Origin of the sequence: Helicobacter pylori (genome assembly GCF_003637665.1) — a bacterium.
In the GTDB taxonomy this organism is placed as follows: domain Bacteria; phylum Campylobacterota; class Campylobacteria; order Campylobacterales; family Helicobacteraceae; genus Helicobacter; species Helicobacter pylori_CK.
In genome coordinates, this window is sequence record NZ_MVWR01000003.1 from 57,672 (window position 1) to 173,014 (window position 115,343).

General features: G+C 39.8%; 103 protein-coding genes, 5 tRNA genes, 1 other RNA gene and 8 pseudogenes (2 of these 117 cut by a window edge). 66 read left to right on the forward strand and 51 right to left on the reverse strand.

Going from position 1 to position 115,343, the window contains the following annotated elements:
• The 10 genes and pseudogenes from EAL49_RS03075 to EAL49_RS03120 form a co-directional block, all read right to left on the reverse strand.
• Nucleotides 1-438, reverse strand: partial view of an FtsK/SpoIIIE domain-containing protein gene (locus tag EAL49_RS03075; protein ID WP_120828865.1) — the beginning only. Its footprint begins 1,992 nt before the window's first position; only the first 438 of its 2,430 coding nucleotides appear in the window; the start codon lies at nucleotides 436-438; its stop codon lies beyond the left edge, outside the window.
• A 2-nt stretch (nucleotides 439-440) separates the two neighbouring features.
• Nucleotides 441-785, reverse strand: a complete 345-nt coding sequence (locus EAL49_RS03080; protein ID WP_120828867.1) for a hypothetical protein — start codon at nucleotides 783-785, stop codon at nucleotides 441-443.
• A gap of 1 nt (nucleotide 786) precedes the next feature.
• The gene (locus EAL49_RS03085) at nucleotides 787-1,212 is read right to left on the reverse strand and encodes an SMI1/KNR4 family protein (RefSeq protein WP_120828869.1); all 426 of its coding nucleotides are present in this window, start codon (nucleotides 1,210-1,212) and stop codon (nucleotides 787-789) included.
• Entirely contained in the window at nucleotides 1,182-2,546 is a 1,365-nt protein-coding gene (locus tag EAL49_RS03090) for an HNH endonuclease (protein WP_120828871.1), read from the reverse strand. The genes EAL49_RS03085 and EAL49_RS03090 overlap by 31 nt, the downstream gene beginning before the upstream one ends.
• 9 nt (nucleotides 2,547-2,555) lie before the next feature.
• Nucleotides 2,556-2,809: pseudogene (locus tag EAL49_RS03095) on the reverse strand (type VII secretion protein).
• A gap of 24 nt (nucleotides 2,810-2,833) precedes the next feature.
• Nucleotides 2,834-3,395: pseudogene (locus EAL49_RS03100) on the reverse strand (hypothetical protein).
• Nucleotides 3,392-5,812 (reverse strand): annotated as a pseudogene (locus EAL49_RS03105) (hypothetical protein). The pseudogenes EAL49_RS03100 and EAL49_RS03105 overlap by 4 nt, the downstream one beginning before the upstream one ends.
• A 10-nt stretch (nucleotides 5,813-5,822) precedes the next feature.
• Nucleotides 5,823-6,575, reverse strand: a pseudogene (locus EAL49_RS03110) (hypothetical protein).
• Between the two features lies 1 nt (nucleotide 6,576).
• The gene (locus tag EAL49_RS03115) at nucleotides 6,577-7,242 is read right to left on the reverse strand and encodes a M protein (protein WP_120828873.1); all 666 of its coding nucleotides are present in this window, start codon (nucleotides 7,240-7,242) and stop codon (nucleotides 6,577-6,579) included.
• Between the two features lie 323 nt (nucleotides 7,243-7,565).
• Nucleotides 7,566-7,775: a hypothetical protein gene (locus EAL49_RS03120; protein ID WP_000849022.1), complete on the reverse strand. Its 210-nt coding sequence runs from the start codon at nucleotides 7,773-7,775 to the stop codon at nucleotides 7,566-7,568.
• A gap of 329 nt (nucleotides 7,776-8,104) precedes the next feature.
• Between EAL49_RS03120 and EAL49_RS03125 the strand changes: the two genes are divergently transcribed.
• The 8 genes and pseudogenes from EAL49_RS03125 (at nucleotide 8,105) to hypE (ending at nucleotide 19,960) form a co-directional block, all read left to right on the forward strand.
• Nucleotides 8,105-11,662 (forward strand): bifunctional proline dehydrogenase/L-glutamate gamma-semialdehyde dehydrogenase, encoded by a 3,558-nt coding sequence (locus EAL49_RS03125; RefSeq protein WP_120828875.1) that lies wholly within the window; start codon nucleotides 8,105-8,107, stop codon nucleotides 11,660-11,662.
• Nucleotides 11,663-11,688: 26 nt separating this feature from the next.
• Entirely contained in the window at nucleotides 11,689-13,179 is a 1,491-nt protein-coding gene (gene putP / locus EAL49_RS03130; protein WP_120828877.1) for a sodium/proline symporter PutP, read from the forward strand.
• Nucleotides 13,180-13,216: 37 nt separating this feature from the next.
• Nucleotides 13,217-14,107: pseudogene (locus EAL49_RS08350) on the forward strand (DNA cytosine methyltransferase); the annotation flags it as partial.
• Nucleotides 14,099-14,989 (forward strand): annotated as a pseudogene (locus tag EAL49_RS08355) (DNA cytosine methyltransferase); the annotation flags it as partial. The pseudogenes EAL49_RS08350 and EAL49_RS08355, both read left to right, overlap by 9 nt.
• Nucleotides 14,967-15,659, forward strand: coding sequence for a DNA-methyltransferase (locus EAL49_RS03140; RefSeq protein ID WP_120828881.1), 693 nt, complete (start codon nucleotides 14,967-14,969; stop codon nucleotides 15,657-15,659). The pseudogene EAL49_RS08355 and the gene EAL49_RS03140, both read left to right, overlap by 23 nt.
• Nucleotides 15,660-15,717: 58 nt before the next feature.
• Nucleotides 15,718-16,710, forward strand: coding sequence for an agmatine deiminase family protein (locus EAL49_RS03145; RefSeq protein ID WP_120828883.1), 993 nt, complete (start codon nucleotides 15,718-15,720; stop codon nucleotides 16,708-16,710).
• Nucleotides 16,707-18,959: a carbamoyltransferase HypF gene (gene hypF, locus EAL49_RS03150; RefSeq protein ID WP_162973098.1), complete on the forward strand. Its 2,253-nt coding sequence runs from the start codon at nucleotides 16,707-16,709 to the stop codon at nucleotides 18,957-18,959. Before EAL49_RS03145 ends, hypF begins: the two co-directional genes overlap by 4 nt.
• A 2-nt stretch (nucleotides 18,960-18,961) precedes the next feature.
• Nucleotides 18,962-19,960, forward strand: coding sequence for a hydrogenase expression/formation protein HypE (hypE, locus tag EAL49_RS03155; RefSeq protein ID WP_120828887.1), 999 nt, complete (start codon nucleotides 18,962-18,964; stop codon nucleotides 19,958-19,960).
• Between the two features lie 319 nt (nucleotides 19,961-20,279).
• Here hypE and EAL49_RS03160 read toward each other — a convergent pair whose 3' ends face one another.
• The 14 genes from EAL49_RS03160 to EAL49_RS03225 all read right to left on the reverse strand — a co-directional run bounded on the left by EAL49_RS03160 (nucleotide 20,280) and on the right by EAL49_RS03225 (nucleotide 32,468).
• On the reverse strand, nucleotides 20,280-21,212 hold the full coding sequence (locus EAL49_RS03160) for a GDP-L-fucose synthase family protein (protein WP_120828889.1): 933 nt from the start codon (nucleotides 21,210-21,212) through the stop codon (nucleotides 20,280-20,282).
• Nucleotides 21,205-22,350, reverse strand: a complete 1,146-nt coding sequence (gene gmd, locus EAL49_RS03165) for a GDP-mannose 4,6-dehydratase (RefSeq protein ID WP_120828891.1) — start codon at nucleotides 22,348-22,350, stop codon at nucleotides 21,205-21,207. The genes EAL49_RS03160 and gmd overlap by 8 nt, the downstream gene beginning before the upstream one ends.
• Nucleotides 22,351-22,364: 14 nt before the next feature.
• Nucleotides 22,365-23,777, reverse strand: a complete 1,413-nt coding sequence (locus EAL49_RS03170; RefSeq protein ID WP_120828893.1) for a mannose-1-phosphate guanylyltransferase/mannose-6-phosphate isomerase — start codon at nucleotides 23,775-23,777, stop codon at nucleotides 22,365-22,367.
• A 65-nt stretch (nucleotides 23,778-23,842) separates the two neighbouring features.
• Nucleotides 23,843-24,985 (reverse strand): DNA type IV secretion system protein ComB10, encoded by a 1,143-nt coding sequence (locus tag EAL49_RS03175; protein ID WP_120828895.1) that lies wholly within the window; start codon nucleotides 24,983-24,985, stop codon nucleotides 23,843-23,845.
• Nucleotides 24,978-25,955 (reverse strand): TrbG/VirB9 family P-type conjugative transfer protein, encoded by a 978-nt coding sequence (locus tag EAL49_RS03180; protein ID WP_033617993.1) that lies wholly within the window; start codon nucleotides 25,953-25,955, stop codon nucleotides 24,978-24,980. Before EAL49_RS03180 ends, EAL49_RS03175 begins: the two co-directional genes overlap by 8 nt.
• Nucleotides 25,955-26,698, reverse strand: coding sequence for a VirB8 family type IV secretion system protein (locus tag EAL49_RS03185; RefSeq protein ID WP_120828897.1), 744 nt, complete (start codon nucleotides 26,696-26,698; stop codon nucleotides 25,955-25,957). The genes EAL49_RS03180 and EAL49_RS03185 overlap by 1 nt, the downstream gene beginning before the upstream one ends.
• Entirely contained in the window at nucleotides 26,695-26,808 is a 114-nt protein-coding gene (locus tag EAL49_RS03190) for a hypothetical protein (protein WP_001217873.1), read from the reverse strand. Before EAL49_RS03190 ends, EAL49_RS03185 begins: the two co-directional genes overlap by 4 nt.
• Before the next feature lie 15 nt (nucleotides 26,809-26,823).
• Nucleotides 26,824-27,888 carry a type IV secretion system protein gene (locus EAL49_RS03195; protein ID WP_120828899.1) on the reverse strand — a complete coding sequence of 355 codons (1,065 nt, stop codon included), beginning with the start codon at nucleotides 27,886-27,888 and terminating at the stop codon, nucleotides 26,824-26,826.
• Between the two features lie 7 nt (nucleotides 27,889-27,895).
• Nucleotides 27,896-28,891 (reverse strand): PDZ domain-containing protein, encoded by a 996-nt coding sequence (locus tag EAL49_RS03200; protein ID WP_120828901.1) that lies wholly within the window; start codon nucleotides 28,889-28,891, stop codon nucleotides 27,896-27,898.
• The gene (locus EAL49_RS03205; protein ID WP_000347932.1) at nucleotides 28,891-29,184 is read right to left on the reverse strand and encodes a YbaB/EbfC family nucleoid-associated protein; all 294 of its coding nucleotides are present in this window, start codon (nucleotides 29,182-29,184) and stop codon (nucleotides 28,891-28,893) included. The genes EAL49_RS03200 and EAL49_RS03205 overlap by 1 nt, the downstream gene beginning before the upstream one ends.
• Before the next feature lie 10 nt (nucleotides 29,185-29,194).
• Nucleotides 29,195-29,545, reverse strand: coding sequence for an aspartate 1-decarboxylase (panD, locus tag EAL49_RS03210; RefSeq protein WP_000142294.1), 351 nt, complete (start codon nucleotides 29,543-29,545; stop codon nucleotides 29,195-29,197).
• Entirely contained in the window at nucleotides 29,535-31,757 is a 2,223-nt protein-coding gene (locus EAL49_RS03215) for an AAA family ATPase (RefSeq protein WP_120828903.1), read from the reverse strand. Before EAL49_RS03215 ends, panD begins: the two co-directional genes overlap by 11 nt.
• Nucleotides 31,757-32,032: an ATP-dependent Clp protease adaptor ClpS gene (locus tag EAL49_RS03220; RefSeq protein ID WP_000784910.1), complete on the reverse strand. Its 276-nt coding sequence runs from the start codon at nucleotides 32,030-32,032 to the stop codon at nucleotides 31,757-31,759. Before EAL49_RS03220 ends, EAL49_RS03215 begins: the two co-directional genes overlap by 1 nt.
• Nucleotides 32,033-32,054: 22 nt before the next feature.
• Nucleotides 32,055-32,468, reverse strand: a complete 414-nt coding sequence (locus EAL49_RS03225) for a universal stress protein (RefSeq protein WP_001023008.1) — start codon at nucleotides 32,466-32,468, stop codon at nucleotides 32,055-32,057.
• 106 nt (nucleotides 32,469-32,574) lie between these two features.
• Between EAL49_RS03225 and EAL49_RS03230 the strand changes: the two genes are divergently transcribed.
• Both EAL49_RS03230 and bioD read left to right on the forward strand, forming a co-directional pair.
• Complete coding sequence (locus tag EAL49_RS03230) at nucleotides 32,575-34,383, forward strand: hypothetical protein (RefSeq protein WP_120829060.1); 1,809 nt, start codon at nucleotides 32,575-32,577, stop codon at nucleotides 34,381-34,383.
• A gap of 3 nt (nucleotides 34,384-34,386) precedes the next feature.
• Nucleotides 34,387-35,043 carry a dethiobiotin synthase gene (bioD, locus tag EAL49_RS03235; RefSeq protein ID WP_120828905.1) on the forward strand — a complete coding sequence of 219 codons (657 nt, stop codon included), beginning with the start codon at nucleotides 34,387-34,389 and terminating at the stop codon, nucleotides 35,041-35,043.
• On the opposite strand, the gene EAL49_RS03240 is transcribed toward bioD, so the two are convergent.
• Together EAL49_RS03240 and icd are read right to left on the reverse strand one after the other, a co-directional pair.
• Nucleotides 35,020-35,544: a DUF1523 family protein gene (locus EAL49_RS03240; RefSeq protein ID WP_033759044.1), complete on the reverse strand. Its 525-nt coding sequence runs from the start codon at nucleotides 35,542-35,544 to the stop codon at nucleotides 35,020-35,022. The genes bioD and EAL49_RS03240 overlap by 24 nt on opposite strands.
• Nucleotides 35,545-35,611: 67 nt before the next feature.
• On the reverse strand, nucleotides 35,612-36,889 hold the full coding sequence (icd, locus tag EAL49_RS03245; protein WP_120828909.1) for an isocitrate dehydrogenase (NADP(+)): 1,278 nt from the start codon (nucleotides 36,887-36,889) through the stop codon (nucleotides 35,612-35,614).
• Nucleotides 36,890-37,091: 202 nt separating this feature from the next.
• On the opposite strand from icd, the gene EAL49_RS03250 reads away from it, so the two are divergent.
• The 4 genes from EAL49_RS03250 to lpxE all read left to right on the forward strand — a co-directional run bounded on the left by EAL49_RS03250 (nucleotide 37,092) and on the right by lpxE (nucleotide 43,699).
• On the forward strand, nucleotides 37,092-38,372 hold the full coding sequence (locus EAL49_RS03250) for a citrate synthase (protein ID WP_120828911.1): 1,281 nt from the start codon (nucleotides 37,092-37,094) through the stop codon (nucleotides 38,370-38,372).
• Between the two features lie 442 nt (nucleotides 38,373-38,814).
• On the forward strand, nucleotides 38,815-40,926 hold the full coding sequence (locus tag EAL49_RS03255) for a SabA family sialic acid-binding adhesin (protein WP_120828913.1): 2,112 nt from the start codon (nucleotides 38,815-38,817) through the stop codon (nucleotides 40,924-40,926).
• Between the two features lie 624 nt (nucleotides 40,927-41,550).
• Nucleotides 41,551-43,116: a phosphoethanolamine--lipid A transferase EptA gene (eptA, locus tag EAL49_RS03270; protein ID WP_120828916.1), complete on the forward strand. Its 1,566-nt coding sequence runs from the start codon at nucleotides 41,551-41,553 to the stop codon at nucleotides 43,114-43,116.
• Nucleotides 43,117-43,165: 49 nt separating this feature from the next.
• Nucleotides 43,166-43,699, forward strand: coding sequence for a lipid A 1-phosphatase LpxE (gene lpxE / locus EAL49_RS03275; RefSeq protein ID WP_240461643.1), 534 nt, complete (start codon nucleotides 43,166-43,168; stop codon nucleotides 43,697-43,699).
• A gap of 10 nt (nucleotides 43,700-43,709) precedes the next feature.
• Here lpxE and nspC read toward each other — a convergent pair whose 3' ends face one another.
• The 3 genes from nspC to EAL49_RS03290 all read right to left on the reverse strand — a co-directional run bounded on the left by nspC (nucleotide 43,710) and on the right by EAL49_RS03290 (nucleotide 47,328).
• Nucleotides 43,710-44,927 (reverse strand): carboxynorspermidine decarboxylase, encoded by a 1,218-nt coding sequence (nspC, locus tag EAL49_RS03280; protein WP_120828920.1) that lies wholly within the window; start codon nucleotides 44,925-44,927, stop codon nucleotides 43,710-43,712.
• On the reverse strand, nucleotides 44,924-45,889 hold the full coding sequence (gene cheV1, locus EAL49_RS03285) for a chemotaxis protein CheV1 (protein ID WP_120828922.1): 966 nt from the start codon (nucleotides 45,887-45,889) through the stop codon (nucleotides 44,924-44,926). The genes nspC and cheV1 overlap by 4 nt, the downstream gene beginning before the upstream one ends.
• A gap of 98 nt (nucleotides 45,890-45,987) precedes the next feature.
• Nucleotides 45,988-47,328: a COG3014 family protein gene (locus EAL49_RS03290; RefSeq protein WP_162973099.1), complete on the reverse strand. Its 1,341-nt coding sequence runs from the start codon at nucleotides 47,326-47,328 to the stop codon at nucleotides 45,988-45,990.
• Between the two features lie 173 nt (nucleotides 47,329-47,501).
• Between EAL49_RS03290 and ffs the strand changes: the two genes are divergently transcribed.
• Nucleotides 47,502-47,599: signal recognition particle sRNA small type (ffs, locus tag EAL49_RS03295), an RNA gene on the forward strand.
• Nucleotides 47,600-47,629: 30 nt separating this feature from the next.
• Here ffs and EAL49_RS03300 read toward each other — a convergent pair.
• From EAL49_RS03300 to dnaG, 6 genes are all read right to left on the reverse strand, one after another.
• Nucleotides 47,630-49,993, reverse strand: coding sequence for a VirB4 family type IV secretion/conjugal transfer ATPase (locus EAL49_RS03300; RefSeq protein WP_120828926.1), 2,364 nt, complete (start codon nucleotides 49,991-49,993; stop codon nucleotides 47,630-47,632).
• Nucleotide 49,994: 1 nt separating this feature from the next.
• The gene (locus tag EAL49_RS03305) at nucleotides 49,995-50,258 is read right to left on the reverse strand and encodes a hypothetical protein (RefSeq protein ID WP_000584956.1); all 264 of its coding nucleotides are present in this window, start codon (nucleotides 50,256-50,258) and stop codon (nucleotides 49,995-49,997) included.
• Complete coding sequence (locus EAL49_RS03310) at nucleotides 50,258-50,539, reverse strand: TrbC/VirB2 family protein (RefSeq protein ID WP_033756641.1); 282 nt, start codon at nucleotides 50,537-50,539, stop codon at nucleotides 50,258-50,260. The genes EAL49_RS03305 and EAL49_RS03310 overlap by 1 nt, the downstream gene beginning before the upstream one ends.
• 146 nt (nucleotides 50,540-50,685) lie before the next feature.
• On the reverse strand, nucleotides 50,686-51,513 hold the full coding sequence (locus EAL49_RS03315) for a DUF5718 family protein (protein ID WP_097689152.1): 828 nt from the start codon (nucleotides 51,511-51,513) through the stop codon (nucleotides 50,686-50,688).
• A gap of 91 nt (nucleotides 51,514-51,604) precedes the next feature.
• Nucleotides 51,605-52,657 (reverse strand): MnmA/TRMU family protein, encoded by a 1,053-nt coding sequence (locus tag EAL49_RS03320; RefSeq protein ID WP_120828928.1) that lies wholly within the window; start codon nucleotides 52,655-52,657, stop codon nucleotides 51,605-51,607.
• Nucleotides 52,654-54,333 (reverse strand): DNA primase, encoded by a 1,680-nt coding sequence (dnaG, locus tag EAL49_RS03325; RefSeq protein ID WP_120828930.1) that lies wholly within the window; start codon nucleotides 54,331-54,333, stop codon nucleotides 52,654-52,656. Before dnaG ends, EAL49_RS03320 begins: the two co-directional genes overlap by 4 nt.
• Before the next feature lie 285 nt (nucleotides 54,334-54,618).
• Here dnaG and groES point away from each other — a divergent pair, with 285 nt between their 5' ends.
• From groES to EAL49_RS03370, 8 genes and pseudogenes are all read left to right on the forward strand, one after another.
• On the forward strand, nucleotides 54,619-54,975 hold the full coding sequence (groES, locus tag EAL49_RS03335; protein WP_000671923.1) for a co-chaperone GroES: 357 nt from the start codon (nucleotides 54,619-54,621) through the stop codon (nucleotides 54,973-54,975).
• Nucleotides 54,976-55,000: 25 nt separating this feature from the next.
• Nucleotides 55,001-56,641 carry a chaperonin GroEL gene (groL, locus tag EAL49_RS03340; protein ID WP_021436793.1) on the forward strand — a complete coding sequence of 547 codons (1,641 nt, stop codon included), beginning with the start codon at nucleotides 55,001-55,003 and terminating at the stop codon, nucleotides 56,639-56,641.
• A gap of 384 nt (nucleotides 56,642-57,025) precedes the next feature.
• Nucleotides 57,026-59,036, forward strand: a pseudogene (gene hopZ / locus EAL49_RS03345) (Hop family adhesin HopZ).
• Between the two features lie 427 nt (nucleotides 59,037-59,463).
• Nucleotides 59,464-59,539: transfer RNA gene (locus EAL49_RS03350), tRNA-Lys, on the forward strand.
• A 10-nt stretch (nucleotides 59,540-59,549) separates the two neighbouring features.
• Nucleotides 59,550-59,624, forward strand: a tRNA-Glu gene (locus tag EAL49_RS03355).
• Nucleotides 59,625-59,665: 41 nt separating this feature from the next.
• Nucleotides 59,666-59,741: transfer RNA gene (locus tag EAL49_RS03360), tRNA-Val, on the forward strand.
• A gap of 40 nt (nucleotides 59,742-59,781) precedes the next feature.
• Nucleotides 59,782-59,858 (forward strand) — tRNA-Asp (locus tag EAL49_RS03365).
• A gap of 63 nt (nucleotides 59,859-59,921) precedes the next feature.
• Nucleotides 59,922-59,997, forward strand: a tRNA-Glu gene (locus EAL49_RS03370).
• A gap of 13 nt (nucleotides 59,998-60,010) precedes the next feature.
• Here EAL49_RS03370 and panC read toward each other — a convergent pair.
• Both panC and pyrF read right to left on the reverse strand, forming a co-directional pair.
• Entirely contained in the window at nucleotides 60,011-60,841 is an 831-nt protein-coding gene (gene panC, locus EAL49_RS03375) for a pantoate--beta-alanine ligase (RefSeq protein ID WP_120828932.1), read from the reverse strand.
• Complete coding sequence (gene pyrF / locus EAL49_RS03380; protein ID WP_120828935.1) at nucleotides 60,842-61,525, reverse strand: orotidine-5'-phosphate decarboxylase; 684 nt, start codon at nucleotides 61,523-61,525, stop codon at nucleotides 60,842-60,844. It lies immediately after the preceding gene.
• A 121-nt stretch (nucleotides 61,526-61,646) separates the two neighbouring features.
• Between pyrF and EAL49_RS03385 the strand changes: the two genes are divergently transcribed.
• The 8 genes and pseudogenes from EAL49_RS03385 to EAL49_RS08415 all read left to right on the forward strand — a co-directional run bounded on the left by EAL49_RS03385 (nucleotide 61,647) and on the right by EAL49_RS08415 (nucleotide 67,521).
• Nucleotides 61,647-62,312, forward strand: coding sequence for a carbonic anhydrase (locus EAL49_RS03385; RefSeq protein WP_120828937.1), 666 nt, complete (start codon nucleotides 61,647-61,649; stop codon nucleotides 62,310-62,312).
• Nucleotides 62,299-63,129 (forward strand): 3-deoxy-8-phosphooctulonate synthase, encoded by an 831-nt coding sequence (gene kdsA / locus EAL49_RS03390; protein WP_050853085.1) that lies wholly within the window; start codon nucleotides 62,299-62,301, stop codon nucleotides 63,127-63,129. The genes EAL49_RS03385 and kdsA overlap by 14 nt, the downstream gene beginning before the upstream one ends.
• 9 nt (nucleotides 63,130-63,138) lie before the next feature.
• Complete coding sequence (ribH, locus tag EAL49_RS03395) at nucleotides 63,139-63,609, forward strand: 6,7-dimethyl-8-ribityllumazine synthase (protein ID WP_050853087.1); 471 nt, start codon at nucleotides 63,139-63,141, stop codon at nucleotides 63,607-63,609.
• 1 nt (nucleotide 63,610) lies between these two features.
• Nucleotides 63,611-64,027, forward strand: coding sequence for a transcription antitermination factor NusB (gene nusB / locus EAL49_RS03400; protein WP_000235749.1), 417 nt, complete (start codon nucleotides 63,611-63,613; stop codon nucleotides 64,025-64,027).
• Between the two features lie 222 nt (nucleotides 64,028-64,249).
• Nucleotides 64,250-64,993, forward strand: coding sequence for a YaaW family protein (locus tag EAL49_RS03405; RefSeq protein ID WP_120828939.1), 744 nt, complete (start codon nucleotides 64,250-64,252; stop codon nucleotides 64,991-64,993).
• Between the two features lie 259 nt (nucleotides 64,994-65,252).
• Complete coding sequence (locus EAL49_RS03410; RefSeq protein WP_000323696.1) at nucleotides 65,253-66,014, forward strand: YaaW family protein; 762 nt, start codon at nucleotides 65,253-65,255, stop codon at nucleotides 66,012-66,014.
• Between the two features lie 83 nt (nucleotides 66,015-66,097).
• Nucleotides 66,098-66,238: a hypothetical protein gene (locus tag EAL49_RS08235; RefSeq protein WP_000071328.1), complete on the forward strand. Its 141-nt coding sequence runs from the start codon at nucleotides 66,098-66,100 to the stop codon at nucleotides 66,236-66,238.
• Nucleotides 66,239-66,611: 373 nt separating this feature from the next.
• Nucleotides 66,612-67,521: pseudogene (locus EAL49_RS08415) on the forward strand (YaaW family protein).
• A gap of 98 nt (nucleotides 67,522-67,619) precedes the next feature.
• On the opposite strand, the gene flgG reads toward EAL49_RS08415, so the two are convergent.
• From flgG to pdxJ, 4 genes are all read right to left on the reverse strand, one after another.
• Nucleotides 67,620-68,408 carry a flagellar basal-body rod protein FlgG gene (flgG, locus tag EAL49_RS03435; protein ID WP_000946437.1) on the reverse strand — a complete coding sequence of 263 codons (789 nt, stop codon included), beginning with the start codon at nucleotides 68,406-68,408 and terminating at the stop codon, nucleotides 67,620-67,622.
• A gap of 179 nt (nucleotides 68,409-68,587) precedes the next feature.
• Nucleotides 68,588-69,610 carry a tRNA (adenosine(37)-N6)-threonylcarbamoyltransferase complex transferase subunit TsaD gene (tsaD, locus tag EAL49_RS03440; RefSeq protein ID WP_120828943.1) on the reverse strand — a complete coding sequence of 341 codons (1,023 nt, stop codon included), beginning with the start codon at nucleotides 69,608-69,610 and terminating at the stop codon, nucleotides 68,588-68,590.
• A gap of 63 nt (nucleotides 69,611-69,673) precedes the next feature.
• Nucleotides 69,674-70,597: a 4-hydroxythreonine-4-phosphate dehydrogenase gene (gene pdxA, locus EAL49_RS03445; protein ID WP_120828945.1), complete on the reverse strand. Its 924-nt coding sequence runs from the start codon at nucleotides 70,595-70,597 to the stop codon at nucleotides 69,674-69,676.
• 1 nt (nucleotide 70,598) lies between these two features.
• A complete protein-coding gene (gene pdxJ / locus EAL49_RS03450) occupies nucleotides 70,599-71,387 on the reverse strand; it encodes a pyridoxine 5'-phosphate synthase (RefSeq protein WP_120828947.1) in 789 nt (262 codons plus the stop codon).
• 135 nt (nucleotides 71,388-71,522) lie between these two features.
• Between pdxJ and wecA the strand changes: the two genes are divergently transcribed.
• Genes wecA through EAL49_RS03465 form a run of 3 tightly spaced genes read left to right on the forward strand, consistent with a single transcriptional unit; the run spans nucleotide 71,523 to nucleotide 73,570 of the window.
• On the forward strand, nucleotides 71,523-72,533 hold the full coding sequence (gene wecA / locus EAL49_RS03455) for an undecaprenylphosphate N-acetylglucosaminyl transferase WecA (protein ID WP_120828949.1): 1,011 nt from the start codon (nucleotides 71,523-71,525) through the stop codon (nucleotides 72,531-72,533).
• On the forward strand, nucleotides 72,530-73,126 hold the full coding sequence (lpxF, locus tag EAL49_RS03460; RefSeq protein ID WP_128026781.1) for a lipid A 4'-phosphatase: 597 nt from the start codon (nucleotides 72,530-72,532) through the stop codon (nucleotides 73,124-73,126). The genes wecA and lpxF overlap by 4 nt, the downstream gene beginning before the upstream one ends.
• Before the next feature lie 9 nt (nucleotides 73,127-73,135).
• Nucleotides 73,136-73,570 carry a hypothetical protein gene (locus EAL49_RS03465; protein ID WP_120828952.1) on the forward strand — a complete coding sequence of 145 codons (435 nt, stop codon included), beginning with the start codon at nucleotides 73,136-73,138 and terminating at the stop codon, nucleotides 73,568-73,570.
• A gap of 185 nt (nucleotides 73,571-73,755) precedes the next feature.
• On the opposite strand, the gene metI is transcribed toward EAL49_RS03465, so the two are convergent.
• From metI to ribE, 4 genes are read right to left on the reverse strand one after another with little or no spacing between them, the layout of a single operon-like run.
• Nucleotides 73,756-74,403: a methionine ABC transporter permease gene (gene metI / locus EAL49_RS03470; protein WP_000625450.1), complete on the reverse strand. Its 648-nt coding sequence runs from the start codon at nucleotides 74,401-74,403 to the stop codon at nucleotides 73,756-73,758.
• Nucleotide 74,404: 1 nt separating this feature from the next.
• Nucleotides 74,405-75,388, reverse strand: coding sequence for a methionine ABC transporter ATP-binding protein (locus EAL49_RS03475; protein ID WP_120828954.1), 984 nt, complete (start codon nucleotides 75,386-75,388; stop codon nucleotides 74,405-74,407).
• Nucleotides 75,389-75,409: 21 nt separating this feature from the next.
• Nucleotides 75,410-75,682, reverse strand: coding sequence for a FlhB-like flagellar biosynthesis protein (locus EAL49_RS03480; RefSeq protein ID WP_001044050.1), 273 nt, complete (start codon nucleotides 75,680-75,682; stop codon nucleotides 75,410-75,412).
• Nucleotides 75,683-76,303 carry a riboflavin synthase gene (gene ribE / locus EAL49_RS03485; RefSeq protein WP_120828956.1) on the reverse strand — a complete coding sequence of 207 codons (621 nt, stop codon included), beginning with the start codon at nucleotides 76,301-76,303 and terminating at the stop codon, nucleotides 75,683-75,685.
• Between the two features lie 74 nt (nucleotides 76,304-76,377).
• Here ribE and EAL49_RS03490 point away from each other — a divergent pair, with 74 nt between their 5' ends.
• The 9 genes from EAL49_RS03490 to mrdA all read left to right on the forward strand — a co-directional run bounded on the left by EAL49_RS03490 (nucleotide 76,378) and on the right by mrdA (nucleotide 83,730).
• Nucleotides 76,378-77,142, forward strand: coding sequence for a TatD family hydrolase (locus tag EAL49_RS03490; protein ID WP_120828958.1), 765 nt, complete (start codon nucleotides 76,378-76,380; stop codon nucleotides 77,140-77,142).
• An 87-nt stretch (nucleotides 77,143-77,229) separates the two neighbouring features.
• Nucleotides 77,230-78,348, forward strand: a complete 1,119-nt coding sequence (locus EAL49_RS03495; RefSeq protein ID WP_120828960.1) for a lytic transglycosylase domain-containing protein — start codon at nucleotides 77,230-77,232, stop codon at nucleotides 78,346-78,348.
• A complete protein-coding gene (locus EAL49_RS03500; protein WP_120828962.1) occupies nucleotides 78,348-79,295 on the forward strand; it encodes a septal ring lytic transglycosylase RlpA family protein in 948 nt (315 codons plus the stop codon). Before EAL49_RS03495 ends, EAL49_RS03500 begins: the two co-directional genes overlap by 1 nt.
• Nucleotides 79,292-79,786 carry a KdsC family phosphatase gene (locus tag EAL49_RS03505; RefSeq protein WP_120828964.1) on the forward strand — a complete coding sequence of 165 codons (495 nt, stop codon included), beginning with the start codon at nucleotides 79,292-79,294 and terminating at the stop codon, nucleotides 79,784-79,786. The genes EAL49_RS03500 and EAL49_RS03505 overlap by 4 nt, the downstream gene beginning before the upstream one ends.
• Nucleotides 79,761-80,354, forward strand: a complete 594-nt coding sequence (locus EAL49_RS03510; protein WP_120828965.1) for a hypothetical protein — start codon at nucleotides 79,761-79,763, stop codon at nucleotides 80,352-80,354. Before EAL49_RS03505 ends, EAL49_RS03510 begins: the two co-directional genes overlap by 26 nt.
• Nucleotides 80,354-80,905: a lipopolysaccharide transport periplasmic protein LptA gene (gene lptA, locus EAL49_RS03515; protein WP_120828967.1), complete on the forward strand. Its 552-nt coding sequence runs from the start codon at nucleotides 80,354-80,356 to the stop codon at nucleotides 80,903-80,905. Before EAL49_RS03510 ends, lptA begins: the two co-directional genes overlap by 1 nt.
• Complete coding sequence (yihA, locus tag EAL49_RS03520; RefSeq protein ID WP_120828969.1) at nucleotides 80,902-81,528, forward strand: ribosome biogenesis GTP-binding protein YihA/YsxC; 627 nt, start codon at nucleotides 80,902-80,904, stop codon at nucleotides 81,526-81,528. Before lptA ends, yihA begins: the two co-directional genes overlap by 4 nt.
• A gap of 11 nt (nucleotides 81,529-81,539) precedes the next feature.
• A complete protein-coding gene (locus EAL49_RS03525; RefSeq protein ID WP_120828971.1) occupies nucleotides 81,540-81,983 on the forward strand; it encodes a hypothetical protein in 444 nt (147 codons plus the stop codon).
• Nucleotides 81,964-83,730, forward strand: coding sequence for a penicillin-binding protein 2 (mrdA, locus tag EAL49_RS03530; protein ID WP_120828973.1), 1,767 nt, complete (start codon nucleotides 81,964-81,966; stop codon nucleotides 83,728-83,730). The genes EAL49_RS03525 and mrdA overlap by 20 nt, the downstream gene beginning before the upstream one ends.
• A gap of 492 nt (nucleotides 83,731-84,222) precedes the next feature.
• Here the strand turns inward: mrdA and EAL49_RS03535 are convergent, their stop codons facing one another.
• Together EAL49_RS03535 and EAL49_RS03540 are read right to left on the reverse strand one after the other, a co-directional pair.
• Nucleotides 84,223-85,038: a MetQ/NlpA family ABC transporter substrate-binding protein gene (locus tag EAL49_RS03535; RefSeq protein ID WP_120828975.1), complete on the reverse strand. Its 816-nt coding sequence runs from the start codon at nucleotides 85,036-85,038 to the stop codon at nucleotides 84,223-84,225.
• A gap of 142 nt (nucleotides 85,039-85,180) precedes the next feature.
• Complete coding sequence (locus tag EAL49_RS03540; protein ID WP_000961663.1) at nucleotides 85,181-85,777, reverse strand: peroxiredoxin; 597 nt, start codon at nucleotides 85,775-85,777, stop codon at nucleotides 85,181-85,183.
• A gap of 240 nt (nucleotides 85,778-86,017) precedes the next feature.
• Between EAL49_RS03540 and EAL49_RS03545 the strand changes: the two genes are divergently transcribed.
• Both EAL49_RS03545 and EAL49_RS03550 read left to right on the forward strand, forming a co-directional pair.
• On the forward strand, nucleotides 86,018-87,019 hold the full coding sequence (locus tag EAL49_RS03545; RefSeq protein ID WP_120828977.1) for an ABC transporter substrate-binding protein: 1,002 nt from the start codon (nucleotides 86,018-86,020) through the stop codon (nucleotides 87,017-87,019).
• A gap of 183 nt (nucleotides 87,020-87,202) precedes the next feature.
• Nucleotides 87,203-88,210 carry an ABC transporter substrate-binding protein gene (locus EAL49_RS03550; RefSeq protein WP_120828979.1) on the forward strand — a complete coding sequence of 336 codons (1,008 nt, stop codon included), beginning with the start codon at nucleotides 87,203-87,205 and terminating at the stop codon, nucleotides 88,208-88,210.
• A gap of 23 nt (nucleotides 88,211-88,233) precedes the next feature.
• Here EAL49_RS03550 and EAL49_RS03555 read toward each other — a convergent pair whose 3' ends face one another.
• On the reverse strand, nucleotides 88,234-89,400 hold the full coding sequence (locus EAL49_RS03555; RefSeq protein WP_120828981.1) for an FtsW/RodA/SpoVE family cell cycle protein: 1,167 nt from the start codon (nucleotides 89,398-89,400) through the stop codon (nucleotides 88,234-88,236).
• A gap of 205 nt (nucleotides 89,401-89,605) precedes the next feature.
• Here EAL49_RS03555 and flgB point away from each other — a divergent pair, with 205 nt between their 5' ends.
• The 5 genes from flgB to EAL49_RS03580 all read left to right on the forward strand — a co-directional run bounded on the left by flgB (nucleotide 89,606) and on the right by EAL49_RS03580 (nucleotide 92,986).
• The gene (gene flgB, locus EAL49_RS03560) at nucleotides 89,606-90,028 is read left to right on the forward strand and encodes a flagellar basal body rod protein FlgB (protein ID WP_120828984.1); all 423 of its coding nucleotides are present in this window, start codon (nucleotides 89,606-89,608) and stop codon (nucleotides 90,026-90,028) included.
• A 12-nt stretch (nucleotides 90,029-90,040) separates the two neighbouring features.
• The gene (gene flgC / locus EAL49_RS03565) at nucleotides 90,041-90,526 is read left to right on the forward strand and encodes a flagellar basal body rod protein FlgC (protein ID WP_000480096.1); all 486 of its coding nucleotides are present in this window, start codon (nucleotides 90,041-90,043) and stop codon (nucleotides 90,524-90,526) included.
• Nucleotides 90,527-90,653: 127 nt separating this feature from the next.
• Nucleotides 90,654-90,983: a flagellar hook-basal body complex protein FliE gene (gene fliE, locus EAL49_RS03570; protein ID WP_001147918.1), complete on the forward strand. Its 330-nt coding sequence runs from the start codon at nucleotides 90,654-90,656 to the stop codon at nucleotides 90,981-90,983.
• A 23-nt stretch (nucleotides 90,984-91,006) separates the two neighbouring features.
• Nucleotides 91,007-91,132 (forward strand): hypothetical protein, encoded by a 126-nt coding sequence (locus EAL49_RS03575; protein WP_001921493.1) that lies wholly within the window; start codon nucleotides 91,007-91,009, stop codon nucleotides 91,130-91,132.
• A 6-nt stretch (nucleotides 91,133-91,138) separates the two neighbouring features.
• Nucleotides 91,139-92,986, forward strand: coding sequence for a peptidoglycan D,D-transpeptidase FtsI family protein (locus tag EAL49_RS03580; protein ID WP_120828986.1), 1,848 nt, complete (start codon nucleotides 91,139-91,141; stop codon nucleotides 92,984-92,986).
• Nucleotides 92,987-93,427: 441 nt separating this feature from the next.
• Here EAL49_RS03580 and tsf read toward each other — a convergent pair whose 3' ends face one another.
• A complete protein-coding gene (tsf, locus tag EAL49_RS03585) occupies nucleotides 93,428-94,495 on the reverse strand; it encodes a translation elongation factor Ts (RefSeq protein WP_120828988.1) in 1,068 nt (355 codons plus the stop codon).
• Entirely contained in the window at nucleotides 94,495-95,289 is a 795-nt protein-coding gene (gene rpsB, locus EAL49_RS03590; RefSeq protein WP_000258276.1) for a 30S ribosomal protein S2, read from the reverse strand. Before rpsB ends, tsf begins: the two co-directional genes overlap by 1 nt.
• Nucleotides 95,290-95,538: 249 nt before the next feature.
• On the opposite strand from rpsB, the gene EAL49_RS03595 reads away from it, so the two are divergent.
• The 16 genes from EAL49_RS03595 to EAL49_RS03670 all read left to right on the forward strand — a co-directional run bounded on the left by EAL49_RS03595 (nucleotide 95,539) and on the right by EAL49_RS03670 (nucleotide 115,080).
• Entirely contained in the window at nucleotides 95,539-98,364 is a 2,826-nt protein-coding gene (locus EAL49_RS03595) for a RecB-like helicase (RefSeq protein WP_120828990.1), read from the forward strand.
• A 23-nt stretch (nucleotides 98,365-98,387) separates the two neighbouring features.
• Entirely contained in the window at nucleotides 98,388-99,704 is a 1,317-nt protein-coding gene (nhaA, locus tag EAL49_RS03600) for a sodium/proton antiporter NhaA (RefSeq protein WP_120828992.1), read from the forward strand.
• Nucleotides 99,705-99,751: 47 nt separating this feature from the next.
• Nucleotides 99,752-100,135 carry a preprotein translocase subunit YajC gene (gene yajC / locus EAL49_RS03605; RefSeq protein ID WP_000529774.1) on the forward strand — a complete coding sequence of 128 codons (384 nt, stop codon included), beginning with the start codon at nucleotides 99,752-99,754 and terminating at the stop codon, nucleotides 100,133-100,135.
• Nucleotides 100,132-101,712 carry a protein translocase subunit SecD gene (gene secD, locus EAL49_RS03610; protein WP_120828994.1) on the forward strand — a complete coding sequence of 527 codons (1,581 nt, stop codon included), beginning with the start codon at nucleotides 100,132-100,134 and terminating at the stop codon, nucleotides 101,710-101,712. Before yajC ends, secD begins: the two co-directional genes overlap by 4 nt.
• An 8-nt stretch (nucleotides 101,713-101,720) precedes the next feature.
• Complete coding sequence (secF, locus tag EAL49_RS03615; RefSeq protein WP_120828996.1) at nucleotides 101,721-102,692, forward strand: protein translocase subunit SecF; 972 nt, start codon at nucleotides 101,721-101,723, stop codon at nucleotides 102,690-102,692.
• A 9-nt stretch (nucleotides 102,693-102,701) separates the two neighbouring features.
• Nucleotides 102,702-103,040, forward strand: a complete 339-nt coding sequence (locus EAL49_RS03620; RefSeq protein WP_000383778.1) for a DUF6394 family protein — start codon at nucleotides 102,702-102,704, stop codon at nucleotides 103,038-103,040.
• Between the two features lie 9 nt (nucleotides 103,041-103,049).
• Nucleotides 103,050-105,470 carry a leucine--tRNA ligase gene (gene leuS, locus EAL49_RS03625; RefSeq protein ID WP_120828998.1) on the forward strand — a complete coding sequence of 807 codons (2,421 nt, stop codon included), beginning with the start codon at nucleotides 103,050-103,052 and terminating at the stop codon, nucleotides 105,468-105,470.
• Nucleotides 105,467-105,979 carry an LPS assembly lipoprotein LptE gene (lptE, locus tag EAL49_RS03630; RefSeq protein ID WP_001202102.1) on the forward strand — a complete coding sequence of 171 codons (513 nt, stop codon included), beginning with the start codon at nucleotides 105,467-105,469 and terminating at the stop codon, nucleotides 105,977-105,979. The genes leuS and lptE overlap by 4 nt, the downstream gene beginning before the upstream one ends.
• Nucleotides 105,969-107,144: a bifunctional folylpolyglutamate synthase/dihydrofolate synthase gene (locus tag EAL49_RS03635; RefSeq protein ID WP_120829000.1), complete on the forward strand. Its 1,176-nt coding sequence runs from the start codon at nucleotides 105,969-105,971 to the stop codon at nucleotides 107,142-107,144. The genes lptE and EAL49_RS03635 overlap by 11 nt, the downstream gene beginning before the upstream one ends.
• A complete protein-coding gene (gene csd2, locus EAL49_RS03640; RefSeq protein ID WP_120829002.1) occupies nucleotides 107,144-108,070 on the forward strand; it encodes a M23B family cell shape-determining DD-metalloendopeptidase Csd2 in 927 nt (308 codons plus the stop codon). The genes EAL49_RS03635 and csd2 overlap by 1 nt, the downstream gene beginning before the upstream one ends.
• Nucleotides 108,071-108,078: 8 nt before the next feature.
• Nucleotides 108,079-109,017 (forward strand): peptidoglycan DD-metalloendopeptidase Csd1, encoded by a 939-nt coding sequence (gene csd1 / locus EAL49_RS03645; RefSeq protein ID WP_120829004.1) that lies wholly within the window; start codon nucleotides 108,079-108,081, stop codon nucleotides 109,015-109,017.
• Nucleotides 108,936-109,346 (forward strand): polymer-forming cytoskeletal protein, encoded by a 411-nt coding sequence (locus EAL49_RS03650; protein ID WP_120829006.1) that lies wholly within the window; start codon nucleotides 108,936-108,938, stop codon nucleotides 109,344-109,346. The genes csd1 and EAL49_RS03650 overlap by 82 nt, the downstream gene beginning before the upstream one ends.
• A 3-nt stretch (nucleotides 109,347-109,349) precedes the next feature.
• Complete coding sequence (gene mfd, locus EAL49_RS03655) at nucleotides 109,350-112,349, forward strand: transcription-repair coupling factor (RefSeq protein ID WP_120829008.1); 3,000 nt, start codon at nucleotides 109,350-109,352, stop codon at nucleotides 112,347-112,349.
• Between the two features lie 124 nt (nucleotides 112,350-112,473).
• Nucleotides 112,474-112,977: a ubiquinol-cytochrome c reductase iron-sulfur subunit gene (locus EAL49_RS03660; RefSeq protein ID WP_000763654.1), complete on the forward strand. Its 504-nt coding sequence runs from the start codon at nucleotides 112,474-112,476 to the stop codon at nucleotides 112,975-112,977.
• A gap of 10 nt (nucleotides 112,978-112,987) precedes the next feature.
• A complete protein-coding gene (locus EAL49_RS03665; RefSeq protein ID WP_038418300.1) occupies nucleotides 112,988-114,226 on the forward strand; it encodes a cytochrome b in 1,239 nt (412 codons plus the stop codon).
• Nucleotides 114,223-115,080: a cytochrome c1 gene (locus tag EAL49_RS03670; protein ID WP_000657634.1), complete on the forward strand. Its 858-nt coding sequence runs from the start codon at nucleotides 114,223-114,225 to the stop codon at nucleotides 115,078-115,080. Before EAL49_RS03665 ends, EAL49_RS03670 begins: the two co-directional genes overlap by 4 nt.
• 113 nt (nucleotides 115,081-115,193) lie before the next feature.
• Here EAL49_RS03670 and EAL49_RS03675 read toward each other — a convergent pair whose 3' ends face one another.
• Nucleotides 115,194-115,343, reverse strand: the 3' portion of a protein-coding gene (locus tag EAL49_RS03675) for a type II restriction endonuclease (protein WP_120829010.1). It continues 582 nt past the right edge of the window; the window shows 150 of its 732 coding nt (coding positions 583-732); its start codon lies beyond the right edge, outside the window — the gene reads right to left on this strand; it ends in the stop codon at nucleotides 115,194-115,196.

The following is a 115,343-nucleotide window of genomic DNA, read 5'->3' on the forward strand; positions in this document are numbered from 1 at the left end:
GTCTTTATTTAAAAGCCTTCTGGCCAGATTGAAAATGCCCCCCAAACTCAACGCATCAACCAAGATCACCTCTAATTGCACTAAAGGCGCGCTGGAGAGTAAGCGCATGAGCATTTCTCTTAAAAACTGCCCGTCTTTTTCATGCTCTATATACAAGCTTTTAGGGGGGAAAGGATAAACTTTAGGCAATAAAAATTCCATGTTAGTGCCATTTTTGCCCCTAACATGCAACAAACCACAGCTCAAAAATTGTGGGTAAGCGCCCTCTTCATTGAATTGCGGCGCGTCTGTGAATTGCGCTTGAATTTGCCTGATACTCTTTTGATACTCCTCTATTTTTAAAGTGGACGGCTTGAGAAAACTCTCTGGCTCTTTTTTAGCAACAACCTTATCTAAGGCGTCGTCCAGTTCTTTTAATAAATTACCCGCATCAATCATCTTTAATCCTTAGATTTCAAGTATTCATCATAGCGCCTCTTAGCTTCTCTTTCATGCTCTTTGGCTTCACGCATAAGCCTATCGATCTCGCTTGGTGAATGGAAATTCATATCAATTCGCCTCTCCAAAGACTTGACTTCTTCAATTTGTTCGTTGATTTTTCTTCTTTGGTATTGAGTGTCTTGCTCTAAATTTTCTAAGTCATGCGCGATTTTTAGCATCTCCTCTAGCGCCTCACTTTTAAGTTTCTGCCCTAAATCATCTTGCATGGCATTTTTTTCAAAATCATCGCAAATCTTTCTTAATTCAAGGGTGCAACCCTCCAAATAAACTTCATGAGAAAACATTTTAACCCCTTGATTCCAGTTTTTTCAAAAACATTTTAAGGTGCAACAACGCATGTTTTGAGCTATCATCAGTGTCTAAAAACAGCACCACCTCAGTAGTCGTATTCAAAAGATAATACCCCCCATACCCGTCATTAGCGAAGATGATTTCTTCAGGCTCTAACCATTCTTTCAAGCTCTGCATAAAATCAATCAATAAGCCCTTGCCCTCTAAATTGAAATTCAAAACATGTTTGAATGTGTAAGACTTATTGCCCACCACAAAAGAACGCCATTGGCTAAAGCCATAGTTTGATCGTTTGATAAAGTCCTTAAACGCATCGCTCAAGCCTATTTTTAATCGCTCTTCTAACCCGTTCAACGCATTGTCATTGAGTGGATCTACAAATTCCCAATTCAGTTCTGAGTTTGCAGGAATTGTTTCCATAGTAAGTATCCTTTCGTGTGTTTCACGCCTAATAATAACTCTTCTCTCACCAACGCCAAGTTCCCTAAAACATTCGCGTCAAAATGCCATAAATAGCCCCTAGGGATGAATCCTTTTGCGATCTGTTCCAAATCTGTCGCATCAAAGCCCAAATCGTTGTCTTTAAGCGCGGCTTGTAAAGCCTTTAGGGCATGATGAGCGCATGCGGTTTTATTTAAATCTTCTAAAGGCACAATGGCGCTAAAAACGCTATCAAACTCCGCCAAACGCCACTCATTAAAGCTGACTTCTTCCGGATAGGGGTTTTGCTCATCTACCATAAAGCCCTCTTTTTCTTTTTCTAAAAACTCGCCATAACCCAACGCTTGGTGCTTATAGTTTTCATACTGCTCTAAGATGGGCGCTATTTTTTGGCTCAAATTTTCTGTAGTGCGCTCTAACTCTGTTTCTAAATTATCAAAAGCTTCATTGATAGCGTTTGAATCGTTAGGGGCTTCTTTGATTTTTTCTGTAAAACCTTCTAAAGCTTCCTTAATGTTTTTAACGCAATGCTTTTTGGCTAGAGTCAAGCTCTCATCAAAAGAATGCGTGCCGCTCATCAAATCCAATCCATGCTCTTTAGACGCTTTAGTGCGATCTGATTTAGAAGAAGCGTTAAATCTGTTTTTCAAATCAGCGTATAAAGAAAAGCTAAAATCTTCCCTCAAATCTTTCAAGTGCTCATCAAAAACGCTTTTTTTAGGGTTATAAGAGAAAGTAGGCCGTTCAAAATCGTATTCCATTAAAACGCCTGGGGTTGGAAAGTTGTATTCGTTATCTATCGCATCGCTCGCTTGTTTCAAACGCCTGATAAATTCCTGGTGCTTATCGGTATAAAAATGCAACCTCTTTTTAACGCTCTCCCAAGCTTGATTCACAAGATCCACGCTCGCTTTGGCTTGAGTGGAGTAGATTTCAAGCATTCGTTCTAATAACCTTACATTGTGTTCCCATTTTTCTATATTGTCTTCCATAAGGTTTAAGCCCTTTTCACAAAGTTCAGCGCATAATTTAACAGGAGGGATAACCGACCCTACCGCATTACCAAAATCTCTCCCAAGCTCCCCAAGAAATCCCCAAAAGCCCTTTCGCTCCTTTTTGGCTGCTTTTAATTCTTCTATGGCTTTTTCCAATTGCATTTCAATTTTTCTGCGCTCTACTATGATTTTTAGCACGTAACTATCAAGGTCTTTGATAAAACCAAGACACCTTTTTTCTTGCAGGGTTTTTTTAAAATCCCTGCATTTTTCAACAACCTTTTTGACTTCTTCTGTGTCCGTTTTCCATTCAGCCATAAATTATCCTTAATAATATTCTTCTAAAACCCTAATCCTCTCTTTAAGCCATGCGATTTGCTCTTGCACGGCTCCATCAAACTCGTTGAAAGTGCTTCTCAAGTTGTCTAACACCTCGCTAAATTTGTAGCGTCTTGCCATGAATCCAAGTTATGGAAATGACCGCTCAAGCCATTCACTTCATCATTCAGTAACTCTTTAAAGCGTTCTAAATGCCCTACAAATTCCCTGACCTCTTCGGTATCCATTTGCACTCTGCTCATCGGTTGTCCTTTCTTTTAAAAATTCTATTCATTGGAATCAGGCTTTTTATCGCCGCTGATTCTAATGCTCCCACCCCCATAGCTAGGGGGTGTCTCTGCTTGCACTTCTTTTGCTTGGCCTCTTTCTCTTTTGTATTTTTCTTGCTGGCTTTGGTGGTATGTTTTCATGCTCTCTATCACGATTGCTTTGTGGTTGCTCCCCAAATCAGCGTTGGTGAGCAATTTTTGAACGCCATTACCCAAGCTATTAGAATGCCTGTCTTCTATTTTAAGAGACAAATTCAAGCCCTTAAAACCCTCCAAAGCCTCCACCAGTTCCACCACAAGCTTTCTGTCCCAAATGGAATTTTTCAACTCCTTACACAAGGAAAAAAACTTCGCTTGAAAACTGGTAGTCATACAAAAACAAAAGATCTAAATTTTCTAAAAAATCCATGTTGCAACGCTCTTTAAAACTTCTCGAAAAACCCTCTTCTAAAGGCACAAAGCCTTCAGTGATAGGGATTAGTCTCTTGTCTTTGGCGCATTTAAACACCATAATACTTTTTTCAATCACGACAAACGCGTAAGCGTTCTTAGTCATCATAATTTTTCTGCCTCGCTTTCATAGATCAATTGGTCGTCTTTAAACAGCCCCACTTTAATGCTTTGGGAATCCACGCAACACACCTTCACATCCACTTCTTCAACCTCTTCTAGCGCTATGGAAATCATTTGCGTATCTTTAATGTCCAAAGTGTTGGTGTTGGCGAGAGGTTTATCGCTATAGCGTATCTCTAGCTCATCAAAGCCTCCCCATTCCTCTTTAGTTTGGAAAATCTGGTATTCATTAGGCTTTAAAGAATCCCTATGGATTTTAGCGTGGAATTTCCCTTCTATCTCAATGCCTAAATCGTATTTGAACACAGGATTGGAATCTATAGAGGGCCTTTCAATCCCTTTAGCCTTGTCCCTGCTTTCTAAAAGCCCGAAAGCCACCCCGGTTTTGCAAGTGGGCTTCAAATAAGCGGGCGTGTTAGAAACATCTTCTCCTGTAAGCTCTAAAATCTGTTTGTCTGATTTTTCTGTGCCTAGCGACTCGTAAATGATGAATGTGAAATCATCTTTAGAAGTCTTTTGCTGGTAATCTTTGAGCTGCTTTTCTTTGGCGTTTTCAAACGCTTGTTTGACTAACACTGAACGGCTCGCATTCCCGCCTAAGAAAATGTGAAACGCCCGACACTCATCATCAATGTTTTCAGCCATCACTTTAGAAAATCCGGCAAAGAAGTTGGCAACGCCTTCATTGATCTTGTCTTTTAAGAGATTTAAAAACTCTTTGCAATCAACTTTAAGATCGCATTCTGTTTCTACCCCATTCCTATCCAACAGCATGGTTTTAAAATCCTTTTTAAAACCCTCTATCTCAAAGTTTTCATTTTCTTCTATCGCTTCTACAATATTAGCGTCTAAATTTTCTAAAAAAGGGCGCAATTTAGAAGCAATTGTTTGCAAATTCAAGCACGCTTCTCTGGATTTTTGCATAAAAGATCCAAAGCGTTGTTCATCGATTCCGTCATAGTTGGGCTTAGCGATGACAATATCTTTTTCTTTCAGCGTTTGAAAATTTTGGCCATACGCTTCAAAAGCCAACAATTCCAATAAATTTTCACCGCCTAAATATTTATCCCCTCCGCTGCTAAAATGCGTCATTTTGTAAAGGAATTTAGGGCTAGCGCTTTTTTCCCATTTGCCAAAGTCAAAATCCGTCGTCCCGCCCCCAAAATCAAACACCCCGTAATAAACCGGCTTGTCTAACTTGTCTGATTTAAAAAACCCGTAGCTTTTTAAAGCGCTAATGGCATACGCACAAGGCTCGCTCGCTCTCAATTCCACTTTGAACATTTTAGCCGTTTTTTCATCGCCAAAAACATGCCTGGGTAAGGATTTTTTCAAGCCTCTTTCAAAACTCTCTCTGATTTTTTCAGCCTGATGCTCTTCATACTTGATGGGGTAGGATAAAAAGTATTTCAAAAACACGCCATTTTCCATGTTGTTGATGCAGCGGCCAATGCAGTAAGCGTAGATTTCTATGGGGTTAAAATCCGTGCAATTAGTGAAGCTTTCTAAAGAAAAATCCTTTTCACAATCCCTAAAATTCTGTTTTTCATCCGCTCCAGCCCATTGCTTCAATTGAGAAAAAAACCGATACAAATCATTCCCTTTAACGCCTATAGCTTCCCTTTGTGCGATATGCGCCACTTCTATATCGTTCTTTTCTGTGAAAGGGCGGTGATCTAGTGCATCGTAAGCGTTACGAAAGTTTTATTTATATCTAAACTCCACAATCGTAGGGTTTTCAAACTTGGTTGGGCTTGCGTCATCTACTAGCCCGCCAATAGAGAGCAAGCGGTAATCTCCGTTCTTATCCATATAGCTTGCGGTCGTGCTTTTAGCCCCAAAGTCAATAGCGACAACGCCCTTGTTTAAATCCTTCAAACTTGAGCGCGCATAGAAGTTCATTTCTTTGTTGTTGCTGTCTAAATTATCAAACCTAAAGGTTACGCTTTCTTTAGGCGCACTAGGCACCTCTAAATCCCAATGCCCTCCGTTTAAATCAAGCAATTGGCTTTGGCTATAGCTCTTAAGGCCTATCGCTACACTATCCACATTGAGCATCAATTCTTTAAATTTTTCAAAATCCACATCCACATCGCTATAAGAAACGATCTCTAAGGTTTTTTCTATTTTCTCATTAGTGATCTTTTCAGCTTGCGCTAAACCCTCTATGAATTTTTGATTTTCATCAGAAAGATACCTTAAAGAAGTCTCATTATTGACGATCGCATGAAGCACCCACAGCGCTTTTTCAAACTTAGTTCGATCTTCTTTTGACACTTCTTCTTTGAAATTGACTTTACTTTTTTCATTGAATGCGGCTTTATTGTTTAAAGACAACTCGCACAGCTTCTCTACTAAGGGGTGGCCAAGAGGTAGTCTTAAACTTTGTAAGGGGTTTACCATGATATTTCCTTTATTGTGGTTTTTGTGGTTGCAATGTGAAGAGTTGCTCGTTCAAGCCATAAGCTCTCTCTTTGAGGGCGATGTTCTCTTCTTCTAATTTTTGGTTTTGGCGTTTTAAATCCTGGTTTGCGCTCGCTAAAAGCCTGTTATGTAAATCCAGTTTGCTTTTGGCTTCCATACCCTCTAAGCTCTTCAAACGCGCGATTTCTCGCTCCAGATCGGTTTTTTCTTCGGCTGTTTTTTCTTTAGCTTGTGCTAATTGGGCGTTAGAGTTTTCTAAAGACTGCCGTAATTGGTTATTAGTGTTTTCCAAGCTTTTTTGAGCGCTTTCTAGCTTTTTGAGTTTGTCGGTTAGGTGTTGGTTTTCTCTTTCTAAATCAGCGCATCGTCCTTCTAAAACCCCACGCTCTACTTGTAATTGCGCTCGTTCTTGTTTGAGACTGCCCTGCTCGTTATTGAGTGAGATAACTAGGTGGTTGAGCTTGTCGTTTTCGGTTTTCAATTCGGCGGTTTTTTCAGTCAGTGCGGCGTTTTTACTAGCTAGCTCGGTGTTTTCTTTAGTGAGCTTTTCTTTAGCTTGCTATAATTGATCGTTAGAATTTTCTAACCCACTGATTTTTGTAGCTAAGTTTTCTTTTTCTGCGAATAACTTGTCATTTCTGTTTTCTAGCTCGGTGTTTTCATTTTCTAACTCACCGATGCGGGCTTCTAATTCTTCTCTGATTTGATAGAAGCCAAAACATTTTTCAATGAATGTTCCCATTTTATGATCCCATATCCACGATAGTATAATATGGTGGTGTTTTTTTATCGTATGTATAACCGATTAAGACCACTCTTTGTATCTTTTGAGAAGAGTTTTGCTCTGGGTATAGCATTTTGCATGAATAGTCATAAGCGCTTGGCTCTTTCAAACGCTCAAATTTACTATCCTTAATGTATTCAAAAATCAAATCAAACAATTCAGCTAATTTCTCGCCCTTATCGCTCCTCTTATTGCTTAATTCTTGGCTCGCTTTGTTATAAAGGCTTTCTAAATAGTATTTGCTATCGCTAAGAACGTATGCGATCAAATCTATTGCGCTGTGAGTGGTTGCTACAAAATTAAAATTCAAGCGATCTTTGACTTCCAAAAAGACTTCATAGAGTTTTTCTAATTTTTGGTATGGAGCGTGCCTTCGCTCTAACTCGTTTAGTTTTTGGCTCGTTTGTTCGGCTTGGGTTTTTGCTGTTGATAGCGCTGTGGTTAGGTTCTCTTTGTCTTTAGTTAGATTATCTTTTTCTGTGGTTAGCGCTTTATTTTTTTCAACTAGCTCGGTGGTTTCAGTCGGCTCGGTGTATTTCTCGTGGAAATTTTTGAATTTTAAAGCGTCTTTTGGGTTTTCTTGGGTGTCGTTAGAAGATTTTCCAAGCGAAAAGAAAGAGCCTATAAGATGAGAGAGTTTTCTAAGGGGTTCAAAGTCTTCTAACTTAAGATCTTATAATTTTTTAATGCGATCTTTAAGTTCTCTAACATCTCCAACAAGTTTTAAAAGCTCTTCATTATTATTATTGGGGGGGGGTGGAAGCAGTGGGATTTGAAATATTTGGTTTTTCTATTTTTTCATTATTCGTATTTTCTACAATATGAGCACCACTCATAAGAATATCTCCTTTTATATTATATTAGTGTTAAAAAGATTGTTATTGCAATTTGAGAAAACTTAAAATGAGCTTTATTTCCCCCCTTTTTTCGCCCCCTCTTTATAAACCCCTAGAATGTAGAATCCCAGTGGTTTAAGTTAGAAGAATAAGGGTCAAAAAAGCCCTTAGGCGTGTATTGCACTTCTTTTTTTGTAGAAGCGTCTTTTGAAGAATGGTCTTTAGGAAGACAAGCAAAACGCTGAGTATCAAAGCTAGAACAACCGCTCAATAACAACGCGCCGAGTGTGCCGATCATAATACCATTTTTAATTGTTTTCATTTTATATCCTTTGTTTTGTAAAATTTCTTGTAAATCCGTTTAATTTAAAATCGTTTAATTGAATAAGCTAAACTTTAAATTACACGGCGAGAATGATAAAATTCATTTTTAAACGAAAAGTAAATGAACTTTTAAAACGATAAAAAATTCCTCTAATTTTTGTCTTAAGCGGTAAATAATTACCACTTTTAAACAAATCAATTTTAATAATTAAATTCATTTAGTATGAAAACAATCATAAATTAAAAATCATTATTAAAAATGACCGCCTAAAAACCCGCTTAAAACATGCTACAATCAAGCCAAATTCTTCAATAAAAGGTAAGCTCATGCAAAAAATCATTGACGATTCACTAGAATTAGCTAAAAAACTGCAAGATAGTATCAGTAACCATTTGAGCGAGCAAGAAAAAGCGTTCCACTCTAAAATGCAAAAGCTTTTAAACAACCATGAAAACAAAGTCATGCTCATAGAGCTTATGGATCGGAGTTTTAGATGCTTGGACAATAAAGCCCGCTTTGAAATGATTGAGCATGTTTTAGACAAATACAAAAGCCGTGAGATTTTTTCTCCGTTTGAAAAATTGCTTTTAATGGGGTTTTTGAGCTTTGGGAAAATGCTCCCTGATATGAGCGTGCCTTTCTTTGTCAATAAAATCAGAAGCGACACGAAAGCGATGGTATTGGATCAAGAAGAGAGCCAGTTAAAAGAGCGGATTTTAAAAAGAAAAAATGAAAAAATCATTTTGAACGTGAATTTTATTGGCGAAGAGGTTTTGGGCGAAGAAGAAGCTAATGCACGTTTTGAAAAATACTCTCAAGCCCTAAAATCCAACTACATCCAATACATTTCCATTAAAATCACGACGATTTTTTCTCAAATCAATATCCTTGATTTTGAATACTCTAAAAAAGAGATTGTCAAACGCTTAGACGCTCTTTACGCTTTAGCTTTAGAAGAAGAAAAAAAGCAAGGCATGCCTAAATTCATCAATTTGGATATGGAGGAATTCAGGGATTTAGAGCTAACAGTGGAGTCGTTTATGGAATCCATCGCTAAATTTGATTTGAACGCTGGTATTGTGTTGCAAGCTTATATCCCTGATTCTTATGAATATTTGAAAAAACTGCATGCTTTTTCTAAAGAAAGGGTTTTAAAAGGGCTAAAGCCCATTAAAATCCGCTTTGTTAAGGGAGCGAACATGGAGAGCGAAGAGACGATCGCTTCCGTGAAAGACTGGGCGTTACCCACATTTTCTAATAAGCAAGACACCGATTCTAATTACAATAAAATGTTGGATTTTGTTTTAGAGGGCGATAATTATAAATACATTCATATCGGTGCAGCGAGCCATAATATTTTTGAAATCGCCTATGTCTATACGCGCATCCATGCCATTAACGACCCTGTTGTGTTAGAGCATTTTAGCTTTGAAATGCTAGAGGGCATGAGCTTGCAAGCGAGCCAGGAATTAAAAGAAATGCACAAACTCATTCTTTATGCGCCGGTGTGCGATGAAGCGCATTTCAACAATGCGATCGCTTACTTGGTGAGGAGGCTAGATGAAAACACCTCAAGCGATAATTTCATGAAAGCTTTCTTTAACCTCAAAGTAGGCACGAGCGAATGGAAAGACCAAGAACAACGCTTTTTAAACAGCCTTAAAGGAATCGCTACTTTAGACAATGCCACCCACAGGACTCAAGACAGAAACGCTAAACAAAGCGGCCATACCACTTACCCAAACCACTCCTTTAAAAACGAAAGCGATACCGATTTTATTTTAAAAGCCAACCGAGAGTGGGCTAAAAAAGTGCGCGAGAAAATACATAACGCTCCTATTTTAGAGCTTTACCCAGAAATAGATGGGAGGTTTGAAGATCCTAATTTAACCCCTTTAGAAGTCTTTGATAAAATCCATCACAAAAAAATCGCCAGCGTGCATTTAGCGGATAAAGAAGCGATTTTAAAAGCTCTAGAAGTGGCTAAAAGCGATAAGAGCCGTTTCAGCCAAAAAAGCTTCACAGAAATCCATGCTTTATTGAGTCAAACCGCCCAGCTTTTTAGAGAAAGAAGAGGCGATTTAGTAGGGATTTCCGCTTTAGAAGTGGGTAAAACTTTCGCTGAAACGGACGCTGAAGTGAGCGAAGCCATTGACTTTTTAGAGTTTTACCCTTACAGCTTAAGGGTGTTACAAGAGCAAAATGAAAAAACGAAATTCACCCCCAAGGGCGTGGGCGTGGTCATCGCCCCATGGAATTTCCCTGTGGGCATTTCTGTAGGCACTATCGCTGCCCCCCTAGCCGCTGGCAATCGGGTGATTTACAAGCCCTCAAGTTTGTCTAGCGTAACCGGCTATAAGCTTTGTGAATGTTTTTGGGATGCGGGCGTGCCTAGAGATGCACTCATTTACTTGCCCTCTAAAGGGAGCGATATTAGCGAACACCTTTTAAAAGATGAAAGCATCCAGTTTGCCATTTTAACCGGGGGCGAAGACACCGCTTATAAAATGCTCAAAGCTAACCCCACTCTAGCCTTGAGCGCTGAAACAGGCGGTAAAAACGCCACCATTGTGAGCAAAATGGCAGACAGAGATCAAGCGATTAAGAATGTTATCCATTCAGCTTTCAGCAATTCGGGGCAAAAATGTTCTGCCACTTCGCTTTTAGTGTTAGAAAAAGAAGTCTATGAAGATGAGAATTTCAAAAAGACTCTAATAGATGCGACTTTAAGCCTTAGCGTGGGCGATCCTTTTGATTTCAAAAACAAAATCGGCGCTCTAGCGGACAAGCCTAATGAAAAGGTCATCAAAGCCATAGATGAATTGAAAAGCTATGAAAATTACGAAATCCCAGCAAGCTTTGTGAATGATAACCCCTATTTGATGAAGCCAAGCATCAAATACGGCACCCAAAAAGGCGATTTCACGCACCAAACTGAGCTTTTTACGCCCATTTTATCCGTGATGAAGGCACAAGATTTAGACGAAGCGATAGAAATAGCCAATTCTACCGGTTACGGGCTGACTAGCGCGTTAGAGTCTTTGGACGAAAGGGAGTGGGAATATTATTTAAAACGCATTGAAGCCGGTAATATCTATATCAACAAACCCACCACAGGAGCGATTGTTTTGCGCCAGCCTTTTGGAGGGGTTAAAAAATCCGCTGTGGGGTTTGGGAGGAAGGTGGGCATTTTTAACTATATCACGCAGTTTGTGAATATTTACCAAGAAGAAGAAGATGAAAACGCCTTAAAAAACCCCTTAAGCGAAACTTTAGAGGGCTTGACTCAAAAAGGCTATGATGAGCATACGCATGAGTTGAAGCGTGCGATTTTTATGGCAAAGAGCTACGCTTATCATTACAAGCATGAATTCAGCCAAGCTAAAGACTATGTCAAAATCAGAGGCGAAGACAACCTTTTTTCCTACACTAAAGTTAAAAGCGTGGGCTATCGCATCACCGAAAAGGACACTTTAAGCGATATGTTAGGCGTGGCTTTAGCATGTTTAATTTCTCAGATCCCTTTAACGCTCAGCGCAGAAAACGAGCGAGCGAACAAAGATTTAACCTTCTTTTTAGAATGCTTAAAAGCGCTCCGAGCAAACGCCCCTATTTTTTATGAAAGCTTGCAAAAATTCAGCGAGAAATTGAACGCTTTCAATCGTGTCCGTTATCTAAAAAGCGATTTGGATTTATTGCACGAACAAGCGAGCGCTTTAGGGATGGTTTTAGCCACGGCTAAACCATGCTTGAACGGGCGTTTTGAATTGCTGTATTACCACTTAGAGCGATCAGTTAGCATCTCTTATCATCGTTATGGGAATTTAGGCTCAAGGGTTTTAAGGCAACCAACTTGCCACAAATCATGCTGTGCTGAAAAATAAATATTGTATTAAATAAGGAGATCAAAATGGGACATGTTGTTTTAAGCACCCCTATCGTTACGATGTTTATCGTTTATTCGCTGTTAATGCTCTATATTGGTTTTTATTTTTACAAACAAAATGAAACGACTGAAGATTATTTCTTAGGCGATCGTTCTATGGGCCCTGTGATTAGCGCTTTGAGTGCGGGGGCGAGCGATATGAGCGGGTGGCTTTTAATGGGATTACCTGGAGCTTTATATGTGGGGGGCTTAATCAACTCACACATCGCCATAGGGTTGAGTTTGGGCGCATTGATTAACTGGGTTTTTGTGGCTAAACGCTTACGCATTTATACGAGCGTGATCGCTCATTCCATCACCATTTCAGATTATTTTGAAACGCGCTTTAGCGATGACAGACACATCTTGCGCTTGATTTCAGCTTTTGTGATTTTAATCTTTTTTATTTTTTACATTTCTTCAGGGCTGGTGAGCGGGGCTAAGCTCTTTGAAGCGACCTTTGGCATTCAATACACCTACGCTTTAAGCATTGGCACGCTAATCATTGTCTCTTACACCTTTTTAGGAGGGTATAAAGCGGTGTGTTGGACGGATTTGATTCAAGGGCTTTTGATGATGAGTGCTTTAATCGTGGTGCCGATCGTTATGATAATCCATCTTGGAGGGATTGGAGAGGGGATTAAAATCATTAGAGAAATCAAGCCTGAAAACCTTTCTTTCTTACAAGGCTCTAGCGTAGTCGCCATTATTTCAAGCCTTGCTTGGGGGTTAGGCTATTTTGGGCAACCCCATATTTTAGTGCGTTTCATGTCTATCCGCTCCATTAAAGATGTCCCTAAAGCGACCACTATTGGGATTTCTTGGATGGTTATTTCTTTGATTGGGGCATGCGTTATGGGGCTTTTAGGCGTTGCGTATGCGCATAAATTTGATTTGAGCTTACAAGACCCTGAAAAGATTTTCATTGTGATGAGTCAATTGCTCTTTAACCCTTGGATCACAGGCATTTTATTGAGCGCGATTTTAGCGGCGGTGATGAGCACGGCCAGTTCGCAACTGCTTGTAAGCTCTTCTACCATTGCTGAAGATTTCTATGCGACGATTTTCAATAAAGACGCCCCGCAAAAATTAGTGATGGTTATTTCTAGGCTTTCGGTTTTAGGGGTGGCTTGCATCGCTTTTTTCATTTCAACGGATAAAAACGCTAGCATTCTCAGCATTGTGAGTTACGCATGGGCTGGCTTTGGCGCGAGTTTTGGCTCGGTGATTTTGTTTTCACTTTTTTGGTCAAGAATGACACGCATTGGCGCGATTGCTGGCATGCTCTCTGGGGCTAGCACGGTGATTTTATACGATAAATTTGGCAAAAGCTTTTTGGATATTTATGAAATCGTTCCGGGCTTTATTGTAGCGAGCGTAGCTATTGTGGTGTTTAGTTTGTTTTCTAGCGTGCGAGCAGGCACTAAAGAGGCTTTTGAAACCATGCTTAAAGAAATTGAGAGCTTGAGGCATTAACGCTTCAAATGAGTTTGGTTTAATCCTTAATCCCCCTATGCTCTTTAATCAAACCTTAACCTATATTTCTTTATTTTCTGGGGCAGGAGTGGGGTGTTATGGGCTTTTAGAAGAGGGGTTTGAATGCGTTGCTACCAATGAAATTTTAGAAAAACGCTTGAATATCCAAAGGATTAATCGCAAATGCAAATTAGATGAAAGCTACATTAGTGGGGACATTAAAAAGCCAGAAACAAAAGAAAAAATTTTAAAGCAAATTGGATTTTATTCTAAAAAATTTGGTAATGATAGGGTTGATTTAGTGATAGCAACCCCACCTTGTCAAGGCATGAGCGTGGCCAATCATAAAAAGAAAAACGATGAAATCAAACGGAATTCTTTGGTTATTGAGAGCGTTGATTTGATCAAACAAATCAAACCCAGATTTTTTATTTTAGAAAATGTCCCTAGTTTTTATAAAACAGGTTGTATAGACAAAAATGACAATTTTCTAGAAATAGGATCTATGATAGAGCAAAATTTGAGTGGTGATTATATGCTCTATGATGAGGTAATCAATTTTAAAAATTTTGGAGCTAATTCAAGCCGAACAAGAACTTTAGTGATAGGGGTTTGTAAAGAGTTTAAAGATTTTATAAGCGCGTTAGAATTTTTTCCTGATTTCAAACAAGAAAAAACCTTAAAAGAAGTGATAGGCTCGTTAAAACCACTTACTTGGGGCGAGTATGATAGCGCAGATTTTTATCATAGTTTTAGAACTTATCCAAAGCATATGCAAGAATGGATTAAGGATTTAAAAGAAGGACAAAGTGCGTTTGAGAATACAGAATTAAACAAAAAGCCTCATAGAATTGTCGGTAATAAGATTGTCTTAAATGTTTCTAAAAATGGCGATAAATATAAAAGGCAAAAATATCATAGCGTTGCCCAAAAATTAGAAATCAACATGATCATTGGCGGGCCTCCATGTCAAGGCTTTTCTAATAAAGGGAAAAATTTAGGGCTAAAAGACCCTAGGAATTTTTTATTCTTAGAATATATAGAAATAGTCAAAGCCATAAAGCCAGAAATTTTTATCATTGAAAACGTGAAAAACATAATCTCTTGCGCTAAAGGCTATTTTTTAGAAGAGATTAAAGAAAGATTGAACGCTTTAGGGTATCAATTGAGCTATCAAATCCTAAACGCTAAAGATTATGGCGTGCCTCAAAACAGGGAGAGGGCTTTTATTGTAGGGGCTAGTTGTTTTAGTTTTGATTTCAATCTTTTAGAGCCTTCTCAAAGCGTGAATGTTCAAGATGCCATAAGCGATTTAGCCTATCTTTGTTCTAATGAAGGGGCGTTTGAGAGCGATTATTTAAACCCTATCCAATCAAACTATCAAGCCTTAATGCGAAAAGATAGCCCTAAATTATACAACCACCAAGCCACCAACCACTCGCAAGCCGCTTTAGAGAAATTAAAGCTCATCAATAAAGAGCAAGGCAAAGAATGCTTGCCTAAAAACTTGCATGGCAAACAGCAATTCAAAAGCACATGGGGGCGCTTAAATTGGAACAAAATCAGCCCCACCATAGACACACGCTTTGATACCCCGAGCAATGGCACCAACTCCCACCCTGAATTGCACCGCTCTATCACACCCAGAGAAGCCACTAGGATACAAAGTTTTAGCGATGATTATATCTTTTATGGCAATAAAACGAACATTTGCAAGCAAATCGGTAACGCTGTGCCTCCTCTTCTAGCCCTAGCCTTAGGCAAAGCGATCTTAAAAAGCGCAAGAAATGATACAAATCCATCACGCTAACGCCTTTGAAATCATCAAGGATTTTTACCAGCAAAATTTAAAAGTGGATGCGATCATCACAGACCCTCCTTACAACATTTCGGTTAAAAACAATTTTTCCACCCTAAAGAGCGCTAAAAGGCAAGGCATAGACTTTGGGGAATGGGATAAAAATTTCAAGCTTTTAGAATGGATCACGCGCTACGCCCCCTTAATCAATCCAAACGGCTGCATGGTGATTTTTTGCTCTTACAGGTTTATAAGCTATATCGCTGATTTTTTAGAAGAAAACGGCTTTGTGGTCAAAGACTTTATCCAATGGGTTAAAGATAATCCCATGCCAAGAAACATTCACCGGCGTTATGTCCAAGACACGGAATTTGCCTTATGGGCGGTTAAAAAGAAAGCTAAATGGGTGTTTAACAAACCCGACAATGAAAAATATTTACGCCCCTTGATTTTAAAAAGCCCCGTAGTGAGCGGGATTGAAAGAGTGAAACACCCCACGCAAAAAAGCCTAGCCTTAATGGAAAAAATCATTTCCATCCACACAAACCCTAATAATGTAGTGCTAGATCCTTTCATGGGGAGCGGCACCACCGGCTTAGCGTGCAAAAATTTAAAACGAAATTTTATCGGTATAGAATCAGAAAAAGAATATTTTCAAATCGCGCAAAAGCGTTTGAGCTAGCTTTTAAAAACGCTATTTGAATGAGATTGTGTTATAGTTGCTTAAAAGGATATTTTTAATGAAAAGAATGTTAGCAGAGTTTGAAAAAATCCAAGCGATTTTAATGGCGTTCCCCCATGAGTTTGGCGACTGGGCGTATTGTATTGAAGAGGCCAGGGAGAGCTTTTTACACATCATTCAAACCATAGCCAAACACGCTAAAGTGTTGGTGTGCGTCCATACTAACGACACTATCGGTTATGAGACGCTTAAAAATTTACCCGGTGTAGAGATCGCAAGGATTGACACCAACGACACATGGGCTAGGGATTTTGGAGCGATCAGCGTTGAAAATCATGGCGTTTTAGAGTGCTTGGATTTTGGTTTTAATGGCTGGGGGTTAAAATACCCGTCCAATTTAGACAATTTAGTGAATTTCAAGCTCAAAAGTTTAGGGTTTTTAAAACACCCTTTAAAAACGATGCCCTATATTTTAGAGGGCGGGAGCATAGAAAGCGATGGGGCCGGGAGCATTTTAACCAACACCCAATGCCTGCTAGAAAAAAATCGTAACCCCCATTTGAATCAAAATGGAATAGAAACCATGCTTAAAAAGGAATTAGGGGCTAAACAAGTGCTGTGGTATTCTCATGGCTATTTAAAGGGCGATGATACAAATAGCCACACCGACACGCTCGCTCGTTTTTTAAATAAAGACACCATTGTTTATAGCGCATGCGAGGATGAAAACGATGAGCATTACACAGCCTTAAAAAAAATGCAAGAAGAATTAAAAACCTTTAAAAAACTAGACGGCACGCCTTATAAACTCATCCCCCTAGAAATCCCCAAAGCCATTTTTGATGAAAACCAACAACGCTTGCCGGCCACTTATGTGAATTTTTTATTGTGCAATAACGCTTTAATCATGCCCACCTACAACGACCCTAAAGACGCGCTCATTTTAGAAACCTTAAAACAACACACGCCTTTAGAAGTGATAGGGGTTGATTGCAATACCTTAATCAAACAGCATGGGAGTTTGCATTGTGTAACGATGCAACTTTATTGAACAAAATCACGCTTTTTGGCGTGGTTCAAGGCGTGGGCATGCGCCCTTTTATTTATACCCTGGCTCAAAAATTAGGGCTTGTAGGCTTTGTGCGTAACACCCAAGCGGCTTTGGAAATCATCTTGCCCGCTCACAAAACAGAGTCTTTTTTAAACGCTCTCAAAAAAGGATTACCCCCTTTAGCGTTGGTGGAAAAAATCATTATTAGCCCTTATGATAAGTCGCTCAAATTCAATGGTTTTAGGATTTTAGAAAGCAAGAACCACCCTTTAAATTTGCTCAGTCAAATCCCTAAAGATTTAGGCGTGTGCAAGGATTGCTTGAGAGAAATCAGAGATAAAAACTCCCCCTATTTTCATTACGCTTTCAATTCTTGCGCGAAGTGCGGGGCGAGATACAGCCTTTTAAACGCCCTGCCCTATGACAGAGAAAACTCCGCCCTAAAACCTTTCAAACTCTGTGGATTTTGCACATCCGTTTATAAAGATGCCAATAACAAACGATTCCACATTCAAGGCATCAGCTGCAAAAAGTGCGGTATTACGCTCAATTACAAGCGATTCAAAAACGATGACGCTCTTTTAGAATGCGCTAAAGACATTCAAAAGGGTAAAATCATCGCTCTTAAAGGTTTGGGGGGCTTTGCTCTCTTGTGCGATGGAAGGAATTTTCAAACCATAGAAAGATTACGGCTTTTAAAAAAACGCCCCCTAAAGCCTTTCGCACTCATGTTTAAAGATTTGAACACAGCCAAACAGCATGCGTTTTTGAATGCATTAGAATGCGAAAGCCTAAATTCTGCAAGTGCCCCCATTCTTTTAGCGCGTAAAAAACCTGATATAAAATTAGCCCCCAATATCGCTAAAAACTCCCCCTTTTATGGCGTCATCTTGCCCTATACCCCTTTGCATGCTCTATTATTGGATTTATTGGATTTCCCTATTGTGTTCACGAGTGCGAATTTCAGCTCCCTCCCTTTAGCAAGCAATGAAAAAGAGATCGATTCGCTTCATTTTATTTTTGATTTTAAGCTCACGCACAATCGCGCCATCATTCACAGGATTGATGACAGCATTGCGCAATGCATAGACAACGCCATTCGCCCCATGCGTTTGGCTAGGGGGTTTGCCCCCCTTTACCTCACCTTGCCTAAACGCTCTAATGGTTCGCAAAAAAAGATTTTAGCGCTTGGAGCGGAGCAAAAAGGGCATTTTAGCTTATTGGATAGCGAAACTTCCATTCTTTTACTCTCGCCTTTTTGTGGGGATTTGAGCGTTTTAGAAAATGAAAAACACTTTAAAGAAACTTTGAATTTTTTCTTAAAAACCTATGATTTTAAACCCACGCTCTTAGCTTGCGATAAGCACAAAAACTACACCACCACTCAAATGGCTTTTGATTTTAATACGCCCTTGTTGCAAGTCCAACACCACCATGCCCACTTTTTAGCGAGCGTTTTAGACGCGTTGTTGCAAGATCCGCATTTAAACAACCCTTTTATAGGCATCATTTGGGATGGGAGTGGGGCTTATGAAAATAAGATTTATGGGGCGGAGTGTTTTGTGGGGGATTTTGAACGCATTGAAGAAACCGCCAGGTTTGAAGAATTTCTGCTTTTAGGGGGGCAAAAAGCGATCAAAGAGCCTAAACGCCTGGTTTTAGAAATTTCCTTAAAACACCAACTCAACAAGCTTTTAAAGCGCGTTCAAAAGCATTTTAAAGAAGACGAATTAGAAATTTTCCAACAAATGCATGACAAAAAAATTCAAAGCGTCGCTACCAATTCCATAGGGCGTTTGTTTGATATAGTAGCGTTTAGTTTGGATCTAGTGGGAACGATTAGCTTTGAAGCCGAGAGCGGGCAGGTTTTAGAAAATCTAGCCCTACAAAGCGATGAGAGTGCTTTTTACCCTTTTACAATCAAAAACAGTGTGGTGGGTTTGAAAGAATTTTATCAAGCGTTTGAAAAGGATTTGGGCGTTTTAGAACCCAAACGCATCGCTAAGAAATTTTTTAACAGCTTAGTAGAAATCATTACCGCTTTGATTGCGCCTTTTAAAGAGCATGTCGTGGTGTGCAGTGGGGGCGTGTTTTGTAACCAATTGTTGTGCGAACAATTAGCCCAACGATTGAGGGGGCTAAAGAGGCAGTATTTTTTCCACAAGCATTTCCCCCCTAATGACAGCAGTATCCCTGTCGGTCAAGCCTTAATGGCGTATTTCAACCCTACAATCATCAAAAAAGGATAAAAATGGATAGCGTAACTCTAGCATGCGGGAACGGAGGGAAAGAAACAAACGCTTTGATTGAGCGAGTCTTTATGCCCTATTTAAAAGAATTTATCGTTGCGTTTGATGAAGACGCCCCTAAATTTAAGGCTAGTGGGGAATATTGCGTGAGCACGGATAGTTTTGTCATCACGCCCTTGATTTTTAATGGAGGCGATATAGGCAAGCTTTGCGTTTGCGGGAGCGCGAATGATGTGAGCGTGCAAGGGGGCGAACCTTTGTATTTGAATATGGGTTTTATTTTAGAAGAAGGCTTAGAAATCCCTCTTTTAAAACAAATTTTACAATCCATACAAAAAGAATTGTTTAAAGCCAACCTGAAACTCCTCTCCCTAGACACTAAAGTCGTGCCAAAGGGGAGCGTGGATAAGCTTTTTATCAACACAACATGTATTGGTAAAACCATCAAACCAGGGATTTCTTCACACCACTTAAAACAAGGCCAAGCCATTATTATAAGCGACACTATCGCTAACCATGGGGCAAGCCTGTTTGCGATGCGTAATGAAATCAAGCTTAAAACGAATCTAGAAAGCGATTGCCAACTGCTCTATCCTTTATTAAAACCCCTATTTTTAAGCGATCTCAAAATTGATGCTTTAAGAGATGCGACTAGGGGCGGGTTAGCGAGCGTGCTGAACGAATGGGCGAACAGCTCTAGAGTGAAAATCGTTATAGAAGAAGAAAAAATCCCCTTAAAAGAAGAAACGAAAGGGATTTGTGAGATTTTAGGGCTAGAACCCTACACGCTAGCCAATGAGGGGGTGTTTGTTTTAGCGCTCAATCAAAAAGACGCCCCTAAAGCCTTAGAAATTTTAAAAAGTAATGAGAAAGCCAAAAACGCTTGCGTGATTGGCAAAGTGTTTGAAAACCCTTATCCTAGCGTGGTTTTAAAGAACGCATGGGGTTTTGAAAGGATTTTAGAGGTGCCAGAGGGCGAATTGTTGCCTAGGATTTGCTAAGGCGCTTTTTAAAACCCTACCGCCCTTGATCTCTAATTTTTTTAGAGATCACCTAAGCTAAGTCTAAGTCTACTATACTCAAGGCATTTGAGAGAAAACTTACAACAAAAGGGTTTTATGGTGGGTGTTACAAAAAAAGCGGGCTTGATATTGATGATAAAAAAGCGTTTGAAATTGAGAGCGAAGCCGTACACCAAAACTCCCATTAATGGTTAAATCTTGTTTGAAGTTAATCTATAATCACAATATAGCAACTACCACTAGCCTGACGCTTAATGGCGGAGCGTTTTTATAGCTCTATAAGAGCCTTGATTTTAGATCAAACCTCTAAAAGCTTCAAATAATACCCATAAGCTTCTTTGATGCCTTGCTCTAAAGGGATTTCTAATTCCCATTTTAAAGCCTTTTGTTTGGAAATATCCATAAGCTTTTGTTGCATGCCCACTGGTTTGGATAAATCTTTCACAAACACGCCCTTATAGTCTAAAACCTGAGCGACTTTTTCGTAATACTCTTCAATGCTGTAATCCACGCCAGAGCCTACATTCATCACGCTAGGAATTTGAGCGATATTCTCATAAGCGAGAGCGATAAACCTAGCCAAATCTTTAGCGTTTAAATATTCTCTTCTAGCGGTCCCATCGCCCCACATCGCAAAATTTTTTTCACCCTTTAATTTAGCGGTGTGCATCCTAGCAATAAGCCCTGGTATCATGTGCGCTATCTTTTCTTCAAACTTGTCAAACTCGCCATAAAGGTTGCAAGGCACTAGAGTTTTATAAAAAACGCCCTTTTCAGCGCTCACGTATTCGCAATACTTCATCACAGAGAGTTTGGCTAAAGCGTAGCCCTCGTTCGTTGGCTCTAAAGAGCCGTTCAACAAATCGCTCTCTTTTAAAGGGTTAGGGGCGTATTTAGGATAAGCGCAAGAGCTCGCCAGATTAATGGCTTTTTTCACGCCCAAATCTAAAGCGCTAGAAAAGAGGTACAAGCCCATCAGCAAGTTTTCAACCATGTAAGTTGAAAGATCGTTCATGTTCGCCACAATGCCCCCCACTCTCCCGGCGCAATGAATAATGCCTGTAGGCTTGTATTCTTTCAAATAGGCTTGAACGTTGTCTTTATCCAACAAATACAATTCGCTCTTTTTAGGGGTGAGTAAAGTAACATCAGGCTTATTTTTTTTAAAATACAACGCCGTGTTCTGCCCCACCATGCCATAGGCGCCGGTGATTAAAATAATCTCATTCATAAAAATTCCTTAAAGTGTAGCCCCCATCTTGCAAGTAAAGGTTTTTCTGGCATTCTTTTAAATCGTATTCTAACATGTCCTTAATTAACTCTTTTAAATCGTATTCCCTAACCCAACCTAGCTCTTTTTCTGCCTTAGTGGGATCGCCTAAGAGCAAATCCACTTCAGTAGGCCTGAAATAGCGCTCGTCTATACGCACTACGATTTGGTCCGTTTTTAAATGGCTTAAGTTTAATTGTAAAGCGTTCGCTCTTTTTTCATCAATGCTTTTGATCAAACCGATTTCTTTAATCCCTGTATTTTGAAATTCTAGATCAATACCGATAAATTCAAAGCTCATTTTCACAAAATCGCGCACGCTTGTGGTCTTTCCTGTAGCAATCACATAATCTTGTGGAGTGGGCGCTTGGAGCATTAAATGCATCATTTTCACATAATCTTTGGCATGCCCCCAGTCTCTTTTAGCGTCTAAATTCCCTAAATACAAGCAATCCGTTAAGTTATATGCTATCGCGCTAGCGGCTCGTGTGATTTTACGGGTTACAAAAGTTTCGCCCCTTACCCTACTCTCATGGTTAAAAAGAATGCCATTAACCGCAAACAAATTATAAGCCTCTCTGTAATTTTTGGTGATGTAAAAGGCATACATTTTAGCGACCGCATAGGGGCTTCGTGGGTTAAAGGGGGTGTTTTCATTTTGCGGGGTTTCTAAGACTTCGCCATACAATTCGCTCGTGCTGGCTTGATAAAATCGTGTTTTCTTTTCTAATCCTAAAATCCGCATGGCTTCTAAAATCCTTAGCGTGCCAATACCATCAGCGTTAGCGGTGTATTCGGGGGTTTCAAAAGAGACTTTCACATGGCTTTGAGCGGCTAAATTATAAATCTCTGTAGGCTTAGTGGTAGCGATTAAATGGATGAGATTAGAGCTATCGGTCATATCCCCATAGTGTAAGAAAAAACGCCTTTTATGATCGCTATGCAAATCTTCATACAAATGATCGATCCTAGAAGTGTTGATGCTAGAAGAGCGCCTTTTTAACCCATGCACTTCATAACCCAAATTCAGCAAGTATTCAGCCAGATAGCTCCCGTCTTGCCCGGTAACCCCGGTGATCAAAGCGATTTTTTCTTTCATTATTTTTCCTTTATTTATTTTCCTTGATTTTGTCTGTTAAAATCATCATCAATTCTTACAATATCGTCTTCACCGACATACTCGCCCACTTGAACTTCTATGATAATTAAAGGGATTTTGCCATAATTAGCCAGGCGGTGTAAGGTGTTTTTAGGGATATAAGTGGACTCATTAGCTTGCAATTCAAACATTTTATGATCCAACTCCACGCTCGCCATCCCGCTAATCACCACCCAGTGTTCGCTCCTATGGAAATGCTTTTGTAAAGAAAGCCTAGCGTTTGGTTTGACTTCTAAAATCTTAACCTTGTAACAACCGCTCTCATGCAAGACTTCATAACTCCCCCAAGGGCGATACACTTTAGTGTGTGTTTGCAACAATTCCTGGTTATTTATTTCTATCTCGCTCACTAAAGCTTTTAAATCTTTAGCCTTGTCTTTATGAGCGATTAAAAGAGCGTCTTTAGTGTCAATAATGGCTAAATTATCAACGCCTAAAAGAGCGCTCACTTTATGAGAAAACACTAAATTATTTTCGCTTTCTTTGGCAAAAACAGGCGTTTGATTCAAGCTGACATTTTCTTTAGGCTCGTTAGCCGCTTCTTCAAAAAGAGCGTTAAAATTCCCTAAATCGCTCCACTTGGCGTTCAATTCTACCATTTTGATTTTGTGGCTTTGTTGCATTAAGGCTATATCAACGCTCACGTCTTCTAAATCTTGCATGCTCTTTTCGCTCAAACGCGCGATCTTTTGTTCAAAAAAATGCGTGTTTTCTAAAGATTCAAACGCTCTTTCGCACCCCTTTAAAATAGTAGGGGCATGCTTTTTTAGTTCGTCTAAAAAAACGCCCGCTTGGAAAACGAACATGCCGCTATTGAAATAAAACCCTCCGCTTTTTTGAAACTCTATCGCTTTTTCTAAGCTTGGCTTTTCAATGAATCGTTTGACATCTAAAGCGTTAGGGCTTTCAATATACCCAAACTCCGTGTTTGGCTTTTCAATGCTCACGCCAAAAGTAACCAAAAAGCCTTTTTGGGCTAAATCAATCGCTTTTTGCATCGCATTTTCATACGCTTGAAGGTCTTTAATCAAATGATCGCTTGGCGTAACGATGAGCAAATCCTCTCTATCGCTCATTAAAGCGCTCAAAGCAATGGCGTTAGCGGTGTTTTTACTCAAGCTCTCCAGTAAAAACCCCACGCTTTTATTGTGGATTTCGCCCTCTATTTCTTCTAGGGCTAAAAAATAATGCTTTTCATTGCACACGATCAGCGTTTCATCTACTAAGGGAGCGTTTCTTTTAAAACTCAATTCAAACAAGCTTTTATGGTCAAAAAGCTTTAAAAATTGCTTAGGGTATAAGCTACGGCTCAAAGGCCATAGGCGTTTGCCACTCCCCCCACTCAGTAAGATATTTTTAATTTTCATGGGCTTTCTTGTTAGGCTCTCTTTTGTTTTTAGGGTTATTATAGCGTTTTTAACGCAGCATTTAATCACTTCAAAAACTCAGCGATGACTTCATTGTCTCTGGGTATAGGGAAGAAAATGTCAGTATTGGGCGAAATGAATACCCTGCTCCCCTCTCTAATGATGACAATGGGGGCGATTTTGCTCTTGTCTCTTAAAATTTGATTGACCACTTGGTTGATCCCCATACCGCTTTGCCTCATCAATTGCATTAAAAGATAATCCCCAAAGAAATTAGTCGCTTCTTCTTTATTGCCTCTATTGTTTAAAGCTGAAGTGATCCCAATCAATAAGCCGTTAGTGAGCGTAGAAAGTAATAGTGGCACGCCATAGCGTTGGAAGTTCCTTTCAATCAATTCCCCCACCAAGCCGTTATAACCTTTAATGTCCGCCCCTTTAGCGTTAGTGAGCATGATATTGATGCCATGGGGGGTGATGATCCTACTCCACACAATATCCAAGCGGTATTCGCCCATTTTGTTATTGTTGCTGTAATAACCTATGACTTTAGAACCTTTAGGGATTAAAACAGCCTTTCCCATGTGAGCGAAAATATCGCTCTCCACTTGCGCGATGACTTTACCAGCGATCTGGCTAGAAATAGGCGTGATCAAAAATGCAGGTATCATTTTATCCGCTGTAATGGTGCGTAAAAGCTTGTTTTCATTGGTGGCGATGTCTTTTTCTTTAAGGTTAGTAAAGCCATCGATCCCTTTAGGGTTATCCACTGGGAAAATCAAGTTTTCTTCGTAATTTTTAGGGTTTTGTTTGAAAGGGGTGATGCGAGAGGCCAATAAATCTAATTGTTTTAGAGAAAAGTCTTTTTTAGGGGAGGTTGTGTTTTCTTTTAGTTCTATGGGAGAGTTGGTAAGTTCTTTAGTTTCTTCTTTAGGAAGATTCATTTCTTTGGAATTTAGGGCTTTTAAAGCGACTTTGAGCTGTTCTTGTAAGGCTTTTATAGTAGCGTCTTTGGAGCTTTCTGTAGGGGTTGGTTGGAAGCTTGGAGTGAAAGTGTAATCCTGTAAGGGGTATTTCACCTCATCGTCATTTAAAAGAGCGGGTGGGTTGTTTAAGGGGGCTTTTGGCTTTTGGTGGTAGATTAAAGAAATTGTTGTAATCGTTACAAAACCCCCTGCAACAATCAACGCCCCTTTAAGCCATTTATTCATCTCTGCCCTTTGTTATCAAACGGATGCACAAATAGTCTTTGCCCAACCTTAAAGTCCATTTAGGCGAAACGTCTTCAGCGATAATGTAATCGCCCACAATCCTTGTATTCACCGGGTTATCATAGCCATCAACGACCTTATAAATCACCGGGAATTTAGAGAGCGCTAATCTTTTGTCAAATTTGAAATAAGTGAATTGTTTGTCGTTAAAAATTTCTTTAGGCATTAAAGAGAGTTTGGATTTTTTAGAGCATAGCCACAAACAATACCATTTCCTTTGGGAGCTTTTTAAGGCTTTATAGTTTCTTTGAATGTCTTTTTTAACGATTTTCATTGCATTGGTGTTATCGCCAATAGTTATGGCCTCTTCTTCTTTTTCTTTGGTTTCTTCTGTGGCTTTGGTTTCTTTTAAGGGTTTGTTAGCGTTTTCAAGGGTGTTTTCAGTAACATTTTCAGCTGTATTTTCTTTTTTAGGCTTCATGAAAGCGTTAGAATAATAATTCTTATCTTCTATAAAAACCTGTAAATTAGGGTGTTTGGAGCTAGTGAAAGTCGTAGAAAACACATAGAAAGAAAAAATCTTGCCCTCACTATCAATCACGCTGATATTAGAATCCACGCCAATTTGCAAAGGTTTGATGAGCAAAATGCGATCATTGCTTTCTAAGATTTTTGCATCAAAACCCACCTTATCCCCTAAAACAAAATCGCTAATGGGTTTTGAAAAAAACAATAAAGTCGCCATCGCATAGCGCAAGCGGATCTTATAAGTTTGCCCCTGAAAGTAATCAACGTTCAAAGTGTTGGACATTGTTGAGCGGTTTTTATTGAAAAAACTCCCTTGAATGGCGTTTAGATCCTGCATGGGGTGGTTTAAATTCGTGGGGGCTTTTTCGCTAAATTCTTCTAAAAAATCATCGGCCTTTAAAGCGCTAAAAACGAACGCAAGAATGAATAAAAATCTTTGCATCAATCGCTCTTATTTCTGGGTGCAATTTCAGTGATGCTATAACGAGTAACCTTAAAGCCGGTAGGGTTTTTAGGCATGGAAGCGTAATCAAAATCCGGAGCGTCAAAAACATAACTCATCACGATTTTATAACGCTTTTCATACACTAATTTGTTTTCATTCAAGAGTTTGGCGGCAATGGACACGCTTGCAATGGGGTTATTGTCTTGCTGATAGATCGCAATATTGACGATATGAACCTCTCTTTCTAAATGGCTTTGCGCGTAAATGCTGTTGTTGGTTTTAATCAAGTCTTCAAAGCGCTGCCACACTTTAGCATTGCTTTGCAAGCGCACCAGTTCATAGCGCGACTTATCGTCAATGCGATTAATACTCTCTCGGTTTAACACATACGCCCCAATGAGCGATCGGGCTAAGGCTTCATTACTAGAAATGCTTTTATCCGCTCTTTGGATAATGGCGTAATGCTTGTCCTGATTTAAAAAATCCACGAAATGGTGTTCGGTTTTTTGTAAGGGCAGGAGGCTGATTAAAACGATCGCTAAAACAAAAACGATAAAACTCATCAAGCCTAAGAGCTTGTAAGCGATTTTCAAGCGGTTCCTCTCCAGCCTAAACACGCTTTGCATGTCCAAATCGCTCACTGAAAAACTAGAAAGCTTGTTTTCTAAATGCTTTTCTTGATGGCTTAAAAGCTCTTCTAAATAGATCAACTGCTCGCTGTTGAAAGGCTTTTCTTTCATGCGAGATTTAACCTGTTTTCATATAATGTGCAAGGGCTTTTTTTCATCTCATGCACCTTACTGGTGCAACCAAAAAACACAAGTCCCATAATAACAAAAAAAATTCTCATTAAATTCCTATTTATTTAAATTTCATTTTTTGTATTTATTGTATCCTTTTTAACCTTTTTTTGCTTGAAATTTGGAATTTTTACATCTAATTGAGTGGTTTCTACCTTAAAAGTGGGGGAATGCGTTTCTTTTTCTTTAGAGACGCTTTCGCTTGTAGAAGCAGGAGCGCTAGAGGGAGTGGTAGTAACAGGTGGGGTAGTAATGTATTGCAAGGAAGTCAAAGCGTTTTGGCTGAGGTTAGCGCTCAAATTGGTGGCAAGTTTGTAAGTTTCTTTAAGGCTGTTTTGCACCCTAAACAAAGCGTTGATGAAAAAAGGCACGCCTATGATAAAAACGCAACACAAAAATAACGCTACCACCAATAAAAGGCTTAAGTCTTGTTTTTCTTGCATATGAGCGTCTATCAAAGCCTTAGTAACCGACACGTTCAAAAACCCCACCAACAACAAAAAAGGCTTGTAAAACCCAAGAGCGAAGCATTTTTTTAGGCACATAATCACAACGCTCCTCCAGGTTTTAAAAAACCCAAACGCTAAAAACAGCACCCCTAAAGAGCACCACACATGCACTTCTAAATACACTAAAATGATGATCGCAAACAGCACGCTCAAAAAAAGCGCTTGCAAAATGCTTAAAAAAAGCCACACAGACATTTCATTATGGCTCAAATCGCTGATGAAACTAAGGGCATAAAAACCATGATTAAAGATAAAATCTAAAGAAAGCGCGTGGTTAGAAAAGTTACTCAAGCTTTGAGAGAGGCTTTGAGTGATCATGTTAGGTGCAATAAAAATAGCGTTTTGAAACAATTCATAAAAGCGCGAAGGGTTTTTTAAAGCGTAATTAAAAAGCGCAAAAAACCCCACAAACAATAACGCTTCTGTTAGCACGCTGGTGCTGAAGAAATTCTGTTCTTTCAAACTCCTATAAGCAAAGAGCATGAACGCCAAAGCGACCACGCTATTAAACACCAATTGCGCATGCAAAGTGTAGAGAAAAAATTCAGCGAAACGCCCTAAAATCGCCGTTAAAGGCGTGATAAACCAAGAAAGGATAATCTCATAAGCGTCATTTTTCATCAATACTTCAACGGACTTTAATGTAAAATTCAAAGCCTTTACGCCAAACTAATAATTCAATTTTAGGCGCGCTTAACGCTTCTCTTAAAGCCTTCGGGTTGAACGAAACGCTTTTATGATTCACCCATAAAATCCTATCCCCAAGCTTTAAAAAATCCAAGCCTTTGGGCAAACGATTGCCTATTTTAGTGATGATAAAACGCCTATCTAAAGCGATGCCATAGCGCTCTAAAAAAGTGTCTTTGAGTAAAAACCCCCCGTAACGCTTATTGACTTTGAGCGTTACTTCTTTGATTTGGCGGTTTCGTTTGATTCTCACTTTGGCAAGGCTTTGGTATTTAAGATTGCTCACCACCCATTCAAACTCCGCTAACGAATGGATCTTGTAATCATTGATTGCTAGGATTTCATCGTTTTTTAAAAAAGGGTTTTTAGGGAAAAAGGGATCAAATTGCGCTACCACTAAACGCTTATGATGTTCTTCTAAACGCACCCCAATATCCCCATAATAAGGCTCTTGTTGGTTTAAAAAGCGCTTGATAAATTTCGTTTCTATAAAGCCATTCCCCCCTACCCCTAGCCCTAACATTTGATAGCAAATATTGCTGATAACGCCATTTTTTTGAGTCTTTTGTGAAATTTGAGCGTAGCGGTCATAGCCTTTTTGCCCCACTAATAATCGCGCTTCTAGGGCTTCTTTATCCCCTATGCTAGCCATAGGCCTTATAAGGGCGTCTCTGTCTAATTCCCTTAATGTATAAACATACTCGCTTGGCGCGCTTTGCAACAAATACAACCCTACAAAGGGATCGGATTTGATGACTTTGGCGTGTTTAGGGTAGGTTTTGGAATAATATAAATACACGCCTTTAGGCAATTCTTTTAAAGCCACGCCCCCTTTTTGAAGGCTCGCTTTTTGAAAAAACGCCTGACAATGCCTGAAATCATAAGCCCCTAAGCCATTCACAAAAAACACTAGAACGATAAGGGCTTTGTGAAACATCACAACTTGGTAAAATTCCCCAACATTTTAAAGGCTAAGTTTTTTCTATTTTCGTCCACATTTTTATACCCGTCATTCAAAGCGCTCATCAAATAGATTTGCATCGCTTCTTTATCTTCTAACAGGCTGTCATCAATTTGCAAATCCACCAACTCCCCCACCCCATTAAAACTCACGCTCACCATTCCCCCACCGCTTTTGGAAGTGTAAATCGTTTCTTTATTTTGTTCTTCTAGTTGAGAAAATTCTTTTTTCACGCCGTCTAATAACCCGCTCAATTGACTAAAATCCATATCCAACCTTTTATTTTTCTAAAATTTCATTCTTTTCATTGACTAACACAATGCACGGCTTGTGTGCATTCATTTCCTCTTCATTCATGCTCGCATAAGCTAAAATGATCACCACATCGCCTATGGCTACCTTTCTCGCTGCTGCACCATTGACGCAAATTTCGCCCCTTTTTTTCCCTAAAATCACATAGGTGCTGAAGCGTTCGCCATTATTAATATTAACGATTTCCACTTTCATGCCCTCTCTAAGTTTAGCGAGCTTGGCTAAATTTTCATCTATGGTGATCGAGCCCACATAGTTGAGGTTAGCGTCCGTGATAGTCGCTCTGTGGATTTTGCTATAAAGCATTTCAAAAGTCATTTTCTTTCACCTTTTGCGCACGCTTGATTTCTTTCAAAACCAACTGATTGTTTTCTAACAAGCAAGCGATCTTGCAAGGTTTTTTAAACGATTGCAAGAGCAGCATGTCGCTTAATTTAGTTTTGATTTCATGGTGGATGATTTTTTTAATTTCTCTCGCTCCCAAAGTCGTTTGATAGCTCTTTTGCGCGATAAATTTCACCACTTCTTTATGGAAATTTAAAGTTATATCTTGCTCTAATGCTAAAGCTTTGAGTTTGTCTAATTCCACCCAAACAATGCGTTCAAAATCCTCCAAACTCAGCGCTCTAAAAGGCACAATCGCATCAATCCTGGAGCGTAATTCAGGGGTTAAAAGCTCTTTAATGGCTCTATCATACTTGGTGTTTTTAGCGCTAAAAAACCCTAGCGTATCCTTATCCTTACTCCCCACATTTGAAGTCATAATCAATATCACATGCTTAAAACTCGCCTTGTTGCCTAGATTATCGCTCAAAGTGGCGTTATCCATCACTTGCAACAACAAATCATACACATTAGAATGGGCCTTTTCTATCTCGTCTAAAAGCAACAAACAATGCGGGTGTTTTTTGATCGCATTCACCAATAACCCCCCTTGTTCAAACCCCACATAACCGCTAGGGCTACCGATAAGCTTTGCCACGCTATGGGCTTCTTTGTATTCGCTCATGTCAAAGCGTTCAAAATGCAAATCCAAATTCAAGGCCAATTCTTTAGCCAACTCCGTTTTCCCCACCCCACTAGGCCCCACAAATAAAAAGCTCCCCACAGGCTTATTTTTAGAAGAAAGCCCACAATGTTGGATTTTAATCGCATTGCTGATGAGGTTGATCGCTTCTGTTTGGGCAAAAATCTTATTTTTTAGCGATTTTTCCAAGTTCCTTAAAAGGGCTTTTTTATCGCCGCTCAAACGCATTTTAGGGATTTTAAGTTTTAATGCAAGCGTTTCTTGCACATCATCAACGCTGATTTTTTTACCTTTTTTGGGGTTAATCTTTTTCCTTGATCCCACCTCATCTAATAATTCAATCGCCTTATCCGGCAAAAATTTATCATGCATGTAATAACTCGTTAAATCCACGCATGCCTTAAACACGCTCTCATCATAACGCACTTGGTGGTGCTCTTCATAAAGGGGGGCAATCTTTTTTAAAATCAAATAGCACGCTTCTTTAGAAGGCTCTTCAACATTCACTATAGAAAAACGCCGGTTAAAAGCCTTGTCTTTTTCAAACACGCTGCGGTATTCTTCAAAAGTGGTCGCTCCTAAGCATTTCAAGCTCCCATCGGTTAAGAGCGGTTTTAACATATTCGCCGCATCCAAGCTCCCAGCGTTACTGCTCCCTGCACCTAAAAGGGTGTGGATTTCATCAATGAATAAAATGATACGGCCGTTTTGTTGGATCTCTTTGATCGTTTTTTTCAAGCGTTTTTCAAAATCCCCTCTGTATTTCGCCCCGGCCACCATTAAAGCTAAATCTAAAGAATAAATTTCATAATCTTGTAAAAATTCCGGCACTTCTTTATGGGCGATTTTTAAAGCTAAAGCTTCAGCGATGGAGGTTTTGCCTACCCCTGCTTCGCCAATTAAAAGCGGGTTATTTTTTTTGCGCCGCCCTAAAATTTCTATGACCCTTAAAATTTCTTCTTCCCTCCCAATGACCGGATCTAAAGCGTTATCTTGAGCTAAAGCGCTCAAATTTTTAGCGTATTTTTTTAGGGCGTTATTTTTGGGCGTTTCTTCAGCTTCATTAAGAATGGTATCCGTAAAATTATCCAATTCCAACAAAGCAGACTTGAAATACGAACGAGTGATACCAAAACTATCCATGAGTTTTGAAGCGTAGCAATCGGTGTGTTCTAGCATGAAAATCAGCAATTCTTCCACGCCCACGCTCTCTAAATAACTCACATGCATTTTCTTAAACACTCTTGATAGCACAAAACTCCTGTCCGGTATTTTGGCTGGATCGTTCTTTAAGGGGATATATTGCAACAAATAGTCTTTAAGGATTTGTTTTAATTTATCATAGTCATCTCTTTCTAAAGCGCCAATAATCTTTTCCCCGCTCTCATGTTCTAAAATGACTAGTAGCACATGCTCTGTGGTGCAAAGGGCATGGTTAAGATCCAAGGCTAAATTTAAAGCTTGGTTTAGAACTTCATTGAGATCTTGATTGAATTTAGCCATTATTTTATCTCTTCTACCAATAATTTTAAGGGGAGATCTAGCTCTCTGGCTTTGTCCTTAACCCATGCTGCCCTATGCCTAGCAATATCATAGGGATAGACGCCACAAACCCCACAGCCATCACGATGGATGCTTGATGTGAGATCTTTGGCCTCTTCTAAAGACTTGTCAAAAAAATCCCTCAAAGCAGAGATCACAAATTCCGCTGTCGTAATGGGGTCATCAACCATGATCACTTGCGCCATGGTGGGGGTGGGTATGTTATACATTTTCATGCTGCTTATCCATGCTACTTGGCTACTTGGCGATCACAACAGGGATACTGGATTGTTCAACCAAGCTATTTTGGTGCGAAATGAACAAACGATACAACAAATTGGATTCGCTCGCCCCGATCAATAACAAATCATAATCCTTAGCCATTTCCAAAACCACATCAATCAAATCACCGCTTTTTAGAACGCTCTCGCACTCTATATTTTCTTTTTTGAAAGCGTCTTCAAATTGCTTTAACAAAGCCTTAGCTTTTTCTTCTTCTAAGGCTTCTGTCTGGCCGTAATCCATCATCCCGCTCTCGCTATAAATAAACACCTCCATGCTCACATGCAATAGAGTGAAACGGACCTCTTTAAGCGAATGGGCTAATTTGACAGCGAATTTAATAGCGTTATAGCATTCTTGCGTGTCGCTAATCCCAAATAAAATATTCATAAGAACCAACCTTAAATGGAGTTTTGATATTATACCAAGATAAACCCTAATTACCGCTGAAAGCTCAAGGATAAAGCGCTATAATATGGCTCAAAAAAGGCATGAAATGCTATTGAATTACGATTTTTTAGAATTTGTTGATGAGCCACAAAGAAACACTTCTTTATCTTTGACAGCATCTATTGATAAAGCGTTAGCGGACAAGAAATTAGCAAGACAAAATAAACCTAGCGTTAGGGTGCTTGGCAAGGCGATGCCCTTAAGCAAGTTTTTAGATGCGGTTGGCGATGAAATCTCACGACTTAAATATGATATGAGCCACAAGACTATTAAAGGTTCTACAATTGAGAGTTCTAATCTTATCAGCATTTATAAAAAGATTGCGAGCGGACTACCTTTTGGGACTATCTCGGCGTTTAGACCTTTTAAAGACGCTTTTTATAAAGACTTTACTGAAAAAGAACAAAACGCTCTAATCTATGCCTATAAGAGCGGAGCAGACCCTAAAAATGCTGACATAATAGCTCAATATTGGTTAAGTAACTCTGTGGATTTAGACCCATACGACCCTATTAAAGTTGTAGATTTCTTTTACCCACAACCTGAAAATGGTAAAGAGACCACAAAATTTAAAAATTACAAAGATATGATTAAGAACATTTATGCGACACTCTATAACAAATTAGGAAATTTTTATGCAGACAAATTCTTTAAGAAAAACGCCACAATGAGAGACCTTATGTCTAGTGATAAATTTGTTGAGAGGTATCGCTACACTAGAAAAGAAAATATGGCAAGGACACAACAGCTAAAAGACATAATGAATATTGATAGAGACTTTATTGGTTACATTGAAGTGTTAGGATATTGGAAAGACAACCCTAAAGACAATATTTTACCAGACAAAGAGGTTAGCTTTTTCGTATTCCAAAACGAACCTAGTAGCACATTTGATTTGAAAAACCACTTATTGATATGGGGAAAACAATTCAGACAAGCAGCGATTTGCTATGGCGGACAATTGATGGCTAATAAGAATAAGACTTATAGGATAGATTTGATAAGCTCTAGCCCTAATAGTTTTGGTAAAGTATGGGCTAAATTCACAGGGATTAAATTTTCAGTTCCTAGCGACTTACCACAAGCTCTCACACGCATAAATGACAGCGTTTATACTTTTCTCTCTAGGTATAAAGAGGGTATCGGTCTTAATAAACTCGCTATGAATAAAGTCGTTAAGACAGAATTAAAAGCGACTTGTATGCCTTTTGATTACTCTAAATTGGGTATAGAGACTATTGGCGAGGACATTAGAAGCAATATTAAGGCATTACAGAAAATCACTCGTGGGTATGGACACCCTAAAGAGTTCTTTTTGGACGCAATGATAGAGAGACAGGAAAATGCGATTAAACGCATAGAAGCACGAAAATGTGCGGTAAGCGATGACTTCAAACAAGGTATGAAGCGAAACATTCAAGTCAATAACCTTGTCAAAGCAATGAAACAAGGCAAAAAAGCGAGTAAAAGACTGATAGCGAGCGTGCTTGCTAACACCACCGACACCGATGCAGGTTATTGTTTCATCTCACCGACAGATTTAGCGACACAGCTTAACAACATCAGCCCAAGACTATCTAAAAGCATCGTTACCGCTATTGAACAAGCAGAGGGGACACGACTAACTTACGCTTTAATTGACAAGTTTTCGTATAACTCGCTCCACAATATCTTAAATTTCATTTTTGATATTGATAACCCTTTGAGCGACCAATCGTTTAACCAACTAGTAATTGAAGTCCCAAGAGAAGCGCTAAAAAATGTGAAGTTACCACAAGTTAAAAAGGTATTGACCGCTCAAATCTTTGATGGGGCTTATCGCTTTAGGGGCGATGATTTTAAATTTAAAGGTTAAACCATGCTCTTTATCAGCGCGACTAACACTAACGCCGGCAAAACCACATGCGCTAGGCTATTAGCCCGATATTGCAATACTTGCGGCGTTAAAACGATTTTGTTAAAACCCATTGAAACCGGCGTTAATGATGCAATCAATCATTCTAGCGATGTGCATTTATTCTTGCAAGATAACCGCCTTTTAGACAGCTCTTTAACTTTAAACGACATTTCATTCTATCGTTATCATAAAGCTTCAGCCCCTCTCATCGCCCAACAAGAAGAAGATCCAAACGCCCCTATTGACACCCATCATTTAATCCAACGCATCCACCATTTCACCAAAACTTACGATTTAGTCATCGTTGAAGGGGCTGGGGGGTTATGCGTGCCTATCACTTTAGAAGAAAACATGCTGGATTTCGCCATGAAATTAAAAGCCAAAACGCTTTTGATTAGCCATGACAATTTGGGCTTAATCAACGATTGTTTGTTGAATGACTTTTTATTGAAATCCCACAAAATGGATTATCAAATCGCTATCAATTTAAGAGAAAACAACACCGCTTTTCATAGTATCAGTTTGCCTTATATTGAGCTTTTTAATGAGCGATCCAATAACCCCATTGTGATTTTTCAAAAAAGTTTGAAAAACTTAATGAGTTTTGCCCTTAAATAAGGAGCGAACCGATCGCACGCTAATAAAATACCCCCCAAGCAATAAAGCGTATAAAATCCAGCTAAAAATGGGTTTTGACACTTCAGCGCTCTCTTTTAAGGGCTTTATAAAAATCACATTAGGGAACATGTTAAACAAATTGATCCGCCAGCCATAGTATTGCACTTCCACTTGTTGGTTGACTAAGCTTTGAGCAAGGGCCGAAATATCAGCCGAATTAAACTTAAAATAGTAAGGGAAGCCAAAGCGCGTGTCTTCGTTACGATAAACGGTCACGCTTTTTTGATCCTTAGGGTCGTAAGTTTGCACAAAATAGACATCTCTAGCAAGGGTTTTTGTTTCCTTATTGGGCGTGTTTTCATTTTCATTCATTCTTTTGACTTCCACCCCACTAATGACAGCCACGCTATAATGGGGCATGCAATAGCTTGCCACGAGCATGAGCGCTAAAAAGATCACCGTTAAAATGAACAAAACCACATTACGCACAAATTTTATCAACTTTATTCCTTATGATAGTATTAGCCTAATTGCATTCAAACGCCATTAAGAGCTTAAAAACGCTTCTTTACATGTGCTCAATCATCACGCTAGCGAATTCAGAGCATTTGACTTCTTTAGCCCCATCCATCAAACGAGCGAAATCATAAGTGACTTTCTTGCTCTTAATCGCTTTTTCCATAGCAGAAACGATCAAATCAGCCGCTTCCACCCAGCCCATATGCCTTAACATCATTTCCGCGCTCAAAATAATAGACCCCGGATTGACTTTATCTAGCCCGGCGTATTTAGGAGCGGTGCCATGGGTGGCTTCAAACATGCCCACCGTGTCATTGAGATTCGCCCCAGGAGCGATCCCAATGCCCCCTACCATCGCCGCTAATGCATCAGAGATATAATCTCCGTTTAAATTCATGGTCGCAATGACGCTGTATTCACTAGGGCGCAAAAGGATTTGTTGCAAAAACGCATCAGCGATCATGTCTTTAATGATGATTTCTTTACCGGTTTTAGGGTTTTTCAAAGAACACCATGGACCTTTGTCAATGACTTGAGCGTTAAATTCTTTTTGAGCGAGCGCATAGCCCCATTTCATGAACGCCCCTTCGGTGTATTTCATAATGTTACCTTTATGCACAAAAGTTACGCTTGGCTTGTCGTTATCAATGGCGTATTCAATCGCTTTCCTCACCAACCTTTCTGTGCCTTCTTTACTGATGGGTTTTACCCCTATGCCGCTGCTTTCAGGGAAACGGATTTTTTTAACCTTTAACTCGTTTTGTAAAAAATGGATGAGTTTTTTCGCTTCTGCGCTGCCTTCTTGCCATTCAATGCCCGCATAAATGTCTTCAGAATTTTCTCTAAAAATCACCATATCCACTTTTTGTGGTTCTTTAACTGGACTCGGACTCCCATACCACCTTACCGGCCTCAAGCACACATACAGATCCATTTTTTGGCGTAACGCTACATTCAAAGATCTAAACCCCTCACCAATAGGCGTGGTCAAAGGCCCTTTAATAGAAACTTTATAATGGTTGATCGCTTCAATAGTGTCCGGTAAGAGCCATTGCTCTTCGGGGCTTAATTCCTTATGATCTTTAAATTTTTGATAGCATTTTTCGCCCACAAACACTTCATACCATGCGACTTTTTTCTCGCCCTTATAAGCCTTTTGAACCGCGCTATCCACCACTTTAATCATCGCAGGGGTAATATCTGATCCAATGCCATCGCCCTCAATGAAAGGGATAATGGGGTAATTTGGCACATGCAATTTGTTGTCTTTAATCGTAATTTCTTCGCCCTCTTTAGGCTTTTGTAAAATTTTAGGGTTGTAAGCCATCTCTCAATCCTTTTTATAAAATTTAAGTAACTATACTAGCGCAAAAATACTATATAACCCTTAAAAATCTTTTTTTGAATGCGTGTTTAAAAGTAGCGGTTGGAAATAACTTGAAAAAACGAAAATGTTTTTTAAAAGAAATCATTTAATTTTTTGGCTTATAATTAGGAGTTGAATATTATCAAAACTTAAGGGAATCACAATGTCTGTTACTTTAATCAATAATGAAAATAATGAATGCTATGAATTTGAAACAATTGAATGCACTCGTGGGCCTAAAGCGGTGGATTTTTCCAAGCTTTTTGAAACGACCGGGTTTTTTTCCTACGATCCAGGGTATTCTTCTACCGCCGGGTGTCAATCTAAAATCAGCTATATCAACGGCAAAAAAGGCGAATTGTATTACAGAGGGCACAGAATAGAAGATTTAGTCGCCAAATACAAATATGTAGATGTGTGCAGACTCTTACTCACAGGGGAATTACCCAAAAATCAAGATGAAAGCTTGAAATTTGAACTGGAACTACGCCACAGAAGCTTTGTGCATGAGAGCTTACTCAACATGTTTTCAGCCTTCCCTAGTAACGCCCACCCTATGGCGAAACTCTCTAGCGGTGTGTCTATTTTATCCACCCTTTATTCCACGCACCAAAACATGCACACTGAAGAAGATTACCAAACGATGGCCAGAAGAATTGTCGCTAAAATCCCCACGCTTGCGGCTATTTGCTATCGTAACGAAGTGGGAGCGCCCATTATTTATCCGGATATCGCACGCTCTTATGTGGAAAATATCCTTTTCATGCTAAGAGGGTATCCTTATAGCCGCTTAAAACACACCACTCAAGGCGAGGTGGAAATTACGCCCCTAGAAGTGGAAGCCTTTGATAAAATCCTAACCTTACACGCCGATCATGGGCAAAACGCTTCTTCTACCACGGTAAGGAATGTCGCTAGCACCGGCGTGCATCCTTATGCAGCCATTAGCGCGGGCATTAGCGCTTTATGGGGGCATTTGCATGGCGGAGCGAATGAAAAAGTGCTTATCCAATTAGAAGAGATCGGTGATGTGAAAAATGTGGATAAATACATCGCAAGAGTGAAAGACAAAAACGACAGCTTCAAACTCATGGGCTTTGGGCATAGGGTGTATAAGAGTTACGATCCGCGTGCTAAAATCCTCAAAGGCTTGAAAGATGAATTGCATAAAAAGGGCGTTAAAATGGACGAACGCTTGAGCGAAATCGCTGCTAAAGTGGAAGAAATCGCCCTGAAAGATGAGTATTTCATTGAAAGGAATCTCTACCCTAATGTGGATTTTTACTCCGGCACTATTTTAAGGGCTTTAAAAATCCCAGTGCGTTTTTTCACGCCGGTTTTTGTCATTGGTAGGACCGTGGGTTGGTGCGCGCAACTTTTAGAGCATATCAAAAGCCCGCAAGCCAGGATCACGCGCCCAAGACAAGTCTATATGGGGAAATAAAATCTCAAAATGTTTTAGCGTTTTTAGTAAAAAGCTTGCACAAGCGCTAATAAGAAAAGCTTGACGCTAGTCAAGCGATAACTTGATTAAAAAGCGCTCTTCTTAGGGGGTATTAAGGGGGTTGTAGGGAGAATGTTTTCAAATACCCCCTATCCCCTTAAGAAAATGAGCTTTAAAATAAAAACCCCTTTTTTATAGTTACTCCTATTCAAACAACCCCATTTCTTTAAAAATCATTTTCATTGGTTTAATATTTGTTTAGAAACGCTACAAAAACCTTTTTTTTTTTTTTTTGAAAGGGCAAAAACGCCCAATTAATATCAAAATCCCATTAATTTATACTATATTAACAAAAGCTTGCGCTATGGTCTTACTTAAAGACACATTTGTGCAAGGTTTACGGACAAAATCAATCTTATTTCAAGTCATAAAAGGAGAAAACATGAAGAAAAAATTTCTGTCATTAACCTTAGGTTCGCTTTTAGTTTCCGCTTTAAGCGCTGAAGACAACGGCTTTTTTGTCAGTGTGGGCTATCAAATCGGTGAATCCACCCAAATGGTGAAAAACACCAAAGGCATTCAAGATCTTTCAGACAGCTATGAAAGGTTGAACAATCTTTTAACGAGCTATAGCGTCCTAAACACTCTCATCAAGCAATCCGCCGACCCGGTCGCTATCAATAACACAAGGACTAATTTGAACGCGAGCGCGAAGAATTTAATCAATGATAAAACCAATTCCCCGGCGTATCAAGCGGTGCTTTTGAGCTTGAATGCAGCAGCGGGGTTGTGGCAAGTGATGAGCTATGCGATCAGCGTTTGTGGTCCTGGTAGTAACAAAGATAAAAATGGGGGCGTTCAAACCTTTGAAAATGTGCCATCAAATGGGGGGACTACCATTACTTGCGATTCGTTTTATGAACCAGGAAAGTGGAGCGGTATATCCACTGAAAACTATGCGAAAATCAATAGAGCTTACCAGATCATTCAAAAGGCTTTTGGGAGTAGCGGGCAAGATATTCCCGCTTTAAGCGACACCAAAGAACTCGCTTTTGAAATTAAAGGGAAGAAAAACGATAGCGTCACACCAGGAGAAAGATGGAAATTCCCATGGACTAACGGGCAATTTGTTTCGATCAAGTGGGTCAATGGGCAATATACAGAAACTAAAGAAGACATCAAAGTATCCAATAACGCTCAAGAGCTTTTACAACAAGCCAGCATTATTTTAACCACCCTTAATGAAGCATGCCCATGGTTGAGCAATGGCGGTAAAAATTATTGGAAAGATATAGGCGGCGATGGGACAGCGTGCGGGAATTTTAAAAATGAAATCAGCGCGATTCAAGACATGATCAAAAACGCTGCGATAGCCGTAGAGCAATCCAAAATCGTTACCGCAAACGCGCAAAACCAAATCAATCTGGACGCTGGAAAAACATTCAACCCCTATAAAGACGCTGACTTTGCTCAAAGCATGTTCGCTAACGCCAAAGCGCAAGCAGAGATTTTAAACCGCGCCCAACAAGTGGTGAAAGACTTTGAAAGAATCCCTGCAGCCTTTGTGAAAGACTCTTTAGGGGTATGCCATGAAAAGGGTAGCGATGGCAACCTTCGTGGCACGCCATCCGGCACAGTGACCGGTAACACTTGGGGGGCAGGCTGCGCGTATGTGGAACAAAGCGTAACGGCCTTAAAAGACAGCCTCGCTCATTTTGGCAACCAAGCCGATCAAATCAACCATGCACGAAACCTCGCCTACACTTTAGCGAATTTCAGCGGCCAATACCAAAAGCTAGGCGAACACTATGACAGCATCACAGCCGCTGTCTCAAGCTTGCCTGACGCTCAATCTTTGCAAAATGTGGTGAGTAAAAAGAACAACCCTTATAGCCCGCAAGGCATACAAGATAACTACTATATTGACTCCAATATCCATTCTCAAGTGCAATCTAGAAGCCAAGAATTAGGCAATAACCCTTTCAGACGCGCTGGCTTAATCGCCGCTTCAACCACCAATAACGGCGCGATGAACGGGATCGGCTTTCAAGCAGGCTACAAGCAATTTTTTGGGGAAAATAAACGATGGGGCGCTAGGTATTATGGCTTTGTGGATTACAACCACACCTATAATAAATCCCAATTTTTCAACGCCTCTTCTGATGTTTGGACTTATGGCGTGGGGAGCGATTTGTTAGTGAATTTCATCAACGATAAAGCCACCAAAAACAACAAAATTTCTTTTGGCGCGTTTGGCGGTGTTGCGTTAGCGGGCACTTCATGGCTTAATTCTCAGTATGTGAATTTAGCGAATGTGAACAATTACTATAAAGCTAAAATCAACACGGCGAATTTCCAATTCTTGTTTAATTTAGGCTTAAGGACCAATCTCGCCAGGAATAAGAAAAGAGGCAGTGAACATAGCGCGCAACATGGCATGGAATTAGGCGTGAAGATCCCCACGATCAACACGAATTACTACTCTTTGCTCGGCACTCAGCTCCAATACCGCAGACTCTATAGCGTGTATCTCAACTATGTGTTTGCGTATTAAACGCTCTCTTTGAACGCCTTTTTTGAACCCTCTTTTTAAATCCTTTCTTTTTGGGGGGTTTAATCCTTTTTCACTGATTTTTTCACTGACTTCTCACTCGCTTTTTAACTTTTCATAAAGCTTTTATTTTTCTAAACTTTTTTAATTTTTTCCACCAAACAAAGTTTTTTGACTTCAAGCGTTAATCATAAAAAACACTCAAAGGCGTTTTTTACAATCTAAATAAAAATTAGCGTTATTCAAGCGATCCTTTTTATAACCCAATGAAAACGCCCCAAAGTCAAGGACAAACCCACCCACAAGGAAACCCCTAAGCTTTTTAGGCTTAGGGAACGCTCTTAGAAATTAGCGTTTCATCAAAAACACTACCTTAAACCAAGAAAAAGAAATTTCAAGGTATAATAGTTCGAAAGAGCGTTTGCCACTTTTACGCTTCATGGCATGCTCCTTATTTGGATTTGCCCCATATTGCGACTATGGGGCGTGATGAAATCCTACAACAAACGCGCTTTAAAGCCCTTAAATGCAACCACCCTAAAAAATGTGCTTTCCACTTTAAAATAAACCATAAAATCCCCATACCTACGATATAATCCTAAGATCGATTGATTTTAAGGGGCGTGTTTGGCATCATTATTCCATCTGAAGTTTTTAAAACCCCTGAGTTGTCTGCAAGCCGGTTTGCTTTATAGCCTTATTTTTGGCGTTTTATACCATTTCCCTTTGTTCGCTTATGTTTATAAAGAAAGCAACCAGGTCAGTTTTATAGCCATGATGGTTGTGGTGCTTTTTTGCGTGAATGGTGTTCTTTTTTTGGCGTTAGGCTTGATCTCTGCTTCTTTGATGCGTTGGAGCGCAATAGTTTTTAGTTGGCTCAATTCTGTCGCTTTCTATTTCATTAGCGCTTATAAGGTGTTTTTAAATAAGAGCATGATGGGTAATGTCTTAAACACCAACACGCATGAAGTTTTAGGCTTTTTGAGCGTCAAATTATTCGTTTTTATCGTTGTTTTTGGGGTGTTGCCCGGCTATATCATTTATAAAATCCCCCTTAAAAATTCTTCTAAAAAAGCGCCCTTTTTAGCGATCTTAGCGTTAGTGTTTATTTTTATCGCTAGCGCTTTAGCTAACGCTAAAAATTGGCTGTGGTTTGACAAGCATGCGAAATTCATAGGGGGCTTAATTTTGCCCTTCGCTTATAGCGTGAACGCTTTTAGAGTGAGCGCTCTTAAATTTTTCGCCCCCACTATCAAGCCGCTCCCTCTCTTTTCGCCCAACCATTCTCATTCGTTTGTGGTGCTAGTCATTGGCGAAAGCGCTAGGAAACATAATTACGCCCTTTATGGCTATCAAAAACCCACCACCCCAAGATTAAGCAAACGATTAGAAAATCATGAACTCATCCTTTTTAACGCCACTTCTTGCGCCACTTACACGACAGCGAGTTTGGAATGCATTTTAGATTCTTCTTTTAAAAACAACGCTTATGAAAATTTGCCGACTTACTTGACTAAAGCCGGTATCAAAGTCTTTTGGTATAGCGCGAATGACGGCGAAAAGAATGTTAAGGTTACAAGCTATCGTAAAAACTACGAATTGATTCAAAAATGCCCCAATTGTGAAGCGATCGCTCCTTATGATGAATCCTTACTCTATAATTTGCCTGACCTTTTAAAAGAACACTCTAACGAAAATGTCTTACTCATCTTACACCTTGCCGGTTCGCATGGCCCCAACTACGACAACAAAGTGCCTTTAAATTTTAGGGTGTTTAAGCCTTATTGCTCAAGCACTGATCTGTCTTCTTGCTCCAAAGAAAGCCTGATTAACGCCTATGACAACACCATTTTTTACAACGACTATCTGTTAGACAAAATCATTAGCATGCTTGAAAAAGCCAAGCAACCCGCCTTAATGATCTATTTAAGCGATCATGGCGAAAGTTTGGGCGAAGAAGCGTTCTATTTGCATGGCATTCCTAAAAGCATCGCCCCTAAAGAACAATACGAGATCCCCTTTATTCTTTATGCCAATGATCTTTTTAAAAAGGAGCATTCCATCATTCAAACCCAAACCCCCATTAATCAAAATACCATTTTCCATAGCGTTTTAGGGGTGTTTTTGGATTTTAAAAACCCTAGTGCTGTTTATCGCCCTTCTTTAGATTTATTTAAGCACAAAAAAGAGTGAAATAACACGCATGAAAAAATTCTTATTCAAACAAAAATTTTGTGAAAGCCTGCCTAAAAGCTTTTCTAAAACTTTGTTAGCGCTCAGTTTGGGCTTGATTTTATCAGGCATTTTTGCGCCATTCCCTAAAGTCCCTAAACAGCCTAGCGTGCCTTTGGTGTTTCATCTCACCGAGCATTACGCGCGCTTTATCCCTACGATTTTATCTGTGGCGATTCCTTTAATTCAAAGAGATGCGATAGGGCTTTTTCAAGTCGCTAACGCCTCTATCGCTACAACCCTTCTCACGCACACCACCAAAAGAGCCTTAAACCATATAACGATCAACGATCAGCGTTTGGGCGAGCGCCCTTATGGGGGTAATTTCAACATGCCAAGCGGGCATTCGTCTATGGTGGGTTTGGCGGTGGCGTTTTTAATGCGCCGTTATTCTTTTAAAAAATACTTTTGGCTCTTACCCCTAGTCCCTTTAACCATGCTCGCTCGCATTTATTTAGACATGCACACCATTGGCGCAGTGCTAGCTGGGCTTGGCGTTGGAATGTTGTGCGTGGCTCTTTTTACAAGCCCCAAAAAGTTTTAATCAAAAAGCTTTAGTTTCTGTTTTTATAATCTTCATAAGAAAAGTTTTTAAGGATTTTAAACCCTTGTTGATCCAATTTAGCCAGGCTTGGGAGCGGCACGCCATTAAACGAGTTGTTTTTGACGATCGTATAATGGAGCATGTCTTGAAACACGATTTTATCGCCCCTTTTTAAAGGCGTTTCAAAGCTAAAACTCCCCATAAAATCCCCCGCTAAACAAGTAGGGCCGCCTAAAAAATAAGAAAACGCCCCTTGATTTTCACCCCTTTCAACTTCAATAAGCTCTTCATCATTTTCTACAGAGATTTTAAAAATGCTAGGGCGATAAGGCATTTCTAAGCAATCGGGCATGTGAGCGCTAAAAGAAGCGTCTAGAATCGCAATTTCTTGATCGTTTTTAACGATGTCTATCACGCTTGCGATTAAAAACCCGCATTGCCACCCTATGGCTTCCCCAGGCTCTAAGATCACTTCTATATTATGATAACGCTCTTTAAAATCCTTAATCGTTTGGATGAGCAAATTCACATCATAATCGCTCTTAGTGATATGATGCCCTCCACCAAAATTCACCCACGCCATGTTTTCTAAATAGGGCCTGAAATGCCTTTCCACATGCTCTAAAGTCCGGCACAAAGCGTCAGCGTTTTGTTCGCAATGCGTATGGAAATGCAACCCGCTCACCCCCTCTAAGCCATGCTCTTTCACCCCCTTTTCAAATCCGCTAGGCGTAATCCCTAACCGGCTCATTTTAGAGCATGGGTTATAAATCGCTGGGGTTACTTCGCTATAAAGGGGGTTAATCCTCAAACCCATTTTAATGGGGCTTAAGCCCAAGTTTTCTAACTGCTTGTTTTTGTCTAAAATCCTGTCTTTATAGGTGGCGTACTGGTAAAAAGAGTTGAAAATGATGCTTGTCGCTAGGGGTAAAATCGCGCTCATTTCAGCTTCTTTAAAAGCCGGGCTATAAACGCAAATTTCTTTGTGGCTCTCTCGCCCTCCAAATTCTTCAAAAGCGAGTCTAGCCTCATAAAGACCGCTTGCACAACACCCGTTCAATTTTTGTCTCAAAATCCCAAACTCACGCCAAAACGCATACCCCTTTAAAGCGAGCAAGACCTTTGCCCCGCTTTGTTGGCGCACGATTTCTAAAATTTTGGCGTTTTTTTCTAAGCGTTCGCTCTCTAACACATAGCAAGGGGTGGGGATAGCGCTGTATTTTTTCATGCTAATTCCAAAAATTGCTTAACCACCCGCTGGATGTCTTTGGGGTTAGACTTGGAAATGAAATCATCGGCCTTCAAACTCCTGGCCATGTCTTCATTAGAGCTACCGCTCATAGAAGAATTGACCACGATAGGGATTTTTGAAGTCAAAGGATCGTTTTTAACCTGCTTGATCACTTCAAAACCGCTCGCTTCTGGCATTTCTAAATCGGTAATAATCAAGCCAATATTACTCATATCCGTTGTTGGGCTGAATAAATGCTCCAGTAAGGTTTTACCATTGATAAAATCTATATGCTTGACGCCCAACTTGTCTAAAATCATTTGCATGGTTTTTAAAACGCTTGGGGAGTCATCAGCGAGCAAAACGCATTGGTTAGAATGGATTTTAGAAAGCGTCTCTAAATCGTTGTGTTTTTCATCTTCAATCCAAGGGAACACATCTATAAGCATTTTTTCAATATCCACCACTTGCACCAAGCGTCCGTCAAAATAGCGCGTGCGGCTCACGAGTTTGTTATTGCCTGTAGATCCCCCTAGCCCAGCGCTTTGCTCCATTTCAGTCCATTTCTTGCTCAAAATCCTATCCGCTTCATAGATCCTAACCCCTATGGTCCAGCGAGAAAACTCACAAATCATAACAATATCGTCTTCGCCCTTGTCTTTTTCTATCCTGTAAGGGCGTAAATCCTTGCTTTTGTTTTGGCTGTCATAATAAAACCATTTTTTCATATCAATCAAAGGAATGGTGAGCTCTCTTATAATGATTAGCCCCTCAACGAGCGAATTGTTTTCGTGGCTAATGATGGTGAGGTTGCCATGGTATTTCACCACTTCACGGATCTTAAAGACATTGACCGCATACAAATCCTTGTTTTTACCCAGCCTGAAACACAACAATTGCAACTCGTTATTTTTATGCAAACTCGTAACTTGATCAATGCCCGCTAAACTATCAGCCATGGCTTCCCCTTAATTTAGGTTTTCGTATCGTTTTATAATTATATCGTGTTTGTGTTTAATGCCAACGACACTTAAAAACTATCTTTGGGGTTTTTAAATCATTTTAAACGACTCAAAACAAACCCGTTTTTAAAACTGCGCACGTATAAAATATTATGGCGGTTAGAGCAAAAGATTTGTGGGGCTGCTACAAACCCAGAAAGCAATTCCCTAGCGTCAATGACTTTAGGGTTTTCAAGCGATCTTTTACAAGGCTTTAAGGAAAACGAAAAAGCGTCAATGGAATCAGCTCGAACTTCATAATTTTCAAAAGCTTTGTTTTTGATACGCATAAGATAGATTTTATGGGCAAAAATGCTCGTGCTTCTAGTGTCTGCAAAGGTGCTCACACCTGAATACAACGAAGTTACTAGCCCTCCAACAAACCCCAAATAATAATTCGCTACCGCTTGCATGCCCACCTTAAAAGTAGCCGATAGAATGGCTCTAGTGATAATATAGGGCAACTGCTTCCTAAATTCGCTAGCGACCACCGCATCTATTGAGGCTAAAGTGTCAAAGGGCGTTACTTTTTCTCCATCTTTGAGAGTGAAATTTTGATAAAACGCTTCCCCTTTTTCTAGCTTGGGCAAGGCTATACTCACGTTATAAACCGAATCGATCATAAAAATAGGCACATCAATTTTAAATTCGCTTTTTTGCGGCTCTTTACCATCTTCAATGATGATCCAAGTGAAATGACTCCTGTTAGGGTTTTTGAAAAAAACCAAGTCTTGGGCTACAAAAGGGCTTTGACTGATCCCATAGGCTTCATTAAGATAGCCTAACCCCTTATTCTTATCCCCATTTAAAGCGTAAAACAACCCTGAAAGATACGAAACCGCCGGGTTAAGCAAGCCTTGATAAGCTTCGTATTTGTCTAAATTAGAATAAGTGTTGTTTAAAATCTCGCTCACTTCTACCCTAGAGCGTTCCATATTAATATTGTGCTTTTTGCTAGAATCGATCTCTTTAATGGCTTTTTGCACTTCCTCATAATAAAATTCTTTAGCCCTGCGCTGGCGTTCATTCGCGCGGTTGAATTGCACCCTAGCTTTCGCGCTATCGTTTAAAAGCATGTAGTCTATCGCTTTGTAATAATTGATTAAAACGCCCTCATAAATATTCCCCCCATAAGTGCGCACGTTATCATTAATCATGGTAGCGCCCACATAACCAGCCCCTCTTGTGAAAGCGCTTTGGGTTTTATCAAAGCGTTGCTCGGCTTGATCTAATACCCCTAAAGAAGTCTCGTAATCTCTGGCGTATAAAGCACTCAAGCCGTTTTGCAAGTCCCATAAAAGAGCGTTCTTTTTTTTCTTAGTGAATTGTTTAGAATATTCATAAGCTTGTTTAGGGCTTTCTTCATAATAGAGCGTGTTAAAATGTTCTAAGTCCATACGATAGCCTATGCAACCTGTTAATGATATTCCTAAAATTACCGACATCAACAGAACGAATATTTTCAATCTAACCCTTTTAATTGACATTTTTTTGCTTGACTATTTGAGCGTATCATAACATTTTTAATGAAAACATAAGCTTTTTATGGCTAAAATGATCCCTAAGCTCTTATTTAGACCTATGCAATAGGATTTTAGGGTAACGCTTCAGGGTAGGAATACAGCAGAGTCCCCTGATTTCTTGTGTGCCTTAGCCATCTGAATAGGAGTGTTTCAAAATGATATTGACTTTTTTAAACTAACTCTTCAAAAGTTTCTCACGCCACTCTGTAGGGTAGTCTTTTTGTAACGCTTTCACTTTATTGACATGGCTAGAATCCGAATTAAAGATTTTCAAATAACGCCCCAAGCTCTCCAAACTCACATCAATCATGTTAGAACTCCCATTACCCAGATTTTTGACTAAAACCTGCCTGGCATACAAAGGGGTGTTTTCTAAAAAAGAAATTTCAGTTTCGCTCAAAGGCACATTGAAATGGTGTTTCAACTCCCTAGCGTTTTTTTGCGGATACAAAATAAGAGTCCCCATGTTGCTTAAAAAACTATGGGCATTTTTAACCCCGCTTAACTGGTAAATATCTTGCAAGGCCAACACCACCACGCCATTAGCTTTCCTGGCTTGCGTGATTAAAGCGTTGATTTTGGTGTTCAACAAATCGTTTTCCACATAGGATTTAAACTCGTCTAAAAAAACCAAAAAACCGCTGTCGTTTTTCCTGGATTCTTCTAAGATTTTATAAAACAAATAATAGGCTAAAAGCCCTAAGTCTTTGGGGTTTTGGGTGATGGTGTCTAGGTTTATCACATTTAAAAAAGCGTTGGAGTTGAACGCGTCATTCAAAGCGTTAAAAAGGGGGTTATTCAAATACGGCTCCAAGCTCAAGCCCAATTGGTTAGATGAGGTTCTTTTAAGCGTTTCTTTAAAGTCTAGCAAACTAAAATCTTTAGGGTATAAAGTCTCATAAAGGCTCTTAATCGCGCTAGAAATCGCATTCATGTCTTCCAAGGCTTCTTTATCCCTTGAAGGGGCAAGATCAAACATGCTCAAAAAGAAGGATTGCAAAAATTCTAGATTCTGTAAATTAGGCTCTAAACAAAAGGGGTTGATGCTAAAAGATTGGCCGTCATGGTAATGCCCTTTAAAAAATTTGGTGAAAGAATACAGCCCTTGCATCCTGTCAAAGGCTAAAAGGCGCATGTTTTGGTATTTCAAAGCGCTCATCATTAAAAAGCTAATCAGCGTGCTTTTACCGCTCCCGGTAGCCCCTATGATTAGAGTATGCCCGTTCACTCTGGCGATTTCTTTAGCGTTGTTGTGGCTCACTTCTTGGTTGTGGAAATTGAATAAAAAAGGGGAATAATCCAAATTTTTAAACACGCTCAAAGGGCTATTCCCCCATGAATTAGCCTTAAAGCCTAAATTTTGCCTTTCAAACACCATTAAACACGCCAAGGCTTTAGAAGTTAAAAAACGCAAGCGGTGGTTTAAATGGATGCGTTCAGGAAAAAAGGAAAAATACCCCCCTTTCAAGCCAAAAGTTTCTATAACGCCCACTAAGTTTTCTTTAAATAAAAGCCCTAAAACTAAGCTGGTTTGAGCGTCTAAATCCTCTAGACTGGGGGCTTTGATAAGAATGTTTAGGGCGAATTTTTGCATGGATAGGCGTTTGGTTTTGACTAATTCTTGGTATTCTAAAAGCTCGTTTTTAACGAGATTGGACATGCTAAACTTGGCTCTCTCTTTTAAAAAACCCAGCGTTTTATGCGCACTCATAGGCTCTATGGAAAAGATAATATCTAAAGGCGTTTCTTGGTATAAAAGCGCTCCAACCGCTATAGAAGTGATGCGTTCGCTCTCATAAGCTTTAATGCCAATCAAGCGGTTATAGGTTTTTTGGTTAAAACTTTCTTGAATGAAATAATCTTTTTCAAAAGTGATGGAACTAGCGATATAGCTGTCGCTCAAATACCCCCCTACTAGGGGCTTTAGGGGGAGATCAAACCCATTAATATATTCTGCATAAAAATTCAAAACCTCTTTAGAGCTTAAGAGTTTGGGGGCATAGTTTTTGAGCTGGATTTCTAAGCTTTTTAAAGTTTCTTGCAAAAAATGCGCTTTATAAGAGAGAATATCCTTAAAATTTTCCCTATTGGCATGCATGAGAGATTTTTTCTTATGTTCCAAAACACCTTGTAAAGAGTGTGCGCTTTCTAAAACTAAAAAATACTGATTTTCATACACTTCTTTGTTTTCAAATTGATTCAAAATCGCTTGCAAGTATTTAGAGTCAGATTGAATGTTTTGTTTATAATCAATTTTACGCCTTTTAACCACCAGGCGCGCCACGACTTTTTCTAAAGAATCCAACGCCATCTGGCGCTCGGTGAAAAGATCTTGCAATTGCTCTGTGCTTAAATGGGTGTAACTCACCCCTTCTAAACGGAGGATGCCCACTAAGTTTTCGTTTTTAGTAAGCAAGAAATGCTCATCATACAAGCCTAAAAGGTTGTTTTCTTCGCTCATAGAATAGCTTTTAGGCAAAGCCCCTAAAAAATAATTTGAAACTTTTTGTTTGATAGCGCTTAAAAGCTTTTCTAACATCCTACGCTCTATAACATTTGGTTTTAGTCTTTATTTTGCTTTTAGCCACAATAATATCTGCAATGTCTTCATCAAAAAATTCCAGCACGCTAAAGAGCGCTAAAAACCCTAAATACAATAAAAAAGCGCTCAACAAATCAATCCAAGGGAGCAAAATAAAAGGTGCAAAAACAGAAATCAAATAAGACTTAGCGTTCAGCCATAAAAATTTTTCTTTAACCGAAATTTCACGCAAATTCTTCACGCTCGCTGAGAGGATAATCATTAAAAAATTCCCATAAACCAATTCGCCAAACTCGGGGCCTTAAAGAATAAAAAAATCCCAAACACCACGCCAAGGATCGTGAATAAAATCTCTTTCCACCGGTCCAAATTCCTCCACACATAAATAGCGATCCCTATGAAAATCACCATTAAAATCCCCTTAGCGATGGGGCTTTTGAGCTGGGCTTCTAGGGCGTTAAAAAACCCTTCTAAGCCTTCAGCGAACAAACTTGAAACGCACATGCCTACTAAAAAAACGATTTTTAAAAAATGATCGGACATCAAAACCCTTTTGTTTAATTTTAATTAACTTTATAGGGCTTTATTATCTCAAAAAAACCATTAAAACTCTCTAAAGGGGGGTCAAAAGGGGTGCATTTAATCTTTAAAAGGGGTAAAAAAGCAAAGCTAAAGAGGTAAAAGCCTTACTATTCTACGATTTGATAGACATAAGAAAGATTGGTGTGTTCTTTGGTTTGTAGGGTGTCTTCTTCTAAGAGGCTTTGAATCTTTTCAAAACTATATTGTAAATGGTTGTAAGCAACAATCACCACCTCATCGCCTTTTTGCAAAAAATGCTCTTGCGCAAAAGGCATATAAGGGGTAGCCCCAATCGCAAAAATCATTTTGGTAGGGAAATTATGGCGCTCTAAAAAAGGTCTTAGAGCCTCTAAAGAATCGCCATCTTGTTGGTGGTTTAGTTGGTCTTTGATCCAATCTAAAAGCTTTTGATAAAAAAATTCGTATTTGAGCAATTTGCTGTTTTCCCCATAAATGTGCCAAACATTATTGTATTTCAAAAAAGACGCAATAGAAAAATTGTTACACACCCCCCCATAAACAAACCTATCAATAGGCAATTTCTGCCCTATACCTTTAGAAGCTGGTGAAAAATTCTTTTTTTGGGAGAGCTTTGTGGCTTCTAAATTACGCACAGAAGCGTCATTAAACGCCATGAAAAAATTAGGCACAAGCTTGGTTACCAAATGTTTTTCATCGTATTTAACATCGCATTCTAAAGCGATTTCTGGCTCTGCTTGCACCCTTAAATGTGGATCATTAGGCAAAATAATCTTATGGTTATTAATGCAACAACGCCCCAAATAGCAATTCTCATAGGGGATATAAAAAGGGAACAACCCCTTAGGAGCGTCCTTTTCTTCGCTTTTCATGTTAATAAAACTATGACTCTCTCCTGCTTGCTCCAAATGCCCTGCAAAATTCCCCACCACACCAAAACCTAAAAACTCTTGCATGCAAACCTCCTAAAAAACAGCTTAACGCTGGTTAGAGCTTTTTTCATTATAGCATAAAAGAAAACCCCTAAAATTCTCAAAAACTCCCCTTTCAAGCGAACAAATATTCCCTAGCACTCTCTTTATCCAAAGGGTAAAGTTCGCGCTTTTCATTCCCTATTTGAATGAGATAAGCTTGATTTTTTAAAGTCTTAGCATAGCCTAAAGCGATACGACCGGCCAATTCTTTATCTTCTTTGCTGGCGTTTTTATCCACTAAACTCAAAGGGCCTTTACAGCTTAATAATTCAATCTTATCCATTAAGGGGTGCTCAATGTCCAATTTATGGTTTTCTTCTTCATTCCTTGCCACCACCAAACGAGCGTTATGGGGCAAGACAAAATAACGCCCGTTTTTGACAATCACGCTGTCTTCAAACACCATTTCTCTGTATTCTTTCAGATTCTTAATCTTATTGCTCACTTGAATGTCTGTAAGCAAGCACCCCCCACCTGGCTTTTCATAATATTTCAAGCCGTAATCTTTGATCATTTGCAATTGCCTAGTGCGCCCCCTACCACTCACATCTAAAAGCTTTTCTCTATCAACAAAACCCTTTTTTTCCATGAAAGTAGGCTCTAAGAGTTTAGCGCTCATGGGCCTTAAGAGCAATTCATCTAAAAATTGCGGTTTTTCATCGCCTGCTTGTGTTCGGTCTAAAACGGGATCAAAACGCGCCTCTTCGCCCACCTCTCTGACTAATTTCCTCACCTGATTGAGCGCTTCTTTCCTTTGGGATTTAGGGCGTTGCCCCAACACTTCCCCGCTCAAAACAAAATCCGCGTTCAATTCAAGCATTTTATAAAAAGCGTTCCTAAACATGTTGGCATGGCAGTCAATACAAGGGTTGAAATATTTCCCATAGCCGTATTTGGGCTTGAACAACACATCGTTAAAAAACTGCTCTCTAATATCGCACACCAAGAGCTTAGCCCCAATTTGCGCGGTGGCGTTTTCAAAATACTCTCTTTTATCTTTATTCCCCCCAAACCCTATATTGAAGTGTAAGGCGGTTACTTCAATGCCTTGATCAATGAGTAATTTCATAGACAACAAACTATCCAACCCCCCACTAAATAGGGCTAAAGCTTTAATCTTTTTCATATGGCGACTAATTCTCCTTGTTTTAATTTCATAATGGCCTGGCGAGCCTTTTTCAAAGCGTTCATTTTTTCGCTAAAAGAAAGCGGGCTTTTAGGGATTTCTTTGAGTTGCCGCTCAAAATAGCGCAAAATCAACAAACGCAATTCCTTTTCAAAACCCCCTTTTTTTAGGGGTAAATTCGCATCTAATAATAACGCAACTAATTTAGGGTCGTCTAATTTTTCTTGACACAAAGCGTCAAATTCTTGTTTTTTATGCAAGAATACCCCACTATGGATATAACCCACCGCTAAATCCAACAAACTCCTGTCCTCTAAAAGATAGCGGATCACTAATTTTTCTAAAAATTCCAAACTGAGCGTGTTAGAAACATGCACAAACTTTTGAGAATGATTAAATTTTTCCATTTTTGCATAAAAAGGCTGGAAAGATGAGCGCTCTTTAATCCCTAAAACATGCGAAGGCACTTGCAAAAGCACAGCGATTAAGGGCTTGTATTCGCTTTGCAAAAGCAAGGAAAAGTTTTTCAAAAACCCTAACATTTCTTTAAGAGCCTTATCTTTTTCTAAAGGGTCATCTAAAACATAAGAGCTCGCCATGTGCCTTAAAACAAATTCAATAAAAGCTATAGGGCGCGATAACCAATCTTTCAAGGTTTCAATCTGGTTATTAGTGATCATCTCCGCAGGGTCTAGGTTGTTTTCAAATAAAATCACCCCCCCTTTTCTTTGCTCTTTAGCCAACATCAAGCTCGCTTTATACGCCGCATTCCTCCCTGCCTTATCCCCATCATAGCTCAAAAGAATTTCTGGCTCGCCTTTTTTAAGTAAGGGCAAATGCGATGGCGTTAGAGCCGTCCCAAGCGTGGCTATGGCGTTTTTAAAACCCGCTTGGTGCAATAAAATCGCATCCAAATACCCCTCGGTTACAATGACTTGTTTTTGTTTGTAAATGCTTTCTTTAGCCAAATGATAGCCATAGAGCAAACTGGATTTGTCAAAAAGCTTATTTTGGGGCGAATTGATATACTTGGCTGCTTTTTCTTTTAAAGTGCGCCCTCCAAAACCCACCACTTGAGCGCTAGGGTTATAAATAGGGAACATGATGCGATCTAAAAAGCGTAAATAGGTTTTCTGATCGTTATCGTTTTTGCCTAACACACCCAATTCAAGGAGCTTGTCTTTATTCAAATCTTTATTTTCAATGCCATGATAAATCCTATTTGTGCATAAGCCTAATTTAAACGCTTTGATACTCTCTAAATTAAGCCCTCTTTTTTGCAAATAGTCTAAAAAAAATGGGGCGTTAAAAAGCTCTTCTTGATACAACGAACTCACCATTTCTAAAAGGTGGTAGTCTTCTTTATGATCGTAATAAGCACCTTTGTCATACTCTAAAGCTATATTGAATCGGTGGGCTAATTTCTCTAATGCTTCCACAAACGAAAGCTTTTCAAACTCCATCACAAATTTAATGCTATCCCCGCTCGCCCCACACCCAAAGCAATGGTAAAACCCTTTAATTGGATTGACGCTAAAACTCGCGCTCCTTTCTTCATGAAAAGGGCAACAAGCCATGTAACTAGAACCTGACTTCCTCAAATCCACATAGGAGCTAATGACTTCTACAATGTCTATCGTTTGTAAAAGGCGATCAATGGAACTTTTAAGAATCATTTTTCATGCTTTCTTCATCGTGCTTCTTGTTTTAAGCTGTTTGAATGAATTATACTCAATAAATAAAATCTTCAAAAAGGTTTGTTAATAACGCCCCCCTTTTCTAGTCCTTATATTTTTAAACTAATAAAACTTGATACAAATAGACTTAATAATCCTTATAATTATAATCTTAGCTTTGGTTTTATGGCTTGACTTATCCCTAAAAATGCGCTATAGTTGTGTCGCTTAATAACAATAAGCGCTAAATTTCTATTTTATTTATCAAAACTTAGGAGAACTGAAATGAAGTTTCAACCATTAGGAGAAAGGGTCTTAGTAGAAAGACTTGAAGAAGAGAACAAAACCAGTTCAGGCATCATCATCCCTGATAACGCTAAAGAAAAGCCTTTAATGGGTGTAGTCAAAGCCGTTAGCCATAAAATCAGTGAGGGTTGCAAATGCGTTAAAGAAGGCGATGTGATCGCTTTTGGCAAATACAAAGGCGCAGAAATCGTTTTAGACGGCATCGAATACATGGTGCTAGAATTAGAAGACATTCTGGGTATTGTGGGCGCGGGATCTTGCTGTCATACAGGCAATCATGACCATAAACATGCTAAAGAGCATGAAGCTTGCTGTCATGATCACAAAAAACACTAACAAACATCATTATTAAGGATACACAATGGCAAAAGAAATTAAATTTTCAGATAGTGCGAGAAACCTTCTATTTGAAGGCGTGAGACAACTCCATGACGCTGTTAAAGTAACTATGGGGCCAAGAGGCAGGAACGTGTTGATTCAAAAAAGCTATGGCGCTCCAAGCATCACCAAAGATGGCGTGAGCGTGGCTAAAGAGATTGAATTAAGTTGCCCAGTCGCTAACATGGGCGCTCAATTAGTCAAAGAAGTGGCGAGCAAAACCGCTGATGCTGCCGGTGATGGCACGACTACAGCAACCGTGCTGGCTTATAGCATTTTTAAAGAAGGTTTAAGGAATATCACCGCTGGGGCTAACCCTATTGAAGTGAAAAGAGGCATGGACAAAGCCGCTGAAGCGATCATTGGCGAGCTTAAAAAGTCTAGCAAAAAAGTGGGCGGTAAAGAAGAAATCACCCAAGTAGCGACCATTTCTGCCAACTCCGATCACAATATCGGGAAACTCATCGCTGACGCTATGGAAAAAGTGGGCAAAGACGGCGTGATCACCGTTGAAGAAGCTAAGGGCATTGAAGACGAATTAGATGTCGTAGAAGGCATGCAATTTGATAGAGGCTACCTCTCCCCTTATTTTGTAACGAACGCTGAGAAAATGACCGCTCAATTGGATAACGCTTACATCCTTTTAACGGATAAAAAAATCTCTAGCATGAAAGACATCCTCCCCCTATTAGAAAAAACCATGAAAGAGGGCAAACCGCTTTTAATCATCGCTGAGGACATTGAGGGCGAAGCTTTAACGACTCTAGTGGTGAATAAATTAAGAGGCGTGTTGAATATCGCAGCGGTTAAAGCTCCAGGCTTTGGGGACAGAAGAAAAGAAATGCTAAAAGACATCGCTATTTTAACCGGCGGTCAAGTCATTAGCGAAGAATTGGGCTTGAGTCTAGAAAACGCTGAAGTGGAGTTTTTAGGCAAAGCCGGAAGGATTGTGATTGACAAAGACAACACCACGATCGTAGATGGCAAAGGCCATAGCCATGACGTTAAAGACAGAGTCGCTCAAATCAAAACCCAAATTGCAAGCACGACAAGCGATTACGATAAAGAAAAATTGCAAGAAAGATTGGCTAAACTCTCTGGCGGTGTGGCTGTGATTAAAGTGGGTGCTGCGAGTGAAGTGGAAATGAAAGAGAAAAAAGACCGGGTTGATGATGCATTGAGCGCGACTAAAGCGGCTGTTGAAGAAGGCATTGTGATTGGTGGCGGTGCGGCCCTCATTCGCGCGGCTCAAAAAGTGCGTTTGAATTTACACGATGATGAAAAAGTGGGCTATGAAATCATCATGCGCGCCATTAAAGCCCCATTAGCTCAAATCGCTATTAACGCTGGTTATGATGGCGGTGTGGTCGTGAATGAAGTGGAAAAACACGAAGGGCATTTTGGCTTTAACGCTAGCAATGGCGAATATGTGGACATGTTTAAAGAGGGCATTATTGACCCCTTGAAAGTAGAAAGGATCGCCTTACAAAATGCGGTTTCGGTTTCAAGCTTGCTTTTAACCACAGAAGCCACCGTGCATGAAATCAAAGAAGAAAAAGCGGCCCCAGCAATGCCTGATATGGGTGGCATGGGTGGCATGGGTGGCATGGGCGGCATGATGTAAGCCCCCTTTCCAATAACCCGCCTTTAAAAACCCTCTTCTAAAACCCCCCTTTCTAAAATCCCTTTTTTTGGGGGGGGGGTGCTTTGATAAAACCGCTCGTTTCAAACGCTTTAAAAAACGCATAATGAAATGATCGCTCGTTTTAAAAAAAACAAAATGACCGCTCGCTTTAAAAAACGCGCAAACAAAAACCTCCATTAAAATCAAGCTTTATATTAAACGCTTAAAACAAAACCTAAAAACCCTTTCCCACAAAAAATGCAAAAAATGCTAAATTTTTTCACAAACTCAAAAAAAAAAAAACGCCTTTATGCTATAATGCTGTAAATGCATTCTAAATGCATAAAACTTCAACCATTCAATTTTATTTCAAGGAGAATATTTATGAAAAAAACTCTTTTACTCTCTCTCTCTCTCTCTCGCTTCATCGCTTTTAAACGCTGAAGACAACGGCTTTTTTATAAGCGCGGGCTATCAAATCGGCGAAGCCGCTCAAATGGTGAAAAACACCGGCGAATTGAAAAAGCTCTCAGACACTTATGAGAATTTGAGCAACCTTTTAAACAATTTCAACAACCTCAATCGCGCGGTAACGAACGCGAGCAGCCCTTCAGAAATCAATGCTGCGATCGATAATTTAAAAGCAAACACGCAAGGTTTGACCGGCGAAAAAGACAATTCCCCGGCGTATCAAGCCGTCTCTTTAGCGCTCAATGCGGCGGTGGGGTTGTGGAATGTGATAGCTTATAATGTGCAATGCGGTCCTGGTAATAGTGGGCAACCAAGCGTAACCTTTGATGGTCAACCAGGACATAACTCAAGTTCCATTAATTGCAATTTAACCGGTTATAACAACGGAGTTAGCGGTCCTTTATCCATAGAAAATTTTAAGATGCTTAATAACGCTTATCAGGCTATCCAACAAGCCTTAAAAAACGACAATGGGTTTCCTGTTTTGGATGGTGCAGGAAAACAGGTAACTATAAGCATAACAACACAAACTAATGGGCAACAAGATAAAACTACTACTACTATTACTATTACTAATAACGCCCAAACTCTTTTGCAAGAAGCTAGTAAAATGATAAGCGTCCTCACTACAAACTGCCCATGGGTAAATCACAATCCAGGACAAAATGGAGGGGCGCCGTGGGGTTTAAATACGGCAGGGAATGTGTGTCAGGTTTTTGCCACGGAATTTAGCGCCGTTACTAGCATGATCAAAAACGCCCAAGAAATCGTAACGCAAGCTCAAAGCCTTAACGCTAACCAAAACAATCAAAACGCGCCGCAAGATTTCAACCCTTACACCTCTGCTGATAGGGCTTTCGCTCAAAACATGCTCAATCGCGCGCAAGCGCAAGCCAAGATACTTGAACTAGCCGATCAAATGAAAAAAGACCTTAACACTATCCCAAGCCAATTTATCACAAATTACTTGGCAGCTTGTAGAAGTGATGGCACAACGCCTAATCAAGGGGTTACTTCTAACACTTGGGGAGCCGGTTGCGCGTATGTGGAAGAGACCGTAACCGCCCTAAATAACAGCCTTGCGCATTTTGGCACTCAAGCCGAGCAAATCAAGCAATCTGAGTTGTTGGCGCGCACGATACTTGATTTTAGGGGTAGTCTTAACACTTTAAACAGCACTTATAACAGCATCACCACGACCGCTTCAAACACGCCTAATTCCCCATTCCTTAAAAATTTGATAAGCCAATCCACTAACCCTAATAACCCTGGGAGCTTACAGGCCGTTTATCAAGTCAACCAGAGCGCTTATTCGCAATTATTAAGCGCCACGCAAGAATTAGGGCATAACCCTTTCAGACGCGTTGGATTAATCAGCTCTCAAACCAACAATGGTGCCATGAATGGGATCGGCGTGCAAGTGGGCTATAAGCAATTCTTTGGTGAAAAAAGAAGATGGGGATTAAGGTATTACGGCTTTTTTGACTACAACCATGCTTATATCAAATCTAGCTTTTTCAACTCCGCCTCTGATGTGTTCACTTATGGGGTAGGAACAGATGTCCTCTATAACTTTATCAACGATAAAGCCACCAAAAACAATAAGATTTCTTTTGGGGTGTTTGGGGGTATCGCAATAGCTGGCACTTCGTGGCTTAATTCCCAATACGTGAATTTAGCGACATTCAATAATTTCTATAGCGCTAAAATGAATGTGGCGAATTTCCAATTCTTATTCAACTTGGGCTTGAGAATGAATCTCGCTAAGAATAAGAAAAAAGCAAGCGATCATGTAGCTCAGCATGGCGTGGAATTGGGCGTGAAGATCCCTACCATTAACACCAATTACTATTCTCTGCTAGGCACTCAACTCCAATACCGCAGGCTTTATAGCGTGTATCTCAACTATGTGTTCGCGTATTAAAAGCTCGCATTAAACCCCTTTTGAACCCTCTTTTTTGGGGGTCAAGCGTAAAATTCACCCCTATCCCTTTAAGAAAATAAAATAAAAGAAAATGCGTTTTACAACAAAATAAGATCTAAAGCAATAAAACAAAAACCCATTTTTTAAAAATGGAATTTTTTAAACCAAAAAGCGTTAAACCCCAATAATATTGATCTTGATAAAAACAAAGCTTTTTAAAACCCCAAAAAACAAGACTAACCAATAACCAAAACGCATGGCGTCTGTTGCGATCCTTATAGCGTTAAAGCGCAAACCAAGTTTTTATTTAAATAAAAGCTATTACCCGTGCTGTTTTAAGAGCGTTTCGTTTCTGTAAAAACCGCAATATTTTTCAATTATTCTTGACAAGCGTTAAAAAAAATTGTATCATTATCTTTTTTTGTGAGACCCGTTAGCTCAGCTGGTAGAGCAATTCCCTTTTAAGGAATGGGCCGTTGGTTCAAATCCAACACGGGTCACCATGAGCATCGTGGCTCCTTCATCTAGTGGTTAGGATACCACCCTTTCACGGTGGTTACAGGGGTTCAAATCCCCTAGGAGTCACCACTCTTTTATACGGGTTTAGTTGGATTCTATCTCAATATTTTGGTCGCTTAGCTCAGTTGGTAGAGCGCTACCCTTACAAGGTAGATGTCATAAGTTCGAGTCTTATAGCGACCACCATGACTAAAGCATGCGTTTTTAGGCTATGGAGTTTGGATAGGGAGCGGTAGTTCAGCTGGTTAGAATATCTGCCTGTCACGCAGGGGGTCGCGGGTTCGAGTCCCGTCCGCTCCGCCACCAAGCGCTTTTTAAATCATTTTCTACGCTTTATTTCCAATATAATAGTCAGTCGTTAAAAATGACCCTTTCATCTAGTGGCCAAGGATACCACCCTTTCACGGTGGAAACGGAAGTTCAAATCTTTCAAGGGTCGCCACAAAAATTTCAAACTACACCCATAAATTATCTAAAAGCCTGGTTTTACCCACACGAGCCGCTACTAAAACCAGCGTGTTAGTTGGCTCTATGGTTTTTAAGGGTTCTAGCTTGTGGTTACAAAATTCCAAATAATCCACTTCCAAGGTTTCTAAAATTTCAAGCCCTAGTTTTTTCAGTTTTTCGCACGCTTTTTCGCCCTTATCTATGGCCTGCTTGATATTTTCTAAAGCTTTTGGAATGGCTAGGGCTTGTTTTCTTTGTGTTGCATTCAAATACACATTCCTAGAGCTTAACGCCAAATGATCGCTATCGCGCACGATCTCGCATGGCGCTATTTCAATGTCTAAAAGCAAATCTTTGACTAAATGCTGGATGATTAAAAGCTGTTGGGCGTCCTTTTTGCCAAAATACGCTCTAGTGGGATTGATAAGATGGAACAATTTTAACACGACCTGAACCACCCCATCAAAATGCCCCTTACGCACCGCTCCCTCTAAAGAGCTAGATAAAAATATAGGGGCGTAGAGTTTTAAGCGTTGCTCTGCTTCATAGGGATACATTTCATTCATTTTAGGCACAAACACCGCATTAACGCCCAATCCTTCACACAAAGCCAAATCCTTTTCTAAAGGGCGCGGGTAAGCGCTAAAATCTTCGTTAGCCCCAAATTGCGTGGGATTGACAAAAACGCTTACAATCGTGTGAGAATTTTCTTTCAAACTCCTTTCCATCAAGCTTTGATGCCCTTTGTGTAAAGCCCCCATAGTCGGCACAAACCCCACGCTTTCTTTCAAACTTTTACGATACTCTCTTAAAGTAGCAATCGTTTCTAGCACTCGCATTCAACAATCCTTTAAAAGCTCTAAAACCACTTCTCTAGGCTCTTTAGCCTGATAAATGGGGCGGCCCACCACGATAAAATCGCTTAAATTTTGTTTAGCCTCTTTAGCGTTCGCCACCCTTTCTTGATCTTCTTTATCGTTTTTATCCAGCCTTATGCCAGGGGTTAAAGTCAAAAAGCCTTGACCTAAAACCTCTTTAATCGCTAAGCTTTCAAACACCGAACACACCACCCCATCAATCCCGCTCTCTTTACCCATAGCGCTTAATTTTATCGCTTGAGTTTTTAAAGGAGCGTTATACACCATCAAAAATTCCTCTTCGCTAAAGCTGGTTAAAGCGCTCACGCCCATGATCAAGGGGCGTTTTTTAAGAGCGTTTAAGCGTTGCATTAAAATGGTTAGCGCGCTTTTAGCGCTGCTCAAATGCACGGTGAGCATATCAATGTCTAATTTCGCGCATTCTAGCGCGGCATTTGCCATGGTATAAGGAATATCATAGAGCTTCAAATCCAAAAAAATCTTAAAATTCCCATCAATCTTTCTGATTTCATCTAAAAAAACAGCCCCGTCTCTTATAAACGATCTAAGCCCCACCTTAGCCCATAAATCTAAGCCCTTTAATTCTTGCAATAAAGAAAGATTGTCCTCTTTTTTTTCTAAATCTAATGCGACACATAATTGCATGAAAGCCCTTTAAAGTGTAAAATAACGCCATTATAACAAAAAGAAATGCAAGATTTTTAGCTATGATAAGCGTTTTAAAATGAAAACCAAGTTTAAAAAAATGAGATTTAAGGGTTAAAGAGTGAAAGCGTTTTTAGGAGCGTTAGAGTTTCAAGAGAATGAATATGAAGAGCTTAAAGAGCTTTATGAGAGTTTAAAGACTAAGCAAAAGCCCCACACTTTGTTCATTTCTTGCGTGGATTCACGAGTCGTGCCTAATCTAATCACTGGCACCAAGCCGGGCGAATTGTATGTGATCCGCAACATGGGCAATGTGATCCCCCCTAAAACGAGCTATAAAGAATCCCTTTCTACCATTGCGAGCATTGAATACGCTATCGCGCATGTGGGGATTCAAAACTTAATCATTTGCGGGCATAGCGATTGTGGGACTTGCGGGAGCATTCATTTAATCCATAATGAAACCACCAAAGCTAAAACCCCTTACATTGCAAACTGGATACAATTTTTAGAGCCTGTTAAAGAAGAATTAAAAGATCACCCGCAATTCAGCAGCCATTCCGCCAAGCGTTCATGGCTTACAGAGCGTTTGAATGCGTGCTTGCAACTCAACAACCTCTTAAGCTATGATTTCATTCAAGAAAGAGTGATGGATAACGAATTAAAAATTTTTGGTTGGCACTATATCATAGAAACAGGCAGGATTTATAATTATAATTTTGAAAGCCATTTTTTTGAGCCGATTGAAGAAACCATTAAACAAAGGAAAAGTCATGAAAACTTCTAGCACAAAAACCCCTAAATCCGTTCTAATCGCTGGGCCATGCGTCATTGAAAGCTTGGAAAATCTAAGAAGTATCGCTACTAAATTACAACCCCTAGCCAATAACGAGCGGTTGGATTTTTATTTTAAAGCGAGTTTTGATAAGGCGAACCGCACGAGTTTGGAGAGTTACAGAGGGCCTGGTTTAGAAAAAGGCTTAGAAATGTTACAAACTATCAAAGATGAATTTGGTTATAAGATTTTAACCGATGTGCATGAGAGCTATCAGGCAAGCGTGGCAGCCAAAGTAGCGGATATTTTACAAATCCCGGCGTTTTTGTGCCGCCAAACGGATCTGATTGTAGAAGTGAGCCAAACTAACGCCATTGTCAATATCAAAAAAGGGCAATTCATGAACCCAAAAGACATGCAATATTCTGTCTTAAAAGCCCTTAAAACAAGAGATAGTAGCATTCAAAGCCCCACTTATGAAACGGCGTTAAAAAATGGCGTGTGGCTGTGTGAAAGGGGGAGCAGCTTTGGGTATGGGAATTTAGTGGTGGATATGCGCTCTTTAAAAATCATGCGAGAATTTGCACCGGTGATTTTTGACGCTACCCATAGCGTGCAAATGCCAGGGGGAGCGAATGGGAAAAGTTCAGGAGACAGCTCTTTTGCCCCTATTTTAGCCAGAGCGGCGGCTGCGGTAGGGATTGATGGGTTATTCGCTGAAACGCACATTGATCCTAAAAACGCCCTAAGCGATGGGGCAAACATGCTAAAACCTGACGAGTTAGAATATTTAGTAACCGACATGTTAAAAATCCAAAATTTATTTTAAAGGAATTTCATGCAAATCATAGAAGGGAAATTGCAATTACAAGGGAATGAAAGAGTCGCTATTTTAACATCGCGCTTCAACCATATCATCACAGACAGATTAAAAGAAGGGGCGATGGATTGCTTTAAAAGGCATGGGGGCGATGAGGATCTTTTAGATCTCGTGCTAGTGCCTGGGGCTTATGAATTGCCTTTGATTTTAGACAAATTGTTAGAGAGCGAAACATACGATGGCGTGTGCGTTTTAGGAGCGATTATTAGAGGGGGGACTCCGCATTTTGACTACGTGAGCGCGGAAGCGACTAAGGGCATTGCTAGTGCGATGCTCAAATACAGCATGCCGGTAAGCTTTGGCGTGCTGACCACAGACAATATTGAACAAGCGATTGAAAGAGCGGGCAGTAAAGCCGGCAATAAGGGCTTTGAAGCGATGAGCACCCTCATTGAATTATTGAGCTTGTGCCAAACTCTCAAGGGTTAAAATGGCGACACGAACTCAAGCCAGGGGGGCGGTGGTTGAACTGTTGTATGCGTTTGAGAGCGGTAATGAAGAGATTAAAAAAATCGCTTCTAGCATGTTGGAAGAAAAAAAAATTAAAAACAACCAGCTCGCTTTCGCCTTAAGCCTTTTTAATGGCGTGTTAGAAAGAATCAATGAAATTGACGCCCTCATCGAGCCGCATTTAAAAGACTGGGATTTCAAGCGATTAGGGAGCATGGAAAAGGCGATTTTACGCTTAGGAGCGTATGAAATTGGCTTCACGCCCACGCAAAACCCCATCATCATCAATGAATGCATCGAGCTTGGCAAACTCTACGCTGAACCTAACACCCCTAAATTTTTAAACGCTATCTTGGATTCTTTGAGTAAAAAGCTCGCTCAAAAACCCTTGAATTGAGGGCGTTTTATGCTTAAATTTAAAAAATGATGCTATAATCACTAATCACTAATCACTAATCACTAATCACTAATCACTAATCACTAATCACTAATCACTAATCACTAATCACTAATCACTAATCACTAATCACTAATCACTAATCACTAATCACTAATCACTTCACTAAAGAGGGGATTGGTGGGATTTGAGTGAGCGGTAGAAATAAATTAAAGGAAGAATATGGCATACAAATACGATAGCGACTTGGAATTTTTAAAGCGATTAAGCTCTAATGATTTGAAAGATTTGTTTGATGCGCTTGTCTATGACAAAGATGGTAAAAAAAGATTTACTGAAGGATTAACGCTTTCAGAAGAATACAAAAGACATGGCCATGATTACGCTAAATATGCAGAAAGAACCGCTGAAGAATTGCAGCATTATGGGGCTAATAGCTTTGCGAGCGCGTTGAGAGATACAGGGGTTTTATACAGAGAAATTTTGTGTGAAGTGTGCAATAAATTAAAAGTCAATTACAACAAAAAATCTGACACAACTTTGATTGAAGAAAACATGCTTTCTAGCATTTTACAAAAAAGTTTGGAAAAAATGAGCGATGAGGAGATTAGAGAGCTTTGCGATGAATTAGGGGTGAAAAACACTAATAAATTAGGCAAGCAAGCCCTAAGCACAGCTGCTTTAACGCTGTTTAGAATGGGGGGCTTCAAATCCTATCAATTAGCTTTAATTGTTGCAAACGCCGTGATAAAGGCGATTTTTCAAAGAGGGTTGTCTCTAGGGGCAAATGCCGCTCTTACAAGAGGGCTAAGCATTTTAACAGGCTCTGTTGGCTGGATCATTACAGGCGTATGGACAGCGATTGATATTGCAGGGCCAGCTTATAGGGTAACCATACCGGCATGCATTGTGGTTACCACTTTACGCCTAAAAGCGCAAGCAAACGAAATTAAAAATTTTCTTTAACTCTTTTTAAACCTTTTTTAAAAATACAATATAAACCTAGATGCTATAAAATGTCTGGGTTTTATTTTTAGCGTTTAAAAAAATTGATGCTTTAAAGCAATCTTAAGAGCGTTGGGCTTTTGAGTTTAAGCCTTTTTAGAATATTAAGTATAGTTTTAGACAAATGATATTAAAATCAGTAACCACTTTAGAAAAACAGCGATTGAGTGCGAAAAGTCGTTTGTTTTTAATAAGTGATAAAACAATATAAAGGAATAATATGGCATACAAATATGATAGAGACTTGGAATTTTTAAAGCAACTGGAATCTAGTGATTTATTGGATTTGTTCGAGGTGCTTGTTTTTGGTAAAGACGGCGAAAAAAGACACAATGAAAAACTCACAAGCTCCATAGAATACAAAAGGCATGGCGATGATTACGCTAAATACGCAGAAAGAATCGCTGAAGAGTTGCAATACTATGGGAGCAATAGTTTTGCGAGTTTCATTAAAGGCGAAGGAGTCTTATACAAAGAGATCCTGTGCGATGTGTGCGATAAATTAAAGGTCAATTACAACAAGAAAACCGAAACGACTTTAATTGAACAAAACATGCTTTCTAAAATCTTAGAAAGAAGTTTGGAAGAAATGGATGATGAAGAAGTGAAAGAAATGTGCGATGAATTGTCCATAAAAAACACTGACAATTTAAACAGACAAGCCTTAAGCGCGGCGACTTTAACGCTGTTTAAAATGGGAGGCTTTAAATCTTATCAATTAGCGGTCATTGTTGCGAATGCGGTCGCAAAAACCATTCTAGGGCGTGGTTTATCGCTTGCGGGCAATCAAGTGCTTACAAGAACTCTGAGCTTTTTAACAGGCCCTGTTGGCTGGATCATTACAGGCGTATGGACAGCGATTGATATTGCAGGGCCGGCTTATAGGGTAACCATACCGGCATGCATTGTGGTTGCCACTTTACGCCTAAAAACACAGCAAGCCAGTGAAGATAAGAAGTCGTTGCAAATAGAATCCATTTAAGCTTTTTTTAGGGAAAAAGGTATAGAATGGAGACCTAGATGCGAAAACGCATCTAGGTTTTATTTTAATTTAAGGGAGACAAGATGAGTAACAGTTGCAGCAATCAAAACCACAATCAAAAAGGTGATGCTAAAAATCAAAACAACGAAAGTTGTCAAAAAAATAGCCAAAACCAAGCCAATCAATGCAACGCTAACCACGAGCATAAAAACGATAAAAAGTAAGGGTTAGAGGGTTAAAGGAGGGGGTTTCTTGTGCCAAAAATCAAAGTAGCGTTTCATTAAATTATACCCAAAGAAAAATCAATAGTTTCCTACTTTCAAATCAGATTTATCTTATCCAAAATGATAAGCGTATCAAAATATTTTAATTATTATTATTCTTTGGTTGTAAAATCAATAAAGCCCGTTAGCATCTGTAGCGCTATTTTTATGTGCAGTTAGCGGGTGTGTCTAGCCTTTTAGGGCGTTAGACATGATTTTAAAAAATGATGCTGTAATCACTAATCACTAATCACTAAAAAGGGGGTTGGTGGGATTTGAGCGAGCGGTAGAAATCAAATTAAAGGGATTGCATGGCTACAGATACGATAGCGATTTGGAATTTTTAAGGCGATTAAGCTCTAATGATTTGAAAGATTTGTTTGATGTACTTGTCTATGATGAAGATGGCGCACTGAGAGTGAATGAAGAATTGACAAGTTCAACAGAATATAAAAGACATGGCAATGATTACGCCAAATACCCCACAAGGATCGCTGAAGAATTGCAGTGTTATGGGAGCAATACTTTTATTAATTTTTTTAGAGATGAAGGGGTCTTATACAAAGAGATTTTGTGCGATGCGTGCGATCATTTAAAGAGGTTAATTACCATGAAGAATCTCCAACCTCTTTGATTGAGAAAAACATACTTTCTAAACTTTTGAAAGATAGTTTAGAAAAAATGAGTGGGAGAGAGATTAAAGAACTCGGCCATGAATTGGGCATGACAAATATTGATAAAGTGATTGGCGAGAACAAACAAGTCCTAATCGCATCTGTTTTAACGCTGTTTAAAGCGGGTGGCTCTCATTCTTATGCTTTGGCTATAAGTGTTGCAGATGCAATGGTAAGACAAACTCTAGGGCATGGTTTATCGTCTGTGGTGGGTAAAGTAGCGCTTAAAAAACTTTGAGCATTTTAGCTGGGCCTATTGGTTGGGTCATTACAGGCGCATTAGTGAGCATCAATCTTGCAGGGCCGGCTTATAGGGTAACCGTTCCTGCATGCGTTTTGGTCGCCGCCTTACGCCTAAAACTGAAAGCAGAACAAGAAGCAAAACAGAAAGCTGAACAAGAAGCGAATGAAAAGAAAATGTGGTATCTGGTTATTGCTTTTTGTATTCTCATTGGTCTAGCTGTTTTAGCTGTTTTTTACATGAAAGGAAAACACCATTCAAGCAATGACCCAAGCAATAGCCAAACAAGCGGTGTTGAAAAATTCAAAAATCCTAGCCACAAGAATTAAAGAATGGCAACAACCGCTCCAAAACACAAAACCACCCCAAGCACAAAAACAACAAGGGAGCAGAGATTAAAGAGCGTTAAGGAGAGTAAAATCCCCTTTTAGCGTTTGAGAGAATTGACCGTCTGGAGCATGGCGTCAGCGGTTTGAATGCTTTTAGAATTGGCTTCATAAGCCCTTTGAGCGGTGATTAGATCCGTCATTTCTTCTACCAATCTCACATTGCTAAGCTCCAAAAAGCCTTGCCTTAACTTGCCCAATCCTTGAGAATCCGGGTTGCCCACAATCGCATCGCCGCTAGCGTTGGTGATGGAGAACAAATTATCCCCCATAGAATGAAGCCCCGCCGGATTGACAAAATTAGCCAAAGTGATTTGCCCGATCACATTAGAAGTCGTTTGCAAGCCTTGAGTCACGCTCACCGTGCCATCCACACCGATGTTTACTTGCGTGGTGTCTTCAGGTAAAGTGATTTGAGGGATGAGAAGATAGCCCTCGCTTGTTACAAGATTGCCCTGCTCGTCTAGCTTGAAATTCCCGCTTCTTGTATAAGCGGTGGTACCATCAGGCAACTGGACTTGAAAAAAGCCTTTACCCGTAATGGCGACATCTAAATTGTTTTCCGTTTCTTTAGGGCTACCTTGCGAAAACATTTTAGTGATCGCGCTAGGGCGCACGCCTAAGCCCACTTCCATGCCATCTGGCGATAAAGTCGTGTTGCTTGTGTTGGTGCCAGCGTATTGCATCGCTTGGTAAAACAAGTCGTTAAAATCCGCGCGAGATTTTTTAAACCCGGTGGTATTGACATTAGCGATATTGTTTGAAGTGGTGTCAATATGCGTTTGTTGGGCGAGCATCCCTGAAGTGGCACTATAGAGAGAGCGGAGCATTTTTTCCCTTTAAACTAAAACTTAACAGCCTAGAATTATAACCAAAAATAAGATTAAATTTGACTAAAACACACTTTTTTAACACTCTCTTTTTTAAGCTCTTGCCTCAAAATAACCGATACTTGACACTATTGATAAATTTTAGGGCGTTTTATCATACGCTTTCTTTTTGTATCCATTCACTCAAAACTTTTTAACAGCGTTCTTGGCGAAATGTTGGCCTTTTCTAAAGGGACAAAGCGCTTTTTTTGATAAGCCTCTAGACTGGATCGCCCTATCATGGCGGCATTGTCGCTGCAAAATTCTAAAGGGGCTAAAACAAGCTTGCAATCAAACGCATCGCACAAGTTTTCAAACGCCTTTCTTAAAGCAAGATTCTGGCTCGCTCCTCCCACAATGCCAAAAATTTTAGGGCGTTTGATTTTAAAATAGCGTTTGGTTTGCTGGATTAAATGCTCAATAGCCGCGCTTTGAAAATGATAGCTAATCTTTTGTTTGATCGCTTCATTCAAATTGGGGGCGTTTTTTTCAACCTCCAAACGCACCGCATTTTTTAAACCTGAAAAACTAAAAGCCAGATTCGGGCTGTTTTTTAAAGGGATAGGGAACATTAAAGGCTCGTTTGGGTGTGCGTAATCAAGGGCTAATTTTTCCACTATGGGGCCTCCTGGATAGCCTAAATCAAGCATTTTAGAAACCTTATCAAAACTCTCCCCAAAGCTATCGTCTAAACTCGTGGCAACGATTTTAATGTCTTCATAATCTCTAGCCTCTAAAATCAAAGAATGCCCCCCAGAGACTAGCAGCACGCTTAAAGGCATGCAGGTTTGTTTTTCATTGATAAAGAGCGAATACACATGCCCTCTCAAATGGTCTTCCAAAATCAAGGGTAAATTCAAAGACAAGCTCAAGGCTTTTGCCATCATCAAACCCTCTATTAAAGTAACGCTCAAACCTGGCTGATTAGTGATAGCGATGGCTTTAATTTTGGAAAAATCCTTATTCAAGCTTATTTTAACGCGTTCTAATAAGAGCGGCAAATTCTCAGCATGCAAGCGCGATGCAAGCTCAGGCACAACTCCCCCATAAGAGCTGTGGTGCTTTTCTTGAGAGATTTTAAAATGAGCGATGAGTTTGGCGTCCTCTATTCTTGTAAGGGCTAAAGAGCTGTCATCGCAAGAACTTTCAATGCTTAAAATCATGCCTTTATCTTTGGGTGGTGTTTTTGCTTGAATGATACTTTGTTGGCTTGTATTTTAAAATCTTTAAGCCAAATATTGGATCGCATTCAAATAACTTTTGTTGTTCGCTTTGTTTTGATAAGCAATGTCAAACGCTGTGCCGTGGTCAGTGGAGGTGCGTAAAATGGGGGCGTTCAAACTCACATTAATGCTTTCATCAAAATAGAGCGCTTTTAAAGGGGCTAGCCCCACATCATGACTCATGCTCACATAAAAAGGGGTTATCTTTCGTTTATTGGGGGCAAAAGCGCTATCAGCCGGCAAGGGTCCCAAAAAGCATTCAAAGCCCAGCGTTTGGTTGCTCTTTTGAATGGCTTTTAAAATCTTTTCATCTTCTTCCCCAAACAATCCCTCTTCGCCCGCATGGGGGTTAAAGCCACACACTTGAACGACTTGAGCCTGAGTGCTTTTTTGAAACGCTAATAAAAACTTAACTAACGCCTCTACTTGAATGAGTTGAGAAACCGCCCCTAAAGGCACATGGTCGCTAAATAGCCCCACAAAGAGTTTTGAACACCCAAGCATCATGATGATTTGATGATCTTTATAGCGTTGTTTTAAAAAATCGGTATGCCCCACAAAAGGGATTTGAGCTTGTTGCCATGCGAGTTTGTTGATAGGCAAAGTGCAAATGCCATCCACTTCTTTACTATCCGCTAACTCGCAAGCCTTTTTAAAACTCTCAAAACTATACGCCCCGCTTTGAGCGCTGACTTTGCCTATCGTGCTAGAGTTCAATAAGGGTAAGGGGGAATGGATAGCGAGCGTGTTAAGCGTTTTAGCTTCATAAGCGTTATGAAGCAATTGATTGGCCCGCTCTAAAAGTTCGCCATCAATGAGATACAACGGCTCACAAAGCGTGTTCACTTCCTTATGGCTTTTTAAGATCAATTCCAAGCCTACGCCTTGAATATCCCCGCAACTGATCGCAATTTTCTTTTTAGCCATTTTATCGCTTGATGAGTTGCGCCATTTCTAAAATCGCTTTTTCTAACCCCACTAAAACCGCTTTTGAAATCACGCTATGACCGATATTAAGCTCTCTTAAAGAAGGGATTTTTAACAATTCTTTCACATTAGTATAATTCAACCCATGCCCAGCGCATGCCACAATGCCCATAAAAAACGCTTCTTTACTCATTCTCCTTAATTGCAAAAAGGCGTTGTGCAATTCTTCTTTCAATTCTTTAGGGCTTTTGTCTTTGAGCGCGCTAATGGCATGGATTTGATTGTTAGCGTTAGAATATAAAGCGTTGTGCAAATTCGCATACACCCCAGTGTGGAACTCCACTTGCTTGACTTGATGCTCCCTTGCAAAATGCAGAGCATCTTTTAAAGGATCAATAAACAAAGACACTTCAATGCCTTTATTATGATACGCTCTAATCACCTCTCCTAAACCCTTTAATGAACAATCCAATCCCCCCTCTGTCGTAACCTCATTTCTGTTTTCAGGAACGATCGTAACCTTACTAGGCTTATTTTTCAAAGAGCATAAAAAATCAGTGATTTCAGCATTGATAGAGCATTCAATGTTGATAGGCAAAGGGCTTATTTCAAGCAACCTCAAAACATCTTCATTTTGAATGTGCCGTCTGTCTTCTCTTAAATGAATGGTGATTAAATCCACTTTATGGGTGTTTTTAGCGATGAACAGGGCCTCTAAAATCTCAGGCTCATAAGTTTTTCTTATCTCTCTTAAAGTCACAATGTGATCAATATTCAATCCAAAACGCATGACTATCCTTTATTTTATAATAATGATTTTTGGAATTGTAACATAAAATCCGCCTCTTACACCTATAAGATTTTATCATCAAGCTATCTTTTGCTATAATACCCGAAACAAAATGTCAATTAAATCCAATAAAAAGTGTTGTGGGTGCTATATTTTTTAACCAGTTTATTTATTTGCTCTTTGATTGTTCTGTGGTCTAAAAAATCCATGCTCTTTGTGGATAACGCTAATAAAATACAAGGCTTCCATCATGCAAGAACCCCACGAGCCGGGGGGCTTGGGATCTTTCTTTCTTTTGTGTTAGCTTATCTTTTTGAGTCTTTTGAGGCGCCTTTTAAGGGGTTTTTTGTTTTCTTAGGGCTATCGCTAGTGTTTTTAAGCGGTTTTTTAGAAGACATTAACCTTTCACTCAGTCCCAAAATACGCCTTATTTTACAGGCCGTAGGGGTTATTTGCATCATTTCATCAACGCCTTTAGTGGTGAGCGATTTTTCGCCCCTTTTTAGTTTGCCTTATTTTATCGCTTTTTTATTCGCAATTTTTATGCTAGTGGGTATCAGTAACGCTATTAATATCATTGATGGGTTTAACGGGCTGGCATCAGGGATTTGCGCGATTGCGCTTTTAGTCATTCATTACATAGACCCTAGCAGTTTGTCTTGTTTGCTAGCTTACATGGTGCTTGGGTTTATGGTGTTAAATTTCCCTTCAGGAAAGATTTTTTTAGGCGATGGAGGGGCGTATTTTTTGGGATTGGTGTGCGGGATTTCCCTTTTACATTTGAGTTTGGAGCAAAAAATCAGCGTGTTTTTTGGGCTCAATTTAATGCTTTATCCGGTCATAGAGGTGCTTTTTAGTATCCTTAGGCGCAAAATAAAACGCCAGAAAGCCACCATGCCAGATAACTTGCATTTGCACACCCTTTTATTTAAATTCTTGCAACAACGCTCTTTCAATTACCCCAACCCTTTATGCGCGTTTATCCTTATTCTGTGCAACCTGCCTTTTATTCTAATCAGCGTCTTATTCCGCTTAAACGCTTATGCGCTCATTGTCATTAGCCTAGTCTTTATCGCATGCTATTTAATAGGCTATGCTTATTTGAACAGGCAAGTTTGCACTTTAGAAAAGCGAGCGTTTCAATGAAAAAGCTCAAAAATCTTTTTTTGATCCTGCTCTTATGGGTCTATCCTTTAAGGAGTGAGCCGATCAATGAGGGGGCATACATTTTAGAAGAGATTGGCGATGTGCTTAGGTTTTTGCCTATTTTTGTCGGCACGGTCAGTTTGGCGATGCGCGATTATAGAGGTTTAGGGGAATTAGCGGTCGGCACATTAGTCACTCAAGGAGTGATTTATGGTCTTAAAGGAGCTTTTAGCAACGCCCATAAAGATGGGGCTAGAGTGGGATTTGCCAAACGCCCATGCTGTAATTCTTGGAGAGGCATGCCAAGCGGGCATGCTGGGGGGGTGTTTAGCGCGGCTGGGTTTGTGTATTACCGCTATGGGTGGAAGCCGGCTCTTCCTGTGATCGCTCTTGCAATCCTCACTGACGCTAGCAGAGTGGTGGCAGGACAACACACGATCTTGCAAGTTACGATCGGCAGCCTTATCGCATGGGGGTTTGCTTATTTATTCACTTCACGCTACAAACCTAAGCAATGGATGCTCTACCCTGAAATTTCTAGCGATTTTAAGGGCAGTAGCCGCTATGGGGTGAGCTTTTCTTATCAATGGTAAAGGGATAAAGTGCTAAAAAAGTTATTATTCATTGTGCTCTTTTTAGGGTTTTTAAGAGCGGAAGGCGAACATTATGAAATCATCGTTGAGCTTTCAAAGGCTTTTTTGAAAGCCCAAGAAGTTTTGACTGCGATCCATCAAGCTTATAAAACCTGCATAGAAACCGGGCATGATCGCACCCAAATACGCCTTCAAAGCGCTTTTTTAGAGAACTTGTCTCAAACAGAACAGCAATTTGATGACTATTTTGAGAAGGATTTTAAAAGCGTAGAAGTTTTAAAAACCTTGCTTAAAGACATCCAATCGTTAGAAAAAGCTTCCAACAAGCTTGCATGCATTGCCCCAAAAAACGCTCAAAATTTTGAAATTTTAGAGGGAGCGATAACGCAAATCATAGACTTAGAAAAACAGATGGATAAATTTATCAATGGCCATTCAAAATAAAGCCCATTGTTGCATGAGAATTTAATGGAATATTCATCGTAAAAAGCTCTAATTCAGTTTGAATGATAACCTTTTAAAGCGTTCTTAGAGGATTGAGTTTCGCCACAAACAAAGCTTAGCGATCCTATTTAAAAAAGCGTATTAAAGTTGGCTTTGAATATTCGTATTTGATGAAAACCAAATCCCTAATACTTATGCTTTCTTAGGCGTTTCACCACATAATCCCCCGCGCTTTGAATGATTTGCACTAAAACAATAATCACAACCACCGCATAAAAAAGCACATCGCCCCTATAACTTTGATAGCCAATCCTAATGGCTAAATCCCCCAAGCCCCCAGCCCCTAACGCTCCCGCCATAGCCGAATAGCCTATTAAAGAAATTAAGGTGATGGTGATATTGTTCACTAAAGAGGGCAGGCTCTCTAAAAGCATCATTTTAATGACTTCCAAATGAGACGCTCCCAAACTTAAAGTGGTTTCAATCTTGCCATGCTCTACTTCCATTAAAGAATTTTCAAAAAGCTTTGCGACAAAAGGAATGGCTGAAATGGCTAGCGGGATAATGCTCGCGCTAGAGCCAATGCTTGTGCCAATCAAAAAGCGCGATAAAGGCAGGAGCAAAATAATCAAAATGATAAAAGGGAAAGAGCGAGTCATGTTGATAGAAGTGTCTAAAATCTTATGCAAAAGGGGTTTGTTTAACAAATGCCCTTTTTTACTCACTAACAATAAAACCCCCAAAGGCAAGCCAAAAACAACCGCCAAAAAGCTCGCTACAAACACCATATAAAGCGTTTCTAGCGTGGCTTGAATGAGCATTTGAGAAATCATTTTAATCCTTTAATTTTTCCACTTGTAAGCCTAAAGCGTTTAGATACTCTAAAGCCCTTTGAGTCTCTGCAACACTGCCTAAAAACCGCACCACTAAATACCCTATATCTTTAGTCGTAAGCTCTTCAATGTTGCCTGAAATGATACTCACGTCTATTTTAAAACGCCTGATCAAATTAGAAATGATCGGCTCGTCTAAATGCTCCCCTAAAAACACGATGCGATAAACGTCTTGCGATTTTTGATCCCCATGCTCGTTTTTGATGCCAAGCAGTTCTTTAGTAACGGCATGTTTAGGGTTAGCAAAAATTTCTTCCACCGAGCCTCTTTCCACGATTTCGCCGCTGCTGATCACACACATTTGGTTGCACAATTCTTTAACCACTTCAATTTCATGCGTGATGAAAACGATACTCAAATCAAGCTTTTTTTGAATGCCGCTTAAAAGCGTTAAAATAGAATGCGTGGTTTTAGAATCCAGTGCGGATGTGGCTTCATCGCAAAGCAACAAATCAGGGCAATTCGCTAAACTCCTAGCGATCGCCACTCGTTGTTTTTGCCCACCGCTTAGCTGTTTAGGATAAAAATGCATTTTATCTTCTAACCCCACTAATTCCAACAATTCATGCACCCTGGATTTAATCTTAGTTTTTTCCCATCGGGCGATTTCTAAAGCGAAAGCGATGTTTTCAAACACGTTTTTAGCGCTCAATAAATTGAAATGCTGGAAAATCATGCCTATTTTTTGGCGCGCTTTTTGCAATTCTTTAGGCTTTAATTTTAACAGATTGACCCCATTGACTAAAACTTCGCCAGAACTGGGGCGCTCCAAGCAATTGATTAAGCGAATGAGCGTGGATTTCCCTGCCCCTGAATAGCCTATCACGCCTAAAATATCGCCTTTTTTTAATTCCAAATTCACGCCTTTTAGAGCATGAAACCCGTTTTCATAAATCTTTTCAATGTTTTTTAATTCCACTACCATCGTTTTAACTTTATACCCCAATCACTTGGACATTTGCACGTTATTTTCCACGCTATTGAGCCATAAAAACACTTGCACCACGCTTTCATACAATTCTTCAGGTATCGCACAATCTAATTCCACCTTTAAAAGCGAATCCACCAGCATGGGGTTAGAAAAGAGCGCTATATCGTATTCCTTAGCTTTTTGAATGATCCTTTTAGCCACTTCGCCCACCCCGCTTGCGATCACTTTTGGGGCATGATCTTGCCCCATGTTATAAGCTAAAGCGGCGGCTTTTATGGTTTTATTCATCTAATACCCTAAAGTCAAAGAATCGGCGTCATTCCAAGAGAAATTTTTTTCAAACCCTTTTGTTTTTTTCAAAATAGACGCAACGCTGCGCACTAGCATGTCCGTTTCAATATTCACGCGCCGTTTGAGTTGATAAGTCTTAAAAAGGGTGTTTTCTAAAGTATAAGGGATAATCGTTAGCCAAAACCCCTTTTCTTCTACCTTGCTTAAAGTCAAACTCACCCCATCAATGGCGATAGAGCCTTGCTCAACGCACAATAAAAGCGTTTCTTTAGAAGCGCTGATGAAAAAATCCACTTGATTAGCGTTGTGAATGATTTTTTCAATGACCCCGATAGCGTCAATATGCCCTTGCACAAAATGCCCGTCCAAACTCGCATCGGCTTTTAGGGCTGGCTCAATATGGACTAAATCCTTGTAATTTTCTAACGCTACGCTGTTTTGGGTTTTTTGGCTCAATTCCACGCTAAAATGCGTTTTTGAACTTCCTATAGCAGTCAAACACGCCCCATTGATCGCAATGCTATCGCCAAGCTTGGGATTGAGATCGCTCTCTATGCTTAAAATATTGTTGTGGAAACTTTTCACTTTAGCTATTTTATGGATTAACCCGCTAAACATAATTGATTGTTATTCTCCTTATGTTAGAATGCTTAAGTATTGTAACATATTAAATAAAACCATAGGATAGAAGCATGTTTATTGATACGCATTGCCATTTGGATCACAAGGATTATGAAAACGATTTAGAAGAAGTGTTAAAAGAAAGCCTAGAAAAAGGCGTTACTCAATGCGTGATTCCGGGTGCGGACATGAAAGATTTGAATAGAGCAATAGAAATTAGCGAAAAATTTGAAGGCGTGTTTTTTGCCATAGGCGCTCACCCTTATGATGTGGAGAGTTTTGATGAAAGCCTGTTTGAAAAGTTTGTTGGGCATCAAAAATGCGTGGCGATAGGCGAATGCGGACTGGATTACTACCGCTTGCCTGAATTGAATGAAAGAGAGGATTATAAAAGCAAGCAAAAAGAAATCTTTACCAAACAGATTGAATTTTCTATCCAACACAATAAGCCCTTGATTATCCATATTAGAGAGGCGAGTTTTGATAGTTTGAATCTTTTAAAAAGCTATCCTAAGGCTTTTGGGGTGTTGCATTGCTTTAACGCTGATGGCATGCTTTTGGAATTAAGCGATCGTTTTTATTACGGGATAGGAGGGGTTAGCACTTTTAAAAACGCTAAAAGACTGGTAGAGATTCTCCCTAAAATCCCTAAAAACAGGCTTCTTTTAGAAACGGATTCGCCCTATTTGACCCCACACCCTTTTAGAGGTACTAGGAATAGCCCTACTTATATCCCTTTAATCGCTCAAAAAATTGCCGAAATCATCAACATAGAGACTGAAGAGCTCGCTTCTTTAAGCACGCATAACGCTCAAACGCTCTTTAGTTTCCCCTAAAATTAGGGCTTGTTAGAAAGCGTTATTCAAGTTTAGCTATAATCAAGGCTATTTTAAAAGCTGGATAGCTGTAGTTATTAGGATGCGATGTCAAAAAGAATGAAGTGTTTTAGTCAAAAATGGCTGGTTTTTTTTGTTACCCTTTTATTGGCTTCTTTAGGCCATGCGAAAATGGCTTTTGAATCTAATGTTGACACCAAAGCGTTAGAGGCTTTTGGGGTCAATGCGAGCTTTTTATCTCAAATGCCAAACGCTTTAAAGAAAATGAATAAAGAAGAAGAATGGAAAAAGTTAGTCAAAAGATTTGATGTGAATTACCAGTTCATCCCTATCATCAAAAACATGCTCATAGAAGCGAGCGTGCCGCAAGAATTTTTGTTTTTAGCCATGGCCGAGTCTAAATTTTCATCAAGGGCTTATAGTAGGAAAAAAGCGGTAGGGATTTGGCAATTCATGCCAAGCACGGCTAAAGAATTAGGGCTTAAGGTCAATCATTACATTGACGAAAGAAGAGATCCCATTAAAAGCACCCAAGCGGCGATCACTTATTTGAAACGGCTCTACAAGCAAACCGGAGAGTGGTATTTGGTCGCTATGGCGTATAATTACGGCTTACGCAAGGTTCAAAACGCTATTAAAGCCGCCGGCACTTCGGATATTAAGATTTTGCTGGATGAAGATAAGAAATACCTCCCCAAAGAGACACGAGAGTATATCCGCTCCATTCTAAGCTTGGCGTTGAAATTCAACAGCCTAGACAACCTCAAAGATAAAGAATATCTGCTCAATCGTGGGGCGAGAGTGAGTTTAGTGGGCGTCCCGTTTAAAAGGCACACTTCTTTAGTCCAAGTGGCTAAAAATTTAAACTTGAGTTTAGAAACCTTAAAATCCTACAACCACCAATTCCGCTATAACATTTTGCCTTCTAAAGACCCCACCTACACCATTTATATCCCTTATGAAAAACTCGCTCTTTTCAAACAACGCCAGCTCAAACAAAATAAAAACATTCAAGCCAGTTCAAAAAGCCCTTTTATCACCCATGTGGTCTTGCCTAAAGAGACCTTATCTTCTATCGCTAAACGCTATCAAGTCAGTATTTCTAGTATCCAATTAGCCAATAACCTCAAAGATTCTAATATTTTTATCCACCAACGCTTAATCATTCCTACCAATAAGAAATTGATCGCTACAAGGGAATTTTAATGGGTTTGGCGTTAAAAAAAGTTTGTTTTTTAGGCGTCATTTTTTTGATTAGCGCTTGCGCAGTTAAAAAAGAGGGGGTAAAGAATTTGTCTTACAAGCATGAAAGCTTGCGCGCTTATGAAAACGCTAAAGACTATGATCCGACAACCAAAAAAGCCGCCTATAAACGCAATTTTTTTGAACGCCATTTCAAACGCCATCCCAATCCGCAAGATGGCAATACCAAAGATCAGCCACTAGATAACGGCATGCGCGATTCTAGTGCGATCCAAAGAGCCACCATGCGCCCTTATCAAGTGGGGAGAAAGTGGTATTACCCCACTAAAGTGGATTTAGGCGAAAAATTTGATGGCATTGCGAGCTGGTATGGCCCCAATTTCCATGCCAAAAAAACCAGTAATGGGGAAATTTATAACATGTATGCCCACACCGCCGCGCACAAGACTTTACCCATGAACACCGTGGTGAAAGTCATCAATGTGGAAAACAATTTAAGCACCATTGTGCGCATCAACGATAGAGGGCCTTTTGTGAGCGATCGCATCATTGATTTGTCTAATGCGGCCGCTAGGGATATTGACATGGTTAAAAAAGGCACGGCCAGCGTGCGTCTTATTGTTTTGGGCTTTGGTGGGGTTATCTCCACGCAATACGAACAATCCTTTAACGCTAGCTCTTCAAAGATCTTACACAAGGAATTTAAAGTCGGCGAGAGCGAAAAAAGCGTGAGCGGAGGGAAATTTTCTTTGCAAATGGGGGCTTTTAGAAACCAAATAGGCGCTCAGACTTTAGCGGATAAATTGCAAGCAGAAAATCCAAATTACAGCGTCAAGGTTGCTTTTAAAGACGATTTGTATAAAGTTTTAGTTCAAGGGTTTCAAAGCGAAGAAGAGGCTAGGGATTTTATGAAAAAATATAATCAGAATGCGGTTTTAACGAGAGAATGATTAAGTTATTGCTTTTAGATGTGGATGGCACGCTCACAGACGGGTCGTTGTATTTTGATGAAAATTTTCACGAAATCAAGGCTTTTAATGTCAAAGACGGGCTTGGCATGACGCTATGGCAAAAATTAGGCAAAAAAATCGCTATCATTACAGGAAGAACTTCAATCATGGTCAAAAAACGCATGGAGAGTTTGGGCGTTCAGTTTGTTTTTATGGGCGTTGAAAATAAAAGCGTGGTTGTGGAGCGGATCAAAAAAGACTTGCAGTTAAACGCACAAGAAATCGCATGCATAGGCGATGATTATAACGATTTAGGCATGTTTAAGGCATGTGCTTTGAGTTTCGCTCCTTTTGATGCACACCCCTTGCTTAAAAGCAAGGCTTATAAAGTGTTGCAAAATTCAGGGGGCAAGGGGGCCGTTAGGGAAGCGATTGATTATCTTTTAACATTAGAAGGCTTGCAAGATGAAGCGCTCAAGCTTTACCTCTAATAGCGTTTTAAACTTTTTTGTGGTTTTATCTTTCATCATGATAGGGCTCGTTTTTTTCTTTTTGCGTTCCCAACCCACTAGCGTGATCTCTAAAGAAAATATCCCTAAAATTGAATTGGAAAATTTTAAAGCGTTTCAAATCAACGATAAAATCCTTGATCTGTCCATAGAGGGCAAAAAAGCTCTACAATACGACGATCATGAGATCTTTTTTGATTCCAAAATCAAGCGCTATGATGAAGACACGATAGAAAGCGTTGAATCCCCCAAAGCTAAACGGCAGCAGGATTTGTATTTCTTCCCTAATGGGGTTACTTATAAAAGAAGCGATGATTCTAGTTTTTGGAGTGAAACAGGGATTTATAACCATAAAGAGCAGAATTTTAAAGGCAAGGGCCGTTTCATTCTCACTTCAAAGGACAGCAAGATTGAAGGGCTTGACATTTCTTATTCGCATGCTTTAGCCGTTATTGAAGCTCAAAGCATTCAGGCGCATTTATTTTTAGATGAAATCAAACAAAGCCAGAAAGAAAAGAAAAAATTCCCCACTTTCAAAGGAGGTTTTTAATGCGTTGGTGGTGTTTTTTGGTGTGTTGTTTTGGTATTTTAAGCGTGATGGACGCTCAAAAAACAGACAATAAAGGTTTGAAAAAAGAAAGAGAGCTTTTAGAGATTACCGGCAACCAATTTGTAGCGAACGACAAAACCAAAACCGCCGTTATTCAAGGTAATGTGCAGATCAAAAAAGGTAAAGACCGGTTGTTTGCGGATAAAGTGAGCGTGTTTTTAAACGATAAACGAAAGCCAGAGCGCTATGAAGCCACAGGGAACACGCATTTTAATATCTTTACAGAGGATAATCGTGAAATCAGCGGGAGCGCTGACAAGCTCATTTATAACGCACTGAATGGGGAATACAAATTATTGCAAAATGCGGTGGTTAGAGAAGTGGGGAAATCCAATGTCATCACCGGTGATGAAATCATTTTAAACAAAGCTAAGGGTTATGCTGACGTGTTGGGGAGCGCGAAGCGGCCCGCTAAATTCGTGTTTGATATGGAAGATATTAATGAAGAAAATCGTAAGGCTAAATTGAATAAGAAAGGCGAAAAACCATGATCGCCATTAAAGACGCTCATTTTCTCACTTCTTCAAGCCAACTTTTTCAATGCCCAGCGAGCTTGACTTCTGAAATGGTCATTTTAGGGCGCAGCAATGTAGGCAAAAGCGCCTTTATTAATACCTTGTTGGGGAAAAATCTCGCCAAAAGCTCAGCAACGCCGGGAAAAACCCGCTTAGCGAATTTTTTTTCCACCACTTGGGAAGATAAAGAAAACGCCTTAATAACAACCTTTAATGTGATTGATTTGCCCGGGTTTGGCTACGCTAAAGTTCCTAAAAGCTTGAAAAAAGAATGGGAGGGGTTTTTATGGGAATTGTTGAGCGTTAGGACTTCAATCAAGCTTTTTATCCATTTAGTGGATGCGCGCCATTTGGATTTAGAAATTGATAAAAGCGCTAAAGAAAACATTCAAGCCCTTTTAAGGCCCGATCAAGCCTACCTTTCTCTTTTCACGAAATTTGACAAGTTGAATAAAAACGAGCAACACCGCCTTTTTTTAAACGCTCCTAAACCTTTTTTAATCAACACCACCCATTTTAACGCTCTTTCTTCAAAATACCCCACCCTTGAAACAGTGCGCCAAACCCTTTTGAAACACTTGCTCACTAACCCCTTATAAGCCACAAAACCATGCTCTCTTTAAAACAAGATTCCTTTTTTTTCTTATGTTTAGGGATCTTTGGTTTTTATTTTTATAGCCTTTTGAGGGATTTAATGCCTTTTTTACCCCCTATGATTGGGTTTTTATTCTTGTTTTATGCGAAAAAATACGATCATTTTTTACCCAGTTTGAGCGTGTTTGGTTGTTTGTTTTGGTTTGAGAGCATGCATTTAAAGACTTTAGGCGTTTTAGCTTTATTGTTTTTAATCTACCACCAAATCGTCTATAAAAACTCTTTAAAGCTTTTTAATGACGGCTTTTTATTCAAAACTTTGCATGTTTTTTTGGTTTATTACCTCTATTTATCGCGCTTTTTTTCGGTGTCCTTGAGTTTGAAAATACTCGGCTTTCTCGCTCTTTTTGCTTTAACAGAGAGCGCTTTGTGGGGTTTGTATGAAAAATCTTCGCTATAAGCTTTTACTCTTTGTTTTTATAGGGTTTTGGGGGTTATTGGTTTTAAATTTATTTATTCTAAGCGTTAAAAATCAAGAATACTATGAAAAACTGGCCGAACGCAACATGACCAAAAAGGAATTTTTAGTCCCTACAAGGGGCGATATTACAGACAGAAACCATGAATTTTTAGCCACTAACGAATTGGTGTTTGGCGTGTTTTTGCCTAGCAGACTGAAACAAAAAGAGCTTTTGGAAAAAATTGAAATAATCCAAAAGTTTTTCCCTAACTTTTCTAAAGAAACGCTTTTAAACAATTACCAAAAAGAAAATTCGCTTTATAACCACAACCTCATTAAAGTGGTGGGATTCATTCCTTATATCGCCATGCAACCTCTTTATGCCAAACTCATCCAAACTCAAGGCATTTTTGCTCTTCCCTTAGACAAGCGCTACTACCCTAATAACGCTTTAGCTTCGCATGTTTTAGGCTATGTGGGGGTGGCAAGCTTGCAAGATCTAAAAGACGATGAAGAGAATCAATACAGCCAGATTGTGGGCAAAACCGGCATTGAAAAAGAATACAACAAGCTTTTACAAGGCAAGGTGGGTTATAAAATCATGCGTGTCAATGCGCTCAATCAGGAATTAGCCACTTTAGAAGTAGTGCCGCCAAGCACCAACAACCACTTGCAATTGAGTTTAGACAAACGCTTGCAAAAAGAAGCGGACAAGCTCTTTGAAAATAAGAGAGGGGCGATTTTAGTGATGGATGCAGAAAATGGGGAATTGCTCGTTGCAGGAAGTTACCCTGAATACAATTTGAACGATTTTGTAGGCGGGATCAGTCAAGACAAATGGCAAAAACTTCAAGATGATATTTATAACCCCTTATTAAACCGCTTCGCTAACGCCTTGTATCCGCCGGGATCTGTGGTTAAAATGGGCGTGGGGTTAAGCTTTTTAGAAAACCTTCATATCACAGAAAACACCACCATACCCACCCCCCCTTTTATTGAAGTGGGTAAGCGCAAATTTAGGGATTGGAAAAAAACAGGGCATGGCAATTCTAATTTGTATAAAGCGATTAGGGAGTCTGTGGATGTGTATTTTTATAAGTTTGGGCTTGAAATTTCTATAGAAAAACTCTCTAAAACCTTAAGGGAAGTGGGCTTTGGAGAAAAAACGGGCGTTGATTTGCCGAATGAATTTGTGGGGATTGTGCCGGATAATTTGTGGAAACTCAAACGCTTCAATCAAGATTGGCGCGTTGGGGACACGCTCATTACCGCTATTGGGCAAGGCTCTTTTTTAGCCACGCCCTTGCAGGTTCTAGCCTACACGGGACTCATTGCTACGGGCAAACTGGCAACGCCTCATTTCGCTATCAACAACCAACAACCGCTCAAAGATCCCCTAAATAGCTTTCAAAAAAAGAAGCTCCAAGCCTTGAGAGTGGGCATGTATGAAGTGTGCAACCATAAAGACGGCACCGCTTATCATTCCACAAGGGGTTCTAAGGTTACTTTAGCGTGTAAAACCGGCACCGCGCAAGTCGTGGAAATCGCTCAAAACATCGTCAACCGCATGAAAGAAAAGGATATGGAATATTTCCATCGATCCCATGCGTGGATTACCGCATTCTTGCCTTACGAAAAACCCAAATACGCTATCACCATTTTAGTAGAACATGGGGAAGGGGGCTCAAAACTAGGGGGTTTGTTAGTGAAAATGAGCAATAAACTCTATGAGCTTGGCTATCTTTAATAAAATTTTAAACCTTTTCAAAAACGCAACCCTCTAAACGCTAAAGATCATCAGCCAACTTGTTTTCAACTCATTTTACCGCTCTATAACCCAGTCTAACGGGTGGTTTAAAACTGGTCTTCATTAAAGAACACTCTAAAAGCGTAAAACTTTAATGAGATTTAGGCTTGCTGTATTTTTGGCTTTATTCTAACCGCATATTGACAGCTGAAGTCTTGTTTAATGTTTTTAGAAAATGGGGTTTTAGTTATTTGCCTCATCGTTTTAGATTTTATCATGATTTTCTTAAAGGGATAAGGGGTTATTTTGTGCCATTTCCCCCTTAAGAAATAACGCTTTTTAGGAAATTATCGCTTGATTAGCGCAAGCTCTTTTCGTTTTGTTTTAAAAATACTTTTAGCGTTTTCAATGCTTAATGAGAAAAGAGCTTTTTATTAGCACCTAAAAACACCCCCCTCCATTCATCTCAAAGATGAATGTTATCCAAATGACTTAAAAAGCCGGGATAATCGCCCCTTTATAGGTATCCAAAATAAATTTCCTGGTCTTTTCACTCTGCAACGCTTCAATCAGCGCTTTTATGGCTTCATCTTGCGCGTTATCCTCACGAGCGGCTATTAGATTGGCATAAGGCGAGTCCTTGTCTTCTGAAAATAAGGCTCCAGTGAGTTTTGCTTGCAAGGCGTAATTCCCTGTTACAATAGCCCCATCCACATCCCCTAAAACTTTAGGCAATAATGCGGCTTCTAAAGGCTTGATTTTGATGTTGTAAGGATTTTTGACAATATCAAACTCCGTAGCGTATAGATTGCTTGGGTCTTTGAGAGCGATAAGGCCTTGTTTATGGAGTAAAATCAACGCCCTGCCTTGATTGGCCGGATCATTTGGCACGGCAATCACTGAGCCTTTTTTAAGGTTTTTAATGTCCGTGATTTTTTGAGAATAAAATCTCAAAGGCTCCACATGGATATTGGCCAAACCAACAAGGTGCATTTTTCTGTCCAAATTAAACCTGTCCAAATAAGGGCGGTGCTGGAAGTAATTCGCGTCTAAAGAGCCGTCATTGAGCGCCAAATTAGGCAACACATAATCCGTAAAAGACACGATCACTAATTTGATCCCTTTCTCTTTCAAATCGTCCACGACTGATTGCAAGATTTGCGCATGCGGCACCGGGTTAGCGCCCACTTTAAGCTCACGAGTGATTTCATGCTTTTCTTTTTTTTCTTTGTGGTGTTTGGCGTCTAAAAGGTTAAAAAAACCTAAAACAATAGCGGTTACGCAAATAATACGCTTGAATATGTTCATAAAAAACCTTTATTAAAAAAAAAAAATTAATTCAAAAATGATAAAAAGATAAAACGATACGAAAACTTTAAAACTAAGCGGAGAATCAAAAAGAAAGGATTTAACCAAGAAAGAACTCTCTTGGTTAAAAGAATTAAGCCGATTAAAGCTTAATGGAATTTTCTTTGAGATATTCTGCAACGCCTTGGTGAGTTGCTTTCATGCCTTTATCGCCTTTTCTCCAACCTGCTGGGCACACTTCACCATGTTCTTCAAAGTGCAAGAGAGCGTCTACCATGCGAAGCATTTCATCTGCATTCCTACCTAATGGCAAGTCATTGATCACTGCATGTCTTACTTTCATGTTTTTGTCAATCAAAAAAGCTCCTCTCAAAGCGATCGCTTCTTCAAACAGCACATCATAGTCTCTAGAAATGCTCTTAGTAATATCAGCCACCATAGGGAAAGTTACTTGACCAATACCGCCTTTTTCCACAGGGGTGTTTTTCCATGCAAAATGCACTTGTTCGCTGTCAATAGACACGCCAATCACATTAAAGCCTTTTTCTTGGAAGTCTTTCACTCTTTTGTCAAACGCAATGATTTCTGTAGGGCATACAAAAGTAAAATCTTTTGGCCAAAAGAAAAGAATCGCACCGCTCTTACCTAAATTTTTAGAAAGCTCAAAGTGTTCATCAACCTCATTGTTTCCTAAAACGGCAGGCGCTTTAAAATCGGGGGCAAGTTTTGTAACTAACATATACAACTCCTTAAGTGTTTTAAAATTTTGTTGGATCAAAATTAAACCTAAAACAGATTTAATTTTATTATGCTTTCCACTCAATCAGCGGAAACATGGTGGAGTATAATCTTAAAAAGTTAATGAAAGGATATTTCCTTTTAAATTTTAAGATTTTGTGAAAAAAAGTTTCATTTTCACTGCTTGTATTTCCTTGAATAGTGTTATAATCGCTTCATAAATCATACAAAAGGAATTGTCATGCTATTCGCTCGCTTTAAAAAAGCTTTAATCTCTTATTCTTTAGGCGCGCTTGTCGCTTCATTATTGTTGAATGTGTGCAACGCTTCAACGCAAGAAGTTAAAGTCAAGGATTATTTCGGGGAGCAAACGATAAAGCTTCCTGTTTCTAAAATAATCTACTTGGGTAGCTTTGCAGAAGTGCCCGCTATGTTCAACACTTGGGATAGGGTCGTAGGCATTTCGGATTACGCTTTTAAATCTGATATTGTTAAAGCCACTCTCAAAGATCCTAAACGCATTAAACCCATGAGCAGTGATCATGTGGCGGCGTTGAATGTGGAGCTTTTAAAAAAGCTTAGCCCTGATCTTGTGGTAACCTTTGTGGGCAACCCTAAAGCCGTAGAGCATGCGAAAAAATTTGGCATATCATTCCTTTCTTTCCAAGAAAAAACCATTGCAGAAGTCATGGAAGATATTGACGCTCAAGCTAAAGCCTTAGAAGTTGACGCTTCTAAAAAATTGGCCAAAATGCAAGAAACTTTGGATTTCATTGCTGAGCGTTTGAAAGATGTCAAAAAGAAAAAGGGCGTGGAGCTTTTCCACAAAGCCAATAAAATCAGCGGCCATCAAGCCCTTGATTCAGACATTTTAGAAAAAGGGGGTATAGACAATTTTGGCTTGAAATACGTCAAATTTGGGCGCGCTGACATCAGCGTGGAAAAAATCGTTAAAGAAAACCCTGAGGTTATCTTTATTTGGTGGATAAGCCCGCTTAGCCCTGAAGACGTGTTAAACAACCCCAAATTTGCTACTATTAAAGCCATTAAAAACAAGCGAGTTTATAAACTCCCCACAATGGATATTGGCGGGCCTAGAGCCCCACTCATTAGCCTTTTTATCGCTTTAAAAGCCCACCCTGAAGCGTTTAAAGGCGTGGATATTAATGCGATAATCAAAGATTATTATAAAGTGGTTTTTGATTTGAATGATGCAGAAGTTGAACCCTTTTTATGGCACTGATTTTTGGGGCTAATATTCTTTAGCCCTTCGTGTATCGCGCTAGGATTAGAACAGGTCTTATAACTAAAATTTTCTTCCATATTTTTATCTTTTAAGATTTTATGAAAAATAGTTTCATTTTTACTATTGTTATTTTCTTAATGGTGTTATAATCACTTTATAAATCATACAAAAAGGATCGTTATGTTAGTTACTCGCTTTAAAAAAGCTTTCATTTCTTATTCTTTAGGTGCACTTGTCGCTTCATTATTATTGAATGTGTGCAACGCTTCAGCGCAAGAAGTCAAAGTCAAGGATTATTTCGGGGAGCAAACGATAAAGCTTCCCGTTTCTAAAATAGCCTATATAGGGAGTTATGTAGAAGTGCCTGCCATGCTTAATGTTTGGAATAGGGTTGTAGGCGTTTCGGATTACGCTTTTAAAGATGACATTGTTAAAGCCACTCTCAAAGGCGAAGATCTTAAACGAGTCAAACACATGAGCACTGATCATACAGCCGCATTGAATGTGGAATTATTAAAAAAGCTTAGCCCTGATCTTGTGGTAACCTTTGTGGGCAACCCTAAAGCGGTAGAGCATGCGAAAAAATTTGGGATATCATTTCTTTCTTTCCAAGAGACAACGATCGCAGAGGCCATGCAAGCGATGCAAGCTCAAGCCACGGTTTTAGAGATTGACGCTTCCAAAAAATTCGCCAAAATGCAAGAAACTTTAGACTTCATTGCTGAGCGTTTGAAAGGCGTTAAAAAGAAAAAAGGGGTGGAACTTTTCCATAAAGCCAATAAGATTAGCGGCCATCAAGCCATTAGCTCAGACATTTTAGAAAAAGGGGGCATAGACAATTTTGGCTTGAAATACGTCAAATTTGGGCGTGCTGACATTAGCGTGGAAAAAATCGTTAAAGAAAACCCTGAAATCATTTTCATTTGGTGGGTAAGCCCACTCACGCCTGAAGACGTGTTAAACAACCCCAAATTTTCCACTATCAAAGCCATCAAAAACAAGCAAGTTTATAAACTCCCCACAATGGATATTGGCGGGCCTAGAGCCCCACTAATTAGCTTGTATATCGCTTTAAAAGCCCACCCTGAAGCCTTTAAGGGCGTGGATATTAATGCGATGGTGAAAGATTATTATAAGGTGGTTTTTGATTTGAATGACGCAGAAGTTGAACCATTCTTATGGCACTGATTTTAAAAAAAGGGCGATATTTTTTAGCCCTTCGTGTATCGCGCTAGGCTTAAAACAAGCCCTATAGCGATACAATTCGCTAAAAGCGAACTCCCTCCATAGCTCAAAAATGGCACCGCTAGACCTTTAACCGGAAGAATTCCTCCCACCCCAAAGGCGTTGATCACCAAAGAAAAACTAATAAGCAGCACCACGCCCACGCAAAATAGCGAATATTTTGGCTCTTTCAAGCGGTTAGCGATCCTAAAAATCAAAACAATCAAAACAGAAAACAGAATAAAACAAACGCATAGCCCCAAAAATCCCCATTCTTCGGCGATCCCAGCTAAGACCATGTCCGTATGCACTTCGCTCAAAAACCCAAGCTTGATTTGCCCAAGCCCAAGCCCTTGCCCAAACAATCCCCCATTATGCATGGCATTGCCTGCATGAAAGACCTGATAGGATTCGGGCAAGTCGCTTATTCTAAGAGCGTTCGCTAATCTATCCGGCAAGAGCGTGAAAAGCGAGTTTTGCAAATTAGACCACCACAATTTCAGGCGCAAAATCCTATGCTCGCTTGTAACAATCGCTAAAACACTGATCGCAAACGCCCCTGAAATAATCAAGCCAAACAAATGCGCGCTCCCCCCAGAAAAAACCAATAACACCGCTAAAACCGCCCCCAAAAGAACAATCTGCCCCAAATCGTTTTGCAAAACCCCTACCCCAATCGCTAAGGCCACAAACACCACCGAATAAGGCACAAAAGTGATGAGTTCTTCTTTGACATTAGCCTTTTCTTTTGCCACAAAGGTGCGAGACAAACTCCACGCAAGAAAAAAGGTGAAACCAATCTTTAAAAACTCCAAAGGTGCTAGAGAGAAAAACCCCAAACGAATCCATCGCTTCGCCCCCCCTGCGCTGCTAGAAAGGCTTTCTGGCAAAAAAAACATGCCAATAATGAGTAATGGTGGGATAAAAAGAAGAAAAAACCCCAAACGGCTAAACCACTTGCTAGGATCAACCCTAGACAACCCCCACATGATAACAATCCCCATGATCGCGCTTAAAAGCTGCCGCATGAAAAAATGGAATTCCCCATAATGATACAGCACCACTGTGGTGTAAGTTGAGAGCGAATAGCTCATCAATACCCCCAAAAAAATCAATAGCGAAGTGCAAAAAAACAAGTTTCTGTCTGTAGTCATTAGGATTTCCTTATTTTGGTTTTTGAATAGGTGTTCTCTTAAGGTATTTTAGGGGTATTTTACACTATAATGGCTCTGAATTGGCTTATCGCTCAAGCTTAAGCATGCTTTGAAATGGATCGCATTCTTTAATGAAAAAGCGAGCCGGTTTTGGAATGCTTTTTGCATGTTACAAATTTGCAAGGGTTTAAAAAAGGGGTTTTATATGGATTTTTCTAAAGCGTTTGATCTAGTTTATAAGGCGTTGGATTATCGGTCTTTGCGTCAAGATATGATCGCTTCTAACATCGCTAATGTGGATACCCCCTTTTACAGACCAAAGGATTTGGATTTTGAAAGCGTTTTGGCGAAGAAAAAAGCGGAAATTTTTGAAAACCAATCCAGTAAAGTTTTGCCTTTAGCCCACACTAACCCTAGGCATTTAGACTTTGAAAATAGCGCTAAAGATGGGGCAAGCCTTTTTTTTAGAGACGGGCATTTGGCTAAAAATGATGGCAACAGCGTGGATTTAGACATAGAAACGAGCGAAATGGGCAAGAACTCTACCATGTATTTAGCCTTGAGTTCAGCCTTAAAAAAGTATCGAGGCGTGATCAATTACGCCATTGATTCCAGTAAGAATTTATAGTTAAGGGAAAGCATGTTTTTATCTTCTTTTGATATTAGCGGTTATGGTTTGTCCGCCCAACGCTTAAGGGCTAATTTGATTTCTTCTAATATCGCTAACGCTAACACCACGCGCACGAGCGAAGGAGGCCCTTACAGGAGGCAAGAAGCGGTGTTTAAGGCTTTTGATTTCAATGAGATTTTAAACCAAAAAATCGCCCAAAACAACCAAATTACCCCCTATGAAGACCCTTTAGATGAAGGCGATGAAGCCCCCTTAATCCCTATCACAAGCGTGGTGGTGGATAAGATTGTGCGCGATGATAGCGAGCCTTTGATGAAATACGATCCCAGCCACCCTGACGCTAACGCTCAAGGCTATGTGGCTTACCCCAATGTGAATGCGGTGGTTGAAATGGCGGATTTAGTGGAAGCGACTAGAGCTTATCAGGCCAATGTTGCAGCCTTTCAAAGCGCTAAAAACATGGCGCAAAATGCGATCGGCATGTTACAAACATGAACGATTTTCAACAATTTATGGTAGTATAAGGAAATTTAGGTAGTATTAGCCAAAGATCAGTAGAATACAGAAATGAATAAGATATTTAATAGAGTTAAATTTTTAAAAAAGAGCTTAAGGAGGTTCTATGCAAGCCATACACAATGATAAAAGCTTATTGAGTCCTTTCTCTGAGCTTAACACGGACAACAGGACTAAAAGAGAAGAATCAGGTAGCACCTTTAAAGAACAAAAAGGTGGGGAGTTTTCTAAACTCTTAAAACAATCTATCAATGAGCTTAACAACACTCAAGAGCAATCTGATAAAGCCTTAGCTGACATGGCGACAGGGCAAATCAAAGATTTGCACCAAGCGGCTATCGCTATAGGGAAGGCTGAAACGAGCATGAAACTCATGCTTGAAGTACGCAACAAAGCGATCAGTGCTTATAAAGAGCTTTTAAGAACGCAGATCTAGTTTCTTAAGTGGCTTCTCTTTAAATGATCGCTTGGTCCTTTTTAAAGAGAGAGTTTGTTGTTGCTACACCCCATTTTAACAGATTTTACCATCAAAAATTCATGCTCTCATGCGTTGTGAAAAACCGAAGTTACGCCATTTTCAAGTAAGCGTTCATGGATAATAAAAACATTGATCCCAACTTCAACCCAGAGCGATTTTTAGAAACCCAAAAATACAAGGGTTCTGTTACAGCATTAATCTTTTTATTGCTTTTTATCGTTTTTTTAATGGTGGCTTTTAAAAAAGCTTTTTTTGCCCAAGCCAACATGCCTAATCTAGTGATGAGCAAACAAGACACTGCGGCTAGGGGGACTATCTATAGTCAAGACAACTACAGCCTGGCCGCTTCGCAAATCCTTTTCAAACTGGGCTTTGATACAAGGTTTTTAAACCCGGATAAAGAAGATTTTTTCATTGATTTCCTTTCTATTTATAGCAATATCCCTAAAAAGTCCTTAAAAGACGCCATCAATACGAAAGGCTATATTATTCTAGCCTATGATCTCACGCCCAATATGGCCGCTAATATTAGAGACTTGAATAAGAAATTTTTAGCCTTTGGGGTTTTTCAAAATTTCAAAGACGCGCACGATAAGGTGTGGCAAAAGCAAGGGCTAAACATTGAAGTGAGCGGCGTTTCTAGGCATTACCCTTATCAAAATAGCCTAGAGCCAATCATTGGCTATGTGCAAAAACAAGAAGAAGACAAGCTCACTTTAACTACCGGTAAAAAAGGCGTTGAAAAATCTCAAGATCACTTGCTTAAAGCCCAACAAAATGGCGTAAAAACAGGCAAAAGAGATGTGAGCTTTAACTTTATCCAAAACCACTCTTACACAGAGGTTGAACGGCTTGATGGCTATGAGGTGTATTTGAGCATTCCTTTAAAGCTCCAAAGAGAAATTGAAACCCTATTAGACAAAGCTAAAGACAAACTCAAGGCTAAAGAAATCCTAGTGGGTATCATCAACCCTAAAAGCGGGGAAATCTTATCACTGGCTTCAAGCAAGCGCTTCAATCCTAACGCGATTAAAACCAGCGATTATGAAAGCTTGAATTTGAGCGTTGCCGAAAAGGTTTTTGAGCCAGGCAGCACGATCAAACCCATTGTTTATTCCTTGCTGTTGGATAAGAATTTGATCAACCCTAAAGAACGCATTGATTTAAACCATGGCTATTACCAATTAGGAAAATACACCATTAAAGACGACTTTATCCCTAGTAAAAAAACCGTTGTGGAAGACGTTTTAATCCAATCTAGCAATGTGGGCATGATAAAAATCAGTAAAAACTTAAACCCAGAGGATTTCTATAACGGGCTTTTAGGCTATGGATTTTCTCAAAAAACCGGCATTGACTTATCCTTAGAAGCCACAGGAAAGATCCCTCCTTTGTCCGCTTTCAAGCGTGAAGTGTTAAAGGGCAGCGTTTCTTATGGCTATGGGCTGAACGCGACTTTTTTGCAGCTTTTAAGGGCTTATGCGGTGTTTTCTAATGAAGGCAAATTGACTACCCCTTATTTAGTGCAACGAGAAACCGCCCCTAATGGCGATATTTACATCCCTAGCCCCAAACCCACTTTTCAAGTCATTAGCCCCAAAAGCGCTAGGAAAATGAAAGAAACCTTAATCAAAGTGGTGCGTTATGGCACAGGCAAAAACGCTCAATTTGAAGGGCTATACATAGGGGGAAAAACCGGCACGGCTAGGGTTGCTAAAAACGGGAGTTATAGTGCGGAGTCCTACAACAGCTCTTTTTTTGGGTTCGCTGAAGATGAAAGGCAGGTTTTTACTATCGGCGTGGTTATCTTAGGCTCGCATGGCAAGGAAGAATATTACGCTAGCAAGATTGCAGCCCCTATTTTTAAAGAAATCACCGAAATTTTAGTGCGTTACAATTACCTATCGCCCTCTATTGCGATTCAAAACGCGCTGGAGAAAAACCGCTTTAAAATAAAATAAAAGGCTCTTTTCAACCCAAACCCCAAAAAGGAGTCTTAAGTTGCCGGCTCTGTGGCATTAAGGCCAAATTTAGAGGACAGATTAGAAAAAATCTGTTTAAGTTAGATTGAACCCAATTAAATAAAATGAGACTTGCATGATCCCTAGAAAGACAATCAAAACTAACCCTTAAATCAAAAAGAATGCGGATTAACTTGTTATTGTAATTTAAACGCAAAGTTTACAATAGGCGAGTGTTCAAAATTTAAGCAAATAATGTAAAATTAGAGCGACTATAAACTTGGCAGTATCAACTAGGCTCATTAAAAGGCGAAATTCAAATAATTAGAAGCATAGAGATTGAAAATTACAAAAATTTCAAGCACTTTAAAATGGAAAATTTTAAATAAAGAAAGTTGAAAGGTTAGAAGAAACAACCTTTAAAGGTTGTTTGCTAAAATCTCACTTCATTTGCAAAGCCACTTCTTCAGCGAAATTCTCTGCCTTTTTCTCAATGCCTTCGCCCAATTCAAAACGCGCATACTCAGTGATTTTTAAATCATCATCCCACTCTTTGGAACAATCAGCGATGACTTGAGCGATAGTTTTTTTATCGTCCATGACATAGAATTGCCCTAAAAGGGTCAGGCGTTGATCAATAAGGGTGTTATCAGCGATGAATCTTTCCATTTTTCCAGGAACGATTTTATCCCAGATTTTTTCAGGCTTGCCTTGCGCTTTTAATTCGTCTTCAAAAGCTTTTTTTTGGTGTGCTAAAACTTCATCGCTCAATTCAATGCGGCTCCCAAAAGTGGGGATATTTTTCAAAGGTTTGCCCAAGCGTTTAGCTTCCTCATTGTCTTTTTCAATTTCAGCGATCAAGGCTAAAGTTTCTTTTTTGACAAAATCAAGGCTAAAGTCTTTGCAATCTAGCACTTGAGGTTTCATCGCTGCGGCATGCATAGCGATGTTTCGGGCCAGTTCCACCACTTTTGGAGCGTTTTTCTCATTATCGTATTTTATACCGATTAGCACGCCCACTCTGGCGTTAGAATGTGCATAACCATTGATGATATGAGAGCTAGGGGCTTTTAAATGAGCGATTTTCCTCACTAAAATGTTTTCACCAATCACAGCGATTTGAGAGTGCAAATATTCTTCAAAAGGCTTGTTGTCTAACGGGCTTTTAAGCAGTTCTTCTGTGGTATGGATATTGTGGGCTTTGATCGTTTCTAAAGTTTTTTTCACCAATTCCTTAAAGCCCTCATTTTTAGCCACAAAATCCGTTTCGCTATTGATTTCTACCATCATTGCGCTTTTAAAATCAGGCGCTACTTCTAAAGCGATAACGCCTTCAGCAGCGATCCTATCGGCCTTTTTAGCGGCTTTACTCAAGCCTTTTTCGCGCAAGAAATCAATAGCCTTTTGCAAATCCCCAGCCACTTCTACAAGGGCTTTTTTGCAATCCATCATGCCCGCATCGGTTAAGTCTCTTAATTTTTTGACTAATTGAGCGCTAATTCCTGACATTATTCGGCTCCTTGAGTGATTTCTTTTTGGATTTCAGCGAGCATTTCTTCTTTTTCTTCATTGCTCACGAACTCTATCTCTTCGCTATTTTCATCCGCATGGACGATTTCTTCTTGCATGAGTTCTCGCCCCTCTAAAATCGCTTCGCTCATTTCTTTACAAAATAGCCTGATAGAGCGGATCGCATCGTCATTTCCAGGAATGGGGTAATCCACTAAATCAGGATCGCAGTTGGTGTCTAAGGGAGCCACGATAGGGATATGGAGTTTTCTCGCTTCAGCGACAGCGATTTTTTCTTTAGCCACATCAATTACAAAAATCATATCAGGGATTTTTTTCATGTGGCGCACCCCGCCAAGATACTTATCCAGCTTTTCTTTTTTCCTTAAAATCATGAGCTTTTCTTTTTTAGTCAATAAATCAATTTGACCGCTATTTTCCATTTCTTCAATGATTTCTAATTTCCTCACTGATTTTCTAATGGTGCTAAAATTAGTCAGCATGCCGCCAAGCCAGCGGTAATTGACATAAGGGACTTGAATGCTTTCAGCAAATTCTTTCAAAGTCTCATTGGCTTGTTTTTTAGTGCCTACAAACATGATGCTCTTGCCTTGAGCGCTCGCATCGCGCACGATATTATAAGTGTATCTAAAATAGCGCAAGGTTTTTTGCAAATCAATAATATGGATGTTTTTCCTAACGCCAAAAATGAATTTTTTGGTTTTAGGGTTCCAACGCCTTGTTTGGTGTCCAAAATGCACACCGCATTCTAATAAATCTTTCATGGTTACCATGAGAATATTCTCCTTAAAGTTATTTTGGTTCTCTTCCTCCATGCTCATTTGATTCTTAAATTCTTAAGAACACCTAAATACAAGGATTAGCATGTGTGAATTTGACGCTGTCTTTGCCTTGTTCCTATTAAAATGATAGAAAAACGACAAAACCCTATGATTATAGCAAAAGATTAAGGTTTTTTAGCTTAAGTAAAAAAGGCTTTTAGGTTATAATAAAGACAAAATAGAATTTTAGGATAGATCTCAATGGATACAAAAAGACAATGCATGGCTTTAAAGGCTTCAGCAGGAAGCGGGAAGACTTTCGCTTTGAGCGTGCGGTTTTTGGCCCTATTGTTTAAGGGGGCTAATCCTAGCGAGATTTTAACGCTCACTTTCACTAAAAAAGCCACCGCCGAAATGAAAGAGCGCATTTTAGACTATTTAAAAATTTTGCAAAAAGAAAACCTTGAAAATGAAAAAGAAAAATCCCAAAATATCCTAAAAGAATTAGAAGAAAAATACCATTTAAACCCTGATTTAGTGCAAAATAGCGCTCAAAAAATCTACCAACGCTTTTTAAACGCTGAAATTAGAATCAGCACCATTGACGCGTTTTTTCAAAGCATTTTAAGGAAATTTTGCTGGTTTGTGGGGTTGAGCGCGAATTTTGAAGTCAATGAAGACACCAAAGCGCACCAGCAACAGCTTAATGAGGGTTTTTTGAGCACTTTAAATGGCGAACAGCTTGAGGAATTGAGCGTTTTTATCGCTCAATGCTTAAGTTATGATAGTTACACAAGCGATTCTATTTTAGAGCGGTTGCGTTTTTTAAAAAACAAGCTCTATTTATTTGATCCTAATAAGAAAGAGCCTGCATTTGATGAAAAGGGTTTTTTAGAAAAATTAAGGGATTTAAACCACCAAATTCAAAGCATAGAAACAGCGTCAGATAGGGCTAAAACAGCCATTAAATGCGATAGTTTTAGGGGATTTTTAAACAGCTCTTTAACCTGGCTTGAAAAAAAGAGCGAATATCAATCTTTCAAAAAACTTAAAAGTGAAATCCCCACTTTAGAGAGCGAATGCAAAGAGATTGAAAACGATTTAAAACGCTATTATGAAGCCAAAGAAACCGCAATATTTAAAAAATTCCCTAAATTCATCCAACTTTATGATAACGCCACTTCTAAAATCCAAGCCTTAGATTTTGATGCGATTAAAGATAAGGTTCATGTCTTATTGAATGGTTATGAAGAAATGCCGGCGGAGTTTTTTTATTTCAGGTTGGACAGCAAGATCGCGCACATTTTGATTGATGAATTTCAAGACACGAGCTTGAACGATTATAAGATTTTAGCCCCTTTTATTGATGAGATTAAAGCCGGAATAGGGCAAGCAAAATGGCACAGGAGCGTATTTTTTGTGGGCGATGTCAAGCAGAGCATTTATGCCTTTAGGGGGAGTTTTAGTTCTTTGTTTGAAAGCGTTTCTAAGGATTTTTACCACGATAATTTACAATTCAACCACCGCAGTGCGCCTTTAATCATTAATTATGTGAACACCATTTTTAAAAAGGCTTATCAAAATTCCCCCACCGCTTATTTGGAGCAAAAATACCCTAAAGCTTCCAGCAATAAACATGCTACAGACGGCTATGTGAAAGTTTCTTTAGTGGCTGATGAAAGAGAATTGTTATTAGAACAAATCTTACAAGAAGCTCAAAACCTTTTAGATCATCGTATTGATCCTAAAGACATTACCATTTTATGCGCCACTAATGACGACGCTTTAGAAATCAAAAATTATTTGCAAGAGCGTTTGAGTGCGATTCGCCCAAGCACGGAATCTAGCGCAAAATTGTCTCAATTTGTAGAATCTAAAATCATTAAGAACGCTTTAGAATACGCTTTAGCGGAAGAACCTTACAAGCCCTTTTATAAGCACAGCGTTTTAAAACTCGCTGGATACTTGCATGATGATGCGATCGTTCTACCCAGTTTTAACCCTAAAAAAGAGAGCGTGGCAGGCTTTGTGTGGAAGGTGATGGAATTGTTTGAGCTTTATGGAGAGCCTGCACAAAGCTGCTTGGAATTAGCGGTTGGGTGCGAAGACGCCGATGGATTTTTAGAAAAATTAGAGGCTAAATCGATCGCTTCTTCCCATTCAAAAGGCGCGCAGATCATGACCATTCACAAATCTAAAGGCATGCAATTCCCTTATGTGATCGTGTGCGAACGCTTGGGCAAGCCTAATTCAAGCCATTCCAATCAACTCCTTGAAGAATATAATGGCGCAGAGCTTACGCGCCTTTATTACAGAATGAAAAATCGTGAGGTCGTAGATAAAGATTACGCTAGGGCTTTAGACAAAGAAGAAGCGGCCAAAGATCATGAAGAAATTAATGTGTATTATGTCGCATTCACTAGGGCTGAGTTAGGGCTGATTGTCGTGGCCAAAGACAAAAAAGAAAGCAAAAACAAAAAAATGCGCGAACAATTGGATCTTGCGCCTTTAGAAGAGGGAGAAATTATGCCGGTTATTTCTCCACAAAAAGAGCCTTTAATTACAAGCACTCTCATCAAGCCCCATGCCTATGGCGAGCAAATCCAAGAGATAGAAGAAGAGCCTAGCGATTATGAAAAGAATAACGACCAGGAAGCGATCAATTTTGGTATCGCTTTGCACAAGGGATTAGAATACCAATACGCTTATAACATTCCTAAAAAAAGCGTTTTAGAATATTTAAACTACCATCATGGTTTTTATGGTTTGGATCACCAAGCGTTAGAAGAGAGTTTAGAGCTTTTTGAAAACGATACAGAGATACAAGCTCTTTTTAAAAATTATGCCTTAAGGGGTGAAGTGGCTTTTTTATTTGAAGGGGTTGTGTCTAGGATTGATGTTTTGTTGTGGGATAAGGGGCAAAATTTGTATGTTTTAGATTATAAAAGCTCTCAAAATTACCAACAAAGCCATAAGGCTCAAGTGTCTCATTACGCTGAGTTTTTGAAAACTCAAGCCCCCCATTTTAAGATACAAGCGGGCATCATTTACGCTCATAAAAGATTGCTTGAAAAATTATGGGTCTGAAATTAAAAATTTTAAGGTTGTCTATGAATCTCAAAAAAACAGAAAACGCGCTCAGTTTGACGCTTAAGAACTTCATTAAAAGCGAGTCTTTTGGAGGGATTTTCCTCTTTTTGAACGCTGTTTTAGCGATGGTGGTGGCCAATTCGTTTTTAAAAGAAAGTTATTTTGCACTATGGCACACCCCTTTTGGGTTTCAAATAGGGGATTTTTTTATCGGCTTTAGTTTGCACAACTGGATTGATGATGTCTTAATGGCGTTATTTTTTTTAATGATAGGCTTAGAGATCAAGCGAGAATTGTTGTTTGGGGAGTTATCCAGTTTCAAAAAAGCTTCTTTCCCTGTGATTGCGGCTCTTGGGGGCATGATAGCTCCAGGATTGATTTATTTTTTCCTTAACGCTGACACGCCTTCTCAGCATGGTTTTGGGATCCCTATGGCGACGGATATTGCGTTCGCTTTAGGCGTGATCATGCTTTTAGGCAAGAGGGTGCCAACCGCCTTAAAGGTTTTTTTAATCACTCTAGCGGTGGCTGATGACTTGGGGGCTATTGTGGTGATCGCGCTCTTTTATACCACGAATTTAAAATTCGCATGGCTTTTAGGGGCTTTAGGGGTGGTTCTTATCTTGGCGGTATTGAACCGCTTGAATGTCCGCTCGCTTGTCCCTTACTTGCTTTTAGGGGTGTTGCTTTGGTTTTGCGTGCATCAAAGCGGTATCCATGCGACAATCGCTGCAGTGGTTCTGGCCTTTATGATACCGGTGAAAATCCCTAAAGATTCTAAAAATGTAGAGCTTTTGGAATTAGGCAAGCGATACGCAGAAACGAGTTCAGGGGTGCTTTTAACCAAAGAACAGCAAGAAATCTTGCACTCTATTGAAGAAAAAGCGAGCGCTTTACAAAGCCCCTTAGAAAGATTGGAGCATTTTTTAGCCCCCATTAGCGGGTATTTCATCATGCCCTTATTTGCGTTTGCAAACGCTGGGGTGAGCGTTGATTCTAGCATCAATTTAGAAGTGGATAAGGTGCTTTTAGGGGTTATTTTAGGGCTCTGTTTGGGCAAGCCTCTAGGGATTTTCTTAATCACTTTTATAAGCGAAAAGCTTAAAATCACCGCACGCCCTAAAGGCATCAGCTGGTGGCATATTTTAGGGGCTGGGCTTTTAGCAGGGATTGGCTTTACCATGTCTATGTTTATTTCTAATCTGGCTTTCACGAGCGAGCATAAGGACGCTATGGAAGTGGCAAAAATTGCGATTTTACTCGGATCTTTGATTTCTGGGACCATAGGGGCTTTGTATTTATTCGCGCTAGACAAAAAAGCGGCTTTAAAGAAATAGTTAAAAATGCTATAATTTGAGATTAAAACATCTTTTGAGGAAATTAAATGGGACAAATTAAAGACATTCTAACGACGCTTTTACCCCTTGTGGTGTTGTTTCTTATTTTTTATTTTTTGATCGTTCGCCCGCAACGCCAGCAACAAAAAAAGCATAAAGAAATGATAGAGGGCTTGACTAAGGGCGATAAAATCGTTACTCAAGGAGGTCTCATCGTTGAGGTGCTTAAAGCGGAAGCGAATTTTTTTAGCGTGAAGCTCAATGATGACACCACCGCTAAACTTTCTAAAAACTATGTAGCGTTCAAATTAGACGAATTGGATCAATTTGGTTTGGCAGAGCCTATAGTCATCCAACAAGGCAGAGAAGAAATCTCGGCAAAATTATCTGGTACTAAAACTTTGAAACAACGCCAAATAACAACTGAATGAAACTTTTTAACCCTCGTTTAATCGTTTTTGTTTGCGCGCTTCTTTTAGGGGTAGGGTTTTCTGTGCCTTCTTTGCTAGAAACTAAAGGCCCTAAAATCACTTTAGGTTTGGATTTAAGGGGGGGGTTAAACATGCTTTTAGGGGTGCAAACCGATGAAGCTTTAAAAAACAAGTATTTAAGCCTAGCGTCCGCTTTAGAATACAACGCTAAAAAGCAAAATATCTTGCTTAAAGACATTAAATCCAGCCTAGAGGGGATCAGTTTTGAGCTTTTAGATGAAGATGAAGCGAAAAAATTAGACGCGCTTTTAGTGGAATTGCAAGGCCATAGCCAGTTTGAAATCAAAAAAGAAGCGGAATTTTATAGCGTGAAGCTCACCCCTTTAGAGCAAGAGGAATTGCGTAAAAACACGATTTTGCAAGTGATAGGGATCATTCGTAACCGCTTGGATCAATTTGGTTTGGCAGAGCCTGTAGTCATTCAGCAAGGTAAAGAAGAAATTTCGGTGCAATTGCCCGGCATTAAGACTTTAGAAGAAGAGCGGCGCGCTAAAGACTTGATTTCAAGATCCGCTCATTTGCAGATGATGGCAGTGGATGAAGAACACAATAAAGATGCGATGAAAATGACGGATTTAGAGGCTCAAAAATTAGGCAGCGTGTTGTTGTCTGATGCGGAAATGGGGGGTAAAATCTTGCTCAAAGCGATCCCTATTTTAGATGGCGAAATGCTTACGGACGCTAAAGTGGTGTATGATCAAAACAACCAGCCGGTGGTGAGCTTCACTTTGGACGCTCAAGGGGCTAAGATTTTTGGGGATTTTTCAGGCGCGAATGTGGGCAAACGCATGGCGATCGTTTTGGACAATAAAGTCTATTCAGCCCCCGTGATCAGGGAGCGTATTGGTGGGGGGAGCGGGCAAATTAGCGGGAATTTTAGCGTGGCTCAAGCGAGCGATTTAGCGATCGCTTTAAGGAGTGGGGCGATGAGCGCGCCCATTCAGGTTTTAGAAAAACGGATTATAGGCCCGAGTTTAGGGAAAGACAGCATTAAAACTTCCATCATCGCTCTCATAGGGGGTTTTATTTTAGTGATGGGCTTTATGGTGTTGTATTACTCTATGGCTGGGGTGATCGCTTGTATGGCGTTAGTGGTGAATCTTTTTTTGATCGTGGCGGTGATGGCGATTTTTGGAGCGACGCTGACTTTACCGGGAATGGCAGGGATTGTTTTAACCGTGGGGATTGCTGTGGATGCCAATATCATTATTAATGAGCGTATTAGAGAGGTGTTAAGAGAGGGCGAGGGCATCGCTAAAGCGATCCATTTAGGCTATATCAATGCGAGCCGAGCGATTTTTGATTCCAATATCACCTCCTTGATCGCTTCGGTGTTACTATACGCTTATGGCACAGGAGCGATTAAAGGCTTTGCGCTCACCACAGGCATTGGGATTTTAGCCTCTATTATCACCGCTATTATAGGCACGCAAGGGATTTATCAAGCCCTTTTGCCTAAATTGACCCAAACCAAGAGCCTTTATTTTTGGTTTGGCGTGAAAAATAAAAGGGCTTAGGAGTTTTTATGGAATTATTCAAACAAACGAGAATCTTAAGCTTCATGCGTTATTCCAATTATGGGGTGATTCTTTCAGCGATTTTGGTGCTTCTGGCGTTAGGGCTTTTGTTCTTTAAAGGGTTTTCTTTAGGGATTGATTTTGCCGGGGGGAGTTTGGTGCAAGTGCGTTATGCACAAAACGCTCCCATTAAAGAAGTGCGCGTTCTTTTTGAAAAAGAAGATCGTTTTAAGGGCGTTCAAGTGAGCGAATTTGGCTCTAAAGAAGAAATTTTAATCAAATTCCCTTTTGTAGAAACGGCCGAAAACGAAGATTTGAACGCTATCGTGGCTAACATTCTAAAACCCAGCGGCGATTTTGAAATCCGTAAATTTGACACCGTTGGCCCTAGAGTGGGGAGCGAATTGAAAGAAAAGGGCATTTTGTCGCTGATTTTAGCGTTAATGGCGATCATGGTTTATGTGAGTTTCCGCTATGAATGGCGTTTCGCTTTAGCGAGCGTCATTGCGCTTGTGCATGACGTGATTTTAGTGGCAAGCTCAGTGATTGTTTTTAAGATTGATATGAATTTGGAAGTGATTGCGGCCTTGCTCACTTTGATTGGGTATTCTATTAATGATACGATCATTATTTTTGATCGGATCAGAGAAGAAATGCTCTCTCAAAAAACCAAAAACGCCATTCAAGCCATTGATGAAGCCATTTCTAGCACGCTCACGCGCACGCTTTTAACTTCTTTAACCGTGTTTTTTGTGGTGTTGATTTTGTGCGTGTTTGGGAGTAAGATCATCATTGGCTTTTCATTGCCCATGCTAATAGGCACGATTGTAGGGACTTATAGTTCTATTTTCATCGCCCCTAAAGTAGCGTTATTGTTAGGCTTTGATATGGGTAAATACTATGAGAATGAGGCTAGAAAAATCAAAAAAGCTCAAGAGAAAGAAAAAATGCGCCGTTTGTATGAGGGCGGTCAAGTTTAAGGAGTTTCTATGGATTGGGGTCGGGTCGTTCATGTGCTGTTCAGCCTTATTTCTTTAACCACCATTGCAGGGTTTTTGTATGAGCCTAATACGGTGGTGTTGTTTGTAGCGTTAGCTTTAAACCTTATTTCTGTTACGCTTAAAATTGGGGTGATCAAGCGTTTCGCTTCAGAGCTGTTGGCCAGCTCTTTAGCTACCGTGTTGCACCTCATACCGGCGTTTGTGTTTTTACAGATTTTAAACAATTTGGTTACCGCTTACATGCTCATGATCGGGGCGTTGATTAGCAACGCTTTCAGCCTCATCTTTTTGTTGATTGAAAGCGTTGTAACGAGCGAAACAGATTAAGGGGTAGTGATGGATTTTATCAATATAGAAAAAAAATGGCAAGAATTTTGGTGGAAAAATAAGAGTTTTGAGCCTAAAGACGATTTTAACCTCCCTAAAAAATACATTTTGAGCATGCTGCCTTATCCTAGTGGGGAAATCCACATGGGGCATGTGCGCAATTACACCATTGGCGATGCGTTGGCGCGTTATTATCGTTTGCACCATTACAATGTGTTACACCCTATGGGGTTTGATTCTTTTGGGATGCCTGCGGAAAATGCGGCCATTAAGCATGGTATCCACCCTAAAACCTGGACTTATGAAAACATTGAAGCCATGCAAAAAGAGTTTGAAGCTTTGGGGTTTTCTTTTTCTAAAAACAGGGAATTTGCCACTTCAGATCCCAATTACACGGAATTTGAACAACAATTTTTCATTGATTTGTGGGAAAAGGGGCTAATTTATCGCAAGAAAGCCATGCTCAATTGGTGCCCCAACGACAAGACCGTTTTAGCTAATGAGCAAGTCATTGATGGGAGGTGTTGGCGTTGCGATACAGAAGTTGTTCAAAAAGAACTCTATCAATATTATTTGAAGATCACAAACTACGCTGAAGAATTGCTAAAAGACTTAGAAACTTTAGAAAATCATTGGCCTTCTCAGGTCCTAATTATGCAAAAAAACTGGATAGGGAAATCTAGCGGGTTGCAGTTTGGTTTTAAAATCGCTGATGAGTGCTTGAAAGCTTGCAATGGCATTCAAGAAATTGAAGTTTTTACCACAAGAGCGGATACCATTTATGGCGTAACTTTTATCGCCATAGCCCCAGAACACCCTTTAGTAGAGCATGCCATTAAGCAAGTGAGTCAAGAAGATTCAAAGATGATTAAAGCGATTTTAAACACGACTCAAAGAGAAAGGGCTTTAGAGAAAAAAGGGGCGTTTTTAGGCATTTACGCTATCCACCCTTTGACAAAGCAAAAAATCCCGGTTTGGGTGGCTAATTTCGCCCTAGCTAATTATGGCTCTGGAGCGTTAATGGGCGTGCCAGCCTGCGATGAAAGGGATTTTGAATTCGCTAATCTTTATCATATCCCTATTAAAGTGATCACTCAAAGCCCTCAAAATTTGCCCCACACCAAAGAAGAGGTTTTAAAAAATAGCGGGGAGTGGAGCGATCTTTCTAGCTCAGTGGCCAGAGAAAAAATCATCGCTTATTTTGAAAAAGAAAACCTCGGTAAAAGGGTGATCAACTACCGCTTGCAAGATTGGGGGGTGAGCCGTCAAAGGTATTGGGGAGCGCCCATTCCTATGATTCATTGCAAACATTGCGGGATTGTGTCTGAAACCCAACTGCCGGTAACTTTACCTGAAGACATTGTGATTGATGGGGAGGGCAATCCGTTAGAAAAGCATGCGAGTTGGAAATTCGCTCAATGCCCCAAATGCCACAAAGACGCTTTAAGAGAGACAGACACCATGGATACTTTCATTCAGTCTAGTTGGTATTTCTTGCGCTACACCACGCCCAAAAATCAGCGTGAAAATCAAGCGTTTGATCAAAATTACTTGAAGTATTTCATGCCAGTGGATACTTATATTGGCGGCATTGAACATGCGATTTTGCACTTGTTATACGCGCGCTTTTTCACTAAGGCTTTAAGGGATTTGGGCTATCTTGATTTAGATGAGCCTTTTAAACAGCTTATCACTCAAGGCATGGTTTTAAAAAATGGCGCTAAGATGAGCAAATCTAAAGGCAATGTCGTTAGCCCTAAAGAGATACTGAAAAAATACGGGGCCGATGCGGCGAGGCTTTTTATCCTTTTTGCTGCCCCACCGGCTAAAGAGTTAGAATGGAATGACAGCGCTTTAGAAGGCGCGCACCGGTTTATCAAGCGCTTATACGATAAAGCGAACGCCATTAGCCCTACCACTTCTAAGCCTGAATTTAAAGGAGTGAGCCTGAATGAAGCACAAAAACTAGCTCGTAAAAAAGTCTATGAAGCGTTAAAAAAATCGCATGAAATTTTCAATAAGGCTGAAAGCGCTTACGCGTTTAACACTTTGATCGCAAGTTGCATGGAGGCTTTAAACGCTTTGAGTGTGCAAAATAATGAGCGGATTTTATGCGAGGGTTATTTTGTGTTGTTGCAAATTTTAGAGCCTATTATCCCGCACACGGCATGGGAGTTGAGCGAGAGGCTTTTTAAAAGGGAGAATTTTAAGCCTATAGCGATCGATGAAAGCGCTTTGATGGAAGACTTTATGACTTTAGGGCTTACCATTAATGGCAAAAGGCGCACGGAATTGAAAGTCAATATTAACGCCAGTAAGGAAGAAATTATTGTTTTGGCCAAAAAAGAATTAGAGAAATATTTAGAAAAGGCGAGCGTTAAAAAAGAAATTTATGTGCCTAATAAGCTTGTTAATTTTGTGATCGCATGAGGGCTTTACTTTTTTTTATTTTGTTGTTTTGGTTCAAGGGCTGTGGGTATAAGCCCATTGCGGCTTACGCTCAAAACGCTTTAGGCGATAGCGTATATGTGAAACTCATTGTGAATTTGCCTAACCCTGAAAACTCCGTAGAGTTTAAAGACTTGATGAATCGTTTAGTCGTGCAACGCTTCCAAAACCGCCTAGCGAGTGAAAAGGATGCGGATTCCATTATTATTATAGAAATCACGAATGTAACCGATACGAGCATCACGCAAAATAAAGAAGGTTTTACGACTTTCTATCGCGCGACCGTGTCTGTGAATTACACTTATGATAATAAAAGAGGCACACAAAAGACTTTTCAAAATAGCGGGTATTACAATTACGCCGTGAATTTGCAAGACCCCCTTAACACCTACCAGAACCGCTATTATGCTATCAATCAAGCTGTGGAACAAACTTTGACTAAATTTGTGGCTCAAATCGCTTATGAGGGGAAGTTCAATAATGAAAAATAGCTCTTTGAATGGATTAAAGGCGTTTTTAGAAACAAAGCCTAAGGAATACCACAAGTTTGATCCTAGCCGTTTCATTCAAATTTATAAAGATTTTAAAAACGCTTTTTTTGAGATCCAAGCGAAAGTCATTCACATTGTAGGGACTAATGGCAAGGGTAGCACGGGGCGGTTTTTAACCCTTTTATTAGCCGATCAAAATTTTAAGGTGTTGCATTTCACCTCCCCTCATGTTTTTGAATTCAGGGAGCGCTTTTTTTTGAATGGTTCTGTTGTTGAAGAAAGCGTTTTAGAAAACGCCCACCAGCAATTGCAACCACACGCTTTCAGCAACGCTTGCTCGTATTTTGAATACGCTACCTTATTAGCCGTCATGCTCGCTAAAGATTGCGATTATTTGGTTTTAGAAGCAGGGCTTGGGGGGGAGTTTGACAGCACGAACGCTTTAGAAAAAACCCTAAGCGTTTTCACCCCCATTGATTACGATCATAAGGAATTTTTAGGGGATAGTTTAGAAAGCATTGCACAAACCAAATTAAAAGCGATGGGTTCTCTTAGTATCATCGCTCCCCAACAAGAATTGGTTTTAAATATCGCTCAAAAGATCGCCAAAGACAAACATGCGCAATTGATTGTGGTTCAAAACGAGATTTCACAAGAAGTGAAAGCCTATATTGAACGCTACCATTTAGCCCATTTTTTAGCGATGAATTTAGAAGTGGCTCTAAAAGCGTTTGAAACGCTATTACCATACAATAAACAAGAAGTTTTAAAAAACCTAAAGCCCCTAAATTTAATCGGCCGTTGCGAGCTTTTAAGTCCTAATATTTTAATAGATGTGGGGCATAACCCCCATAGCGCCAAAGCCTTAAAAGAAGAAATCAAACGCGTTTTTAACGCTAAAATCGTTTTGATTTATAATTGCTATCAAGATAAAGACGCTTTTTTGGTGCTAGAAATTTTAAAGCCTGTGGTTAAAAAGGTTTTGATTTTAGAATTGCATAATGAAAGAATTATCCAATTAGAAAAACTTAAAGGGATTTTAGAAACTTTAGGGTTAGAACACGCTTTGTTTGAAGAGGTGGAAGAAAATGAAAATTATTTGGTGTATGGCTCATTTCTGGTAGCCAACGCTTTTTATGAACGCTATCAAAAGAAGAGGGATTGATGCCACAAAACCAGCTTGTGATCACCATCATTGATGAATCAGGCTCTAAACAGCTCAAATTTTCTAAAAATTTAAAACGCAACCTCATCATTTCTGTTGTCATTCTTTTATTGATCGTGGGGCTTGGCGTGGGGTTTTTAAAATTTTTAATCGCTAAAATGGATACGATGACAAGCGAGAGGAATGCGGTTTTAAGGGATTTTAGGGATTTGTATCAAAAAAATTACACTTTGACAAAAGAGATTAAAAACAAGCGAGAAGAGCTTTTTATTGTGGGGCAAAAGATTCGTGGGTTGGAATCCTTGATTGAAATCAAAAGAGGGGCTAATGGGGGCGTGCATCTTTATGATGAAGTGGATTTAGACAATTTGAATCTGGCTCAAAAACATTTAGCGCTCATGCTCATTCCTAATGGCATGCCCCTAAAAACTTATAGCGCGATCAAGCCCACCAAAGAAAGGAACCACCCCATTAAAAAAATTAAGGGCGTTGAATCCGGGATTGATTTTATCGCGCCACTAAACACGCCTGTGTATGCGAGCGCTGATGGGATTGTGGATTTTGTGAAAACCAATTCTAATGTGGGGTATGGGAACTTGGTGCGCATTGAGCATGCGTTTGGTTTTAGCTCCATTTACACGCATTTAGATCATGTCAATGTGCAGACCAAAAGCTTTATCCAAAAAGGGCAGTTGGTTGGCTATAGCGGGAAGAGCGGTAATAGCGGCGGCGAAAAATTGCATTATGAAGTGCGCTTTTTGGGTAAAATTTTAGACGCAGAAAAATTCCTGGCATGGGATTTGGATCATTTTCAAAGCGCTTTAGAAGAAAATAAATTTATTGAATGGAAGAATTTGTTTTGGGTTTTAGAAGACATTGTCCAGCTCCAAGAGCATGTGGATAAAGACGCGCTCATAAGCCAGTAAGGATTTTAGTGTTTTTAGACAGGCGTTTGATTGTGATGGTTACGGACTCTAAAGGGAGCCGTTATCTTAATGTTCATATCTTATTCCGTCAAATTGGCTTGTATGCGCTTTTGAGCGTTGTGGGATCTTTATTGTTTTTAGGCATTTCGTTACTAGTTTTAAATCAAGAGATTAAAAACATTGACAAGCAGCATGCTTTAATCACCAAAGAATTTGAGAAAAAAAAAGAAACGAATGAAAAGCTTTCCTTGCAAATGGATGAATTTTTAGACGATTTGCAACTTTCAGGGGAACGCATCAACGATTTAGAAGAAGTGGTGGGAGTGAATAGGCCTGAAGAAGAAAAAGAAGAGGGCAATTTTTCCAGCCGCTTGGATGTCGCTGGGATTACCGGGCTTCAAAAAAGCTTTATCATGCGCCTTATCCCTAATGACTACCCGCTAGAATCCTATCGGCGCGTTTCAGCCGCCTTTAATAAAAGAATCCACCCTATTTTGCATGTGTTGCACAACCATACCGGGCTTGATTTAAGCACCGCTATCAACACCCCTGTGTATGCGAGCGCAAGCGGGGTAGTGGGGTTAGCGAGCAAGGGGTGGAATGGGGGGTATGGGAATTTGATTAAAGTTTTCCACCCTTTTGGTTTTAAAACCTACTACGCCCATTTGAATAAAATCATCGTAAAAACAGGCGAATTTGTCAAAAAAGGGCAGTTGATTGGGTATAGTGGCAATACAGGGATGAGCACAGGGCCGCATTTGCATTATGAAGTGCGTTTTTTAGATCAGCCCATAAACCCCATGAGTTTCACCAAATGGAACATGAAAAATTTTGAAGAAGTTTTCAATAAAGAAAGGAGCATCAGATGGCAATCTTTGATAACAATAATAAATCGGCTAATGCAAAAACAGGACCAGCGACTATCATCGCTCAAGGCACAAAAATAAAGGGGGAGCTTCATTTAGATTACCATTTGCACATAGATGGCGAATTAGAAGGGATGGTGCATTCTAAAAGCACGGTGGTGATCGGGCAAACCGGCTCGGTAGTGGGTGAGATTTTTGCTAATAAATTAGTGGTCAATGGCAAGTTCACTGGCACGGTGGAAGCGGAGGTGGTAGAAATCATGCCTTTAGGACGCCTTGATGGTAAGATCTCTAGCCAAGAGCTTGTGGTGGAAAGAAAGGGGATTTTGATTGGGGAAACTCGCCCTAAGAATATTCAAGGGGGGGCGTTGTTAATCAATGAGCAAGAAAAGAAAATTGAAAATAAATAAGGAATGATCCAATCTAGTCTTTATAGAGCCTTAAACAAAGGCTTTGATGATCAAATACTCGCTTGTAAGGATTTTAAAGAATCCAAGCTCGCTAAAGAAGTCATAAGCTATTTTAAGCCAAATATTAAAGCCGTTCTTTTCCCGGAGTTTAGGGCTAAAAAAAACGACGATTTGCGTTCGTTTTTTGAAGAATTTTTACAGCTTTTAGGGGGTTTGAGGGAGTTTTATCAGGCCTTAGAAAACAAGCAAGAAACTATCATCATTGCCCCTATTAGCGCGTTATTGCACCCTTTACCCAAAAAAGAACTTTTAGAAAGCTTTAAAATCACTCTTTTAGAAAAATATAACCTTAAGGATTTGAAAGACAAGCTCTTTTATTATGGTTATGAAATTTTAGACTTGGTGGAAGTGGAAGGCGAAGCGAGCTTTAGGGGGGATATTGTGGATATTTATATACCTAATTCTAAGGCGTATCGCTTGAGTTTTTTTGACACGGAGTGTGAGAGCATTAAGGAATTGGATCCCACCACTCAAATGAGCCTTAAAGAAGATTTGTTAGAAATTGAAATCCCCCCCACGCTTTTTAGTTTGGACGAACTATCTTATAAGGATCTCAAAACCAAAGTGGAGCAAAGCCCCTTAAATAGCTTTTCTAAAGATTTAACCAGTTTTGGTTTGTGGTTTTTAGGGGAAAAAGCAAACGATTTGTTGCATGCCTATAAAAGCGTTATAAGCCCTAGAGCTTTAGAAGAAATTCAAGAATTAGCGAGCTTAAACGAATTAAATTATGAGCGTTTCAAATTGTTAAAGGTTTTAGAAAACGCGCAAGGTTATGAAGATTTAGAAATCCATGCGCATGCCCTAGAAGGCTTTATCGCTTTGCATTCAAATCATAAAATCACGCTCCTAGCCCCCAATAAAACGATTTTAGACAACGCGATAAGCGCGCTTGAAAAAAGCAGCATGGAATGCGTGATCGCCCCCTTTGTGTTAAACTTTAAAACCCCTGATGGGATTTTTATCTCGCTCAATTCCTTTGAAAGGAAGAAAAAACGCCAAAAATCCAAGCTCGCTTTGAACGAATTGAATCCGGGTGAATGGGTGGTGCATGATGATTATGGGGTGGGCGTGTTTTCTCAATTAGTCCAACACAGCGTTTTAGGGAGCAAGAGGGATTTTTTAGAAATCGCTTATTTGGGTGAAGACAAACTGCTGTTACCGGTAGAAAATTTGCATCTCATCGCTCGTTATGTGGCGCAAAGCGATAGCGTGCCGGTCAAAGACCGGCTAGGGAAAGGGAGCTTTCTCAAATTAAAAGCTAAAGTCAGGACTAAGCTTTTAGAGATTGCAAGCAAGATCATTGAATTAGCGGCTGAACGCAATTTGATCTTGGGTAAAAAGATGGATGTGCATTTAGCGGAGTTGGAAGTCTTTAAATCGCATGCGGGTTTTGAATACACGAGCGATCAAGAAAAAGCCATCGCTGAAATTTCAAGGGATTTAAGCTCTAAGAGAGTGATGGACAGACTTTTAAGCGGTGATGTGGGTTTTGGGAAAACGGAAGTGGCGATGCATGCGATTTTTTGCGCGTTTTTAAACGGCTTTCAAAGCGCATTAGTCGTGCCGACTACCTTACTAGCCCACCAGCATTTTGAGACTTTAAGGGCGCGTTTTGAAAATTTTGGCGTTAAAGTGGCTCGTTTGGATCGGTATGTGAGCGAAAAAAACAAGCTTTTAAAAGCGGTGGAATCAGGGTTAGTTGATGCGCTTGTAGGCACGCATGCGATTTTAGGCGCGAAATTTAAAAACTTGGGTTTAATGGTAGTGGATGAAGAGCATAAATTTGGCGTGAAACAAAAAGAAGCCTTAAAAGAATTGAGCAAAAGCGTGCATTTTTTAAGCATGTCCGCTACGCCTATCCCGCGCACTTTAAACATGGCGCTCTCTCAAATTAAAGGCATTAGCTCTTTAAAAACCCCACCCACAGACAGAAAGCCCAGCCGCACTTTTTTGAAAGAAAAGAATGATGAACTCTTAAAAGAGATTATCCATAGAGAATTGCGCCGTAACGGGCAAATTTTTTATATCCATAACCATATCGCTAGCATTTCAAAAGTCAAAAAGGAATTAGAAAATTTAATCCCTAAACTCAAAATCGCTATTTTGCATTCCCAAATTAACGCTAACGAGAGCGAAGAGATCATGTTAGAGTTTGCTAAAGGGAATTATCAGGTTTTATTATGCACTTCTATTGTGGAATCCGGTATTCATTTGCCTAACGCTAACACGATTATTATTGATAATGCACAGAATTTCGGGCTGGCTGATTTGCACCAATTAAGAGGGCGTGTGGGGAGAGGCAAAAAAGAAGGCTTTTGCTATTTTTTGATAGAAGATCAAAAAAGTTTGAGCGATCAAGCTTTAAAACGCTTGCTCGCTTTGGAAAAAAATTCGTATTTAGGCAGTGGGGAGAGTATCGCTTATCATGATTTAGAAATCAGGGGGGGCGGGAATTTGCTCGGGCAAGATCAGAGCGGGCATATTAAAAATATCGGTTATGCACTCTATACGCGCATGCTTGAAGACGCGATTTATGAATTGAGTGGGGGGAAAAAAAGGCTTGAAAAAAGCGTAGAAATCCAACTTGGCGTGAGCGCTTTTTTAAACCCTGAACTCATTGCAAGCGATAGTTTGAGGCTGGATTTATACCGCCGTTTGAGTTTGTGTGAAAATGTAGATGAGGTGGGGCAAATCCATGAAGAAATAGAAGACAGGTTTGGCAAAATAGACGATTTGAGCGCTCAATTTTTGCAAATCATTACGCTTAAAATCTTAGCCAACCAACTTGGCATCATTAAACTTTCTAATTTTAATCAAAACATCACCCTTACTTATAGCGATGAACATAAAGAAAGCCTGAAAGCCCCAAGCAAAGACGATAACGATATTTTAGAAACCCTTTTGAAACATTTGCGCGCTCAAATTTCTTTAAAACGGCGTTAAAAGCGTTTGATTTTAGCCTCAATTTGTTATTTTAAAAAGATTATTAAGAGAGTTTGTTGTAAAATAGGGATTTGCTATGCCTTTAGTCGTTAAAAGGTAATTATCATTAAGGAGTTTTTTAATCATGGCAGATATTCAAAGGCGTGATTTTTTAGGAATGAGCCTTGCTAGTGTTACAGCTATAGGGGCTATAGCGAGTCTAGTAGCGATGAAAAAGACTTGGGATCCGCTTCCAAGCGTTGTTTCAGCCGGTTTTACAACCATAGATGTGGCGAACATGCAAGAAGGGCAGTTTTCCACCGTGGAATGGCGTGGGAAACCGGTCTATATCCTCAAGCGTTCTAAAAAAGAGGGCTTTAATGAAAAGCGCGATTTTAAAGTTGGCGAGAGCGTTTTTACCACAGCCATTCAAATTTGCACGCATTTAGGGTGTATCCCCACTTATCAAGATGAAGAAAAAGGCTTTTTATGCCCATGCCATGGGGGGCGTTTCACTTCTGATGGCGTGAATATTGCCGGCACCCCTCCTCCACGCCCTTTTGATATCCCGCCTTTTAAAATTGAAGGCACTAAAATCACTTTTGGTGAAGCCGGGGCTGAATACAAAAAAATGATGGCTAAAGCGTAAGGAGAGTTCCATGGCAGAGATAAAAAAAGCGAAGAATTTAGGCGAATGGTTGGACATGCGTCTTGGCACTAACAAGCTTGTTAAAGTGCTAATGACAGAATATTGGATCCCTAAAAACATCAATTTCTTATGGGCTATGGGGGTGATTTTATTGACCCTTTTTGGCGTGCTTGTGGTCTCAGGGATTTTCTTGCTCATGTATTACAAGCCTGATGCGAAAATGGCGTTTGATAGCGTGAATTTCACCATCATGCAAGAAGTGGCTTATGGCTGGCTTTGGCGCCACATGCATGCTACGGCAGCGAGCATGATTTTTGTCATCATTTATATCCACATGTTTGTCGGTATCTATTATGGCTCTTACAAAAAGGGCCGTGAGATGATTTGGATTAGCGGGATGGTTTTGTTTGTGGTCTTTAGCGCGGAAGCCTTTAGCGGGTATATGCTGCCTTGGGGGCAGATGAGCTATTGGGCTGCGGCGGTTATCACTAATTTATTTGGAGGCATTCCTTTTATTGGGGCTGATGTGGTGGAGTGGATTAGGGGCAATTATGTCGTGGCGGATTCCACTTTAACGCGCTTTTTCATGCTCCATGTGTTTTTACTGCCCATTGCGATCATTCTACTTGTTGGGGTGCATTTTTATTCTTTACGCATCCCGCATGTCAATAATCAAGAAGGCGAAGAGATTGACTTTGAATCAGAAGAAAAGAAATTCATTGAAGGCAAGAAAAAAGAATCTAAAGTCATTCCTTTTTGGCCGGTATTCTTGTCTAAAGATATTTTTGTGGTTTGCGCGTTCATGGTCTTTTTCTTTTACTTGGTGTGTTACCACTATGATTTTGCGATGGATCCTATCAACTTTGAAAGGGCTAACAGCCTTAAAACACCGCCTCACATTTACCCTGAATGGTATTTCTTATGGAGCTATGAAGTCTTAAGGGGCTTTTTCTTTAGCGCTGATTTAGGGCTAATGGCCTTTGGCGTGGCGCAAGTGATCTTTTTCTTACTGCCCTTTTTGGACAGAAGCCCGGTTGTCGCTCCTGCGCACAAACGGCCTGCGTTTATGGTGTGGTTTTGGCTTGTAATCATTGATATGATTGTTTTAACGATCTATGGTAAATTGCCTCCGCTTGGGATTGGTAAATACATTGGGTTAGTGGGTTCAATCACTTTCTTAGCCCTTTTCTTTGTGGTGTTGCCCATTATCACTATCGCTGAAAGGAAGAAACAAGGGGGTGTTAGATGAAAGAATTTAAGATTCTAATCATCCTTATTGTGGTGGTAGGCGTGATTTATTATGGGGTTGAGCCTTATGCGCATTCGGTGATGCACCCTAAAGTCGCTCCGGCAGATTTTGCTTTCAAGGATTTAGAGCCGATGGATTTAAAAAATGGCGACGCTAATAAGGGCAAACAGCTTGTAGCCGAAAATTGCACCGCTTGCCATGGCATTAAATCCCAAAACATTCCAGCCCCTATGGACAGCCTTAGCGCGAGCAACTCTTTTGGGGTCGTGCCACCGGATTTAAGCCATGTGGCGGGGGTTTTGAATTTGAATTTCTTAGCCCACTTCATCAAAGACCCCGTGAAAACGGCGAAATTGAGCCATAAATTCAACGATGAAAGGCCCTATCCTATGCCGGCGTTTTCTCAATTCAGCGATCAAGATTTGAGCGATATTGTGGCGTATCTCACTTCTATTTTGCCTAAAAGTTTGAGCGATAAGGAAGTGTTTGCGCAAAGTTGTCAAAGGTGTCATAGCCTGGATTATGCTAAAGATAAGGCCTTTAGCGATCCTAAAGATTTAGCCAATTATTTAGGCTCTCATGCACCTGATTTGTCCATGATGATTAGAGCTAAGGGCGAGCATGGCTTGAATGTTTTCATCAACGATCCGCAAAAGCTTTTGCCTGGCACGGCTATGCCCAGAGTGGGGTTGAGTGAAAAAGCTCAAAAACAAGTCATCGCATATTTGGAAAAAGCGGGCGATAGGAAAAAACATGAAAGGAATACCTTAGGGATTAAGATCATGATTTTCTTTGCGGTGTTGTCGTTCTTGGCTTATGCATGGAAAAGAAAAGTTTGGAGCGAAGTGCATTGAATTAAAAAGGGGGGAGCATGTAAGGGGCTTTTTCTATGAGACTGATCATCAATTTCTTTATATTAAAAATAAACTCGTGTTTTACAAGAAATAGATAAATGGGTGCAAATATGCTAATGAGTGAGTGTTTTCAAAAATTTTAAGACATTTTGTTCTCTTAAAATGTGGTTAGGCGAAAAGAAACTTTCAATCTGGTGGTGGTTAGAAAATTCCTTTTTATACTCATAAGCTTTTCTGATGTAGGGGGCAAACCCAAAAGGGTT

Bases quoted from the DNA above. Each gene is read 5' to 3' on its own strand.
- EAL49_RS03080 (WP_120828867.1), bottom strand. From the start codon at position 785: ATGTTTTCTCATGAAGTTTATTTGGAGGGTTGCACCCTTGAATTAAGA.
- EAL49_RS03085 (WP_120828869.1), bottom strand. From the start codon at position 1,212: ATGGAAACAATTCCTGCAAACTCAGAACTGAATTGGGAATTTGTAGAT.
- EAL49_RS03090 (WP_120828871.1), bottom strand. From the start codon at position 2,546: ATGGCTGAATGGAAAACGGACACAGAAGAAGTCAAAAAGGTTGTTGAA.
- EAL49_RS03120 (WP_000849022.1), bottom strand. From the start codon at position 7,775: ATGAAAACAATTAAAAATGGTATTATGATCGGCACACTCGGCGCGTTG.
- EAL49_RS03125 (WP_120828875.1), top strand. From the start codon at position 8,105: ATGCAAAAAATCATTGACGATTCACTAGAATTAGCTAAAAAACTGCAA.
- putP (WP_120828877.1), top strand. From the start codon at position 11,689: ATGGGACATGTTGTTTTAAGCACCCCTATCGTTACGATGTTTATCGTT.
- EAL49_RS03140 (WP_120828881.1), top strand. From the start codon at position 14,967: ATGATACAAATCCATCACGCTAACGCCTTTGAAATCATCAAGGATTTT.
- EAL49_RS03145 (WP_120828883.1), top strand. From the start codon at position 15,718: ATGAAAAGAATGTTAGCAGAGTTTGAAAAAATCCAAGCGATTTTAATG.
- hypE (WP_120828887.1), top strand. From the start codon at position 18,962: ATGGATAGCGTAACTCTAGCATGCGGGAACGGAGGGAAAGAAACAAAC.
- EAL49_RS03160 (WP_120828889.1), bottom strand. From the start codon at position 21,212: ATGAATGAGATTATTTTAATCACCGGCGCCTATGGCATGGTGGGGCAG.
- gmd (WP_120828891.1), bottom strand. From the start codon at position 22,350: ATGAAAGAAAAAATCGCTTTGATCACCGGGGTTACCGGGCAAGACGGG.
- EAL49_RS03170 (WP_120828893.1), bottom strand. From the start codon at position 23,777: ATGAAAATTAAAAATATCTTACTGAGTGGGGGGAGTGGCAAACGCCTA.
- EAL49_RS03175 (WP_120828895.1), bottom strand. From the start codon at position 24,985: ATGAATAAATGGCTTAAAGGGGCGTTGATTGTTGCAGGGGGTTTTGTA.
- EAL49_RS03180 (WP_033617993.1), bottom strand. From the start codon at position 25,955: ATGCAAAGATTTTTATTCATTCTTGCGTTCGTTTTTAGCGCTTTAAAG.
- EAL49_RS03185 (WP_120828897.1), bottom strand. From the start codon at position 26,698: ATGAAAGAAAAGCCTTTCAACAGCGAGCAGTTGATCTATTTAGAAGAG.
- EAL49_RS03190 (WP_001217873.1), bottom strand. From the start codon at position 26,808: ATGAGAATTTTTTTTGTTATTATGGGACTTGTGTTTTTTGGTTGCACC.
- EAL49_RS03195 (WP_120828899.1), bottom strand. From the start codon at position 27,888: ATGAAAAATGACGCTTATGAGATTATCCTTTCTTGGTTTATCACGCCT.
- EAL49_RS03200 (WP_120828901.1), bottom strand. From the start codon at position 28,891: ATGTTTCACAAAGCCCTTATCGTTCTAGTGTTTTTTGTGAATGGCTTA.
- EAL49_RS03205 (WP_000347932.1), bottom strand. From the start codon at position 29,184: ATGGATTTTAGTCAATTGAGCGGGTTATTAGACGGCGTGAAAAAAGAA.
- panD (WP_000142294.1), bottom strand. From the start codon at position 29,545: ATGACTTTTGAAATGCTTTATAGCAAAATCCACAGAGCGACTATCACG.
- EAL49_RS03215 (WP_120828903.1), bottom strand. From the start codon at position 31,757: ATGGCTAAATTCAATCAAGATCTCAATGAAGTTCTAAACCAAGCTTTA.
- EAL49_RS03220 (WP_000784910.1), bottom strand. From the start codon at position 32,032: ATGAAAATGTATAACATACCCACCCCCACCATGGCGCAAGTGATCATG.
- EAL49_RS03225 (WP_001023008.1), bottom strand. From the start codon at position 32,468: ATGAATATTTTATTTGGGATTAGCGACACGCAAGAATGCTATAACGCT.
- EAL49_RS03230 (WP_120829060.1), top strand. From the start codon at position 32,575: ATGCTATTGAATTACGATTTTTTAGAATTTGTTGATGAGCCACAAAGA.
- bioD (WP_120828905.1), top strand. From the start codon at position 34,387: ATGCTCTTTATCAGCGCGACTAACACTAACGCCGGCAAAACCACATGC.
- icd (WP_120828909.1), bottom strand. From the start codon at position 36,889: ATGGCTTACAACCCTAAAATTTTACAAAAGCCTAAAGAGGGCGAAGAA.
- EAL49_RS03250 (WP_120828911.1), top strand. From the start codon at position 37,092: ATGTCTGTTACTTTAATCAATAATGAAAATAATGAATGCTATGAATTT.
- EAL49_RS03255 (WP_120828913.1), top strand. From the start codon at position 38,815: ATGAAGAAAAAATTTCTGTCATTAACCTTAGGTTCGCTTTTAGTTTCC.
- nspC (WP_120828920.1), bottom strand. From the start codon at position 44,927: ATGAAAAAATACAGCGCTATCCCCACCCCTTGCTATGTGTTAGAGAGC.
- cheV1 (WP_120828922.1), bottom strand. From the start codon at position 45,889: ATGGCTGATAGTTTAGCGGGCATTGATCAAGTTACGAGTTTGCATAAA.
- EAL49_RS03290 (WP_162973099.1), bottom strand. From the start codon at position 47,328: ATGGACTTAGAACATTTTAACACGCTCTATTATGAAGAAAGCCCTAAA.
- EAL49_RS03300 (WP_120828926.1), bottom strand. From the start codon at position 49,993: ATGTTAGAAAAGCTTTTAAGCGCTATCAAACAAAAAGTTTCAAATTAT.
- EAL49_RS03305 (WP_000584956.1), bottom strand. From the start codon at position 50,258: ATGATTATCCTCTCAGCGAGCGTGAAGAATTTGCGTGAAATTTCGGTT.
- EAL49_RS03310 (WP_033756641.1), bottom strand. From the start codon at position 50,539: ATGTCCGATCATTTTTTAAAAATCGTTTTTTTAGTAGGCATGTGCGTT.
- EAL49_RS03315 (WP_097689152.1), bottom strand. From the start codon at position 51,513: ATGCAAGAGTTTTTAGGTTTTGGTGTGGTGGGGAATTTTGCAGGGCAT.
- EAL49_RS03320 (WP_120828928.1), bottom strand. From the start codon at position 52,657: ATGAAAAAGATTAAAGCTTTAGCCCTATTTAGTGGGGGGTTGGATAGT.
- dnaG (WP_120828930.1), bottom strand. From the start codon at position 54,333: ATGATTCTTAAAAGTTCCATTGATCGCCTTTTACAAACGATAGACATT.
- groES (WP_000671923.1), top strand. From the start codon at position 54,619: ATGAAGTTTCAACCATTAGGAGAAAGGGTCTTAGTAGAAAGACTTGAA.
- groL (WP_021436793.1), top strand. From the start codon at position 55,001: ATGGCAAAAGAAATTAAATTTTCAGATAGTGCGAGAAACCTTCTATTT.
- panC (WP_120828932.1), bottom strand. From the start codon at position 60,841: ATGCGAGTGCTAGAAACGATTGCTACTTTAAGAGAGTATCGTAAAAGT.
- pyrF (WP_120828935.1), bottom strand. From the start codon at position 61,525: ATGCAATTATGTGTCGCATTAGATTTAGAAAAAAAAGAGGACAATCTT.
- kdsA (WP_050853085.1), top strand. From the start codon at position 62,299: ATGAAAACTTCTAGCACAAAAACCCCTAAATCCGTTCTAATCGCTGGG.
- ribH (WP_050853087.1), top strand. From the start codon at position 63,139: ATGCAAATCATAGAAGGGAAATTGCAATTACAAGGGAATGAAAGAGTC.
- nusB (WP_000235749.1), top strand. From the start codon at position 63,611: ATGGCGACACGAACTCAAGCCAGGGGGGCGGTGGTTGAACTGTTGTAT.
- EAL49_RS03405 (WP_120828939.1), top strand. From the start codon at position 64,250: ATGGCATACAAATACGATAGCGACTTGGAATTTTTAAAGCGATTAAGC.
- EAL49_RS03410 (WP_000323696.1), top strand. From the start codon at position 65,253: ATGGCATACAAATATGATAGAGACTTGGAATTTTTAAAGCAACTGGAA.
- EAL49_RS08235 (WP_000071328.1), top strand. From the start codon at position 66,098: ATGAGTAACAGTTGCAGCAATCAAAACCACAATCAAAAAGGTGATGCT.
- flgG (WP_000946437.1), bottom strand. From the start codon at position 68,408: ATGCTCCGCTCTCTCTATAGTGCCACTTCAGGGATGCTCGCCCAACAA.
- tsaD (WP_120828943.1), bottom strand. From the start codon at position 69,610: ATGATTTTAAGCATTGAAAGTTCTTGCGATGACAGCTCTTTAGCCCTT.
- pdxA (WP_120828945.1), bottom strand. From the start codon at position 70,597: ATGGCTAAAAAGAAAATTGCGATCAGTTGCGGGGATATTCAAGGCGTA.
- pdxJ (WP_120828947.1), bottom strand. From the start codon at position 71,387: ATGCGTTTTGGATTGAATATTGATCACATTGTGACTTTAAGAGAGATA.
- lpxF (WP_128026781.1), top strand. From the start codon at position 72,530: ATGAAAAAGCTCAAAAATCTTTTTTTGATCCTGCTCTTATGGGTCTAT.
- metI (WP_000625450.1), bottom strand. From the start codon at position 74,403: ATGATTTCTCAAATGCTCATTCAAGCCACGCTAGAAACGCTTTATATG.
- EAL49_RS03475 (WP_120828954.1), bottom strand. From the start codon at position 75,388: ATGGTAGTGGAATTAAAAAACATTGAAAAGATTTATGAAAACGGGTTT.
- EAL49_RS03480 (WP_001044050.1), bottom strand. From the start codon at position 75,682: ATGAATAAAACCATAAAAGCCGCCGCTTTAGCTTATAACATGGGGCAA.
- ribE (WP_120828956.1), bottom strand. From the start codon at position 76,303: ATGTTTAGCGGGTTAATCCATAAAATAGCTAAAGTGAAAAGTTTCCAC.
- EAL49_RS03490 (WP_120828958.1), top strand. From the start codon at position 76,378: ATGTTTATTGATACGCATTGCCATTTGGATCACAAGGATTATGAAAAC.
- EAL49_RS03495 (WP_120828960.1), top strand. From the start codon at position 77,230: ATGTCAAAAAGAATGAAGTGTTTTAGTCAAAAATGGCTGGTTTTTTTT.
- EAL49_RS03500 (WP_120828962.1), top strand. From the start codon at position 78,348: ATGGGTTTGGCGTTAAAAAAAGTTTGTTTTTTAGGCGTCATTTTTTTG.
- EAL49_RS03505 (WP_120828964.1), top strand. From the start codon at position 79,292: ATGATTAAGTTATTGCTTTTAGATGTGGATGGCACGCTCACAGACGGG.
- EAL49_RS03510 (WP_120828965.1), top strand. From the start codon at position 79,761: ATGAAGCGCTCAAGCTTTACCTCTAATAGCGTTTTAAACTTTTTTGTG.
- lptA (WP_120828967.1), top strand. From the start codon at position 80,354: ATGCGTTGGTGGTGTTTTTTGGTGTGTTGTTTTGGTATTTTAAGCGTG.
- yihA (WP_120828969.1), top strand. From the start codon at position 80,902: ATGATCGCCATTAAAGACGCTCATTTTCTCACTTCTTCAAGCCAACTT.
- EAL49_RS03525 (WP_120828971.1), top strand. From the start codon at position 81,540: ATGCTCTCTTTAAAACAAGATTCCTTTTTTTTCTTATGTTTAGGGATC.
- mrdA (WP_120828973.1), top strand. From the start codon at position 81,964: ATGAAAAATCTTCGCTATAAGCTTTTACTCTTTGTTTTTATAGGGTTT.
- EAL49_RS03535 (WP_120828975.1), bottom strand. From the start codon at position 85,038: ATGAACATATTCAAGCGTATTATTTGCGTAACCGCTATTGTTTTAGGT.
- EAL49_RS03540 (WP_000961663.1), bottom strand. From the start codon at position 85,777: ATGTTAGTTACAAAACTTGCCCCCGATTTTAAAGCGCCTGCCGTTTTA.
- EAL49_RS03545 (WP_120828977.1), top strand. From the start codon at position 86,018: ATGCTATTCGCTCGCTTTAAAAAAGCTTTAATCTCTTATTCTTTAGGC.
- EAL49_RS03550 (WP_120828979.1), top strand. From the start codon at position 87,203: ATGTTAGTTACTCGCTTTAAAAAAGCTTTCATTTCTTATTCTTTAGGT.
- EAL49_RS03555 (WP_120828981.1), bottom strand. From the start codon at position 89,400: ATGACTACAGACAGAAACTTGTTTTTTTGCACTTCGCTATTGATTTTT.
- flgB (WP_120828984.1), top strand. From the start codon at position 89,606: ATGGATTTTTCTAAAGCGTTTGATCTAGTTTATAAGGCGTTGGATTAT.
- flgC (WP_000480096.1), top strand. From the start codon at position 90,041: ATGTTTTTATCTTCTTTTGATATTAGCGGTTATGGTTTGTCCGCCCAA.
- fliE (WP_001147918.1), top strand. From the start codon at position 90,654: ATGCAAGCCATACACAATGATAAAAGCTTATTGAGTCCTTTCTCTGAG.
- EAL49_RS03575 (WP_001921493.1), top strand. From the start codon at position 91,007: ATGATCGCTTGGTCCTTTTTAAAGAGAGAGTTTGTTGTTGCTACACCC.
- EAL49_RS03580 (WP_120828986.1), top strand. From the start codon at position 91,139: ATGGATAATAAAAACATTGATCCCAACTTCAACCCAGAGCGATTTTTA.
- tsf (WP_120828988.1), bottom strand. From the start codon at position 94,495: ATGTCAGGAATTAGCGCTCAATTAGTCAAAAAATTAAGAGACTTAACC.
- rpsB (WP_000258276.1), bottom strand. From the start codon at position 95,289: ATGGTAACCATGAAAGATTTATTAGAATGCGGTGTGCATTTTGGACAC.
- EAL49_RS03595 (WP_120828990.1), top strand. From the start codon at position 95,539: ATGGATACAAAAAGACAATGCATGGCTTTAAAGGCTTCAGCAGGAAGC.
- nhaA (WP_120828992.1), top strand. From the start codon at position 98,388: ATGAATCTCAAAAAAACAGAAAACGCGCTCAGTTTGACGCTTAAGAAC.
- yajC (WP_000529774.1), top strand. From the start codon at position 99,752: ATGGGACAAATTAAAGACATTCTAACGACGCTTTTACCCCTTGTGGTG.
- secD (WP_120828994.1), top strand. From the start codon at position 100,132: ATGAAACTTTTTAACCCTCGTTTAATCGTTTTTGTTTGCGCGCTTCTT.
- secF (WP_120828996.1), top strand. From the start codon at position 101,721: ATGGAATTATTCAAACAAACGAGAATCTTAAGCTTCATGCGTTATTCC.
- EAL49_RS03620 (WP_000383778.1), top strand. From the start codon at position 102,702: ATGGATTGGGGTCGGGTCGTTCATGTGCTGTTCAGCCTTATTTCTTTA.
- leuS (WP_120828998.1), top strand. From the start codon at position 103,050: ATGGATTTTATCAATATAGAAAAAAAATGGCAAGAATTTTGGTGGAAA.
- lptE (WP_001202102.1), top strand. From the start codon at position 105,467: ATGAGGGCTTTACTTTTTTTTATTTTGTTGTTTTGGTTCAAGGGCTGT.
- EAL49_RS03635 (WP_120829000.1), top strand. From the start codon at position 105,969: ATGAAAAATAGCTCTTTGAATGGATTAAAGGCGTTTTTAGAAACAAAG.
- csd2 (WP_120829002.1), top strand. From the start codon at position 107,144: ATGCCACAAAACCAGCTTGTGATCACCATCATTGATGAATCAGGCTCT.
- EAL49_RS03650 (WP_120829006.1), top strand. From the start codon at position 108,936: ATGGCAATCTTTGATAACAATAATAAATCGGCTAATGCAAAAACAGGA.
- mfd (WP_120829008.1), top strand. From the start codon at position 109,350: ATGATCCAATCTAGTCTTTATAGAGCCTTAAACAAAGGCTTTGATGAT.
- EAL49_RS03660 (WP_000763654.1), top strand. From the start codon at position 112,474: ATGGCAGATATTCAAAGGCGTGATTTTTTAGGAATGAGCCTTGCTAGT.
- EAL49_RS03665 (WP_038418300.1), top strand. From the start codon at position 112,988: ATGGCAGAGATAAAAAAAGCGAAGAATTTAGGCGAATGGTTGGACATG.
- EAL49_RS03670 (WP_000657634.1), top strand. From the start codon at position 114,223: ATGAAAGAATTTAAGATTCTAATCATCCTTATTGTGGTGGTAGGCGTG.